74 protein-coding genes and 2 tRNA genes are annotated in these 89,011 nt (G+C 61.8%); 32 read left to right on the top strand and 44 right to left on the bottom strand.

Annotated elements, in window-relative coordinates:
- Positions 1-535 precede the first annotated feature (535 nt).
- The 3 genes from ACMQ11_RS09135 (at position 536) to ppdK (ending at position 4,527) form a co-directional block, all read left to right on the top strand.
- Positions 536-763, top strand: a complete 228-nt coding sequence (locus ACMQ11_RS09135; protein WP_418992458.1) for a helix-turn-helix domain-containing protein — start codon at positions 536-538, stop codon at positions 761-763.
- A gap of 41 nt (positions 764-804) precedes the next feature.
- The gene (locus ACMQ11_RS09130; protein WP_418992457.1) at positions 805-1,629 is read left to right on the top strand and encodes a hypothetical protein; all 825 of its coding nucleotides are present in this window, start codon (positions 805-807) and stop codon (positions 1,627-1,629) included.
- 168 nt (positions 1,630-1,797) lie between these two features.
- Positions 1,798-4,527: a pyruvate, phosphate dikinase gene (ppdK, locus tag ACMQ11_RS09125; RefSeq protein WP_418992456.1), complete on the top strand. Its 2,730-nt coding sequence runs from the start codon at positions 1,798-1,800 to the stop codon at positions 4,525-4,527.
- Positions 4,528-4,882: 355 nt separating this feature from the next.
- On the opposite strand, the gene ACMQ11_RS09120 is transcribed toward ppdK, so the two are convergent.
- Complete coding sequence (locus ACMQ11_RS09120) at positions 4,883-5,356, bottom strand: hypothetical protein (protein ID WP_418992455.1); 474 nt, start codon at positions 5,354-5,356, stop codon at positions 4,883-4,885.
- Positions 5,357-5,565: 209 nt separating this feature from the next.
- On the opposite strand from ACMQ11_RS09120, the gene ACMQ11_RS09115 reads away from it, so the two are divergent.
- A complete protein-coding gene (locus ACMQ11_RS09115) occupies positions 5,566-6,186 on the top strand; it encodes a hypothetical protein (RefSeq protein WP_418992454.1) in 621 nt (206 codons plus the stop codon).
- Between the two features lie 57 nt (positions 6,187-6,243).
- On the opposite strand, the gene ACMQ11_RS09110 is transcribed toward ACMQ11_RS09115, so the two are convergent.
- The 5 genes from ACMQ11_RS09110 to ACMQ11_RS09090 all read right to left on the bottom strand — a co-directional run bounded on the left by ACMQ11_RS09110 (position 6,244) and on the right by ACMQ11_RS09090 (position 9,888).
- Positions 6,244-6,765 (bottom strand): hypothetical protein, encoded by a 522-nt coding sequence (locus ACMQ11_RS09110; protein ID WP_418992453.1) that lies wholly within the window; start codon positions 6,763-6,765, stop codon positions 6,244-6,246.
- Positions 6,758-7,060: a TRL-like family protein gene (locus ACMQ11_RS09105; protein ID WP_418992452.1), complete on the bottom strand. Its 303-nt coding sequence runs from the start codon at positions 7,058-7,060 to the stop codon at positions 6,758-6,760. Before ACMQ11_RS09105 ends, ACMQ11_RS09110 begins: the two co-directional genes overlap by 8 nt.
- Before the next feature lie 10 nt (positions 7,061-7,070).
- Positions 7,071-7,616: a peptide deformylase gene (gene def / locus ACMQ11_RS09100; protein WP_418992451.1), complete on the bottom strand. Its 546-nt coding sequence runs from the start codon at positions 7,614-7,616 to the stop codon at positions 7,071-7,073.
- 307 nt (positions 7,617-7,923) lie between these two features.
- Positions 7,924-8,352: a Holliday junction resolvase RuvX gene (gene ruvX, locus ACMQ11_RS09095; protein ID WP_418992450.1), complete on the bottom strand. Its 429-nt coding sequence runs from the start codon at positions 8,350-8,352 to the stop codon at positions 7,924-7,926.
- Positions 8,353-8,355: 3 nt separating this feature from the next.
- Entirely contained in the window at positions 8,356-9,888 is a 1,533-nt protein-coding gene (locus ACMQ11_RS09090; protein ID WP_418992449.1) for a glycine--tRNA ligase, read from the bottom strand.
- Between the two features lie 128 nt (positions 9,889-10,016).
- Here ACMQ11_RS09090 and ACMQ11_RS09085 point away from each other — a divergent pair, with 128 nt between their 5' ends.
- Entirely contained in the window at positions 10,017-11,294 is a 1,278-nt protein-coding gene (locus tag ACMQ11_RS09085; protein WP_418992448.1) for a BACON domain-containing protein, read from the top strand.
- A 101-nt stretch (positions 11,295-11,395) separates the two neighbouring features.
- Here ACMQ11_RS09085 and ACMQ11_RS09080 read toward each other — a convergent pair whose 3' ends face one another.
- The 4 genes from ACMQ11_RS09080 to ACMQ11_RS09065 all read right to left on the bottom strand — a co-directional run bounded on the left by ACMQ11_RS09080 (position 11,396) and on the right by ACMQ11_RS09065 (position 14,434).
- Entirely contained in the window at positions 11,396-12,031 is a 636-nt protein-coding gene (locus tag ACMQ11_RS09080; RefSeq protein ID WP_418992447.1) for a JAB domain-containing protein, read from the bottom strand.
- 84 nt (positions 12,032-12,115) lie between these two features.
- Entirely contained in the window at positions 12,116-12,817 is a 702-nt protein-coding gene (gene rnc / locus ACMQ11_RS09075) for a ribonuclease III (RefSeq protein ID WP_418992459.1), read from the bottom strand.
- Between the two features lie 91 nt (positions 12,818-12,908).
- Positions 12,909-14,156 carry a beta-ketoacyl-ACP synthase II gene (gene fabF / locus ACMQ11_RS09070; protein WP_418992446.1) on the bottom strand — a complete coding sequence of 416 codons (1,248 nt, stop codon included), beginning with the start codon at positions 14,154-14,156 and terminating at the stop codon, positions 12,909-12,911.
- 41 nt (positions 14,157-14,197) lie between these two features.
- Positions 14,198-14,434, bottom strand: coding sequence for an acyl carrier protein (locus ACMQ11_RS09065; protein ID WP_195461447.1), 237 nt, complete (start codon positions 14,432-14,434; stop codon positions 14,198-14,200).
- 178 nt (positions 14,435-14,612) lie between these two features.
- Between ACMQ11_RS09065 and pepE the strand changes: the two genes are divergently transcribed.
- From pepE to ACMQ11_RS09045, 4 genes are all read left to right on the top strand, one after another.
- The gene (gene pepE, locus ACMQ11_RS09060; protein ID WP_418992445.1) at positions 14,613-15,314 is read left to right on the top strand and encodes a dipeptidase PepE; all 702 of its coding nucleotides are present in this window, start codon (positions 14,613-14,615) and stop codon (positions 15,312-15,314) included.
- Positions 15,315-15,320: 6 nt separating this feature from the next.
- Positions 15,321-16,163: a prephenate dehydrogenase gene (locus tag ACMQ11_RS09055; protein ID WP_418992444.1), complete on the top strand. Its 843-nt coding sequence runs from the start codon at positions 15,321-15,323 to the stop codon at positions 16,161-16,163.
- Between the two features lies 1 nt (position 16,164).
- Entirely contained in the window at positions 16,165-16,548 is a 384-nt protein-coding gene (locus ACMQ11_RS09050) for a YraN family protein (RefSeq protein ID WP_418992443.1), read from the top strand.
- Positions 16,549-16,684: 136 nt separating this feature from the next.
- The gene (locus ACMQ11_RS09045; protein ID WP_418992442.1) at positions 16,685-17,911 is read left to right on the top strand and encodes a 3-deoxy-D-manno-octulosonic acid transferase; all 1,227 of its coding nucleotides are present in this window, start codon (positions 16,685-16,687) and stop codon (positions 17,909-17,911) included.
- Positions 17,912-18,491: 580 nt separating this feature from the next.
- Here ACMQ11_RS09045 and ACMQ11_RS09040 read toward each other — a convergent pair.
- The 4 genes from ACMQ11_RS09040 to ACMQ11_RS09025 form a co-directional block, all read right to left on the bottom strand.
- On the bottom strand, positions 18,492-20,177 hold the full coding sequence (locus ACMQ11_RS09040; RefSeq protein ID WP_418992441.1) for an LruC domain-containing protein: 1,686 nt from the start codon (positions 20,175-20,177) through the stop codon (positions 18,492-18,494).
- A 72-nt stretch (positions 20,178-20,249) separates the two neighbouring features.
- Positions 20,250-21,518: a histidine-type phosphatase gene (locus ACMQ11_RS09035; protein WP_418992440.1), complete on the bottom strand. Its 1,269-nt coding sequence runs from the start codon at positions 21,516-21,518 to the stop codon at positions 20,250-20,252.
- Positions 21,505-22,377 (bottom strand): DUF3828 domain-containing protein, encoded by an 873-nt coding sequence (locus ACMQ11_RS09030; protein ID WP_418992439.1) that lies wholly within the window; start codon positions 22,375-22,377, stop codon positions 21,505-21,507. The genes ACMQ11_RS09035 and ACMQ11_RS09030 overlap by 14 nt, the downstream gene beginning before the upstream one ends.
- Positions 22,378-22,389: 12 nt before the next feature.
- Positions 22,390-23,676 (bottom strand): serine dehydratase subunit alpha family protein, encoded by a 1,287-nt coding sequence (locus ACMQ11_RS09025; protein ID WP_418992438.1) that lies wholly within the window; start codon positions 23,674-23,676, stop codon positions 22,390-22,392.
- A 72-nt stretch (positions 23,677-23,748) separates the two neighbouring features.
- Here ACMQ11_RS09025 and ACMQ11_RS09020 point away from each other — a divergent pair, with 72 nt between their 5' ends.
- Both ACMQ11_RS09020 and ACMQ11_RS09015 read left to right on the top strand, forming a co-directional pair.
- Complete coding sequence (locus tag ACMQ11_RS09020; RefSeq protein ID WP_418992437.1) at positions 23,749-24,303, top strand: NUDIX hydrolase; 555 nt, start codon at positions 23,749-23,751, stop codon at positions 24,301-24,303.
- Between the two features lie 45 nt (positions 24,304-24,348).
- On the top strand, positions 24,349-25,026 hold the full coding sequence (locus ACMQ11_RS09015) for a DUF421 domain-containing protein (RefSeq protein ID WP_418992436.1): 678 nt from the start codon (positions 24,349-24,351) through the stop codon (positions 25,024-25,026).
- Between the two features lie 31 nt (positions 25,027-25,057).
- Here ACMQ11_RS09015 and ACMQ11_RS09010 read toward each other — a convergent pair whose 3' ends face one another.
- A complete protein-coding gene (locus ACMQ11_RS09010) occupies positions 25,058-25,741 on the bottom strand; it encodes a nitroreductase family protein (RefSeq protein ID WP_418992435.1) in 684 nt (227 codons plus the stop codon).
- 85 nt (positions 25,742-25,826) lie between these two features.
- Between ACMQ11_RS09010 and ACMQ11_RS09005 the strand changes: the two genes are divergently transcribed.
- Positions 25,827-26,657, top strand: a complete 831-nt coding sequence (locus ACMQ11_RS09005; protein ID WP_418992434.1) for a 4Fe-4S binding protein — start codon at positions 25,827-25,829, stop codon at positions 26,655-26,657.
- Positions 26,658-26,811: 154 nt separating this feature from the next.
- On the opposite strand, the gene ACMQ11_RS09000 is transcribed toward ACMQ11_RS09005, so the two are convergent.
- Positions 26,812-27,246 carry an Hsp20/alpha crystallin family protein gene (locus tag ACMQ11_RS09000; protein ID WP_418992433.1) on the bottom strand — a complete coding sequence of 145 codons (435 nt, stop codon included), beginning with the start codon at positions 27,244-27,246 and terminating at the stop codon, positions 26,812-26,814.
- Between the two features lie 198 nt (positions 27,247-27,444).
- Between ACMQ11_RS09000 and ACMQ11_RS08995 the strand changes: the two genes are divergently transcribed.
- From ACMQ11_RS08995 to ACMQ11_RS08985, 3 genes are all read left to right on the top strand, one after another.
- On the top strand, positions 27,445-28,002 hold the full coding sequence (locus tag ACMQ11_RS08995) for a Crp/Fnr family transcriptional regulator (protein WP_418992432.1): 558 nt from the start codon (positions 27,445-27,447) through the stop codon (positions 28,000-28,002).
- Positions 28,003-28,231: 229 nt separating this feature from the next.
- Positions 28,232-29,596 (top strand): MATE family efflux transporter, encoded by a 1,365-nt coding sequence (locus tag ACMQ11_RS08990; protein WP_418992431.1) that lies wholly within the window; start codon positions 28,232-28,234, stop codon positions 29,594-29,596.
- A 10-nt stretch (positions 29,597-29,606) separates the two neighbouring features.
- The gene (locus ACMQ11_RS08985) at positions 29,607-30,122 is read left to right on the top strand and encodes an N-acetyltransferase family protein (RefSeq protein ID WP_418992430.1); all 516 of its coding nucleotides are present in this window, start codon (positions 29,607-29,609) and stop codon (positions 30,120-30,122) included.
- Positions 30,123-30,125: 3 nt separating this feature from the next.
- Here the strand turns inward: ACMQ11_RS08985 and ACMQ11_RS08980 are convergent, their stop codons facing one another.
- Positions 30,126-30,875: a DUF3307 domain-containing protein gene (locus tag ACMQ11_RS08980; RefSeq protein WP_418992429.1), complete on the bottom strand. Its 750-nt coding sequence runs from the start codon at positions 30,873-30,875 to the stop codon at positions 30,126-30,128.
- Positions 30,875-31,513, bottom strand: coding sequence for a hypothetical protein (locus tag ACMQ11_RS08975; RefSeq protein WP_418992428.1), 639 nt, complete (start codon positions 31,511-31,513; stop codon positions 30,875-30,877). The genes ACMQ11_RS08980 and ACMQ11_RS08975 overlap by 1 nt, the downstream gene beginning before the upstream one ends.
- A 168-nt stretch (positions 31,514-31,681) precedes the next feature.
- Between ACMQ11_RS08975 and dinB the strand changes: the two genes are divergently transcribed.
- Complete coding sequence (dinB, locus tag ACMQ11_RS08970; RefSeq protein ID WP_418992427.1) at positions 31,682-32,746, top strand: DNA polymerase IV; 1,065 nt, start codon at positions 31,682-31,684, stop codon at positions 32,744-32,746.
- Here the strand turns inward: dinB and ACMQ11_RS08965 are convergent, their stop codons facing one another.
- Positions 32,747-33,382, bottom strand: coding sequence for a nitroreductase family protein (locus ACMQ11_RS08965; protein WP_418992426.1), 636 nt, complete (start codon positions 33,380-33,382; stop codon positions 32,747-32,749). It lies immediately after the preceding gene.
- Between the two features lie 157 nt (positions 33,383-33,539).
- Here ACMQ11_RS08965 and ACMQ11_RS08960 point away from each other — a divergent pair, with 157 nt between their 5' ends.
- The 4 genes from ACMQ11_RS08960 to ACMQ11_RS08945 are packed head-to-tail and all read left to right on the top strand — an operon-like array spanning position 33,540 to position 37,480.
- Positions 33,540-34,136, top strand: a complete 597-nt coding sequence (locus ACMQ11_RS08960) for a hypothetical protein (protein WP_418992425.1) — start codon at positions 33,540-33,542, stop codon at positions 34,134-34,136.
- The gene (locus ACMQ11_RS08955) at positions 34,133-34,825 is read left to right on the top strand and encodes a hypothetical protein (RefSeq protein ID WP_418992424.1); all 693 of its coding nucleotides are present in this window, start codon (positions 34,133-34,135) and stop codon (positions 34,823-34,825) included. Before ACMQ11_RS08960 ends, ACMQ11_RS08955 begins: the two co-directional genes overlap by 4 nt.
- A 19-nt stretch (positions 34,826-34,844) precedes the next feature.
- Complete coding sequence (locus ACMQ11_RS08950; RefSeq protein WP_418992423.1) at positions 34,845-35,738, top strand: SDR family oxidoreductase; 894 nt, start codon at positions 34,845-34,847, stop codon at positions 35,736-35,738.
- A gap of 11 nt (positions 35,739-35,749) precedes the next feature.
- Positions 35,750-37,480, top strand: coding sequence for a hypothetical protein (locus ACMQ11_RS08945; RefSeq protein WP_418992422.1), 1,731 nt, complete (start codon positions 35,750-35,752; stop codon positions 37,478-37,480).
- 172 nt (positions 37,481-37,652) lie between these two features.
- Here ACMQ11_RS08945 and ACMQ11_RS08940 read toward each other — a convergent pair.
- The 6 genes from ACMQ11_RS08940 to ACMQ11_RS08915 form a co-directional block, all read right to left on the bottom strand.
- Positions 37,653-37,725, bottom strand: a tRNA-Phe gene (locus ACMQ11_RS08940).
- Positions 37,726-37,922: 197 nt separating this feature from the next.
- The gene (locus ACMQ11_RS08935; protein ID WP_418992421.1) at positions 37,923-40,067 is read right to left on the bottom strand and encodes a hypothetical protein; all 2,145 of its coding nucleotides are present in this window, start codon (positions 40,065-40,067) and stop codon (positions 37,923-37,925) included.
- A gap of 29 nt (positions 40,068-40,096) precedes the next feature.
- Complete coding sequence (locus ACMQ11_RS08930) at positions 40,097-41,008, bottom strand: hypothetical protein (protein ID WP_418992420.1); 912 nt, start codon at positions 41,006-41,008, stop codon at positions 40,097-40,099.
- Positions 41,009-41,039: 31 nt separating this feature from the next.
- The gene (locus ACMQ11_RS08925; protein WP_418992419.1) at positions 41,040-42,650 is read right to left on the bottom strand and encodes a RagB/SusD family nutrient uptake outer membrane protein; all 1,611 of its coding nucleotides are present in this window, start codon (positions 42,648-42,650) and stop codon (positions 41,040-41,042) included.
- A 30-nt stretch (positions 42,651-42,680) separates the two neighbouring features.
- On the bottom strand, positions 42,681-45,842 hold the full coding sequence (locus ACMQ11_RS08920) for a SusC/RagA family TonB-linked outer membrane protein (protein WP_418992418.1): 3,162 nt from the start codon (positions 45,840-45,842) through the stop codon (positions 42,681-42,683).
- Between the two features lie 251 nt (positions 45,843-46,093).
- Positions 46,094-47,335: a site-specific integrase gene (locus ACMQ11_RS08915; protein WP_418992417.1), complete on the bottom strand. Its 1,242-nt coding sequence runs from the start codon at positions 47,333-47,335 to the stop codon at positions 46,094-46,096.
- Between the two features lie 468 nt (positions 47,336-47,803).
- Between ACMQ11_RS08915 and ACMQ11_RS08910 the strand changes: the two genes are divergently transcribed.
- The 4 genes from ACMQ11_RS08910 (at position 47,804) to ACMQ11_RS08895 (ending at position 51,143) form a co-directional block, all read left to right on the top strand.
- Complete coding sequence (locus ACMQ11_RS08910) at positions 47,804-48,994, top strand: FprA family A-type flavoprotein (protein ID WP_418992416.1); 1,191 nt, start codon at positions 47,804-47,806, stop codon at positions 48,992-48,994.
- 99 nt (positions 48,995-49,093) lie between these two features.
- Entirely contained in the window at positions 49,094-50,407 is a 1,314-nt protein-coding gene (locus tag ACMQ11_RS08905; RefSeq protein ID WP_418992415.1) for a UDP-glucose dehydrogenase family protein, read from the top strand.
- A gap of 129 nt (positions 50,408-50,536) precedes the next feature.
- Entirely contained in the window at positions 50,537-50,800 is a 264-nt protein-coding gene (locus tag ACMQ11_RS08900) for a GlsB/YeaQ/YmgE family stress response membrane protein (protein ID WP_418992414.1), read from the top strand.
- A gap of 13 nt (positions 50,801-50,813) precedes the next feature.
- The gene (locus ACMQ11_RS08895) at positions 50,814-51,143 is read left to right on the top strand and encodes a hypothetical protein (protein ID WP_418992413.1); all 330 of its coding nucleotides are present in this window, start codon (positions 50,814-50,816) and stop codon (positions 51,141-51,143) included.
- A gap of 67 nt (positions 51,144-51,210) precedes the next feature.
- Here ACMQ11_RS08895 and ACMQ11_RS08890 read toward each other — a convergent pair whose 3' ends face one another.
- Positions 51,211-52,074 (bottom strand): VIT1/CCC1 transporter family protein, encoded by an 864-nt coding sequence (locus tag ACMQ11_RS08890; protein WP_418992412.1) that lies wholly within the window; start codon positions 52,072-52,074, stop codon positions 51,211-51,213.
- 338 nt (positions 52,075-52,412) lie between these two features.
- Between ACMQ11_RS08890 and ACMQ11_RS08885 the strand changes: the two genes are divergently transcribed.
- The 5 genes from ACMQ11_RS08885 to ACMQ11_RS08865 all read left to right on the top strand — a co-directional run bounded on the left by ACMQ11_RS08885 (position 52,413) and on the right by ACMQ11_RS08865 (position 57,412).
- Positions 52,413-53,660: a spondin domain-containing protein gene (locus ACMQ11_RS08885; protein ID WP_418992411.1), complete on the top strand. Its 1,248-nt coding sequence runs from the start codon at positions 52,413-52,415 to the stop codon at positions 53,658-53,660.
- 65 nt (positions 53,661-53,725) lie between these two features.
- A complete protein-coding gene (locus ACMQ11_RS08880) occupies positions 53,726-53,971 on the top strand; it encodes a hypothetical protein (protein ID WP_418992410.1) in 246 nt (81 codons plus the stop codon).
- Positions 53,972-54,047: 76 nt separating this feature from the next.
- Positions 54,048-54,719: a hypothetical protein gene (locus ACMQ11_RS08875; RefSeq protein WP_418992409.1), complete on the top strand. Its 672-nt coding sequence runs from the start codon at positions 54,048-54,050 to the stop codon at positions 54,717-54,719.
- A 174-nt stretch (positions 54,720-54,893) separates the two neighbouring features.
- On the top strand, positions 54,894-55,862 hold the full coding sequence (locus ACMQ11_RS08870) for a manganese catalase family protein (RefSeq protein ID WP_418992408.1): 969 nt from the start codon (positions 54,894-54,896) through the stop codon (positions 55,860-55,862).
- Positions 55,863-55,969: 107 nt separating this feature from the next.
- Complete coding sequence (locus tag ACMQ11_RS08865; protein WP_418992407.1) at positions 55,970-57,412, top strand: alpha-amylase; 1,443 nt, start codon at positions 55,970-55,972, stop codon at positions 57,410-57,412.
- A 70-nt stretch (positions 57,413-57,482) separates the two neighbouring features.
- Here the strand turns inward: ACMQ11_RS08865 and ACMQ11_RS08860 are convergent, their stop codons facing one another.
- From ACMQ11_RS08860 to ACMQ11_RS08800, 13 genes are all read right to left on the bottom strand, one after another.
- Positions 57,483-60,560: a glycoside hydrolase family 2 TIM barrel-domain containing protein gene (locus ACMQ11_RS08860; RefSeq protein WP_418992406.1), complete on the bottom strand. Its 3,078-nt coding sequence runs from the start codon at positions 60,558-60,560 to the stop codon at positions 57,483-57,485.
- A 220-nt stretch (positions 60,561-60,780) separates the two neighbouring features.
- Positions 60,781-61,230, bottom strand: a complete 450-nt coding sequence (locus ACMQ11_RS08855; RefSeq protein ID WP_418992405.1) for a YhcH/YjgK/YiaL family protein — start codon at positions 61,228-61,230, stop codon at positions 60,781-60,783.
- A gap of 12 nt (positions 61,231-61,242) precedes the next feature.
- The gene (locus ACMQ11_RS08850; RefSeq protein WP_418992404.1) at positions 61,243-62,388 is read right to left on the bottom strand and encodes an endonuclease/exonuclease/phosphatase family protein; all 1,146 of its coding nucleotides are present in this window, start codon (positions 62,386-62,388) and stop codon (positions 61,243-61,245) included.
- A gap of 1 nt (position 62,389) precedes the next feature.
- Entirely contained in the window at positions 62,390-62,992 is a 603-nt protein-coding gene (locus ACMQ11_RS08845) for a rhomboid family intramembrane serine protease (protein ID WP_418992403.1), read from the bottom strand.
- Positions 62,993-63,238: 246 nt separating this feature from the next.
- Positions 63,239-65,266: a DNA mismatch repair endonuclease MutL gene (gene mutL, locus ACMQ11_RS08840; protein ID WP_418992402.1), complete on the bottom strand. Its 2,028-nt coding sequence runs from the start codon at positions 65,264-65,266 to the stop codon at positions 63,239-63,241.
- Positions 65,267-65,707, bottom strand: a complete 441-nt coding sequence (locus tag ACMQ11_RS08835) for a hypothetical protein (protein ID WP_418992401.1) — start codon at positions 65,705-65,707, stop codon at positions 65,267-65,269.
- Positions 65,708-65,900: 193 nt separating this feature from the next.
- Entirely contained in the window at positions 65,901-67,070 is a 1,170-nt protein-coding gene (dnaJ, locus tag ACMQ11_RS08830) for a molecular chaperone DnaJ (protein WP_418992400.1), read from the bottom strand.
- Between the two features lie 4 nt (positions 67,071-67,074).
- Entirely contained in the window at positions 67,075-67,677 is a 603-nt protein-coding gene (locus ACMQ11_RS08825; protein ID WP_418992399.1) for a nucleotide exchange factor GrpE, read from the bottom strand.
- Positions 67,678-67,740: 63 nt separating this feature from the next.
- The gene (locus tag ACMQ11_RS08820) at positions 67,741-68,457 is read right to left on the bottom strand and encodes an SAM-dependent methyltransferase (RefSeq protein WP_418992398.1); all 717 of its coding nucleotides are present in this window, start codon (positions 68,455-68,457) and stop codon (positions 67,741-67,743) included.
- A gap of 105 nt (positions 68,458-68,562) precedes the next feature.
- Positions 68,563-70,932, bottom strand: a complete 2,370-nt coding sequence (alr, locus tag ACMQ11_RS08815) for an alanine racemase (RefSeq protein WP_418992397.1) — start codon at positions 70,930-70,932, stop codon at positions 68,563-68,565.
- A gap of 337 nt (positions 70,933-71,269) precedes the next feature.
- Positions 71,270-73,756: an endonuclease MutS2 gene (locus tag ACMQ11_RS08810; protein ID WP_418992396.1), complete on the bottom strand. Its 2,487-nt coding sequence runs from the start codon at positions 73,754-73,756 to the stop codon at positions 71,270-71,272.
- A 344-nt stretch (positions 73,757-74,100) separates the two neighbouring features.
- On the bottom strand, positions 74,101-75,117 hold the full coding sequence (locus tag ACMQ11_RS08805; RefSeq protein ID WP_418992395.1) for an MlaD family protein: 1,017 nt from the start codon (positions 75,115-75,117) through the stop codon (positions 74,101-74,103).
- Positions 75,118-75,132: 15 nt separating this feature from the next.
- On the bottom strand, positions 75,133-76,371 hold the full coding sequence (locus ACMQ11_RS08800) for an N-acetylmuramoyl-L-alanine amidase family protein (RefSeq protein ID WP_418992394.1): 1,239 nt from the start codon (positions 76,369-76,371) through the stop codon (positions 75,133-75,135).
- Between the two features lie 139 nt (positions 76,372-76,510).
- On the opposite strand from ACMQ11_RS08800, the gene ACMQ11_RS08795 reads away from it, so the two are divergent.
- Entirely contained in the window at positions 76,511-79,336 is a 2,826-nt protein-coding gene (locus tag ACMQ11_RS08795; RefSeq protein WP_418992393.1) for a putative LPS assembly protein LptD, read from the top strand.
- Between the two features lie 63 nt (positions 79,337-79,399).
- On the opposite strand, the gene ACMQ11_RS08790 is transcribed toward ACMQ11_RS08795, so the two are convergent.
- A complete protein-coding gene (locus ACMQ11_RS08790) occupies positions 79,400-80,254 on the bottom strand; it encodes a nitroreductase family protein (RefSeq protein ID WP_418992392.1) in 855 nt (284 codons plus the stop codon).
- A gap of 3 nt (positions 80,255-80,257) precedes the next feature.
- Positions 80,258-81,502 (bottom strand): nucleoside permease, encoded by a 1,245-nt coding sequence (locus ACMQ11_RS08785; RefSeq protein WP_418992391.1) that lies wholly within the window; start codon positions 81,500-81,502, stop codon positions 80,258-80,260.
- Between the two features lie 137 nt (positions 81,503-81,639).
- Here ACMQ11_RS08785 and ACMQ11_RS08780 point away from each other — a divergent pair.
- Positions 81,640-81,710, top strand: a tRNA-Gln gene (locus tag ACMQ11_RS08780).
- 827 nt (positions 81,711-82,537) lie between these two features.
- On the opposite strand, the gene ACMQ11_RS08775 is transcribed toward ACMQ11_RS08780, so the two are convergent.
- The 3 genes from ACMQ11_RS08775 to ACMQ11_RS08765 all read right to left on the bottom strand — a co-directional run bounded on the left by ACMQ11_RS08775 (position 82,538) and on the right by ACMQ11_RS08765 (position 88,033).
- Complete coding sequence (locus ACMQ11_RS08775) at positions 82,538-83,503, bottom strand: hypothetical protein (protein ID WP_418992390.1); 966 nt, start codon at positions 83,501-83,503, stop codon at positions 82,538-82,540.
- A 156-nt stretch (positions 83,504-83,659) separates the two neighbouring features.
- Positions 83,660-85,777, bottom strand: coding sequence for a M3 family metallopeptidase (locus ACMQ11_RS08770; protein WP_418992389.1), 2,118 nt, complete (start codon positions 85,775-85,777; stop codon positions 83,660-83,662).
- Between the two features lie 39 nt (positions 85,778-85,816).
- Entirely contained in the window at positions 85,817-88,033 is a 2,217-nt protein-coding gene (locus ACMQ11_RS08765) for a M3 family metallopeptidase (protein ID WP_418992388.1), read from the bottom strand.
- Between the two features lie 93 nt (positions 88,034-88,126).
- Between ACMQ11_RS08765 and ACMQ11_RS08760 the strand changes: the two genes are divergently transcribed.
- Complete coding sequence (locus tag ACMQ11_RS08760; protein WP_418992387.1) at positions 88,127-88,861, top strand: 16S rRNA (uracil(1498)-N(3))-methyltransferase; 735 nt, start codon at positions 88,127-88,129, stop codon at positions 88,859-88,861.
- Positions 88,862-89,011 lie beyond the last annotated feature (150 nt).

Genomic DNA, 89,011 nt, shown 5'->3' with positions numbered 1-89,011 from the left:
CCCCGACAAGCCGCGGGTTGCACACGATGAACGTAAATCGTGTGCATGGTGAAACCCTCGGTCTTGCGGCTTCGGCTCAAGAAACCGTCGCTTCGGACGGACAACCGCGCAGGAGGTTCTGAAACCTCCGTCCAAATAGTTCAAAGGCCTACCCGGCGCCGTGATGGCTGCGCCGGGCAGGCCCGTTTTTTGTGGCCGCATCGGACCGCAGCATCAGCCGATCCACTTATTATTTTTTCATTCCGGACGCATGCGAGGAATCTTCCGCTGACTTTTTTGCTTTGCGCCCCCTTGTCAGGCTCGGGCTCGGGGAACCGTTTTCGCCGCGGAACGCGGCGGCAGTCCGCAGCCACCCCCGGGCGGAGGACTGCACGCAGCTCTTCGGCTTCGAGCAGACCTCCGCTGGCTGCGAACCGCTTAATCACACAGGAATCTAACCACATGTGAAAGACACTCATCACACATGAGTATACTCACGTATAGAAGAGCATCACAAATGGCACGTTTTTTAGTTTTGCACTATCAAACATGCTTTGTGAAAACACCCGTGGACATCTATGTAATTGAAGCCATCCGCAAAGAGCGCATGGCTCAAAAAGTTTCGCAAGCCATGTTGGCCTACGGTATCGGTGTTTCAAGAGGTTTCATCGGAATGGCCGAAAGTTCGAAATACGACATAAAATACAACCTCAACCACCTGAACGAGATCGCCAAATACCTCGGCTGCTCGCCACGCGATTTTCTGCCCGAAAAACCGCTATGAACTTATGGAACATAAAATCGCATGGGAGTCGGCTAACAAACGTGCTCCTTGCAATTTTTAATTTTTCATTCTTAATTTTTAATTGCGGGCACGCAGCCGCGCACCCGCCGCTGGGTATCGCTTACGTCGATGCGGACCACCTCTACGATACCCTCCCGGCACCTTTCTACGACGATACGGACTACACGCCCGCGGGCCGGCTCCGCTGGAGCGCGGAGCGCTATCGGCGCAAGATCGCACAGACAGCGGCCCTCCTGGACTCGATGGCCCTGCCTCTTGTCGGCGTGTGGAGCGTGGAGAACGAAGCCGTGGTCCGCGACCTGGCGGCCGCCTGCCGGGGCGATTACGTCTACCTGCACCGCACGCTCAACGCGCTGGACGGCATGGATTTCGCCCTCCTTTACTACGGCGACCGCTTCTACCCGCACTACGCGGAGCCGGGTCGCCGCTACCTCTATGTCGAGGGATTGCTGCGGCACGGAAAACGCCGAGATACGGTCGGTCTGGTCCTGTGCAGCGATCCGCGCATGGCCGAATGGGTCGTCAGGGATCTGCGCCAGGAACGTCCCGGCACAAAGCTCGTCGTGATGGGCCGCATCCCGGCCGGCACATTGGAAGCCTGCGGGCTGCGCGACGCCTCGGCCCGCGCCGAGCGGGCCGGACGGGGCAACATCCGCCGCAGCCGGGGCTGGGCAATGCGCGACCGCATCTTGATCGACACGTCCTTGCGTGCCTCCGACGCCGAGGTGTTCGCCCGCCGCTGGCTCCTCGATCCCGCGACCGGAAGCCCGCTGGCCACCTACGAAAAGGGCCTTTACCGCGGCGGCCCAGGCTATGCGCTGCCCGTATATGTCTATATCGAGTAGATTTTTTTGGATATTCCGAAAAGTTTTCCTATATTCGCAATCCCTCGGGCGAAAATAAATTTTTGAACCGGATGGCAACATCCGGACAATTGCATTTTTTGTTAGCAAACGGGGTGCAATCGGGAAAAATTTTTTAACTTTACTATACAATTTAAAATCCAGATGACTATGGCAGACGTTAAACGAGTCTACACTTTCGGCAACAAGGAGGCCGAGGGGAACGGCAAAATGCGCGAACTGCTCGGCGGCAAAGGGGCCAACCTCGCCGAGATGAACCTCATCGGCATCCCCGTCCCCCCGGGATTCACCATCACCACGGAGGTATGCGCCGAATATTACAAGCACGGCAAGCAGGCCGTCATCGAGTTGCTGCGGCCCGAGGTCGAGCGCGCGATGAAGAACATCGAGCGCCTGACGGGCATGCAGTTCGGCGACCGGGAGAAGCCGCTCTTGGTGTCGGTTCGTTCGGGCGCCCGCGCGTCCATGCCGGGCATGATGGACACGATCCTCAACCTGGGCATGAACGACCAGGCCGTCGAGGCCGTTTCGAAGCGCACGGGCAACCCGCGTTTCGCGTGGGACTCGTACCGCCGTTTCGTTCAGATGTACGGCGACGTGGTGCTGGGCATGAAGCCCGAATCGAAAGAGGACCACGACCCGTTCGAGGTGCTGATCGAAGCGCAGAAAGAGAAGCGCGGCGTGAAGAACGACACCGACCTAACGACAGACGACCTCAAAGAGCTGGTGGCCGATTTCAAGGCCGCCGTCAAGAAGCAGACCGGCGAGGATTTCCCCACCAATCCCTGGGATCAGCTCTGGGGCGCCATCTGCGCCGTCTTCGGCTCGTGGATGAACGACCGCGCCATCCTCTACCGCAAGCTCAACAACATCCCTGCCGAGTGGGGCACGGCCGTGTCGGTGCAGGCGATGGTCTTCGGCAACATGGGCGACAATTCGGCCACGGGCGTAGCTTTCTCGCGCGACGCCGCCACGGGTGAAAACATCTTCAACGGCGAGTACCTGATCAACGCCCAGGGTGAGGACGTGGTGGCCGGCATCCGCACCCCGCAGCAGATCACCATTGAGGGTTCGAAGCGCTGGGCCAAGGCGCAGAACATCTCCGAGGAGGACCGCCGCACGAAATTCCCCTCGCTCGAAGAGGTGATGCCCGTGGTTTATAAAGAACTGGACGAGATTCAGCACCACCTCGAGCACTATTTCACCGACATGCAGGACATCGAGTTCACGATCCAGGACGGCAAGCTCTGGATGCTCCAGTGTCGCAACGGCAAGCGCACGGGCGCCGCGATGGTCAAAATCGCCATGGACATGCTCCGCGAGGGGCTGATCGACGAGAAGACCGCCGTGCTGCGCTGCGAGCCCGCCAAGTTAGACGAGCTGCTCCACCCGGTCTTCGACAAGAAAGCGATCGCTTCGGCCGAGGTCATCACCAAGGGTCTGCCCGCCTCGCCGGGCGCCGCCACGGGACCCGTGGTGTTCTTCGCCGACGACGCCGAGAAAGTACTCGAAAAGACGGGCCAAAAGGCCATTCTGGTGCGCATCGAGACCTCGCCCGAGGACCTCAAGGGCATGCTCGACGCCGCCGGTATCCTCACCGCACGCGGCGGCATGACCTCGCATGCGGCCGTCGTGGCGCGCGGCATGGGCAAGTGCTGCGTCTCGGGCGCCGGGGAGCTGGAGATCGACTACAAGGCGCGCACGATCCGCGTCAACGGCTTCACGGTCAAGGAGGGCGACTGGATTTCGCTCAACGGCTCGACCGGCGAGGTCTACCTGGGCAAGGTAGCCACCCAGGCCGCCGACCTGAGCGGCGATTTCGGCCATTTGATGGAGCTGGCCGGCAAGTACTCCGTGCTGAAAGTCCGCGCCAACGCCGACTCTCCCAAGGATGCCGCGCAGGCGTTCGTGTTCGGCGCCGAGGGTATCGGCCTGTGCCGCACCGAGCACATGTTCTTCGAGGGCGACCGCATCAAGGCGTTCCGCGAGATGATTCTGGCCGACGACGAGGCCGGCCGCCGCGTGGCCCTGGCGAAGCTGCTGCCCATTCAGCGGGGCGATTTCGAGGGCCTGTTCAAGGCCATGAACGGATTTCCCGTCACCGTCCGCCTGCTCGATCCGCCGTTGCACGAGTTCGTGCCCCACGACGAAAAGGGACAGCGCGAGATGGCCGAAGAGATGAACGTACCGTTCGAGAAGATCGTCTCGAAAGTGGAGTCGCTCGCCGAGTTCAACCCCATGCTCGGACACCGCGGCTGCCGCCTGGGCAACACCTACCCCGAGATTACCGAGATGCAGACCCGCGCCATCATCGAAGCCGCGATGAACGTCCGCGCCGCAGGTACCCCCGTCCACGTGGAGATCATGGTGCCGCTGGTGGGCAACCACAAGGAGCTGCGCTACCAGAAAAACATCATCGACACCACGGCCGAGCAGGTCTTCTCGGAGCGCAACGACAAGATCGACTACCTCGTGGGCACGATGATCGAGGTGCCGCGCGCCGCCGTGACGGCCAATCAGATCGCCGAGGTGGCCGAGTTCTTCTCGTTCGGCACGAACGACCTGACGCAGATGACCCTCGGCTTCTCGCGCGACGACATCTCGAAGTTCCTGCCCGTCTACCTCGACAAGGGTATTCTGAAGAACGATCCGTTCCAGATTCTCGACCGCAACGGCGTGGGTCAGCTGATCCGCGAGGCCGTCTTCAAGGGACGCGGCGTGCGCGAGAACCTCAAGTGCGGCATCTGCGGCGAGCACGGCGGCGAACCCTCGTCGGTGGAGTTCTGCCACTATGCCGGACTCAACTACGTGAGCTGCTCGCCGTTCCGCGTGCCCATCGCGCGCCTGGCCGCCGCACACGCAGCGCTCAAGGAGAAATAGAACCGCTATTACACTGCTATCGATGAGACCTGCCTTTCGGGGCAGGTCTTTTTTTTGCGGGGTGGCTGCGGACTGCCGCTGCCTTTGGCGGCGAGGAATGGAAGCGGAAGATTCTTCACATTGTTCGATATGACAATTTTCACTTTTGTCCTTTCACCTTTTGCGACCCATCGACAGGCTCGGGGATCGAAAATGCTTCGCGGTTTGACAACTGATGACTTTTCACCTTTCACCTTTCACTTTTCACCTTAGCGCCGTCCTCCGCCGGGGGTGGCTGCGGACTGCCGCCGCCGGGACAGGGCACAAAAAAGCGCCCCTGAAACAGGGACGCTCAACCTAAAACGATTCGTTTACGTCAGAAATGGTAGGCCACGGAGATACCGAAATTCCAGAAGCCGGGGGTGAAGAAGCCCTTGGAGTTTCCTCCGATCACCGCACCGATGATCGGCCGGTAGTCGACCGAGAGCGAGATGGGGACGCTTTTGAACTGGCAGCCGAAAGCGCACGAGCCGGCTACGCCCAAGAGAAAACCCGCCTTGTCGAAATTGTACATACCCAGTGCACCGCCCACACCGGCATTCAAAAACCAGTCGCACGTTTGGGGAGTCCAGTCCCACTGGAAACAGCGCCAGTTGTAGATTCCCGTGGCGGCCAGACCGTCGTAATTGGGGAACGAGAGGGTGAATTGCACGAAATTGGATGTACTCAAGTTGCGCTGGTAGAGCAGTTCCGCACTGCCGCCGAATCGAAGACCCACCGCATTGTCCTGTGCCCGGGCAAGACCCAGCGCGAAGCAGGAGATCAGCAAGGTAAAAAATAACTTTTTCATAATCAATGATTTACACAAAAATAAAAACTGTTTGCACGATCTTGTGACCCAAAGATACGAAAAAAATGCGAACCGGCAAATCCCCGGCGGTCCGATTCGACCTCAGCGACAATCCGTGCGACATCGCGCGGGAAATTCCCGGGACGGCACGAGTGTTGCAGAGTCTTGTCGGAAAACGAAACAACTCTCATTCTGTAAAAGTAACGAACATGAAAAAAATTCTTTTCACTGCCGTAGCCGCTTTGATCGCATTCACGGTATCGGCGCAAGAGTATCAGCAGCGGCGTGACGGCTACTACCGTAACGACACGCGCAATGCGTACAACGACCGCACGGACCGTACGACCGGTCAGGTACGCGACGACCGTTACGGGACGGGGACGACCAACAACCCCTATGTCCGCACGACCGAAGGGTTCCGCAGCGAGGAGACCCGCTGGGCGGTAGGTCCCCAGCTCGGTATCTACATGAATACCGACATGGACGGCGCGGTTCTGGGCGTGGGTGCCTACGGCCGTTACAGCATCACCAACCACTGGCGCATCCAGCCGGCCATCACGGCACTGCTCGAAAAGAACTGCTCGATCGACGTCAGCGCCGACATCCAGTACCTCTTCCAACTCACCCGCCGGTGGGACATCTATCCGCAGGTAGGTGTGGGAGCCAATGATTTCGGCGACTGGTCGTGCGGCATCGATTTCGGTGTGGGTACCGATTTCGCCGTCTCGCGCCGCTGGGACCTGACGGCCGCATTCAAGTGGATCATCCAGACGGCCAGCAACCGCAACGATCCGTTCCTGATCAACATCGGCGCTTCGTACCGTTTCTAAGCAGCGCCTCAGAGAGCGAAAACTCCCGGAAAACAATGTTTTCCGGGAGTTTTTGCGTTACTGTTCGTTCTGGCGGATCATCTCGAAAATCCGGTAGCCGACGGGGGCATACGACCGCCAGGCCGAGCGTCGTACGGGGTATTCGTAAGCCCGGCCGCCGGACCAGAGCGTCGCCTCGGGCGTCGCCCGCTCGTCGAAGAAAGCACATACGGGGGCGGCATCCGTACGCAGCGAGTAGCGGTGGCGCCACCCTTTTTTCCCGGGTTCGAGGTAGAGCCGCTCCACCGGACCGGCCAGGCTGGCATCGCCCGAGCGGAACCGGACCGAATCGGCTGCGGCAGGCTGCGGCAAGCTGCAAGTGAAATTGATCGTCACGCGGCCGTCCTGCCCCTCCTTGTAGGTCATGTCGAAAGTCAGATCGCCCCATCGGGGGCTCTCGAACAGCGTGACGGGGAGCGTGTGGTAGATCGTCCCGTCCGCCTGGGCTTTCGAGACATAGCGGCCGCGAATGTTTTGCGAGCGGGCACCTGCCGTGAGGCCCACCGTCGTGAGCAGGAGCAGCAGCGCGCGCTTAATCACCGTAGACGATGACCGTGTAGATCGTATAGACGCCGACATAGGACTTGGCCTGGTAATCGACATGGTGGATGCGCGTAATGCCGGCTTCGCGGGCGGCGGCCTGGATGCTGGCATCGCCCAGAGCGACCACGCCCACGTAGCCCTTTGCCTCGGCCGTGCCGACCTTGCTCGATCCGGCATTGCCCGTCACGGCCAGCCCGTCCTTGACATCGGTGTAGATACCGCCAAAGAGCGGCGACTTGATGCACCCCATACAGAGCGCAGCGGCGAAAATGAATGCGAAAAATTTCTTCATATCGGTTATGTCATTTGGTTTTATACGCACAGCGGTATTTGCCTTTGACGAGATTCAGCAGCTTGCCTTTCAACAGGTTGCGGCGAAGCGGCGAAATGCGGTCGGTAAAGACCGTGCCCTCGATGTGGTCGTACTCGTGCTGGATGACCCAGGCCCTCAGGCCCGTGAACTCCTCGTCGTGGGGATTCATCTCCTCGTCCAGATAACGCATGCGGATCGCCAGCGAGCGCTGCACGTCGGCGTGGATGCCGGGGAACGAAAGGCACCCCTCGTTGTAGGTCTTCGTCTCCTCGGAGAGGGCATAAATCTCGGCGTTGATGAATGCGCGCCTGTAGTCCGCGCACGTGGGGTCCTCGTCGGCCCAGGGCGTGCAGTCGACGATGAACAGGCGCATGTCCTTGCCGATCTGCGGGGCGGCAAGACCCACGCCCTCGGCTTCGGAAAGGGTCAGGAACATGTCCTCGACCAGCTTTTTCAACTCCGGATAATCGGCCGGAACGGGCTGGCAGCGTTTGCGCAGCACCTCGTCGCCGTATATTACGATTGGGTAGATCATATATTACCAAGTTATACTATTTTATGACTATCGTTACTTTCTCCCGCGGCCGGAGCAACGGCCCCACCGGGCGGCTCGGAGACCGTGGTTTCGCCGCTGCGACCCCTCGACAGGCTCGGGGATCGTGTGCTTTCAGCGGCTTAACCTCGCTCCCGTTCGGAGCCTGCAAGGGAAGCACGGATTCAAGCCCGTTATCCCAGTCCGGTTTCTCGTCAGAACGAGTTGAATTTCGTGTTTCGTGCCGCAGGACACGGACGGGATGTACATGGGTACCTCCCGTTCGGGGCCTGCAAGGGAAGCACGGAATTCAGCCGTTATCACGGGAAACCCGGCTCTCCATGTAGGATTGCAGGATAATCGTGGCGGAAATCTTATCCACCAGCGCCTTGTCGCGGCGGGCCATGCGTCCGATGCCGCTCTCGAGCATCGCGCGGTGGGCCAGCACCGAGGTGAAGCGCTCGTCCCAGAAAACGACCTCCTTGTCGGGCCAGGCTCTTCGCAGGCGGGCCGCGAGCGGCTCGATGTAGCGCCACGTTTCAGAGGGCGTGCCGTCCATGCGCGCGGGCTTGCCCACTACGATCGTACTAACGTCCTCCGCGGCGAAATATTTTGCCAGCCACGCTTCGAGCTGCCTGGTCTCGACCGTCGCAAGCCCCCCGGCAATCAGCCGCAGCGGGTCGCTCACGGCGATGCCCGTACGGCGGGTTCCGTAATCGATGGCGAGGATGCGGCTCACAGGTCAGGTGAAAAGCCTGCGGTAGGAGCACTCCTCTTCGACCATCGCGTGCAGGGCCTCGATCTTCACACGCTCCTGCTGCATCGTGTCGCGTCGACGGACCGTGACGGTGCCGTCGCAGAGCGTCTGGCCGTCGACCGTCACGCAGAAAGGCGTGCCGACGGCGTCCTGGCGGCGGTAGCGCTTGCCCACGGAGTCCTTCTCGTCGTAAACGACGTTGTAGTCGTATTTCAACTCGTCCACGATCCGCTGCGCCACCTCGGGCATGCCGTCCTTTTTGACCAGCGGCAGCACGGCGACCTTGACGGGCGCCAGCGCGGCCGGCAGACGCAGCACCACGCGGGTGTCGCCTCCGTCCAAAGTCTCCTCGGTATAGGCCGCGGACATCACCTGGAGGAACATGCGGTCCACGCCGATCGAGGTTTCGACCACGTAGGGCACGTAGCTCTCGCCCGTCTCGGGGTCGAAATACTGGATTTTGCGCCCCGAGAACTGCTGGTGGTTGCCCAGGTCGAAATCGGTGCGCGAGTGGATGCCCTCGACCTCCTTGAAGCCGAACGGGAAGCAGAACTCGATGTCGGTGGCGGCGTTGGCGTAGTGGGCCAGCTTCTCGTGGTCGTGGAAACGGTATTTTTCGTCGCCGAAGCCCAGGGCGCGGTGCCAGGCCATGCGGGTCTCTTTCCAGGCGTTCCACCACGCCATCTCGGTGCCGGGGCGGACGAAGAACTGCATCTCCATCTGCTCGAACTCGCGCATGCGGAAGATGAACTGGCGGGCGACGATCTCGTTGCGGAACGCCTTGCCGATCTGCGCGATGCCGAACGGAATTTTCATGCGGCCCGTCTTCTGGACGTTCAGGAAATTGACGAAGATGCCCTGCGCCGTTTCGGGCCGGAGGTAGATGGTGTTGGCGCCCTCGGCCGTGGAGCCCATCTGCGTGGAGAACATGAGGTTGAACTGACGCACCTCGGTCCAGTTGCGCGTACCCGAAATGGGGCACACGACCTCGCAGTCGAGGATGATCTGACGGAGGGCCGCCAGGTCGTTGGCGTTCATCGCTTCGGCGAAGCGCGCATGCACCTCGTTGCGCTTGGCGAGAAGCTCCGCCACGCGGGGGGAGGTCTCGCGGTACTTGGCTTCGTCGAACGTCTCGCCGAAGCGTTTGCGGGCCTTTTCGACCTCCTTTTCGATCTTCTCGTCCTGGCGGGCGATCCAATCTTCGACCAGCACGTCGGCGCGGTAGCGCTTCTTCGAGTCGCGGTTGTCGATCAGCGGGTCGTTGAACGCCCCCACATGGCCCGAGGCCTCCCACGTGCGGGGGTGCATGAAGATCGCGGCGTCGAGGCCGACGATGTTCTCGTGGAGCTTGACCATCGAATCCCACCAGTAGCGCTTGATGTTGTTCTTCAGCTCGACGCCGTTCTGCCCGTAGTCGTAGACGGCGGCCAGACCGTCGTAGATCTCGCTCGACGGGAACACGAAGCCGTACTCCTTGCAGTGGGCCACGAGCTTTTTGAATAGTTCTTCCTGAGTCATATGATTTGTTTTATCGTTTTCCGAATGACAAAAGTACGAAATAAATAGGAATATGGGGCGCTCCGCGATTTTTTTTCTACTTTTGTCGCCAGGGGTTCAAGAACCTCGGAAACAGAACAGACATGCAAATGACCAGAACACTCTTAACAGCCTTGGCGGCCCTCGTGCTGACTGCCGCCTGCACCTGCAAAGGCGAAGACTACAAGGGCCTCTTCGGACAGATCCGGGTGGCGGATACCCGGGCGTTGGAACAGACGGTCGGCGCCGATGAGACCCAGGCCCCGAACGGGGTGACGTTCACGACCCCGGCGGCCTGGAGCTCGGAGATCGCCTCCACGCGCGCCGAGGCGCCCGACTGGGTATCGATCGCGCCCGACCACGGCGACGCAGCGGGCACCTATACGGTGCGGATTGCGCTCGAAACCAATCCGTTCGAGGAGGCGCGTTCGGCGACGATCACCATCCACAGCGGCGACTCGCAGTTCGAAATCCGGGTGACGCAGACGGGAACCGACAACCCGATCATCCCGTACAGCAACCGCATTACCGGAATCGAGCTCCACCATGTGCTCACATGGGATGCCCCCGGCTCGGCCCCCGAGGAGGAGTGGCTCGCCACGATCGGCTTCCAGTACGACGATGCGGGCCGCGTCGTCCTGATCGGCATGGACGAGACGCCCGAAAACCTCGCCAACAACATCGAGCAGCTCTTCACTTTCGCCTACGCAGAGCGGCAGATCGAACTCCGGGCAAACGACGACCAGGGGAGCGACCTGTCGTACACCGTCGTGCTCGATGCCGCGGGCCGGGCCGTCGAAGCACGTGCGGATGGCGGCACGGAGCACTGGAGCTTCGGGTACGACGGCGCGGGCTACTGCGAGCGGATCGAATACGACGGCACGGATTACACGCCGGGGATCGAGAGCATCGGCTGCGGCTGGAGCAGCGGCAATCTCACGGCACTCGATGCTTTCGATTCGCAAGGCGGCAAGGTCCCCGAATACAGCTATGCGTTCGACTACCAGATGCAGACGACCAACCGCCCCGAAGCGGTGAACCTCGATCTGAACGCCTTGCTCTTCAACGTCTGTCCCGATTTCGAGGACGGGGAGTTCCCGATGGGCGCCATGCTCTCCGGCATCGGGCGGCTGGGCCGGCGCAGCGCCAACCTGACGGCGAGCTGCAAGGACGAGACCGATTACGGGATGGAGAAGCTGCACGACGGCACCGTTCGCTCTTACAAAATACTGGACGAGCGGATCGAATGGACGCAGCAGGCCGACGGGCAGGTGACCCAGGCCACCTTGACACGCACCGTGCAGCAGGTCCGGAGTAAAAACGGCACAAAGGAGGTTGTCGAAAACGGCGGATTCACGGAGGTGGATATTTACAAAATCCGTTACTGACCCGGCAGCATCCGGAACGCATAAAACAGGGACGACCCCGCTGGGATCGTCCCTGTTTGTGTTTTCGGAAAACTTATCTCTTTGCGAGGCCCCCTGAGGTCCTACCCCATCAGTCCGGCGCGGAGGAACGAAAAGTCGCCCTCGCGGGCTATGATGATGTGGTCCAGAAGCGCGATGTCGAACAGTTCGGCCGCCTGGGCGATGCGCTCGGTGAGGACCTTGTCCTGGGCGCTGGCTTCGGCGGCGCCCGAGGGGTGGTTGTGAATCAGGATGAGCTTGGTGGCCAGCAGTTCGAGCGCCCGCTTGATGATGATCCGGTGGTCGACGACCGTGCCCTGCACGCCGCCCTGACTGACCCGCTGACGCTCGATGATGCGGTTCGAGGAGGTGAGGTAAACGGCCCAGCACTCCTCGTAGGCAAGGGTCTGCATCTGCCTGCGGAAGAGGCGCACCACGTCGTCGCTCGTCGTAATGATGTCGGCCTCCAGCACGCGCATGTCCGATAACCGCAGGCCCAGCTCCATCGCGGCGTGCAGCTGGCACGCCCGGCGAAGTCCCATGCCGCCGACCATTCTCAGGCGAGCCGTATCCTCGTCGCCGATGCGGGCGAGGGAGTTGCCATAGGTCGTAAGAAGAGTCTGTGCAAGTGCTTCGTCCTCCAGCACAAGTGCCAGCAATTCGAGGTCCGTGAGCGACTCCACGCCCCGGGAGGCCATCTTATCTGCTATGTTTTTCATGCGATTCTCGAGTGTCGGGTTGGTCTTACGGGTGATTGGGTTCCGATCGGTTCGGGACAAGCGGTCGGAGCTATTCGGTGCGGATCAGGTTGCGGTCAGCCGGTCCATCTTGTCCAGCAGCGAGGCGCACTGTTCGTCGGTCATGTAGTGCGCCACCGAGAAAGCGGCCTGCTGTTCGGCCTCCTTTTTCGACTCTCCCGCGCCGTGGCCGACCTCCATGCCGTCGATGAGCACCGTACAGCAAAACTGCGGGTGGTTCGAGGCGTACTCGCGTCCGTGCTCCGTGCGGAAAGCGATGCGGTGGTGGTTCTTCTGGCACCACTCGATCAGGCGGCTCTTGAAATCGGTCTCCGACTCGGTGAGGCGCTCCAGATTGAGGTGGCGGAGGAATATCTTGTTGATGAGCAGTCGGTTGACGAAATCGTACCCCTGGTCGAGGTAGATGGCGCCGATCATGGCTTCGAACGCATCGCCGTAGATGTGTTTCTGGGCGATGGCCGCTCCGCCGTTGGAGATGACCTGGCGGTCGAGCCCGAGTTCCACGGCCAGTGCATTGAGCGACTGGCGCGAGACGATCTTCGAGCGCAGCTGGGTCATGAACCCCTCGTCGCGGTCGGGAAATTCGATGAAGATGTAGTCCGAGGTGACGGCTTCGATCACGGCATCGCCCAGGTATTCGAGGCGTTCGTTGTTGATCGTGCGGCCGTCGTCCAGAACCAAAGAAGCTGACTTGTGAATCAAAGCCAGCTTGTAAAGTTCGATGTTGTGCGGAATGAATCCGAACAGATCGTCGATCGTTCTGTAATACGCCTTGTCGGGCCCGAGGTTCCTCCTGAGAGGACGAAGCAAGAAATCAAACACGGGCTTTCGCAGGGCGTTAGAATTTGCGGAAAATGACCGTCGAGTTGTGACCGCCGAAGCCGAACGTGTTGCTCAGGGCGCATTTCACGTCGCGCTGCTGGGCCTTGTTGAGCGTCAGGTTCAGCCGCGGGTCGATCTCCGGATCACGGTTCTCGCAGTTGATCGTCGGTGGCACCACGCCGTGCGTGAGGGCGAAGATGCACGCAAGGGCCTCGACGGCACCGGCGGCACCCAGCAGGTGACCGGTCATGGATTTGGTCGAGGAGATGTTGACCCGGTAGATGTGGTCGCCCAGCACGCCGGCCACGGCTTTGAGTTCGGGAATGTCGCCCGCAGGGGTCGAGGTGCCGTGTACGTTCACGTAGTCGATCTCCTCGGGCCGTATGCCGGCATCCTTGATCGCATCGCGCATCGCTTTCATGGCACCCTTGCCCTCGGGGTGAGGCGCCGTGAAATGGTAGGCGTCGGCCGAAGCCCCGCCGCCGCAGATTTCGCAATAGATCTTCGCACCGCGCGCCTTGGCGTGCTCCAGCTCTTCGAGCACCAGCGCTCCGGCGCCCTCGCCGATCACGAAGCCGTCGCGGTCCCGATCGAACGGGCGCGAAGCGTGCTGCGGGTCGTCGTTGCGCGTCGAGAGCGCCTGCATCGAGTTGAAACCGCCCACCGAGGGTTCGTTCACGGCAGCCTCCGAGCCGCCCGTAATCATCATGTCGGCCTTGCCGTAGCGGATGGCCTCCATGGCGGCGATCATGCCGTGGTTCGAGGAGGCGCAGGCCGAGACGGTGCAGTAGTTGGGGCCCATGAAGCCGTATTTCATCGAGATGAAACCGGCGGCGATGTCGGAGATCATGCGGGGAATAAAGAATGGGCTAAACCGCGGGGTTCCATCCCCTGCGGCCCAGCCCACGCACTCATCGAAGAACGATTTAATGCCTCCGATACCCGAACTCCAAATCACGCCCACCTGCTCCTTGTCGACCTTTTCCAGGTCGATGGCGGCATCCTCGACGGCCTGCGTGGCCGCGATGAGGGCATACTGCGTAAAGAGGTCGTACTTGCGGACCTCCTTGCGGTCGAAATAGCGGGTCGAGTCGTAATCCTTTACCTCACAAGCAAATTTCGTCTTAAATTTTTCGGCATCGAAATGAGTAATCGGTGCGGCACCCGAGACTCCCTTCTCCAGATTCGAAAAAAACTCCTCTATATTATTACCGAGCGGGTTGATCGTACCGATGCCCGTAACAACTACTCTTCTTTCAGTCATAAATTCAAGGCTTTTGTGCCGTGATGCTTGGTTTTCGGAAATTATTTCTTGTGCTCCTCGATGTAGGTGATCGCGTCGCCTACCGTAGCGATCTTCTCAGCGTCCTCGTCCGGAATCTGGATATCGAAAGCCTTTTCGAACTCCATGATCAGCTCTACGGTGTCGAGCGAGTCTGCGCCCAGGTGGTTGGTGAAGCTGGCTTCGGGTACTACCTCCGACTCCTTTACACCCAGTTTGTCAACGATGATCTCGACAACTTTTGATTGAACTTCTGACATAATTTTAAATTTTTAGTTAAACAATTATTTGGAAATAGATCTTTGATATTTCCGGGGTAATTTTGCGCAAAAGTAACACTTTTTTTATTACTTTTGACAAAACCGTTCTTTTTTTTATTCACAACTTTTTCGACATTTAGCACATTTTTTTAATCAAACCGTTAGAAACCATCTGCTTATGAAACTCCTCCTGATCTCCAATTCGACCAATGCCGGCGAGGAATACCTCGCGTGGCCGCTGCCCGAAATAGGCCGGTTTCTCCACGGGGTCGACGAAATCGCGTTCGTTCCCTACGCCGCCGTAACGTTCTCCTACGCGGAGTACGAAAGGAGAGTGCAGGCGCAGTTCGACAGGCTGGGAATCCGCGTGCGTTCCATCCACCGGGTCGCGGACCCCGCGCGCACGATCCGCCGCGCCGAGGCGATCTGCGTGGGCGGCGGCAATACGTTCGCGCTGACCAAAAAGATGCAGGAGCAAGGGTTGATCGCAGCCATCCGCAGCCGCATCAAGGCCGGCACGCCCTACGTCGGGTGGTCGGCCGGAAGCAACGTTTGCTGTCCGACGATCTCGACCACGAACGACATGCCGATCGTCGAGCCGCTCTCGTTCAAGGCGATCGGGGCCGTCCGGTTCCAGATCAATCCCCACTACCTCGACGCCTCGCCCGCGGGGCACGCCGGCGAGACGCGCGAACAGCGCATCGCAGAGTATATCGAGGCCAATCCGCGCCGCTGGGTGGCCGGCCTGAGGGAGGGCTGCCTGCTGCGCTACGAAAACGAGCGGCTCGAACTGGTCGGCGGCCGCCCGATGCGGATGTTCCGCAAGGGGGTCGAGCCGTTCGAGGTGCAGCCGGGAGAGGACCTTTCGTTCTTATTATAAATAGGTATGAAAGTACTGATCGCGGGTCTCGGCCTGATCGGCGGGTCGCTGGCCCTCGCCCTGCGCGACCGCGGGCTGGCGCAGGAGATACTCGGGGTCGAGCGCAACGAAGAGCACGCGGCCGAGGCCTTGCGGCTGGGCCTGGCGGACCGGATCGTGCCGTTCGACGAGGGGGTCACCGAGGCCGGCCTGATCGTGCTGGCAACCCCCGTGGACACGATTCCGCTGCTGGCCGTCAAGGCACTCAACCGCGTGAACGCGAGGCAGGTGGTGATGGACGTGGGGTCGATCAAGGGCGAGTTGTGCGAGGTGATCTCGATGCACGCCAACCGGGGCCGTTTCGTGGCCGCGCACCCCATGTGGGGCACCGAATACAGCGGTCCGCAGGCGGCCCGGCGGGGCGCCTTTGCAGGGCGCAGCGTGGTGCTGTGCGAGCCTGAGCGCAGCGACGACGACGCGCTGCGCTGCGTCGAGGGTATCTTCCGCGCGCTCGAAGCGCCGATCGTTCGCATGGACCCCGAGGAGCACGACCTGCACGCGGCCTACGTCTCGCATATTTCGCACATTACCTCGTTCGCTCTGGCCAACACCGTGCTCGAAAAGGAGCGCGAGGAGCGGCACATCTTCGACCTGGCGGGCGGCGGCTTCGAAAGCACGGTGCGTCTTGCGAAGAGTTCGGCCGCGACGTGGGTGCCGATCTTCCTGCGCAACAAGTTCAACGTGCTGGACGTGCTGCGCGAACACATCCACCAGTTGCAGCTCCTGCGCCGGATGATCGAGCGCGACGACTCCGAGGGGCTTGCCGAGGCCATCCGTCGTGCGAACACCATCCAGAAGATCATCCGTTGACATGGACTCCCAGCCGAACGAAACCGCCGCAGCCCACACGGGCCGCACGGGCGAAGAAGCCGCAGCCGAATGGCTCCGCCGGGCGGGGTACGAGTTGTGCGCCCGCAACTGGCGGCAGGGGCGCTACGAGTTGGACATCGTGGCCCGCAAGGCGGGAGTTGTGCATATCGTGGAGGTCAAGACGCGCCGCGCGGGATCGCTCACGCCGCCCGAAGCGGCGCTGACGCTCCAAAAATTCCGGGCGCTGAGCCGTGCCGCGGCCTCGTTCCTGACCGCCTCGGGCATGGACGGATGGGAGGTGCAGTTCGACCTGGCTGCCGTGGAGATCACACCCGACGGACCCCGCGTGCGGTTCATCGAAAATGCGATGGAATACAACTGGTAATTTTGCTTTTATGACAAAAAACGTTACCTTTGCCGGACCGTGAAAGAACCTGACGCCGCGCGGAGTTTGCGAAAAAGCCGCCCGACGCCGGAGAAACGCATGTTTTACCATTTACCAACGCTAACCGCAGATACCGATGTGGATCTATAATTTCGGTCTGACGCTATACGTCTGGGCCATCCGGCTCGTAGCACCGAGGCACGCGAAGGCCCGGCTCTGGATAGAGGGTCGCCGAAACCTCTTCAAACGCATGGCCGAGGTCATCGCTCCCTCCGACCGCATCGTCTGGGTGCATGTGGCGTCGCTGGGCGAGTTCGAGCAGGGCCGCCCGATCATCGAACAGCTCCGCAAAACACATCCCGAATACAAGATACTCCTGACCTTTTTCTCCCCCTCGGGCTACGAAATCCGCAAGGATTACAAGGGCGCCGATTACATTTTCTACCTCCCGATCGACACCCCGCGCAACGCCCGCCGGTTCCTCGACGCGGCGCATCCCGAGGTCGCAATTTTCGTCAAATACGAGTTCTGGCTCAACCTGCTGAAAGAGCTGCGCCGCCGCAAGGTGCGCACCTACGTCGTCTCGGCGATCTTCCGCCCGGGTTCGATCTTCTTCCGTCCCTACGGCGGCATGTGGCGGCAGGCGCTCGAGGCGTTCGACGTGATGTTCGTGCAGAACGAGGAGTCGAAAAGGCTGCTGGCCGAGCTGGGGTTCGACAACGTACTCGTAGCCGGCGACACGCGCTTCGACCGCGTGGCCGAAATCGCCCGGTCGGCTCGCCATATCGATGTGGTGGAGCGTTTCCGGGGGGACTGCCGCCTGTTCGTAGCCGGTTCGACCTGGGGGCCCGACGAGGAGCTGCTCATCCGGCTGATGAACGAAAATCCGGAGATCAAATTCGTCGTCGCGCCGCATGAAATGGACGAAGCCCGCATCGGGCGGCTCATCGACGAAACGCGCGGCGGAGCACTGCGCTTCTCGCAATGCACGTCCCGTACGGCATACGGATCGCGGCAGCTGCTGATCCTCGACACGGTGGGACTGCTCTCGTCGGTGTACAGCTATGCCACGTGGAGTTATATCGGCGGCGGGTTCGGTGTCGGCATCCACAATACGCTCGAAGCCGCTACGTTCGGCCTGCCGGTGGCTTTCGGGCCCAACTACCACAAATTCAAGGAGGCACGCGACCTGGTAACGCTCGGCGCCGCCCGGCCGGTGGCCGATTACGACCAGCTGCGGGCGTGGTTCATCCCCTTGCGCGACAACGAAGAGTTCCTCATCAAGACGCGCCGCATCGCAAAAGACTACACCACGCGCCACCAGGGCGCCACGGGAATCGTCGTGCGGACGATCTTCGGGTAATAATCCGGTTCATAATTTAGGAGGTGCGCACCTCGCCCGGGTGGCTGCGAACTTTCCGCTGCCCGAAAGCGGTATGGGCAAGACAGGAAGCGGAAGATTCTCCGCATGCGTTCGGAATGACACGATCGAGATACGCGGCGTGCGAGATGTAAGTGTAAGATTCCCGCATGCGTTCGGAATGACACGATTTATGGCGGTTCTCGGCAGGCGGGCTTGGCTGCGGGCTGCTGCCGAGTTCCGCGGCAAGTTCTTTGCCGCTAATCGGCCAGCAAAGAGAGGTGCAACCGATACCCCATTCGGATTGGCAAAGGGAGCTCGGGGAATCGAGAAAGGGAGGGCTTGCTACCCCTCGACAACGCTGGGGATCGAAAATGGGCGGACTTGCGCACCCCTCGACAATGCTGGGAATCGAAAATGGGCGGACTTGCGACCCCTCGGCAATGCTCGGAGGATTGAGAAAGGGAGGGCTTGCGCCATCTCGGCAATGCTCGGGAATCGAGAAGAAAGCATACGCCATCGGACAGACATGACGAAATGCGCGAAATCGGATGATTTCGCGCACTTGCATTTCGTAACGTCCCTACCGCTCGAAGAGCAGGCTCTCGTTCTTGGGGTGTTTGTACCAGTCTTTCGCACGGGCTCCGCCGTCGGGCCCCTTGAGGAACCAGTAGCAGTCGTCGATCGAGGCACGCTCCTGCGCCCACCGGAACTGCCACGAGGCGTCGTCCGGGTCACTCAGCGGAATATCCAGCACGCAGGGGTATTCGCCCGTGTTGAAATTGGTCTTGTAGATGTAGTAGCCGCTGCCGTTCTGCATGCAGGGTTCGATCCCGCCGTAGAGCGACTGCGTAACGGATTCGAAAAAGTCGGGATCGAACCTCTGCGTGGGATAGACGTTGACGTAGCTGGTCAGATCGCCAATGAGCTGGGCGTAGCGGCCCGAATTCCAGAAACCGAACGTGTTGGTCATGCCCGAACCTACGGCCAGCGGGCGCACGGTGATCTGCTTGTGGCGGTTTTTGGACTGATAGAAATCCTTGATCTCGTACTGGATGACGGCGTCGTTGAAATCGAAATCGCCCGGCGAGGGGTAGTTGTCCTCGAAGAGGTAGATTCCGGACGTGGTCGTGCAGGCGATCTCTTCGGGCTTCTCCGTATTGCCGATCTCCACGTCCTCGTTGGGCTGGATGTCTTCGGGGTTGCTCTCCACCAGGCAGAGGATGTCGTTGTAGTCGCCGTCGTATTTCGAGCCCTCGGTGACGATGCGGTTCTCCATGCCCAGCACATTGCCCTCGAAGCCGTCCATCATCACATGGCAGATGAAACCGTTGGCCACGTAGTTGTCCTCGATGCGGAATTTCTCCTTGTTGTCGGCATAGGTCAGCGTGAAATTCCGCACGCGGGGGTTGAGCGAGGGGGTCGTGAAGCGGAAGCCGTCGTTGCCCACCAGGCTGTTGCCCAGGTAGACGAAGCCGACGTTCAGCCCCTTGGCGAACTTGCCCAAGCTGAATTTCTTGTAGGAGGAGACGTTGCCGTCGATCTCGCGGCGCGTGTCGAAGATGCAGTTTTTCCTGGCTTTCATTTCGGCATAGGCGATCTCGACCACCTCGTTGTTCTTCACGCCGTAGAACGTGCAGTCGTCGAACGTCAGCCGCTCCATCTTCCCGGCCGGATAGGTGTAGCACCACAACATGCCGTAGAGTCCGCCTTGGCGGCTGCCGCCGTCGCCGAGGAACGTGAGCCACACCTGCGCCTCGTTGAACTCGCGGTCGCTGGGCGTGTCGGCGATCCTGAGGTCGGTGCACTTGAAGAGGTTTTCACCCCGCACGTTGTTGGGCTTCTCGGGGAAATAGAGGCTGTTTACCGCCGTCATCACGGCCGCGGGCAGCTTGTTTGTCTCCCAGGCGCGCGTCTTGACCGAGAGGGCCGCGGGCGTGATCGAGAGGTTCTTCACCTCGTGGACGGTCATGTCGCCCTGGCCGACGACGTAGAGCTCGGTCACGTCTTTCGGTACGTCCAGCTGCGCCGCGATGGGCGTAAAGCCCGTCAGCGCGGGCAGGCGGCAGAGCGTCCCCTCGTCGTCGTAGGGTTTGGCGTAGTAGACCGAGTAGTATTCGCCCGGATTGGCCGTGGCGATGCTCACCGAAACCGTCGTGCGGTTGGAGAACGATTCCGTATATTTTTGCAGGAATGCACTGTTGTCGGGGTTTTTCTCGATGCACGAGACAAGCCCCGCAAGGATGAATAGGAGAGGATAAAGTCGCATAGTGTATGTTTTACGCCCGAAAGATACTCATTTTCGTCCGACCTGCCGCATAAATCCCGAAAAATCTGCGTTTCAGCGGTATAAATTTTCAAAATAGGCCCGCAGCGTCTCCCACGGATAGTAGGGGCCGCCCGCGACAGGCAGCCGGGCGTCGCGTTCGTTGTGCAGCACGCGGACGCGCACGTCGCCCGTCGAGGAGTTGCGGAAGAAGATCAGCTGGAGGTTGGCGGCCATGGGCGATACCTGCTGCACGTTCCACACCGCGGCCACGTCGTCCACGGGGCGGACCCGCGCCGAAGCCCCCTCGACGCCTATCAGCGCCAGGAGGGGCGTAATGTAGACGTCGTGGCCGAAGCGCAGCGACGCACAGAGCGCCCGCTCGCCCCGGATGACCTCGTCGGCCGTCTCGACAATGTTGCGCAGCAACGGCTCGGCGGCGGCGACGACCGGATCGCCGAAGCGCTCGGAGGGCCCCATCGTCAGGTAGCGCCGCACATTTTCGACCTCCCACAAGGCATACAACTCCTCGTCGGTAAAGAGGTCGTAGAGCGAAATGCCGAGGTAGTCGATGTCCTGCATGATGCCCGCCAGCTGGAACAGCCGCTCCGCGGTCCGATGCGGGTCGCGGACCTCCCGCCGGACGAACTGCGGGTCGGAGAATATTTCGCCCAGCAGCCGTGCGGGTTCCAAACGTACCCGGAGCAGGCTGTCGGCCACGGCGGAGGCGGGTCGATACAACGAGTCCAAAGCCACGCCGTTGGCCAGATAACCGAGGTAACGGCGGCTCGCCTCGCGCGTGGTGCGGATCGCAGGGTCTATCTCCTTGAGCCGTTCGTCGAAAGCCGCCATACTCAGGATGCAGCGCGGTACGAGCGTCGAGCGGCTCTCGACGAGGCACTCGCGGCCGTCCGTCGAGAAGACCTGGGGATAGGCTGCATACATGCGCTCGGCGATGGCCCGGTGTTCCGCCACCCCGCGGGGCGAGAGGTCGCCGTAGCGCCCCGCCGCATCGGCGGCGATCGCCTCGACCTCGCCGAGCAGCCGGCGGCCGCGAGGGGTCAGTGCATCGGCCGCTGCGGCCCGGCGCAGCAGGTCGAGCGGCTCCTCGTAGGCGCTCTCCGAAGAGAGGTAGCGGCTGCCGTGGCGGCCGTAGTGGCTGATGTAGAAAGGTTCGTACCCCGCAGGCACGGGCGCCGGATCGGCTGGCACATAGTCGTAGGAGTGGTAGATGCCGGCCGAACGCTCGGGGTGCGCGGCCAGCTCGGCGGGGGTCGTCTGCGCCGCGGCGGCTCCCGAAAGCAGGAGCAGCGCCAGGGCGGCAAGGTGCTTACATCTGAACATCGTCGATGAGGTATTTTCCGTTTTCGCAGGTCAATGCGATTTCGATACGGTACGACCGGTCGCCGACCCGATAGCTTACCCGGAAGCGGTCGTTGCCCTGCGGGACGATTTCGAGCGTTGGGAGCCACAACGGATCGAAATCGAACTGGCCGATCATGAGGTCGTAACCCGGCGCGCCGTCCAGCCTGTTGCCGGCTTCGGCACGGACCCACTCTTCGCGGGCATTTTGCGTGAGGCAGCGGCTGCGCAGGGCCGCCAGCCGGTCGTCCAGATCGGCGGGCATGGCACAATAAACCGAGAGGTAAGCCGTGTAAAAACCGCTTAGAAACGACGATGCGGTGCCGGCGTCGATCTCGGGAGCGGTTTGCGGGCAGGCGAGCAGTTCGTCCCCGCAGCGGGAGCCGTGCCAGGGCGGCGTGATGTAGACGATCCGGCACGCTCCGTCCCGCATTCCGGTTCGAACGGGAATCTCCACCGAGGTGGCGGCTTCGTCCGCGTCGGTGCGATAACCGACCAGGTACCAGTCGTTCCCTTGTTCGCGGACCGTCAGCGTGCGCAGCGCATCCGGCGTCGTATCCTGCGCCCGGATGATCGGGTCGGCGCCGGTAGCACGGGAGACCCGCTCCAGTTTGGCGACGAGCTCCGGGGTGAGAAAGGTCCTCAACAGCGAATCGCGGCGGGAACCCTCCTGCAACAGGTCGGTCAGGTAGGCCGCATAGAACATCCGGACCCGCTCCGGGCAGCCGCCCGCATGGACCGCCTCCGGGCCGCCGTTCGCGCGGACGCGATCCGGGCAGCCGCCCGAACAGATCGCGGGCAGAAAGCAGCAGGCGATCCAGAGGGCGATCCGTCGTTTCATCACTTTCGAATTTTACGATTTTTGCGTCATGATCCGCAGCACCAGCCGGTCGGTCTCGTTCATGCCGTCGCGGCCGATGGCCGTCAGGTTGCGGATGCACTTGTCCACGTCCTCCTCGATGATCCCCTCGACCGGGGTAACGCAGCGGCCGTCCATGGCCATCATGGCCGAAAGCACGGCCGTCGAGACGCCGCTGGTGAGCTTCATCGAGCAGCTGGGTTTGGCTCCATCACAAATCATGCCCGTCAGGTTGGCGATCATGTTCTTGACCGCGGCGGCGACCTCGCGGTAGCCGCCCCCCATCAGGTAGGTGATGCCGCAGCTGGAGCCCGTGGCGGCCACCACACAGCCGCAGAGGGCCGAGAGGCGGCCCAGGCTCTGCTTGATGTAGATCACCGTCAGGTGGCTCAGCGTCAGCGCGCGGATGGTCCGCTCCTCCGAGGCGCCGGTCTGCTCGGCATAGACCACCACCGGAAGCGTGGCGGCGATGCCCTGGTTGCCGCTGCCCGAGTTGCTCATCACGGGGATCATGGCCCCGGCCATGCGGGCGTCGCAGGCGGCGGAAGTATACGAAAGAATGCGGGTGAAAACGCTGTCGCCGATGACGTTGCGCTCACGGTCGCAGCGGAGCGTGCGGCCGACGCAGTGGCCGTACCGTCCTTCGAACGACTGCTCGGCGGCGGCCTTGTTCAGCCGGCGGGTCTCCAGTATGAAGCGCAACTCGTCCAGCGGCGTCTCGAGGGCGAACTCCCAGACCCGGGCGAGCGTCAGCGGCACCTCCTCTTCGTCTTCGGCCCCGGCGACGGGCGTGCGTTTGTCCAACAGCACCTCGCCGTCGCGCTCGAGCAAGACGAACGACGTATGGCCGCCGGCGATGACCGCCACGGCGCGGTGTCCCGCCGCTTCGGCCGCGACCTCGATGTAGAGCTTCTCGTCGATCCCCTCTCTCAGGCCGATGGCGATGCGTTTCTGGTCGATGTAGCGGCGCCCCTCCTCCACGGCCTCGGGCGTCACGTCGCGCAGCACCTCCAACCGGTACTCCGAGCGGCCGATGAGCGCGCCGAGCGCCACGGCGATCGGAAGCCCGATCATCCCCGTGCCGGGAATGCCGACGCCCATGGCGTTTTTGAGGATGTTGGCGCTCAGGCTGACGTCGATCCTTTCGGGCCGCTGGCCCAGCAGCTCCGCGGCACGCGCCGTACAGAGCGCCACGGCGATGGGTTCGGTGCATCCGATGGCAGGGACGACCTCGCGGTTGATGAGACGGATGATCCGCTCGCGTTCGGGTTTGGAAATCATGGTCGGTAATTTTGCTTCGTCAGACAAAGGTAACGTTTTTTCGCTATTTTTGCAGCGATAAAAACCAAGGCCATGAAAAATCCCGAAAAACGCGGCTGGAAAGTCCTCCGGAGCGAATACCTCGCCCGCAAACCGTGGTTCACCGTGCGCCACGACAGCCTGGAGGGACCCGACGGGCAGCTCGTGCCCGACTACTACGTCTTCGAATACCCCGACTGGGTGAACGTGATCGCCACGACGCGCGAGGGAAAGATGGTCTTCATCGACCAGTACCGCCACGGGCTGGGCGAGACCTCGTACGAAATTCCGGCCGGCGTGATCGAACCGTCGGACGCCTCGCCCCTCGAAGCCGCGCGGCGCGAACTGCGGGAGGAGACCGGCTACGGCGGCGGCGCGTGGCGGGAGCTGACGGTGCTTTCGGCCAACCCCGCCACGCAGAACAACCTCACGCACTGCTTCGTGGCCGAGGGGGTCAAGCTGCTCGGCGCGCAGCACCTCGACACGACGGAGGACATTCGCGTACACCTCTTCACGGAGGAGGAGGTGCTCGACCTGCTGCGCGCGAACGCCGTGCGGCAGGCGCTGATGGTCGCGCCGCTGTGGCGCTATCTCTGCGAAAAACGCTGATTTGCCCGGTATTTGCAGGTTGCACCATAAAAATCCGCAACCGCCATGTACCTCTCCATCGCACTAAAACTGCTGGTCGGCATCGTCTGCATCATCCTCTTCCTGCGCATCTCGGGCAAGACCCAGATGGCGCAGCTCACCCCGCTCGATTCGGTCAACTCGTTCGTGCTGGGCGCCCTGGTCGGCGGGCTGATTTACAGCCCCCAGACCCCCGTGTGGTACCTCGTGTTCGCATTCGCCGTGTGGACCGCGGTGAACGTCGCGTTGCGCTACCTGATGCGCTTCCACCACATTCGCCGCGCCATCCGGGGCGACACGGTGATGATCGTGCGCGACAGGAAACTGGTGCTCGGTGAATTCCGCCGCAACGGGCTCGAGATGGAGCAGTTCCGGACCCTGCTGCGCGAGAACGGCATCTTCTCGATGTTCGACGTGGACGACGTGCGTTTCGAGACCAACGGCCGCATCACGGTCACGCGACGCAACGAGCCGCCCGAATCCTACCTGCTGGTCAACAACGGCAAAATCATGGACGGGGCGCTCGAACGCAGCGGCAAGACGAAACGCTGGCTGTGCAGGGAGCTGTGCAAGGAGGGCTACCCCGATCCCGAGAAGCTGTTCTGCGTGGAGTGGACCCCCAAACGGGGTTTCTACATCGCCCCGATGGAGGAGCGACGGCGGCATGGCGGCAAGAAACAAAAAGTTAACCCCGTGGCGAACTGAGCGACCCTCGTCGGGGCCGCTCTTATCCATTCTATTTGCCGACGCTCTGCGCCAGGGCGAAGAAATAGCGCTCGGGGTCGAGGCCCAGCGTCCCGAGCAGTTCGGGCGAAGCGCTGCCGCGGGTGATCGAGCGCAGGCCGTGGCCGGCCGTGTAGAGGTTGACGTTCTCGGCATAGCCCGCGGCGTCCTGCCCGGCCAGGTAGCGGGCCTGTTCGGCGGGCATGCTGCGCCTCTCGTAGACCTCGAGGTCGGCCACATAGACCAGGTTCAGGGGTGCCGTCGCCACGAACGGCTGGGCACCCGCCACGGCCCGGTGGTCGCCCCCGGCGACCCGCTCGAGTGCCTGCGAGCGGGCGTCGTAGCGGTAGATGCCCTCGGCGAAGAACGCATAGACGCGCAATGGATAGAGCGCCAGCGCGGAGGGCGCAGTGAGGTGGTCGTCGGCCGGGCGGTTGATGCCTGCGGCAGCCCACAGCACGCCCGAAAGCTCTTCGAGCGAGAGCTGCTCGGGGGAGTACTCGCGCCACGAACGGCGGTTCTGCAACGCCCGGTTGATGCTCAGGCCGGCCGTCGTGTCGGGCTTCACCAGTTCGATGCGCTCCGAGAAGCGGATCCCGGTGCGCTTTTCGGAGGCCTTGTCGGCTGCTGTCGGGGAGGCTGCGCCGCCGCAAGATGCCAGCAGCAGGGCCGCGCAGGCCAGAAAGGGTGTTCTCATTTTTCCGATTTTTAGGTTGTTTGCCGTAAATATACCGATTATCCGGGAAAAAAGGTATCTTTGACCAACAAAAATCGCTGGAAAGATGGAACCGACAACCGTTTACGCCGCCTGGTTCTCGCCGACGGGGACCTCGAAGAGAATCGCCGAAGCCGTGGCCCGCGGCCTGGCGGGCGACCGCGCTTTCAACTCGCTCGATGCGACGCACGCCGCAGTGGCGCCGCCCGCATTGGGACCCGACACGCCGGTGGTGCTGGCCGCCCCGGTCTACGGCGGACGGATCGCACCCGTGGCGCTGGAGCGGCTCGAAGCCCTGCGCGGGAACAATACGCCCGCAGTCGTCGTGGCCGTCTACGGCAACCGGGCTTTCGACGGCGCCGTCGCCCAGCTGGCCCGGTTCGCGGCCGGGCGGGGTTTCGTGCCCGTGGCGGCAGCGGCTTTCGTCGGTGAACACTCGTACAGCTCCGAGACGACGCCCATCGCTGCCGGGCGGCCCGATGCGGAGGACCTCGCCGCGGCCGATGCGTTCGGGACCGCCGTACAGCGGAAAATCGCCGCGGGCAGGGTCGCAGCGGTCGATGCATCGCGGCTCCGCACGCCCCGCACGCCGCTGTGGCCGATGCTGCGCTTCGCGGCGTTCGTCGTGCGGCTGCGGCGCCGGCAGAAGCGGAACCCGACCGTGCTCGTGCCTGCGGGGGATGCCGAGCGCTGCACCCGGTGCGGCCGCTGCGCGGCGCTCTGTCCGGTCGAAGCCATTCCGAACGGCGAGTTCCTGCACACCGACCCGGCGCGCTGCATCCGCTGCAACGCCTGCGTCAAGGGGTGTCCGTTCGGCGCCCGGACCTACCCCACGCCTTTCGCCGCCGCCCTGGCGCGCAATTTCGCACGCCGCAAACCGCCCGTCACGCTGCTGTGAGGCACGCCGACCGAACGCAGGGAGGTTCGCGTCGCTTTCCCGCTGCGGTTTTTTCGGACAGTGTCCTTTCACCTTCGAACCGGACAGCCTCCCGGAATCGAAAAAACGAGCCCTCCCGGCGGGGAGAGCTCGTGCGCATGCGGATCAACAAGAATTACTCGATCTCGATCTGGCGGGCGGCGGTGGCCGTCTGGTCGATCTGCTTCTTGGGAATTTCGATAGTCATCACGCCGTTCTCGACCCGGGCCGAGATCTTGTCGCGCTCGACGTTGTCGGGCAGCAAAAGGCTCTGCTGGAACTGCGTGTAGGAGAATTCGCGGCGCAGGTAGGTGCCCTTTTTCTCGGGGTTCTCCTCCTTGTCCTCCTTTTTCTTCTCCATCGAGATGATCAGCTCGTTGTCCTCGTTGATGTGGACCTTGAAATCGTCGCGGGTCATGCCCGGAGCGGCCACCTCGACCTTGTAGCACGTTTCGTCCTCGAGGATGTTGACGGCCGGGGCCGTGCTGTTGCGGTGTTCGAGCCATTCGGAGCCCAGCAGGTCGTTGAAAATGCCCGGCAGCCAGTTCTGATTGCGTCTTGCAGGTGTCATAATTTTGTCCTCCTTGTTTTATATTGGTTTAACGTTTTCCCGTCTGACCGCCCAGCAGCGGAGCGGCTTCATATATCGAACGGTCAAATCCTGTGCCAGCGGACAGAAAATGAAAAATTGTCATCTTTTGACACAAAATCCGTCATGCCGGGATGACAAGTTGACCGGACAGTCTGCAAAAATGGCTATCTTTGCCCCATGGATTTCAGAGAAAGACTCGTCGCCGACCACGCGCTGTCGCCCCGCAGCGCGGACCTTCTAATGCAGCAGGCCCAGCGCAGGGAGTATCCCGCCCGCGCGGAGGTCGTGCGCGAGGGCGAGCGCAACCCGTGGGTCTGGTTCGTCGAAGCGGGCGCCGTGCGCACCTATGTATTGCGCGAAGCGAAATGCGTGATTCTGCAATTCGCTTTCGAGGGCGAGGCGGCGGCAGCGGGATTCGGGAGTGAAAAGTCGGCCCGCTACACGATCGAAACGCTGGAGCCGACGACGCTGGTGCGCTTCCCCCGCGAAAGGCTCGAAGCCCTCTTCGCCGCGGAGGCCGAGCTGGCGAACTGGGCGCGCCGAACGGTCGAACGCACGCTGCGGTCGCACGAGGACTATTTCGCCGACTACTGCTGGATGGACAAGGGCCGGCAATACGAGCGGCTGCTCGACGAATACCCGCAGCTGCTCCGGCGAGTGCCGCTCAAGGACCTGGCTTCGTGGCTCTTCATCACCCCGCAGACGCTGAGCCGCATCCGCGCGGAGATCAAATAACGTCGCGAAACGCCCTGCGGCCGCGTACGAAATTATCATATGTCAATTTTCGTTCTCCGGAAAAGCCCTATTTTTGCACCCGAAATAATTGAAATGAACTGCGACCCCTCGAATGGCTCGGGAATCGAGAACGTACTTGCTCGCAAGGGAGTCGGGATCAATCGACTTGCGATCCTCGACCAGGCTCGGGATCGCTCCCGGGCAAAGCTCGGAGTTCGAAAATGAAAGTATGAAACGGGACGAAATCGATTTGCGGGGAGCGGCCGTGGGCAAGCTCTTCAGGCGCTTTCTGCTGCCGACGGTGCTGGGGATGGTCTTCTCGGCGGTGTTCATCATCACCGACGGCATCTTCGTCGGGCAGGGCATCGGCAGCGACGCACTGGCGGCCGTGAACCTCGTGGCGCCGCTCTTCACGCTCGGCACCGGGCTGGGGCTCATGTTCGGCATGGGCGGTTCGGTCGTGGCGTCGATCGCCCTGGCGCAGGGAAAACGCCGCACGGCGCAGATCAACGTGACGCAGGCGGCCTTCGTGCCGACCCTGCTCATCCTCCTTGTGAGCGCCGCGGTCATCCTCCTGCGCGGCCCGGTGCTGCGGCTCCTGGGCACGCCGACCGAACTGACAGCCCAGGCCGGGGAGTACCTCACCTGGTTCACGATCTTTCTCGCACCGCTGGCGCTCTTCAATATCCTGATGTTCATCGTGCGGCTCGACGGTGCGCCCCGCTTCGCCATGAGCTGCAACATCGCCGCCGCACTGCTCAATATCGGGCTCGACTACCTCTTCATCTTCGTCTTCGGATGGGGGCTGACGGGCGCCGCCGTGGCGACGGGCATCGGCTATATCGTCGGTTCGGCCGCCATGCTGCGGTACATGTTCCGCCGAAGCCGGACGCTGCGGTTCGTGCCGCTGAAAATCAGCCGGCGCAGCGCGCGGCTCACGCTGCGCAACCTGGGCTACATGTCCTACGTGGGGTTTCCGGCCCTCTTGAGCGAGGGCGCGATCTCGGCGCTGATGGTCGTGGGCAATTTCACGTTCATCCGCTACGTGGGCAAGGACGGCGTGGCGGCGTACAGCATCGCCTGTTATGTCTTTCCGATCATCTTCATGGTCTACAACGGCATCGTGCAGTCGGCCCAGCCCATCATCAGCTACAACTACGGCGCCGGCGAACCCCTGCGCGCACACCGGGCCTTTACGCTCTCGCTCCGTGCCGCTGCGCTGTGCGGCGTGGCGGTCTTCGGCTTCACGTGGCTCTGGGGACGGGGGCTGGTCGGGCTCTTTTTGCCGCCCGAGGCGCCGGCCTATGCGCTGGCCGTCGCGGGACTGCCCTACTTTGCGGCGGGGTATCCCTTCTTCGGTATCAATGTCGCCACCATCGGCTACTACCAGAGCATCGAGCAGGGGCGGCTGGCCACGGCGCTGACCGTGCTGCGCGGGATCGTGCTGATGATCGCCGGCTTTCTCCTAATGCCCCGGCTGCTGGGCGTCGCGGGTATCTGGCTGGCCGTACCCGCCGCCGAGGCCGTCGAGTCGCTGCTGCTGGCCCTGCTGCTGAGGCGGCAGCGGCGGCGCAACAACCGATTTTTTTCGTAATTTCGCACGCATGGAAGAGCAACTGTTTCGGTTCCGCACGGCGATGTCCCGCGACGAGCCCGCCATCCTCGCAATCATCCGGCAGGCGCAGGCCCGGATGCGGGCGGCCGGAAGCCCGCAATGGCAGGACGGCTACCCCGCGGCCGAACACATCGCAGCCGACACGGTGCGGGGCGCCGGGCAGGTCGTGTGCATCGGAGAGAAAGGCGTGATCGCTTACGGGGCCGTGATTTACGACGGCGAGCCGGCCTACGAACGGCTGGAGGGCCAATGGCTCACTCGCGGGCCCTACGTGGCGGTGCACCGGCTGGCCGTGGCCGACGGGTACACGGGCCGAGGCGTGGGCAGCGCGTTTCTGCGACAGGTCGAAGAGGAGGCACGGGCGAAAGGTCTGTGCGGATTTCGCATCGACACCCATACCGACAACCGCTCCATGCTGCGGCTGCTCGAACGGCTGGGATTCGTTCCGTGCGGAAAGGTCCGCTACGAAAGCGGCGAGCGGCTGGCGTTCGAGAAAGAGCTCTGATCCCTACAACACCTGCACCAGCAGCATCCCGACCAGCGAGGCTACGGCGAAGCTGGCCAGCGTGCCGATGAGCACGTACTCGGTGATCCGGATCTGCTTGGCCTCTTTCAACTCGCCGAAGCGGAAGATCGATTTAGCGGCCAGCAGAAAGCCCACGCCCGCGATGTTGTCGGTCAGGATGAATGTCAGAATGAGCACGCGCTCGAGATAGCCGATCCATTTCCCGGCCTCGGGCAGTCCCTTGTCGGCCTCGTCGGCAGGCACCCACTTGCCGATGAAGAGCGTGAGCAGCACCGAAGCGGGTTTGAGTACGAGCAGATAGGCGGCCGCGACGGCCCAGAAGCGGTAGGACGAGCCCCACTCTTGGAGCAAGAGCCGGCAGACGGAGGCGTCGGAGCCGATCAGAAACAGCCACACGAGGACGATAACCGCCAGGTGGAGCAGCTGGTCGGCGAGAAAGGCCGTGACGCCCGGCTTGCGGAGAGTCGATTTCAGGCCGTCGATCAGCAGGTGGCTGGCGAAAATCACCACCGGAATGCCCCAGGCGCGCCACTCCCCCACCAACACATAGGCCAGCGCCGCATGGATGAGGCTGTGGAGCAGCTGGCAGCCCATGCGTGTAGCACGCCCGACGGGATTGCCCTGCCGGTCGAGGCCCCGCTTGCCGCACTCCATCCCATCGGTCTGGAGGATGAAATCAGCGAAGAGGTGGGCGAAAAGCAGGCGGATGAGAACGGCAAGGTGGAGTGCCATCATGGCGCGATTTTACGGGAGACGAGCAGTTCGTAACGTTCCAGGTAGAGGCGGATGAGCGGCTCGCGGCCCGCGCCCAGCAGTTTACTGACATTTTGCCCCGACTGGCTGAGGACCGCCGCGATCTCGCGCTGGTTCATCGGATGCAGGAGCGAGAGGTAGAGGGCCGGGGACTGGCGAGGCGTCCAGCCCGAGATTACGTCGTCGGCAAAGGCCGTGCTCACGCGCAACTCGTCGTTGACCTCCGGCCACGGCGTGCGGACGGCCAGCCTTTTTTTGCCCAGCTCGTCGAACTCCCGGCCGGAGTTGCGGAAAGCCGGGCCGTCGGAGGTGGCCACCTCTCCAGAAGCGTATTCGATCTCGCCGACACCCACCGCAAGGCGTGCATCCCACCTGCTCTTTTCCCGGTCGGGGGTGTTGCATCGCAGCCCGGCACGCAGCAGCACGGCGATCCGCAGCGCCTGCACGGGATCGTCGACCAAAATCTGGAAACTGTCGCCCCGATACAGTTCGATCTTCAGGTCGCTCAGCATCTCCAGTTCTTGCGCCGTCTTGCGGACGGCCTCCAGCAGCCGGGTCCGCAGCGCGGGACCCACGGCCGTGGATCGTACGATGTCTCCCGTGATGACTCCTTTCATGTTCGATACGCTTGGACTGCCGCAAATATACTATTTTTTTCGGGCATAGTACAACTCATAACAGTTGAAAATGTAGAAACAACTGAAAACAGTTGATGCGGTCGGCGCGAAAGCGTATTACCTTTGCGGTGATAACGGGCTCGGAATGCAATTTGCCCGCAACACGTCATGCCGCAACGCAAGATCATACATATCGACATGGATGCGTTCTACGCCTCGGTGGAGCAGCGCGACCGGCCCGAGCTGCGCGGACGGCCCGTCGCCGTGGGGCACGACGGGCCGCGGGGCGTAGTGGCTACGGCCAGCTACGAAGCCCGCCCCTACGGCGTGCATTCGGCCCTCTCGTCGGCCGTGGCCCGGAGGCGCTGCCCCGATTTGCTCTTCGTCGAGCCGCGCTTCGAGGTTTACAAGGCCGTCTCGCAGCAGATTCGCACCATCTTCGGCGACTACACCGACCGGGTCGAACCCCTCTCGCTCGACGAGGCCTTTCTCGACGTCACGCATGTGCGGTCGGCCACGCTCGTCGCCCGGGAGATCAAGGCCCGCATCGCGGCCGAGACCCGACTGACGGCTTCGGCCGGCGTCTCGGTCAACAAGATGCTGGCCAAGATCGCCTCGGACTATCGCAAACCCGACGGGCTCTACACCATCCCGCCCGAGCGGATCGGGGAGTTCGTCGCCGCACTGCCCGTCGAGCGCTTCTTCGGCATCGGCGAGGTGACGGCCCGCAAGATGCACCAACTGGGAATACGCACGGGCGCCGATCTGAGAGCATGGGACGAGACGGAGCTGGTGCGCCATTTCGGCAAGGCCGGGCACAGCTACTACGGCTATGCACGCGGCGTGGACGAGCGGGAGGTGACGCCCGACCGGGTCCGCAAGTCGCTCGGCGCCGAGACGACTTTCGAGGAGGACACAGACGACCGGGAGCGGCTCATTAGGGAACTGGCCGCCGTGCGCGAGGAGGTGTGGAGCCGCTTGATACGGCACGAATTCCGGGGCAAAACCGTGGTCCTGAAACTCAAGTTCGCCGATTTCCGCCAAATTACGCGCTCGAAGACGCTGCCGGCGGCGGTGGATACGGCCGAGATATTGCGCAGCGTCTCGGAGGAGCTGCTGGCAGGGGTCGATTTCGGGGGCCGCAAGATCCGCCTGATCGGCCTCACGGTGGGCAATACGCCGGAAGCCTGCACGGAGTGCGTGCAGCTGCGGTTCGATTTCCGGGAGAAATAGCTACTTGACAATCAGCTCTTCGAGCCGGATTTTGGGGACGTAGTGGACACCGTCGCGGCGGTAGTAGGCGCGGTCGTCCCCGGCGCCGATCTCCGTCAGGACGATCCGCTCGGCGCCCCGGCCGATGGCCACGACGAGCAGCGGCTCCCACTCGAGCGCGAACTCCCGCCGCACCCGCTCGCGGTCGAAAGCCCCGATGCAGATACCGTTCAGCCCGATCTCGACCGCCTGGAGCAGCATGCTCTGGGCCGATATGCCCACGTCCATATCGATCCAGCGGTCCTCGGGGAGCGTCGAGCAGACGATGATGAACGCATTGGGCTCGGTGCCCGGCAACGGCAGATGCAGCTCGGGCAGGGCCCCGCCCAGCCGGATCGCCGCCAGCAATTTCGGCGCCTCGTCGCTCAGCACGGGCCGGAAGCGCAGCGCCTGCCGGTTGCGGGCCGAGGGGATGCGGGTGTTGACCGCGATGATGCGGCGGAGCTGGTCCTCGCGCACCGTGTAGCTCGGGTCGTAGCCGCGGTAGCTGCGGTTGCGCAGCAGCAGGCGCTCCAGCGTCGCAGCGGGTTTGCGCGCCGAAGCCTCCTGCCGGGTGCGGTAGTCCGCCATTTTTTTGCCCAGATAGTCGTCTGCCATGATTCGTGTGTCGATTTGCACGCAAAGATAGGATTTTTTGCGAAAGAACGCACATCCCGGCGGCATCCGCCTCCACAAAAAGAGGGCTCCGGAGCGGAGCGGATTGGACTGTTTTTTGCATGTTTCGGACTGTCCGGTACCATCCGGTCCAACGCACATGCCCCGGGAACTGACATTTGTGATCGAACGCAGGAAATTCCAGGCATCGCCCCTGAAGATCGACCGCCGCAAACTCTACGGCTGGACCGAGATCGAAGCCACGGACGATGACGGGGAGCCGTGCGAGGTGGTCTCGGCCGACGAAACGGGGCGGCTCATCATTCCGCGCGGCGGCACGGCCGTGGGGCTGCTCTCGCCCGACGGTCGCTGGGTCGAGCGCAGCGAGCTGAAAACCGTCACCGCGGAGGGGCATCCGGCCGAGCTGCTGCCGTCGAGTTTCGACACCGACATCGCGCTCGACAAGCGGGTGACGGCCACCGAACTGCTCGACCACGACATCACGGATTTCTACCTGCTCTCGGATGCGCCCGACGAGCTGGTCCGACGGGTCGGCGGCGACATCTACACTTTCCGCTACTGCTACACGGCCGAGTGCGAGGGCACGCCGGCATTCGTGCTCGCCACCGGGGAGGGGCTGTTTCTGCTGCTCGGCCGGCGGCTGCAATTCGACATGGTCGGCTACGAGGAGCCGGGATTCATCGACGAGGAGCCGGACGACGAGGACGAAGCGGTGGATTTTGCCATGTTCGGATGATACGCGCCATCCACATATCCAACGACCGCAAACGCGACGCGCAGGTGGCTTTCGACGCCCGGGCGGAGGCGAGCACCCTGCGCCGCGTGCTGCCCTCGGGCGAAGAGCCCCTCGGCGTGCGGCTCGTCAAGACCACGGGCGAAAGGGAGCGTGCGCTGCGGGAACAGTACACCTCCGCGGAGTTGCTCCGTGCCCTCGAGGAGGAGGACCCCGACGTGGACATGGAGGTCACGGGGCGCAAGCTGCGCCGCACGCGGCGCCTCTTCGTGGACCGGGAATACGCCATCGCCTACCACGTGAATCTGGTACAGGTGGTCCGCAACCCCGACGGCTCGGAGCGCGAACGGCGCGACCTGACCAAGGTGCCGGGGAACGTCAACCAGCCCATTCCCCTGCGGTGGACCGGACGCATGTACCCGCGCGAGGAGGCGCTGCGGCGCTTCGTCTTTTCGCGCAACTACCAGCTGCGGCACGTCAACGGCGCGACGTTCGACCTGCTCTACGACATGGCCCGTCAACTGGCGCGCGCGGATGCGATGGTGATGATCGGCGCGGGCCGCAAGGGCACCGACCCGCTCTTGCTCAGCCGCGGAGGCCAGCCCTACCGCGGATTGCTCGAAGGCCGCATCGAAAGGGAGAGGTACTGTCTGATCCTCCACCTGACGGACATCGAGCTGAAAGGATTGTAAAATTTAAAAAAACTTTATTATGACACAGAATGATACTTTGATTCATCCCGGCCAGAAATACCACAGCGGGGAGTTCCCGATGCAAAAACAGGAGGCGCCGGGCCTCCAGTCCCGCATGAAACCCGTTCCGGACTGCGGGGAGAAGAGCTACCAGGGGCACGGGCGACTCGCGGGCCGCAAGGCCCTCATCACGGGCGGCGATTCGGGAATCGGGCGCGCCGTGGCCATCGCATTCGCCCGCGAGGGCGCCCAAGTAGCCATCAACTACCTTACCGAGGAGCAGCCGGACGCCGACTCACTGGCCTCGCTGCTCCGCGACGAGGGCAAGGAGCTGACGATGCTGCCGGGAGACTTGCGCGAAGCGCAGACCTGCCGCCGGATCGTCGAAGAGGCGCACCGGGCGCTGGGCGGGCTGGATATTCTGGTGCTGAACGCAGGCGTGCAGCAGGCCGCAACCGACATCACCGAGATCACCGAAGAGCAGGTGGAGCGCACGTTCCGCGTGAACGTCTACGCCCCGCTCTTCATGGCGCAGGCCGCCGTGCCGCTGCTTCCGTCGGGCGCCTCGATCGTCATCACGGCCTCGGCCGAATACTATACGCCCAACAAGCTGCTGCTGGACTATGCGGCTTCGAAATCGGCCGTGACGGCATTCGGCGTGGCACTGTCGAAATACCTGCTTGAGAAAGGCGTGCGCGTGAACAGCGTATGTCCGGGTCCGACCTGGACGCCGCTCGAGGTATCGGGCGGAAACCCCGACGAGGACATCCCACGCCACGGCGTCGATACGCCCCTCAACCGGGCCGCACAGCCCGCCGAAATGGCCGGTATCTATGTCTTTCTGGCTTCGGACGAAGCCAGCTACATCACGGGCGAAATCTACGGCATAACCGGCGGGCTGAGCGGAAAATAACCCCTTTGCGCATGATCCTCTACGAAGACAAACTGCGCCCGGTCCACGGCTACGAGGAGGGCAAGGCCGACAGCATCGACGCGGAGTCGTCGGCCGAGGCGCTCTCCTACAAGCGGGATTTTCTCAAGCATTTCATCCCCATCGATGCCCGGCAGATCGCAAGCCGCCTGGCCGGAGACCGCTTTTACGTCACCCGCAAATACGACGGCGAGTATGCGTTCATCATCCATGACGGCGGCGTGACCGTGACGGTCAACCGCTCGGGCCGCGTGCGGCGGGGCATTCCCTCGATCGAGGAGGCCGGGCGGCTGCTCGACGCCGCGGGCATTCGCCGGGCGATGCTCGGAGCGGAGATTTACGTCGACAAGGGCGGCGGCCGGCGCGGGCGGCTCAACGACCTGCTGGCGGCGCTGGCCGACAAGAAGCGCATCGGAACGCTGCACCTGGCGGTCTTCGACTTGGTGCAGCTGGACGGGCGCCCCTGGCGGGGCGGCTACGGAGCGGCCTGGGAGAAACTGCACGCGGTTTTCGGCAGCGGGGAACGGGTCCGTGAGGTGGAGATGCAGGTTGCAGGCTCGGCCGCCGAGGTGCTTGCCATCTACGAAAAATGGGTCGCGCGCGAACACGCAGAGGGGCTTGTCGTACGGGGCGACCTGCCGGTAGTTTACAAGATCAAACCCCGCCACGCAATCGATGCCGTGGTCGTCGGATTTTCGGAGGGCACGGGAGCCGAGAAAGGGCAGGTGCGGTCGCTGCTCCTGGCCCTGATGCCCGCCGAGGGGCGCTACCAGGTGATCGGCCGTGTGGGCAGCGGGATGGTCGAGGAGGTCCGCGAACTGCTCTTCGACCGCCTGTCGCGCCACGTCTTGTCCTCGGAATTTATCGAAACCGACGCCAACCTGGTGGCATTCCGGATGGTGCGGCCCGATACGGTGATCGAACTGACGGTCGGCGACCTGTTGTACGAAACCGAAGCGGGGCCCAAGATGAATACGCTGCTCGAGATCCGCGACGGCGGCTACCGCATCGCCGGGACGGTCGAGGGCGTGAAATTCCTCGCTCCGGTGTTCGTGCGCATCCGCACGGACAAACGGGCCGACGCAGGGGACGTGCGGCTGACGCAGATCGAACGGTTCACGCGGATCGACTGGCAGCCAGCCGCCATCGAGCCGCCTCCGCCGACCGAACTGCCGCGAAGCACGCTGCTTTTCAGGGAGGTATACCGGAAGACGGTGGGCGAAAAAACGATGCTTCAGAAATACATGATCTGGAAGACCAACAAAGAGCAGACAGGTGAGTACGCGGCCTACGTGCTCTATGTGATGAATTTCTCGTCCCAGCGACAGGAGCCGCTCCAGCGGCAGGTGAATGTCTCCGACAGCCGGGAGCAGATCCGCGAACTGCTCGCCCGGGCGCTGGAGAAAAACATCAAGAGCGGCTGGCGCAAGGTCGCATCGCTCTCGCGGCCTTCGGGAACTGCACCGGGTGCGGCTCCGACACCGGCTACGGCTGCGAGGTCTATTGCGGGGTCAGTTGCGGGGTCAATTGCGGGGTCTGGCTTGAAGCAGGGGGCCGGGGCTGGATCAAAGCCGGGGTCGACTGCGGGTTCGGTTTCGAGAACCAAGCCGAAATCGGTTGCGGGTTCTTCCGCTTCTCGGTCAAGATCGGGGTCGGGGTCGGGGTCTACCTCGGCTTCGGCTCCGACCCGCCGACGCGAAAAGGCGAAAGGAAGCGTCCGCTGACTCGAATGGACAGAAAAATAGCACTCGCCAGTTCGATCGACGAGACGATAAATGGACGGGATGACCGAATGGTTTAACACCCGGTTTAAACCGGAGCCCGGAATCGAACGGAAACCGCCTCGAGATACAGAAAGATAGCGATTTGCAAAATTGCAAATCGCTATCTTTCAAGTGGTACCACCAGGAATCGAACCGGGGACACAAGGATTTTCAGTCCTTTGCTCTACCAACTGAGCTATGGCACCATCCGCGAATAATGACGGCAAGAATCGGGTCTTTTCGTATTATCGTGGTGCAAAGGTACTGAAAATTTTCGATTTTGCAAATTCACCAGCGAATTTTTCCGTTTTTCCCCGTCCCGGAACGGGGTATATCCCATACGCCGACCACAAAAAAGTCCCGCCACAGAGGGCGGGACTGCAAATTAATCGGATAAAAGCGGCTATTTTCTCGTCAGACTGATATTGGCCGGAATATCGTAGTTGACGGGTGTCGAACTGTCGTACGAAGAGTAGAATGCGTAGCCCGCAACACTCGGGGTCTCATCGCTGGCCGGCAGCAGATTGAGCCCAGCTTCGGTGACGATGATTTTGAGCGGCGTATTTTCGGCCGGAACACCTGCATCGAGGTCCATCGTTGCGAACGACAGGGCGAACTCGCGGTCGGGTTTGCCCGCGCCTGTCGAGGGGAAGACGATCTTCTGGGCGAGCGTCTGCGGGTAGATCAGCACGTAGCCGCCCACCTCGTTGAAGATGCCCGTGAGCTTGTCCTTGCCCTTGTAGGAGGCGCCATCGAAGAAGAAATCGCCGTTCGCGGCGCCCGAGAAAAGACCCGTGATGACCACCTCGCTCTCAGCGGCACCACGCTCGATCGAGACGTCCTGCGGGCCGATCTGCTCTTTCACGCCGGGATAATAGGCTGCATCTTCACCCAGCATGATATATCCGAAATTAACGGCTTCCATTGCGTATTCACCGCAGAAATCGTCGATCGAAATCGTGGGAGTCGCGGATACCTGCTCGGCGAACGAGCCCAGCGAAATGCGGCGCGTCGAGGTCGTAAAGCCGGGTTCGGGCTCCGGTGCGGGTTCCGGTGCGGGGGTGGTCACTTTTTCGAAGCGCTCGCCCTCGCCCACCTTGCCCGATGGCCATACGAATGCGGGATCGTCGGGGTCCGGAACACTCTTGTCGATCTCTTCGCCCGAACCCGGATCGTCGTCCGGATTGTCCGTCGGGGTATTCGGGGTCTGGGTAACCTCGAGCATGTAATACTCCACGCTCAGATCGTATACGCCGTTCTCGACTTTCGACGTGCCCGAACCGGGACCCGCCAGAACCATCATGCCCTGCTGGAGGATACCCGTAGGCTGGTCGGCGGGAACGGTCACCTTGCCGTCGTTCACGAAGAACGCCAGGCCGTAACCCGCCTGTCCGAATGCATCGGGGATGTAGAAGAGCCCCTCCTTGTCGTAGGACATTTGCACTTTCACGTCCGCGCCTGCAATGGCAGGAAAGCCTTTGGAGGTGAAAGTGGCCTCGCTTATATCTTCGTAGGAGAAATCGGCATTGTAGTCGGTGGCGATTACCCACTCCGAGTCATCCACAAATGCGTTTTTCGTCCAGTTGAAAATCATGCCGAAAGGACCGTAAAGACCGCCTTGAAAGGAGAAAAGAGTAGTCATGTAATAGTTATGATCCACCGTAGAATTGCTGTCGAAGCTGCAATGGCCGCTATACCCGGGCTGAAAATTGGCCGTCGCAAAAACGCAAGTTCCCCCGGTCAGGAAATCCACGACCTGTCCGCCGTAAAGGAACGAGCCCTCTTCCTGCGCTCCGGCGGCCATGCCGTAGAAATTCCAGTCGGCAGCCCCGTCGTTCTTGTTTTCGTCGTTGAACTGGAAGACAAGGTGCTCGCTGTTCTTGTAGGCCTCTTCGAGGTCCTTGTTGAACGCCTCCTCGTCCCCGCCGTATCCGTCGGCGATGACGGCTTCGGCATTTTCTTCCATCATATAGGCCGCAAATCGCGGAATGCGGTAGAAATTCGAACCGGGTTTGCGCTGCAACGGCACGGTCGCCGTATCGGGCAGACCGAAGAGAGCACTGTACGCTCCGATCGTGAGCCTGCCCTCTCCCGCATCGTCCCATTCGGGGTAGAAGACCGTCGTGAAAGCGAGTTTCGAAGCGCCGTAGACCGAGTAGTTTTCGGGCGCCTTGACCGCAGCCTCGAATGCGTACTCCTTTTCGGTCTCGATCTGGCTGAACTTGAACAGCACGCGCAGACGGGCTTTCTCTTCGCCGTCGGCGAAGACGGCCTGGGTCGGCACGGTAAAGAGATTCTGGGCCCCCTCGGTCATGCAAGCGGCTTCGACATCGACCGTCAGCGCCCCTTGGGTGTTGTTGCGGTAGAGCCAGAACGAGAGGCTCGACTGGTTCTCCTCCAGCTCGTAGGTCGCGGGTGCCGATTCGGAGAAATAGAGCTTGAGCCCTTTCTCCCGATCGGCCCACTTGTACTCCTCGTCGTCGGTGCAGGCCGCGAAGAGTGCAGCGACACCCATGAGAAGAAAGATTTTGGTGAGTATGTTTTTCATAATCATGCTTTTTTACATTAGACACTGCGCTAATTGCCCTCCTTGAAAGAGATCGTCATGGCGACGGGAGCCTCCTCACCCTCGGGACCCTCCAGAGCGAGTTCTTCGCCCCAGAGCACGTAACCCTTCAGGGTGTAGGTGCCGTCCGCACTGCGCTCGAAAGAGCAGCCCGGCAGCGAGGGGTCGTACGCGAAGCCGATCTCGCCGTGCTTCTGGTCGTCGAATCCCGACATGACCGTCGAGGAGACCACGCCCCGCGGTTCGCCCGAATCGGGATCGAGACGCACGATGAGGTTGCCGCTCTCCTGAAAATCGAAATCCATATCCCAGGCAAAGAACCAAAGCGCCGGAATGACAAAGAGGTCGGTATTGGGAATGTTGAGCAGCATCCCGCTGCCCGTCTGTCCCTCCTTGTTGAGGCTGGTCTCGGTGATGTCGAACGCCCCGACGGGCGACCAGTCGCCGTAGCTGCCGCGCAACAGAGACAGTAGCGAGAGCGAGGTGTCGAAACACTCCTTGTCGATGACCTGGACCGTCTGTCGGCCGGCCCCCTGGGCCAGCACCGTGGTCGAGACATAGCCGATCAGGTCGTCCGCGGGCTCCGTGCCGTCGCTGTTGTCGGGATTGGCCAGGTAGTCGATGGCCGCGCGGCCCTCGTATTTCTCGCCCTCGGTGCGCACGCGCTCGAGGTAGGCGGCCTCGCCGTTCTTCGAGATGAATGTATCGCGGTAGGGGGTCGGGTCGCTCAGAATCCAGACCGTCTCCACCCGCGTGTTGGGTACGGCGCGGAAACCGACCTGGTAGGTCTTGGCCGAGCTGTCGTCGTAGACGGTTACCACGGGCGACGCGCTGTCTCCGCCCGCATAGTTCTCCTCCTCGGAGCAGCCGGTAGCCAGCAGAACCGTCACCAGGGCCGCAGCAAGATAGATGGTATTTTTCATAATCTCTGACTTTACGATTTGTGATTGACTTTTACTCCTCCCACGGGGTCACCTTGCCCGTCGGATCGGGGTTGTTGTCCGCCGCCGTGATGCCGGAATTGGAATTCATCTCCCGGATATTGATGCAGAAGTTGAACCAGGGGGCGATGCCGTCGGTGTTGAAGCGCGTGGCGTCGTAGTGGTTCGTGCCGGCATAGCCGCGCTCGAGGCCCTTGTCGAGGCGCTTGTAGTCGAAGAAGACGATGCCCTCGCCCCAGAACTCGATGCGTTTCTGCTGCAAAACGTTCTCCGAAAGGCTCTTCGAGGAATCGTAGGTGTAGGCGGGATCGCGATAGGTCTTCACGAATGTCTCCAGGAGCGACTGTCCGTTGCCCGTGCCGGCCAGTCCGGCGGCTTCGGCTTCGATCAGGTACATCTCCTCGATGCGCATCAGCGGCACGTCGACCGCGGCGGCGATGTTGAAATCCTCGGTCTCACCCTGCCTCGGACGGAACTTGATCTGCGTGTAGGGGTTGAGGTTTTCGCGCGCCCACTCCTCGCCCAGCAGGGCCGCCGAGGCGTTGCCGTAATCGGGTGCCATCCACGAACCCTTGCGGAAATCGGTCGCGGGGATCGACTCGTAGAATTTCCGGTCCACGCATTTCTGGGGGCTCTCCTTGCCGGCCGCCAGCGCATAGCCGAACGAGCACTCCGAAGACATCATCGACACGAAATTGCAGATACCCGTCGACACGACACGGTCCTCCTTGGTGATGTTGACACTCCACATCCACGACGACTGCGAGGTGCTGCTGTTGAAGCCGGTCGCCTGGCTGGTCCACTCGGCCTCGGTGAGCGGATGGTATTTCCCGCCGGCGATCACCTTGCGCGCATACTCAGCAGCCTTTCCGTAAGCCTCCTTGTCGTTGAAGCGGCCGCCCTTTTCGAGGTAGAAGCGGGCCAGGAGCCCCTGCACCACCGTCACGTCGGGCGTATTCTTCGCCGGACGCGAATAAGCGGCCAGCTCTTTCTCGGCGGCGATCAGGTCTTGTTCGATCAGATCGTAGACGGCACTGGTCGCGGCGCGCGGATTGTTGCCCGCCTGGGCCTCGGTCGTGGTCTCGAGGATGATGGGCACGGCCACGTCGGTCTTGCCCGAGGTGTAGTTGTTGGTCTTGAAATCGTACATGCGCACCATGTCGAGGTAAGCCAGCGCACGGTAGGTGTGGGCGATGCCTGCGAATTCGCCCTCGGACTTGATCGCAAGAATCGAGTTGGCCAGGTAGACCAGTTTGTAATAGAAAGTCCACATGAAGCGCGAAGCCGCATAGTCGCCGCTCAGGTTCTGGTTGGTCTCGAAATTGACGAACTGGTGGTAGGCCGAGGTATAGGTGGCCATGTCGTTCGACATCAGGTCGCGCATCATCAGGATGGCCGGGTAGCCGAAATCCCAATGCGACTCCTCGTTGACGGCGAAATCGAGCGTGTTGAAGACGGTCATCTGGGCGTTGAGCGACGAGACCATAGCCTGCAGGCCGCTCTCCGAACCGCCGACCTGTCCCGAGGTCGCCGTATCGTCCTCGGGGAATGTCTCCTTGATGCAGCTCCCGAGTGTGAGCGCGGCGATCAGGGCGACGCAGAAGATGATGATATATTTTTTCATATTGTGCATTTCTTTAACAGGTTTGACCGGTTAGAACTGAATGTTGATACCGCCCGAGATGGTGCGCACGGGAGAGTACTTTTCCGCACTGGTCTCGCCCGTATAGGTCTGCCGGGGATCGAGCCCCTGCCGCTTGGACCAGTACCATACGTTCTCGCACGAGAGGTAGACGCGGAGCTTTTCGACCAGGAACTTGCGGGTCCATTTCTGCGGAAGCGTATACCCGACATTGATGTTCTGGATATTGAGGTAGCTGCCGTCCGTCAGGAAGCGGTCCGACATGCTGGCCGAATACTGGTCGCCCAGCTGGTAGCGCGGGATGTTCGAGGCGGTGTTGGTCGGCGACCAGGCCTTGAGAATATCCCGGTGGACGTTCGAACCCGTCTGACCCGACCGGGGCGAGGCCATGGACATGGCGTAGCCCGAGTCGTAGACCAGCCCGCCCACCTGGTAGGTGAAATTGATGCCCACGTCCACGCCGAAGAATGAGAAATTGGTGCCGAAGCCGCCGAACAGGTCGGGATCGGCCGCGCCGCACTTGTAGTAGGAGGCCTCGGAGTAGGCCGTGGTGGTGGTCATGCCGCCCTGGCCGTCGTCCTTGTACCACATCGACTGGCCCTGCTCGTCGACACCGGCAAACTTGTACATGTACCACGTATTGAGCGGGTCGCCCTCGCCGATCCAGTAGTTGCCGCTCTGGAAGCCGCCGTTCTTCTCGGGCGGGAGCTTCTTGACGCGGTTCTTCATGTGCGTCATGTTGACGTTTACGTCCCAGCGGAAATTCTTCAGCTGGACGGGCGTGCCGTGCAGATCCAGTTCGAGACCCTTGTTGACCATGTCGCCGATGTTATCGACGTACTCGTTGTAGCCGATCGACAGGGCCACCGGACGCTTGAAGAGCATGTCCGTGGTCTTGCGGTAGAAATAGTCCACCGTACCGCCCAGGCGGCCGTCGAACAACTCGAAATCGACGCCCGCATTGAGGCTGCCGTTGGTCTCCCACGTGATGTCGGGATTGCCTTTCGACTTGAAGAGCACCGAGACGTTGCCGTCCGAGGGCTTGATGTCGTAGAGGTCGGTATAGCGGTAGGCGCCGATGCCGTCGTTGCCCTGCGAACCGTACGAAACTTTCAGCTTGAGCATGTCGACCCACGACGCGTTGAACCAGCTCTCGTGGCTGATGAGCCACGCGGCGCCCAGCGACCAGAAGTTACCCCAGCGGTGATCGGGGTGGAAGCGCGACGAGGCGTCGCGGCGGTAGGAGCCGCTGACGTAGATGCGCTTGTCGAAATCATACTGTCCGCGGAAGAAATAACCCTCGGTGTTGTACTCCGTTTTAACGGAGGTCGAGTTGCCCTCGGTGACGGCGCCGCCGAGCTCCGTATTGTCGGGCGAAAACATGTTGCTCTTCGAGGCGTAGGTCTCGGAGGTGCGGTAGTTGAAATACTCGTGTCCGGCCATCAGCTCGATCGAGTGCTTGTCGTTGAACGTCTTGGTGTAGTTGATCAGCTGCTGGAGGTTGTACGAGAACTCGCTCAGGTGGTCGATCGTCACCACGCCTTTCGACGAGGCGTACTGCCCGTAGAAAGGGTTGGTCACCATGTTCCAGCGCGTCTCGTCGAGGCTGGCCGCACCGTTGATCGTTACTGTCAGCCCCTCGTAGAGCTTGAACTCGGCGAAGCCGTTGCCGCTGAAAGCGTTGCCGATCCCCTGCCGCTTGTCGAGCATGTTGGCCGAGATGGGGTTGGCGCTCGACAGCACCGGACGCGCCAGCCCGGCGTTGTCGCCCATACCGTAGTCGTAGCGCTTGTAGCCGCGCTCGTCGATCAGCACGTTGCCCTCCCCGTCGCGGATGTAGACCGGGTAGATCGGGCCGATGCGGCTGGTGAATGCGAAGAGGTTGCCCGACGAGGCTTCGACGCCCTCGTCCGTGAGCGAGTTGTGGACGAAATGCGAGTAGCCCATGTTACCGCCCACTTTCAGCCACTTTTTGGCCTGGTAGTCGGCCCTCAGACGGGCCGTGTAGCGGGTAAAGTCGGAGTTGTTGACGATACCGTTGTCGTCCAGGTAGCCCAGCGAGGCGTAGAACGATCCCCGCTCGGACGAACCCGAGATGCTCACGTTGTACTCCTGGCGCAGCGACGAGCGGAAAGCCTCGTCGTTCCAGTCGTCGGGCGTAAGGTAGTAGTCCTGCCCCTTGTAGCTCACCTTGCGGCCCAGCGTGGCGTTGGGGTTGACCTTGCCGTCGGTGCCGATGAAATACTGCCCCTCGGGCACGGTGTATACCTGGTAGCCCAGACCGTACGAACCGGCGATCAGGTTCTGGTTGGCCCACAGGTGGGAGTCGGCAGCCGACTTGTGCTGCCCCAGGTAGGCGTAGTTGTAGAGGGCGTTGTAGTGCGTCTCGTAGAACTGGGCCGGGTCGTCGATGTAGTCGTACTGCTTCAGCGCGCGCGAATTGACGCCCCACTTGGCGTCGATGTTGATGACCGCCTCGCCCACCTTGCCTTTCTTGGTGGTGATCATCACCACGCCGTTGGCGCCGCGGGCGCCGTACAGGGCGTTCGAGGTGGCGTCCTTCAAAACGGTCATCGACTCGATGTCCGACGGGTTGATGTTGGCCAGATCGCCCTCGTAGGGCATGCCGTCCACCACGTAGAGCGGTTCGGTCTTGGCCGAGATGGAGCTGATGCCGCGGATGTGGATCACGGGCTTCGAGCCGGGCTGACCCGAATTGTTGGCCAGCTGCACGCCGGCCACGCGGCCCGCCAGCGACTGCGCCGCATTGCCGGTCTGCGTCTTGGCGATCTCCTCGCTCTTGATGACCGTGGCCGAACCGGTAAAGGCCTCCTTTTTCGTCGTACCGAACGCCACGACGATCACGTCGTCGATGGCGTGCGTATCCTCGGTCAGCGTGACGCGAACCGATGTTTTGCCTGCAATGGGCACCTGCTGCGCCTCGTATCCGATGAACGAGATCACCAGGGTGCCGTCCTCAGGCGCCGAGATGACGAATTTACCGTCCGCTCCGGTGGTCGTGCCGACCTGGGTGCCTTCGAGCAGCACGGTCGCACCCGCAATGGGCTTGCCGTCGGCTCCCGCAACTGTACCGGATACCTGCTTGTTCTGAGCGAAACCCGCTGCGCAGATTCCCAGAACAGCAATTAACGATAGTACAATTTTTCTTACCATAAGCGTTAATGTTAATTGATTTTTAAAATAAAAAGTTCGTAACAAAGATATGGCTTGTTGAAATTAGAAACAAATAATTTTTTAAATAAATTTAGCAATGTGTCAGATCGTCATGAGAGGCCGATTTACACTTACAGATTTCCGGAATAATTGCAGATGTGCTTACAATTCACAATGCCCTTTTTCGGCGATTTTTGTCGTTTAACCGCCTATGCACCGTTTCGGCCCACACTGGCGGTTACGATTTGTTGTCATTTCCCGACCATATCGGCCGTCGCCCGGCCCGGACAGAGCATGTCGATGCGGCGCGAAAGGCGTTCCATGTCGGAATCGAGCTTGGAGCGGGTGATGGAGGCATAGATTTGCGTGGTGCGTATATTCTTGTGTCCCAATAATTTGCTTATCGTTTCGATGGCTACGCCCTGCGACAAAGTGATGGTCGTGGCAAAAGTGTGGCGGGCGGCGTGGAATGTAATCGGCCGGGAGATGCCGGCCGCGAGCACGATCTTCTCGAGGCATTTGTTGCACCACCCGTTGCTCGGCAGGTCGAAAATCCGTCTGTCGGCTGCTTCGGGCATGTGTTTCAGCAGGATGACATGCGGCACCGACATGAGCCGCACCTGGACCGACGACCCGGTTTTGCGGCGGGTGGTGCTGATCCAGAACTGCTTGTTCTCGTGCTGGATGTTCGCGGAGGTAAGGCTGCAAAGATCGACATAGGAAAGTCCCGTGAAGCAACTGAACAGAAAGGCATCGCGCACCAGCCGCAGGGTCCGGTCCGAGAATTCAAGCCCGAGAATCGTGTTTATCTCGGCGATCGTGAGGTAGTTGCGCCGGACGAACTCGTTGCTGAGTTTGTAATCGGCAAACAGGTCGCGGGCAAGGTATCCCCGGCTGCGTGCGAGCATGAGGATGTGTTTGAGGGCGATCAGGTAGACCCACATCGTGTTCTTCTTGTGGGCGCAGTCGCGGGCGATATAGGCATGGAACCCCGTGAGGAACTCCCTGTCCAACTCCTGAAACGTCAGATCGGCACGATGGTAATGCTCGCGCACGTACGATTCGAGGTGACTGTAAACGCACCTATATTTATAATAAGTCGTCTTGCTGCGGCTGATACCCACCATGCGGCCGAACTCCTCGTTGTGCTGGCGGAAGAAAGCCAGCAGGGTCTGCCGTCGGCGATCGACCCCCAGGTAGAGCTCCTTGACCCGCAGGGGCGTGACGTAAGCCTCCTCGCAGAAGAGACGGTTGTAGCAGGATTCGATGCGGTAGCGGATGCGCGCAAGTTGCGAATTGATGCGTTCGGCGGCATTGCCGCGTCCGGCCACGCGCCCCATTCCCGCCTCCCAACACTCCGGCGCCACGCTCAGCTGCGTGGACAGATGCGTGCGCTCGCCGTTGATCGTAATACGCACCATGACGGGTGCGTTTCCGTTGCGCAGCAGCGCATTCTTCTTGATATAAAACAATACCTTAAACGTGTTTTTCATGGTTTTAAAAACCTTTTTTTACTGTAAACAAAAGCGCATAAAGGTAATGATTAAGTTACTGCCGTATGGCACATTTTCCAGACTAAACAGCTTATTTTGCGCACGTTGACGTTCGCCCGAAAGTTACTTTTGCAGCTGCGAAACGTCTTCCGCCGACAGGCTCTCCGCGTTGCGAGAGGCTTTGAATCAATCGCTTGCCGCGAAGAGGCAGCGGATAAGGCAAAATGCTTCATGCTTTGGCATTCAAGCCATTAACAGCAAATACCGCTCCGTGCACTTTTTATTTTAAAAAACGAATCCTTCCTCCTCTGCGACCGCGGTGCACAACCGAGGCAGTTTCCCAGCAAAGCTCATCACTCCGTCCGGCACCGTTCTTTTTTTGCACCCGACGGTCCGGAATCGGCACACGGATTGTTCGAATGCGCAAAAATTCGTAAATTTGCCCTCGTTCAAAAACCAATCGCAAGTATGGCTATTACAGAAATAAGGCCCGGCATTCGCTATGTCGGCGTCAACGACCGGACCACGGCGCGTTTCGAAGCGTTGTGGTCGCTCCCCAACGGGGTCTCCTACAATGCCTATCTGGTCGTGGGCGAACGGGTCGCGCTGATCGACACCGTCGAAGAGGGCTTCGGCAGCCGCCTCTTGCACAACATCCGCGAAGAGATCGGCGACCGGCCGGTGGATTACCTCGTCATCAACCACATGGAGCCGGACCACTCCTCCTCGATCTCGGCCCTGCGCCGCGTCTACCCCGGCATCCGCATCGTCGGCAACGCGAAGACGCTGCAAATGGTCGGCGGCTTTTACGGCATCGACGCAGGCACCGAGGAGGTCCGCGAGGGCGACACGCTCGATCTGGGCGGGCTGACCCTTTCGTTCCACCTGGCCCCGATGGTCCACTGGCCCGAGACGATGGTCACGTGGTGCCCCGAGCGCCGCACGCTCTTTTCGGGCGATGCGTTCGGCACGTTCGGCGCACTGGACGGCGGCCTGACCGACTCCCAGACCGACCCCGACCGCTACTGGGACGAGATGCGCCGCTACTACGCCTGCATCGTGGGCAAATACGGCGGGCCGGTGCAGAAAGCGCTGGCCAAAGTTCGGGCGCTGGCCCCCGAGACGATCTGCTCGACGCACGGCCCCGTCTGGCAGCAGCAGATCGGGCGCGTGCTGGACCTCTACGACCGCATGAGCCGCTATGAGGGCGAGCCGGGCGTGGTGATCGCCTATGGCTCGATGTACGGCAACACGGAGCAGATGGCCGACCGCATCGCCCGCGACCTGGCCGAGGAGGGCGTCCGGCAGATCGTGGTCCACAACCTCTCGGCGGCCGATCCCTCGGAGGTGCTGCGCGACGTCTTCCGCTACGACACGCTCGTCGTGGGCGGCCCGACCTACAACGGTGCGCTCTTTCCGCCCGTCGCGCAGCTGCTCGAAATGATCTCTTCGCGCTGCGTGACCAACCGCCGCTTCGCCTGGTTCGGCTCGTTCTGCTGGGCCGGGGCTGCGGTGCGCCTGCTGGGCGAATTCACCCAGCGGATGAAATGGGAGGCCGTGTGCGACCCGGTGGAGATGAAGCAGGGATTCTCGCCCGCGGTCTGCGAGCCGTGCCGCACCCTGGCCCGTCGGCTGGCGGAGCGGATGCGGGAAAAATAGCGGAAAAGGGCGGCCGGACCGCTCTTTTTTCCTGGAGCCGGCCTTGCATATCCCGAAAAAACACTATCTTTATCTTCCGAAAGGAATGAAACGGATATGATGAAAATAGCAATTGTGGGAACGGGCTATGTCGGTCTGGTCTCGGGAACCTGTTTTGCCGAGATGGGGCTCGACATCACCTGCGTCGATACCGACCGGGAGAAGATCGAGGCGCTCAACCGGGGCGAAATCCCCATCTACGAACCCGGCCTCGAAGAGTTGGTCCGGCGCAACGTCGAGGCCGGCAGGCTCCATTTCACCACCGACCTGGCGGCGTGTCTCCCCGAGGTCGAGGTGGTCTTCTCGGCCGTCGGCACCCCGCCCGACGAGGACGGCTCGGCCGACCTGAGGTATGTCCTTGAGGTGGCCCGCACGTTCGGGCGCCTGATCGACAAGTACACCGTGCTGGTGACCAAGAGCACCGTCCCGGTGGGTACGGCGCAGAGGGTCAAAACCGTCATCGAGGAGGAGCTGCGCAAGCGCGGCCGCGAGGTGCCTTTCGACGTGGCTTCGAATCCCGAGTTCCTCAAAGAGGGCGCCGCGATCAAGGATTTCATGTCGCCCGACCGCGTGGTGGTCGGTGTCGAAAGCCAGCGGGCCCGCGAGTTGATGGCCCGGCTCTACCGGCCTTTCCTGATCAACAATTTCCGCGTCCTGTTCATGGACATTCCCTCGGCCGAGATGACCAAATACGCCGCCAACGCCATGCTGGCCACCCGCATCTCGTTCATGAACGAGATCGCAAACCTCTGCGACCGCGTGGGCGCCGACGTGGAGATGGTCCGCAAGGGGATCGGTTCCGACGCCCGCATCGGCAACAAGTTCCTCTACCCCGGCTGCGGCTACGGGGGTTCGTGCTTCCCCAAAGACGTGAAAGCGCTGGCCCGCACGGCCCGCGAACACGGCTACACGATGCAGGTCATCGAGGCCGTGGAGCGGGTTAACGAGGAGCAGAAATCGATCGTCTTCGAGAAGCTCCGCGGGCTGCTGGGCGATCTTCGGGGCCGCCGCATCGCTTTGTGGGGCCTTTCGTTCAAACCCGAGACCGACGACATGCGCGAAGCTCCGGCGCTGGTCGTCATCGACCTGCTGACCGCTGCGGGCGCCGAGGTCGCGGTCTACGATCCGGTCGCCATGCCCGAGTGCCGGCGCCGGATCGGCAGCGAGCGGGTCCGTTATGCGCAGACCATGTACGAAGCCGCCCAAGGGGCCGACGCCATCGCCCTCATTACCGAATGGAAAGAGTTTCGCATGCCCGACTGGAAGTTGCTGCACCGCATCATGCGCGGCGACGCGCTGGTCGACGGCCGCAACATCTTCGACAAGGAGGAGGTGCTCCGGGCCGGTTTCCGCTACTCTGCGATCGGCAAATAGCTTTTCTCCCATCGACTTACGCAAAGGCACGCCCCGCCCCGGGCGTGTCTTTTTTCATCTATTTGCGTCGGATAATCTCCGTGGGTACGGATTTTGCACATTCGGGTGCGTAACCAACACAACAAAACTATGTATTTTCTCTGGTATTTGCTCATAGGTCTGGTGGCCGGATGGATCGCCAACCTGATTGTCAAGGGCGGCGGGTCCGGCCTTCTGATAAATTTGATCGTCGGACTGATCGGCGGCCTTTTGGGCGGCTGGCTCGTCTCCCTCTTCGGATGGGTGCCGACCGGAACGTTCGGCACGCTGATCGCCTCGGTCATCGGAGCGGTGGTCCTCCTGTGGATCGTATCGCTCATCACGCGTCACAGCAGAACAACCACTACACGTTAAAACACATTACACCATGAAACACGACGACACCACACGCCATGAGCGTTTCGCCGACTCCCTGCACGACCACGCCGAAAAAGCGGTGAACCGGGCCGAAGAGCACGGCCGCGAGGCCGAACACACCCTCGAGGAGAAAGGGCAGCAGGCGGCCCACCGCACCGAAGAGGGGTTCAAGAAAGCCGAGAACGAGACCCGCTCGGGGATGGACAAGGCCGGCGGCAAGATCGACGAAGCTGCAACGAAGATCAAGAACAAGGTCGAGGAGGGGGCGACCAAAACCTCCAACTGGTTCGACGAAAAGGTCGATCAGGCCACCAACCGCTTCCACGAGAAGCACGACTGACGGCACCTGCCAGACACGATTGCGCGTGTTGCTTTCTCCCGGGGGAAAGTACACGCGCAATTCGTTTCTATACGTCGACCCCGACGATCAACTTGAGCAGGTAGCCGATCAAAAAGCTGATCCCGGCAATGCCGAAGCTGAGGATGGCCATTTCGAGAAACCGCCTCCGAAAACTCTCGCGCCGCACCACCGCATAATAGTAGTTGAACAGAGCGATCACGAGCAGCGCCGCCGCGAGCATGACGCCCAACGCCACCAGCGCATCGGAGAAAATCAGGTAGGGCGCTATGAGTATCCCGACGGTGAGGATGTAGGCCGCACCCGTACAACCGGCCGCACGCAGCGGATGCTTTTCGCCCTTGCGGTCGGTCTTGGTCGAGAGGTATTCCGAGGCGGACATCGAAAGAGCCGCCGCAATACCCGTGATTCCGCCCGTGAGCGCCACCAGACGCGGATCGTTCAACGCCAGCGTGAAGCCCGCGAGCGCCCCCGTGAATTCGACCAGCGCATCGTTCAGCCCCAGCACCACGGAACTCATGTACGAGAGCCGCACCCCGGCGGCCAGACGGGTCAGTTCCTCGCCGTGCCGTCGTTCGTCGAGGCCGATTTGCACGAACTCGGCCCCTTTGCAGTAGCGGGCATACCCCAGCTCGGTCCCCTTTTCGCGCCGCTCCATCTGCCGCGCCACGAACGCAGGCCCCAGCATCCGTCCCGTCCAGACATAGCGTACGACCCGCTTGACATCGGGCGCCACCTCGCACCCGGTGTGGCTGCGCAGCGCATCGCAATGCCGTATCTCGTCCTGCAAAAGGCGTACGAACACGGCCTGGCGCCCGGCATCTTTCTCGGAGCGGGCCAGGCGGCGATAGGTTTCGCACAAGGTGATTTCGTCCCGCTGCAAGGCGAGCAGGTTTTTCGTCGTTCGGTTCATCTTGGTGTGATTCGTGCGTCGCAAGGCTTTCGGAAGCCCGAGCGTGACTTTTTCATCGCATGCCTGCCTGCAAAACAGCTGCCGAAAGGCTTCTCCCGCCCGACGGGTCGGCGGCCGGAAATCATCCGAAAAATTTTCCGCATCCTTTATCCCGTGTTTTCCAATGCGGTGCATCCGGTGAGCGAATCCGATCCGCGCAAAAGTAATTTTTATGGCATTAATGATGCAAGGTAATGTGCCGGGAGAGTATCCCGACGATTGATATGAACCGATACATTATAATAAAAAGCAACAACGGTTAAACCGAATATTCACTTAATTAATTATCAAAATCAGCTATGAAAAAAAAGTACTTTTCCGCCGCGCTCGCTGCGGCTTTGCTGTTCGCAGGATTCGCATTTACCGCGTGCGATGACGATGACGACAACGGTGCCCCCGGTACCAAACCGACCATCAAGTTCGAGAATGTCGTTGCGAAGAAAAATTATGTTCAGAGCGGTACCTTCGCTGCGGCAGCTCCCGGAGCCACCTCGCAGTTTACGTTCTACGCCGCCAAAGGGCAGCGCCTGATGCTGGTTTCCAAGTACAGCAATTCGAACGACCTGTTCTTCGCTCCCGCCAACCCGGGTATCGCACTTTTCAACGACCAGGGCGTGCCCAACACGGGCATCGTGGCCAATGCCGTGAAGCTGTGGGATAACGGAACGCGCGTCAACGAGCAGCCGGGGCCCGGCGTATCGCACCCGGGTACTCCCCAGACGGGCGTCGTCACCGAGGTCAACGGCACCGATGCCGCAGGCCACACCTACCCCGCCGCTTCGGACATGTTCCAGGTCAGCCTGGCCTACGATGTAGCGCAGTCGCTCTTCACCTGCACGATCACCAACATTTCGAACAACACGGCCAACTCGACTCCTTTCTCGGGCGGCGTATTCGTCGTATCGAACATCCTGGACGGCGAGCTGGTAATGGACAAGCCGTTCTTCAGCGTCGACCAGAAATCGAGCACCGAGCTCACGCAGCTGGCCGAGAACAGCAACGTTTCGCCGCTTCAGACGCTCGTAGCTTCGCAGACGGGTATCATCACCACCCTCGCAGGCGCCATCGTCGTGGTCTACACGGGTGACACGAACCCCATCTATACGCTCAACCAGAAAGACGCACAGCTCGGTCTGGCCGCTCTGGCACAGCGCGGCGATCCCTCGCCGCTGAAGACCTCGCTCGAGAAAGTTCCGCAGGTCCGCAAGATCTACACGATCACCGAGACCGCCGAGCCGGGTGAGAGCCTGTCGTGCACCTACGATGCCGCAACCAACGAGAAAGTGGCATTCGCAACCATGTTCGGTTATTCGAACGACTGGTTCTTCGCCAACGGTCCCGCGCTGGCCGCTCTGACCAAGGGCGACGTGACCAGCAAGACGGTACTGCTCGACGACGGTACGGCCATCAGCCAGTACCCCGGTGCAGGGAATGCCCAGTACATCTTCGGCGGTACGGTCATGCCTGAGGACAAGCCCATCACGGCTGTCGGCAGCACGTTCCCGGTTCCCGCCGTGAACGAACTGATCAAAGTCACGATCTATTAATCAACCGATTGTCGAACTGCCCGGAGCAGGCGCGCCTGCTCCGGGTTTTTTAAACCGCAACATAAATGTACAACGATAAATCCAAAGAGGGCAGCGCAACCGTTGCCGTCGAAAAACGGACCTCGAAGATTCCTTCGATGGTCTATCTTGTAGCCGGTCTGAGCGCCCTGACCGTTTCCATGTGCCTGATGCACGGCCGGCGCAAGCACACCGCGCTGATGGTGGGCCAGTGGGCGGCACCGCTCCTGATCATGGGCCTCTACAACAAGGTCGTCAAGACCGAGGGGCACGACAACACCTACGGACGGTAGCATTTTCGGTCCCGTCCATCCGCTCTTTGTACGCGATTTGCATGTTCATAGAGCAGAACCACCTAAAATTTCGATTATGGAAAAGAAAGACAACATGTACGGCGAAGATCGTGAGAAGATGAAAAATTCGACGGGCAACGGCTACGAATCGGGCAGCCAGAACTCGCAGAGCGACCAGCCCTATCCCGGCACCGAGAACAAGTCCTATCAGGAGCAGCAGACCGGCGGCTCGTCGTGGAAAGACGAGTCGGGCTCGTCCTATGGACACCAGAACAGCGGCTCGGGCCAGAGCTACGGCAGCAAGATGAACGAAGAGAGCTTGGGCGACAAATACCAGTCGGGCCAGCAGGGCCAGAGCGGCCAGTACGGTCAGAGCAGCCAATACGGCCAGGGCCAGAGCCACGGCTCCTCCTCGCAGAGCGGTCAGTATGGCCAGCAAGGTCAGGGCAGCCAATATGGCCAGGGCCAGCAGGAGTACGGCCAGCAGGGTCAGAGCGGCCAGTACGGTCAGGGCAGCCAATACGGCCAGGGCCAGCAGGAGTATGGCCAGCAGAGCCAGAGCGGCCAGTACGCCCAGGGCCAGAAAGAGCATGGTCAATACGGCCAGAACGAGAAAGAGTATGGCCAGGGCAGCCCTTGCAGCGGAGGCCAGAGCTCGAGCCACGGCGGCAGCCTCGATCCCGAGAAAGAGAAAGAATCGGGCTACGGCTCCTCGTCCGAAAAGAAGAGTTCCGACTGCTGCAAGTAGTCCTAACGCAAGTAACGGCCGCGTCGGCGGCCGTTTTTTTGTGGGTTTCAAGGACCGCAAACTCCTCGCAAACCGTTTTTTTTGGCAAGCCATTTGCCCTGTACGGAACAGATCGGTGCCTTTTCGGACGATTCAGGCCCTGCCGCAAGTTCAACCAATTAAAACGATAATTGTATGTTTTTCCACTCCAAAGAACTCCAGTTCAACGCCCGGGTATCGCGCCCGGACCCCCGTTTCGCCCGCCTTTTGCTCGAGCAGTTCGGCGGCCCGAACGGCGAATTGAAAGCTGCCATGCAGTATTTCGTCCAGGCGTTCGCCTGCCACAACCCCTATCCCGACAAGTACGACATGCTGATGGACATCGCCACCGAAGAGCTCGGGCACCTCGAGATCGTCGGCGCCACCATCCAGATGCTGCTGGCCGGGGTCAACGGCAACCTCAAGGACGCCGCCGAGAAGAACGACGTCTTCGGCGAGGGCAACAGCAAGGAGGACGTGATCCATGCGGCCTTTTCGATCAATCCGCAGTTCGGCGTGCTGACGGGCGGCGGCCCCCGCCTGACGGACAGCAACGGCTTCCCCTGGCAGGGCGCCTACGTCAATGCCAACAGCGATCTGACGGTCGACCTGCGGTCGGACATCGCCGCCGAGTCGCGTGCCAAGATCGTCTACGAATACCTCATGCAGTTCACCGACGACAAGGACGTGCAGGCCACGCTCAATTTCCTGATGACGCGCGAGGTGGCCCACTTCCAGCAGTTCGAGGCCGCGCTGGACACCATTCAGCCCAATTTCCCGCCGGGCGTGCTGCAAAGCGACCCGCGTTACAGCAACCTCTACTCCAACCACTCGATGGGCGAGGAGGCCCGCGGACCGTGGAACGAAGGCGTCAGCACGGGACTGGGCGAGGACTGGCAGTATGTCGAGAACCCCTACGAGCAGGTCGTCCGCACCGAGGGGCTGACGGACCTCAAACCCGTGGGCACAGACCGCACGACCTCCACGGTTCGCACGGCCGACAAGCGGCTGAGCAAGGAGCGCAGCCAGGAGATCAAGCGTTCTATGCCCACCTCGAACCTCCAGTGGTCCGACTACGACGAGGCCCCGAAGAGTCGCCGCCGCGAGCCGGCCGAGCAGGACTGAGTGCTTCCCGACCGCACCGCGCAGGGCGTCCCGAAACGTTTTTCGGGGCGCCTTGCCGTTTTTGCACACGCTTTGCAGTATGCGGCAGCGAAACAAATACGAACGCTATGAAAAACGGAGTAATGATGCAGTATTTCGAATGGAATCTGCCCAACGACGGAAAACTGTGGACACAACTGAAAGAAGACGCAAAGCACCTGCACGACGCGGGCGTGACGTCGGTATGGATTCCGCCCGCCTACAAGGCCGACGAGCAGCAGGACGAGGGCTACGCCGTCTACGACCTCTACGACCTGGGCGAATTCGACCAGAAAGGGACCGTGCGGACCAAATACGGCACCATCTCGGAGCTGAAAGAGGCCGTCGCAGCCCTGCACGAAAACGGCATTTCGGTCTATATCGACACGGTGATGAACCAGAAAACGGGGGCCGACTACACCGAGAAATTCATGGCCCGCGAGGTCGACCCTACCGACCGCGAGAAGATCATCGGCGAGCCCAAGGAGGTCGAGGGTTGGACCGGTTACACCTTTCCGGGCCGCGGCGACAAATACTCCGATTTCAAATGGCACTGGTACCACTTCTCGGGCACCGACCAGGTGTACGAAACGGGCAAGCGGGCCATCTACCTCATCCAGGGCGAGGGCAAAAGGTGGAGCGAGGGCGTCGACAGCGAGAACGGAAACTACGACTTTCTGATCTTCAACGATGTCGATTTCGACCACCCCGAGGTCGTGGACCAGATGAAGAGATGGGGCGTCTGGATCTCCGAGACGCTCGACGCCGACGGCATGCGGCTCGATGCGCTCAAGCACATCGAAAACAGCTTCATCGCCGATTTCATGCACGCCGTCCGGGCCGCGCGGGGCAAGGAGTTCTACGCCGTGGGCGAGTACTGGAGCGGGGATTTCGCCGACCTGGAGGCCTACCTCGATGCCGTGGACCACTCGGTCGATCTGTTCGACGCGCCGCTCCATTTCAAACTCTTCCAGGCTTCGCAGGAGGGCGGCGGGTTCGACATGCGCACGCTGCTGGACGACACGCTGGTCAAGAAATACCCCACCCTGGCGGTCACGTTCGTCGACAACCACGACTCGCAGCGGGGCAGCTCGCTCGAGTCGCAGGTCAAATCGTGGTTCAAGCCGCAGGCCTACGCACTGATCCTCCTGATGAAAGAGGGCTATCCGTGCATCTTTTACGGCGACTATTACAGCATGGGCGGCGAGGCGTCGCCCCACCGCAAGATTCTCGACATCCTGCTCGAAGCGCGCCGCAGCAAGGCTTTCGGCGATCAGAACGATTATTTCGACCACCCCAGCACGGTCGGGCTCACGCGCACGGGCGATGCGGAGCATCCCGGTTCGGGAGTGGCCCTGCTCCTCTCCAACGGCGAGGACGGCGAAAAGGAGATGAGCGTGGGCGAAGCGCACGCAGGCGAGACGTGGCACGAGATCACCGGCAGCATCGACGAAGAGGTGACCATCGGTCCCGACGGCAAAGCCCTCTTCAAGGTCCGGGGCGGCAAGCTGGCCGTCTGGGTCAAAAAATAACCCGCCGGTACGGATGCAGAACGGGTGTACGTTTGGACCGTACACCCGTTCTTGCGTTTATCCGTCCGCGTCAGCGCGGCGTGATGCTGAACCGGAACGTGTAGTCGCCGTACGGAATGCGGTACTCCTCTTTGGGCAGGGCGCCCCAGCTGTGTACGCACCCCAGTCCCATCTGCTTCAGGTCCACGTTGACGAACGTGGCGTTGCGCCGCTCCATCTCGGCCGGGTGGCGGTTCGACTGCCCCGGATCGGGCCCCTCGATGTCCTGCACGTCATACGGCAGCGCCGAGGCCGAGAACAACACGTCGGAGCGAATCTCCACGCCGTTTCCGTTCTCATCGACCACGCGCCAGCAGCGCAGGTCGCTCCGTGTGCCCGACTCCTGCGGCCGCACGTAACCCCGGTAATACTGCTCGGCCACCGGCTGCCGGTAGAGCCCCACCTTGGCGGCGCTCTTGCGGTCGCAGTAGTTCTCCCACGGCCCGCGGCCCCAATAATCGACCACGCCGTAGCGCGAGGGCATGGCGAAAGTCATCCCGAAGCGGAACAGGTCGGGCACGTCCGTGCGGCTCGGGTCGGCCTCCATGCGTTCGGTCACCGTCATCGCGCCGTCGCCCGCGATCTCGTATTCGGTCGTCAGCACGGCCCCCGTCGCGGGCAGTTCGTGCACGGCCACCACATGCGCCGTACGCTCCCCGGTCCGGCCCTCCAGGCTGCGGAGCTCGATCTCCGGATAGCGCCAGGCGGCGTACTTGTACTCCAGCCCGGCCCCCATGTCGTTTTCGGTCACGGCGCGGTTGAAATTGGGTTTGAGCGGCTCGGCCAGCAGCTCGCGGCCCCGGTATCGGAAGCGCTCCAGGAAACCCGTCTTGCGGCTGAAATCCAGCTGCCAGTCGGGGCCCGCGACAAAGACGTATCCGGCATCGCGGGTTACCTCCGGCGCCTGGTCGCTCCGCAGCGCGAAACCGGCCGCGGGGTCGTACTCCCGAATCACCATCTGGTCCGAGGCGACCGCCTCGCCCGCGTCGAGCAGCCCGTCGGGGCGAACGAGCACGTAATTCACGTCGAGCAGCACCTCGCAGGCTTCGGCGGGAATGTCGGCCGCCGAATAGCCAAGTTGTACGCGGGCGGTCTCCCGGGGCCCGACGGCGAGCTTTTCGACCACGCCGCTCCTCATGGCCCGGCCGTCGCACAGCAGCTTCCACTCCAGACGGTAGCGTCCCAGGTCGCGGAAAAAGTATTCGTTATAGACGTTCACGGCGCCGTTGGCCGCATCGGCGTCCGTCGTGAGGATCGAACGGTACTGGTGGCGTACCTCCTCGGCGTGGGGGTGCAGCGTGCGGTTGGCCGCCACCACGCCGTTGCAATTGAACGAGTCGTCCGAGGTGTCGTAGGGGTTGTAGTCGCCGCCGTACTTGTAGGTCACGCTCCCGTCCGCGTTGTACGAGGCGAGCGCCTGATCGGCGAAATCCCAGATGAAGCCGCCCTGGTAGAGCGGGTATCTGCGCACCAGGTCCATGTACTCCTTGAACCCTCCCAACGAATTGCCCATCGCATGGGCGTATTCGCACTGGATGAGCGGCCGGTCGGGCTCGCCGTCGAGGTACTTTTCGCAATCCTCCCAGCTGAGGTACATCGGGCAGTAAATATCGGTATGTTTCCGCTTCCCGGCCCGCTCGTACTGCACCGGACGCGAGGGATCGGCCTCTTTGATCCACCGGTAGCACGCTTCGAAATTGGGCCCGTCGCCCGCCTCGTTCCCCATCGACCAGACGATGATCGAGGGGTGGTTCCGGTCGCGCTCGACCATGCGGCTGTTGCGTTCGAGGTGGGCCTTGCGCCACGCCTCGACGCGGGCCAGCGTCCGCTCGTCGTAGCCCATGCCGTGCGACTCGAGGTTGGCCTCGCCCACGACATACAGCCCGTAGCGGTCGCAGAGGTCGTACCAGCGCGGTGCATTGGGATAGTGGCAGGTGCGCACGGCATTGATATTGAGCTGCTTCATCAGCCGTATGTCGCGCAGCATATCCTCCTCGGTGAGGTAATAGCCCCGGTCGGGGTTCATCTCGTGGCGGTTGACGCCTTTCAGGATTACCGGACGACCGTTGACGAGCAGCTGGCGGTCACGAATCTCCACCGTGCGGAATCCCACCGCCTGCGTGGTCGCCTCGGTGATGCGCTGCCCGTCGCTCACGGTGGCCAGCAGCGTGTAGAGGTTGGGCTCCTCGGCGCTCCACTTTGCGGGATCGGCCACGTCGATACGCCCTGCAACCCGGCCCTTTCCGTCGGGTCGCAGCGATTTTTCAGCCACCGTCCGCCCGTTCGCATCGCGCAGGGTCAGGTCGAGGCTCCGCACCCCGCGCGTCACGCTGCCGGCGATCTCCAGCCAGCCGTCGCGGTAATCCCCGTCCAATCCGGGCGTCAGATGCAGGTCCTCGAGGCGTTTGCGGTCGCGGGCCTGGAGCCAGACGTCGCGCCCCACGCCCGACAAGCGCCAGAAATCCTGGTCTTCGAGGTAGGTGCCGTCCGACCAGCGGAAGACCTGGAACGCGACCAGGTTGCGTCCCGGCCGCAGGTAGGGGGTCAGGTCGAATTCGGCCTCGAGTTTGCTGTCCTCGCTGTACCCCACCCGGCGGCCGTTGACCCAGAGCATGAGGTTCGAGGTCACCGACCCGAAATGGATGAAAACCTCTTTGTCGCGCCACGCCGCAGGCACCTCGATCGTTCGGCGGTAGGAGCCGACGTGGTTGTTCCTTACGGGCGGCAGCGGCGGATCGTTCTCGTACTGGCTGCGCCAGGCGTAGCCGACGTTGCGGTAGACCGGATCGCCGTAGCCGTTCAGTTCCCACAGCCCCGGCACGGGCATCGTGCCCCACGCGCGGTCGTTGAAATCCTCGCGGTAGAAATCCGTCGGCCGCTGGTCGGCGTGTTCCACCCAGTCGAATTTCCACAATCCGTTGAGCGAAAGGCGAAGCGGATTGGCGGCCGCATCGCCCCGGAGCGCCGCTTCGGCGTCGGGATAGACCGTAAAACTCGTCCGCATCGGGCAGCGGTCGATCGCATTCACCCCGGGGTCCTGCCAGGGTTCCGTCTGGGCCGCAAGCGGACGGGCAAGCAGCAGCGGCAGAGCCAAAAGTAGTTTTTTCATAGGTCGAGTGTTTCAGAATGAAGCGAATAAATGTAGCGATAATTTCCCGAACGGCAAGCGCTTCCGACCGATTTTTTCATCCGCAGGCACGAAAAAGCGGCCCGGCGCATGGCCGGACCGCACGGGTCATGGGTTCAGGCAGGCGGCACTCCGCTTCGGACGCTCCGCCGCACAGCACGCTGTCGTGTCGCCCTCCTGCAAGCAGCCGTCCGGTTCCCGCTTACTTGCGGACCTTGACGATGATCTTGCGTACCGTGCCCTCACCGACCATCGGCGCGTGGGCGTCCTCCGGAAAGAGGATCGTGAACTGTCCGGGCCGCAGCGTGTAGTAGGTCTGCGGCTCGTCGTCGAAGAACTGAATATCCTTCTCTGCGTTGAAATCGCCCTGGGGCTTTTTCACATCGGCGCGGTCGCTCCAGCCGAACGCCTCCTCGCGGCCCGCAACGAGCACCTGAATGTCGATATACTCGTTGTGCACCTCCAGTTTGGCATCGGCGCGCTGCTTCAGGCAGCGCTCCATCACGTTGACGTAGATGTCCTTGCCGTCCAGGTGGTGAATGCCCGGCTCCGTGGCGGTCCAGTCGGTCGAGCGGATCAGTTCGAAAGCACGCTTCATGCGCGGATTCACGCCGTAATAGGTCGCGCAGTTTTTCAGGGAATCGAAAATCATAATCGTATTTTTTTAGTGGGTAGTATGCTTCCTGAGCCGTACAAGGACGGGATGATGATCCGAATAGTCGACCGCCGGCACCTCGTAGGAGATGGTCTCGAACCCCTCGGACGAGAGCACGTAGTCGATGCGCAGCATGTTGTAAAACCCCCGGTAGGTATGCGAATAGCCCGATCCGCACGCCGAGAAAGCGTCGTTGAGCCCGCGGGCCATCGTGCGGTAGACGTAGGACATGGGCGTGTCGTTGAAATCGCCGCACAGGATGCGGCGCGTCGGAACCGCGGCGACCACCCGGGCGATCGAGTCGACCTGGGCGGCTCGCAACACGCTGTTTTCACGGTAACGGTCCACCATGCTGCGCAACTTGACCTCGCGGGCCGTATCGGAAAGAAACCCGCGGCGCGTCAGGTACTCGTTGTCCGACGCCGTGATGGCCGTCGAGCGCAGGTGGTTGTTGAACACCCGCACCGTGTCCTCGCCGATCACGAGGTCGGCCCAGACCGACGAGGCCGGGGTCAGCACGGTCCCCGATCTGAGGATGCGGTACTTGCTCAGAATCATCAGCGGCGTGCCGTGCAGCGAATCGGGAAGCTGGGTACGCCCGAACGCCGCGCGCTCGTATTTCTCTTCGATCCGCTCGAAGCCCTCCTCCTTTTGGGCCAGCCGCGCATTGAACTCCTGCAAGCAGATCACGTCGGGGTCCTGCTCCTCGATCAGAGCCAGAATGTCTTCTACGCTGCTACCGCCCTTTTCGCCGTAAAAGTTACGGACGTTGTAGGTCATCACCTTGATAGCCGCGCGGTCGTAGGCTTGGGCGTGGTAGTTGCGCCGCAATTCGGGCCGCCAGAACAACGAGACCTGAAAGAGTCCCGCCGCGACCAGCACCAGCATCGTCCCGGCCCGCAGCCAGCGCCAGCGGATGATCCAGTAGAGCGCCAGCACGAGCGTGGCGACGTAGACCGCCGGAGCGGCCAGCCCCAGCAGCGGAAAGAACCAGACCCGCGCCGGGTTGGTATAGGGCACGAAATAGGTGACCGCCATGGTCACCGCGACGACCAGCGTGAGCAATGTCATGACCGCATCCAGCAGCCACATCGCCAGGCTCCGCCGCGGCCTCGCCGAGCGGCTTCCGTACCCGTCGTAATAGGACTCGGCCATATCAGAAGCGGATTATCCCCCTGCGTTTCCACCAGTGGAGCAGCAGAAAGCCCCAAAGCATGCCGCCGATATGGGCGAAATGGGCCACATTGCCCACGCCCCGCCAGCCGAGGAACAGCTCGATCACGGCGTAGATGATGACGAACCACTTGGCTTTCATCGGGATGGGCGGGATCAGCAGCATGATGACCGCGTTGGGGTGCATCACCCCGAATGCCAGCAGCAGCCCCATCACCGCCCCCGAAGCGCCGACCAGGAAAAGGGGCAGTTCGCCAAAGGCCAGGGCCGTGAGGTACTGGATCAGCGCGGCGCCCACGCCGCAGATCATGTAATAGATCAGAAACCGCTTCGATCCCAGTTCGTACTCCAGCGTGCGCCCGAACATCCACAGGGCAAACATGTTGAAGAAGATGTGTTCGAAATTGGCGTGCAGGAACATGTAGGTGATGAACTGGTAGGTGTGGAAGAGCGGCGTTCCGAGCGAAAGCGCGCCCCAGCCCATGATCCGCTCGCCCACGGGCAGCAGGGCCGTGGCCATGAAGATCAGCAGATTGATGATTATCAAATTCTTGACAACCGGCGGGGTCTGAAAAAAACGGTTCATTTCTATCTTTTCTCTATTTGTTATTCTTCGCTGTTTGCACTCCTATCCACAAATGCACTGCAATCCGCCTGCGGCGGCTTTCCCGAGAGGTCGCAAATGCGAGGCTCCGGATTTCTCCGCTTTCCGCCACAATCCATTTTTTCATTCCCCGAGCATCGTCGAGGGGTCGCAAGGCGGGTTGCCGTTTTCGGCCGGCGGCTTGCTTGCGCTCTGCAAATATAACCTTTTTTCTCTTTCTGCGGGACATCAACCCAGTTTGGCGCGCAAATCTTCGGGCGTGATTTCGGCCACGACGGCTTTGCCCGAGGGCGAAAAACTGATATTGCCCGTGGCGGCGAGCTGTGCCAGAAGCGCCTCTGCCTCCGGCCGTCCGAGCTGACGGGGCACGCTGCGGGCGCCGCTGCGCGCCATCACGGCGGCGATCTTCTCGCGCCTGAGATCGGCGAGCGACCCCGGCGTCGCAAAGGCCTGCAACAGTTCGAACAGCAGCGTATCCACCGAATCCGCTGGCATGTCGGCCGGCGTCCCTTTCACCTCGATAGCCCCCTCGCCCTTGAAATCGATGTCGAACCCCAGCGCTGCGAACTCCACAGCCTGTTGCTCCAGGAGCGCATATTCATCGCCGGAGAGCACCAGCCGCTCGGGAAAGAGCAGTTGCTGGCTCACCGACGAGCCGTGCCCCAGCATCCCGAGGTACTCCTCGTAGAGGATGCGTTCGCGGGCCCGGCGCACATCCACTGCGACCAAGCGGCCGTCCATGAGGGCGACCAGGTACCCGCCGCCCACGGACAACGGCTCCGAAAATTCGGCCCGCCGATCCACATCCAACCGCTGCTGCTCCGCATCGCCCTCCGACGAAACGAATTCGATGAGGCTCTCGCCGTCCTCTCCCGAAACGAACTCCTCGAACGCCTCCGAAGCGTCGCCTGAAAGGGAGAATCCGCCCGCCGAAGCGCCGAACGACCGAAAGGCTCCGGACCCGACACGGAAGCCATCCGCTTCGGCGCCGAAACCGGCTGCCGGAGATACCGTGCCCGAACCGCCGCTCTCCCCGGCGCTGAAGCACGCGCCGGCATCCGACACGCCGGCAGCCGGATCGCGGAAAGGCACGTCGAATCCCGCGAAATCGACGTTGGGGTCGGGAGCCGAGGGGTCGATATACTCCTCGCGGAACGGGTTGTAGTCGGCGTTGGACATGGCCCGCGGTTCGCTGTACACAGCCCCTTTCTGCATGACGGGTATCTCCACATCGCCCTCGCGGTCGAAATCCATCAGCGGCACGGCGCCCGTCTTTGCCAGCGTCTCCCGAACGGCGGCGTTCACGATCTGCCACACCGCCTCCTCGTCGGCGAACTTGACCTCGGTTTTCTGCGGATGGACGTTCACGTCGATGCGCGCGGGGTCGATCGTAAGGTAGAGGAAATAGGAGGGCGTGCAACTCTCGGGGATCAGCTTTTCGTAGGCCTTGAGAATCGCGCTCGCAAGGTACGAACTGCGGAAATAGCGGCCGTTGACGAACAAATACTGCTCCGTATTGCGCCGCTTGGCGGCCGCCGGGCGGCCGATATACCCCTCGATGCGGGCGATCGAAGTGTCGGCCTCGACCTCCAGCAGATTCTGTTTGATATGCCGCCCGACGACCTCGACGATGCGCGCGGCGAGCGAGCCGGCCGCGAGCATGTAGATCGGGGCGTCGTTCGCGTAGAGTTCGAAAGCCACGCCGGGATTGCACAGCGCGACGCGCTGGAACTCGCTCTTGATCTGCGACGCCGACGTGGTGCTCTTGTCCAGAAACCGGCGGCGCGCCGGCACGTTGTAGAAGAGGTTGCGCACATAGAACTGCGACCCCACGGGGCACATGACGGGCGTCTGGCGCACGAACTCCCCGCCGTTGATTTCGGTCTGGGTTCCCATCGGGTCGCCCTCCTGCCGCGAGCGCAGTTCGACCTGCGCCACGGCGGAGATCGAGGCGAGCGCCTCGCCGCGGAAGCCGAACGTGCGGAGGGCGTAGATGTCATCCACCGACGATATTTTGCTCGTGGCGTGGCGGTCGAAAGCCATCCGCGCGTCGATGGGCGACATGCCGCAGCCGTTGTCGACGATCTGGATGAGGTCCTTGCCGCCGTCGCGGAAATTGACCTGCACGCGCGTAGCCCCTGCGTCGATGGCGTTCTCCATCATCTCTTTCACCACCGAGGCGGGCCGGTTGACCACCTCGCCCGCCGCGATCTGGTTGGCGACGATCTCGGGCAGTAATCTGATCCGGTCTGCCATCTATTCGCTGTAATCGTTGGGTACTACGGTAATCGTCTGCTCCTGCCACTCCACGTCGCCGATGCCCGACTGGTCGAGCGCATTGCGCCGAACGCTTTCGGGCGCGGCGGCTTCGGTTGCGGCGGGGGCAGCCGGACGGACGAAGAGCGCCACCAGCCGCGGATACAACAGGGCGACGAACAACAACACCAGGACCACGGCCACGGCCATCGTCCAGATGCGCTTGCGGCCCCGGTCGTCCTCGCGGGCGCGGCGTGCGGCGCGGGCCTCGCGCTGCGTGCGAATGTACTGCCCGGGGCGGTAGGTGCGTTCGCCCTCCTCGGCGCGCTCGCCCCGAAGCTCGGCGCGGCGCTGCTCGCGCGCCTCCTTTTCGGGATCGTAATAGCGCGGTATGTAGTTGAACTTGTTTGCGTGTTTCTTGAAAGGGGTAAAACCCAACATGGCCGTTTCCTCCTATTTTTTTGTAAAGATACGCATTTTCGTCGAAATTTATTGCCCGGCGAGCCCCCTTTTTCACCCATACGACAAGCCCCCGCCGAAGCGGGGGTTTGAGGTGCAACCAGCTCGGCGGGCCGTCCGGTTTCTCTTCCCGGCACGCTGTCCGGCCAGCGCCCGAACGGCGCGCCGGATGCCGCTACCGGAAAAAACTCTTCATCCGCTCGAAGATATTTTGGTTGCGGACCGATTCGGCTTTCTGGAAATCGGGCTGCGCGGCCAACTGCTCGACCAGACGCTTCTCCTCGGCGTTGAGTTTCGAGGGGATGGTGATGTCGACCACCACCAACTCGTCGCCGCGGCCGTATCCGTTGACGTCGGGAATGCCCTTGCCGCCCAGACGAAGCACCTTGCCGGCGTGCGTGCCGGGTGCGATTTTGATCTTGGCGCGCCCGTCCACCGTGGGCACCTCGACCGAGCCGCCCAGGATGGCCGTCGTAACGGTGATATTGAGGTTGTGGATCAGGTCGTTGCCATCGCGCATCAGCTCCGGATGGCGCTCCTCCTCGATCAAAACCTGCAAGTCGCCGTTGACGCCTCCATGGCGCGCGGCATTGCCCTTGCCCGTAACCGTGAGGACCATGCCTTCGCCCACGCCGGCCGGAATTTGGATCTCCACGACCTCCTGCCCGCGGACCGTTCCCTCGCCCTTGCACTTGTCGCAAGGCGAGGTGATGACCTTGCCCGTACCGCCGCACGTCGGGCAGACACCCTCGGTCTGCATCCGCCCGAAGAACGTGTTTTCCACGCGCGTCACGTGCCCCGTGCCGTGACACGTCGAGCAGGTCGAGTAGGAGTTGGCATCCTGTGCGCCCGAGCCGCCGCACTTGTCGCAGGCGACGGTCTTGTTGATCTTCAGTTTCTTCGTCACGCCCGAGGCGATCTCCGCGAGCGTCAACTTCACCTTGATGCGGATGTCCGAACCGCGGTTCACGCGACGCCCGGAAGACGAACCCGACCGGAAACCCCCGCCGCTGAAATGGCCGCCGAAGATGTCGCCGAACTGCGAGAAGATATCCTCCATCGTGAATCCGCCGCCGCTGAAGCCGCCATAACCCCCGGCACCGCCGCCCGCCGCACCGCTCATGCCGGCGTGGCCGAACTGGTCGTAACGGGCCCGCTTGTCGGGATTCGAGAGCACGTCGTAGGCCTCGGCGGCCTCCTTGAATTTCTCCTCGGCCTCCTTGTCGCCCGGATTCTTGTCGGGGTGATACTGGATGGCCGCCTTGCGGTAGGCCTTCTTTATTTCGTCGGCGTTGGCGTTCTTCTGAACGCCGAGCACCTCGTAGTAGTCTCTTTTTTCTGCCATGATCCTATTCTCCTACAACTACTTTCGCAAAGCGCAGCACTTTGTCGCCCAACATGTAACCCGTCTGCACGACATCGATCACCAGGCCCCGCTTCTCCTCGCCCGCATCGAACCGCGCCACCGCTTCGGCCAGGTCGGCGTCGAACTCCTTGCCCGCCACGTCGATCTCCGTGACCCCCTTGCGGCGCAGCGCTTCGGTGAATTTCTGCGAGATGAGCGTCACCCCGGCGCGCAGGGCCTCCAGGTCGTCCGACTTGTGCATGGCATCCACGGCGCGCTGCACGTCGTCGCGCACGGGCAGCATTTCGAGCAGCACATCGCGTCCACCGCTCTCGACCAGTTCCATCTTCTCGCGCAGCGTGCGCTTGCGGTAGTTGTCGAACTCGGCCTGCAAACGCATGAACTTGTCCTGCCACTCGGCTACCGCCGCCGCAAGCCGCTCGTCCGCACCCTCCTCTCCGGCGGCGTCTGCCATTGTGTCAGTCGCCTGCCGCTCCCCGTCTGCCACATTGGCACGCGGCTCGGTTTCGCCGGGGGTGCAATTCGGTCCGCCTGCGGCTTCTTCGTGGTCCCTAACCTCCTCATTATAAATTTTTTCCTTTTTCATATCGCTTGTTTTTCGGTTATTCTTTCCACCTATTCGATCAAATTGTATACCACGCGGTTTGCGCTATCGGCCGATGATGAAAATGGCCGGACGTTTGTTCATTTCGGGCCGGGGCAGCGTACGCCAGCGGGCCACCTCGTGCATCCGGACGCTCTCGGCGGGCGCCGTGAGGTCCACGGCCACGGCCAGGCGCGTCGCGGGCGCAAGTATCTCCAGGAGCTGCTCCAGGAGTTTCATATTGCGGTAGGGCGCCTCGATGAAAAGTTGCGACTGCCCCTCCTGCAAGGCGCGCCGCTCGAAATGGCGGATAGCCCGGGCCCGCTCGGGCGGCTTGACCGGGAGGTAGCCGTTGAATGCGAACGACTGCCCGCTCAGCCCCGAAGCCATCACCGCGAGGATGATCGACGACGGCCCCACGAGCGGCACCACGCGGATGCCGCGCCGGTGGCACGCCTCGACCACCAGCGCTCCGGGATCGGCCACGCCCGGCACGCCGGCCTCGGAGATCACGCCCGCCGAGCGGCCAGCAGCGAGCGGTTCGACCAGCTCCTCGACCTCGCGGCCGGCCGTCGTATGTTCGTTCAGTTCGCGGAACTCCAGTTCGCCGATCGGCCGTGCAATGCCCGCCGCGGAGAGAAACCGCCGCGCCGAGCGCGTATTCTCGACGATGAAATAGTCCAGCGCGTCCATCACCGCGCGGTTGGCCGCGGGCAGCACTTCCCACGGTGCCGTCTGGTCCGAAATCGGACAGGGGATCAGGTAGAGGGTTCCGGGTTCCAAAGAAATGAAGAATTAAGAATTAAAAATGAAGAATTCGGGTTGCAGCCTCCGGGGCACGCATCGGGGGTCTCCGCCGGGGGGGGCGGCTCCGAGAGCCGCACACGCTTACTCCTTGAGGTAAATCCGTTTCACCCGGGCCGAGACCGAGGTCATGATCTCGTAGGGAATCGTGTCGAGCACGCGGGCCATCGTTTCGAGGTCATTGCCCGGCTCGGGCGAGAAGATCACCGCCTCGTCGCCCTCGCCGACGCCGGGAATGTCCGTGATGTCGATCATGCAGCTGTCCATGCAGACCCGCCCGACGATGGGCGCCGGACGCCCGTTCACCCGCATCGCCCAACGGCCGCACCCCAGGTGGCGGTCCAGCCCGTCGGCATATCCGATGGGCACGGTGGCGATGACGCTGTCGCGCTGCAATACCTGCGCCCGCCCATAGCCGACTGCCTCACCCACCGCCAGGCGCTTGATCTGCACGATGCGGGTCCGGAGCGTCGCCACCGGGCGCAGCGCCGCGTTGTGCTCCCAGCCGAAGCCGTAAAGCCCCAGTCCGAGGCGGCACATGTCGAACTGCGCCTCGGGGAAGCGCTCGATCGCCGCCGAGTTGGCTGTATGGCGCAGTACAGGACAGGGCAGCGCCGCCGCCAGCCGTGCGCTCATGCGGTCGAACCGGGCGATTTGCGCGCGCGTGTACTCCTCCACGCCGGGCATGTCGGCGCAGTTCAGATGCGAAAAGACCGTAACCACCCGCACCTCGGGCGTCGAAGCCAGCTCCTCGATGAGAGGCGCGAGCTCCTCCTCCGCGAATCCCAGCCGGTGCATCCCCGTATCGAGCTTGATGTGGATCGGATAGCGCATCTCGCCCGCATGGGCAGCCGCCGCTGCGAAGGCCCTGAGCGAGTGCACGCTGTATATCTCGGGTTCCAGCCGGTTTGCGACCATCTGATCGAAACTGTCGGCATCGGCATTGAGCACCACCACGGGCATCGTGATTCCCCGCTCGCGCAGCCGGACGCCCTCGTCGGCGAACGCCACGGCCAGGTAGTCGACCCCCTGGTGCTGCAAGAGCTGCGCGACCTCGAAATCGCCCGTGCCGTACGACCCCGCCTTGACCATGGCCACGAGGCGGGTGCCGAATGCGAGGCGCGAGCGGAAATAGTTGAGATTGTGGATCATGGCATCGAGGTCCACCTCCAGCACCGTGGTGTGGCTCTGCCGCGCGAGGGCGTGTGCCAATTTCTCGAAGCGGTATTCCCGCGCCCCTTTCAGGAGCACGGCGCATCCGGCCACGGCACGGCGGCTCATGCGCTCGATGCACTCTCCGGTCGTGGCGTAAAACTCCGTCGCGCACCCGAAAAGCGCCGCGTGGCGCCGGAGTTCGGGCCCTACCCCGACCAGCCGGTCGATACCCGCGCGGGCGACCAGCTCCGCCACGCGGCCATACAGTTCGTCGTCCCGAAAGCCGCTCTGTGCAATGTCCGACAGCACCAGCGTCCGGGGCCGTCCCATCGCCACGTTGTGCAGGTAGTCCAGCGCCAGGGCCAGCGAGTTCAGATCGAGGTTGTAGGCGTCGTTGACCAGCACCGAATCGTTGATCCCGTCCCGCACCTCGAGCCGCATGGCCACGCTCGGAACCGCGGTAAATGCGGGGGCCGGATAGCCCGTCGCGGTGCAGAACGCCTCGACGAGTTGCGCGTTGCGGCGCATGGGGGCGTTACCCGCAACCGTTGCGGCGGGCTCGGGAAACGTTGCGGCATCGACCGTTTCGCGGTCTGCGAATCGCTCGGCGACCAGCTGTCCCAGCGGTTCGTAAAAACTGTGGTAGACGATCGTCCGCGCCCGGCGGGCCAGTATTAGCTTCTCCTCGCATTTTTGTTCCAGGTCGCGGAAATTCTCCTGATGGGCGTCGCCCAACGAGGTGAAGATCACTGCATCGGGACGAATCACGCGCTCCAGCCGCTCCATCTCTCCGGGCCGGGAAATCCCCGCCTCGATAAGCGCCAGCTCCTCGTCGCCCGCTATCATCAGCACCGACAGGGGTACCCCCAGCTGCGAGTTGTAGCTTTTGGGCGAGCGGTAGCATTTCACCTCCCGGGGCAACTCCCCGGCGATCCACTCCTTGATAATCGTCTTGCCGTTGGAACCCGTGATTGCAACCACCCTGCCCCGGAACTGCGCGCGGTGATGCGCCGCCAGCCGTTGCAGAGCCTCGATGGCATTTTCCACCACGACATACCCGCACCCCGCGGCCACCGGCACCTCCCTTTCGGTCAGAAAGGCCCGGACGCCGCGGTCGCGCATCTGCGCGACAAAGTCGTGCGAATCGTGGTTGGCACCGCGCATGGCAACGAACAAGGGCGCAGCGCCCAGTTCGCATGTCAGCGAACGGCTGTCCGTCACCACCGACTGCACCTCGGAGTCGCAGCCCGTCATTTCACCGCCCACGATCGCGGCAATTTGGGATAGCAGGTATTTCATCGTTTTTGCGTTTATCGCAATTCAGCATTCAATAATTAACGATTCCAGCGAGCCTTGCGCCCTGTGTCATTCCGAACCGAATATCTTTCGATCCCCGAGCGAAAGTCGAGGGGTCGCAAAATCCCGTTCCCTATTACCCCTCTACTTTCCGTTTTCCGTTCTTCACGGTTTAGCTACCGATGGCCTTTCACCTTTCACCTTTCACCTTTCACCTTTCACCTTTCAACCCGCCTTTAGCAGCTTGACTTTGCTGCTGCCCGACATAGCCCGGGAAGCGGTCTCCACACTTGCTTACTCCACAAAGTTGCCTTTCACCTTTCACTTTTCACCTTTCCCCTCAATCGAAAGTCACGATCGTAATGCCCGCTCCGCCGCGGTCGGCGTGTTCGTCTGCGGCCGAGGCGATCTCGGGCACCGTCTTCAGGTAGCGCCGGATCTCCTCTTTCAAAGCCCCTGTCCCCTTGCCGTGGAGGATCGAGACCGACCCCACGCCCACCATCAGGGCGTCGTCGATAAAGTTCTGCACGGCATCCAACGCCTCGGCGGCCCGCATCCCGCGCACGTCGATGTGGTCGCGGAACGCCAATTTGCGGGCCGAAATATCGGACGCGATCACCGTCCGGGCCGCCACGGGCCGCGTCGCCTCGCGGTATTCGTTGTTCGACACGACGGTCAGCAGCGACTTGTCGACCGTCGTCAATATCTGACCGAACGCCACCTGCGCCCGCTTGCCCTTGACTGCCTGCACCACCCCGACCATCTCCTGCCCGGCCATGCGGACTTTCGATCCCGCCTCCACGGGCCTTGGTTTGGGCGGCTCGGCGGCCCCGGCCTCCGGTTTGGCTGCCTGCTGCTGCGTCCTGCGCTCGGCACGTCGCTGGCGTCGGCGTTCGATGCGTTCGATCTCGCGCAGCACATCGGCTTCGCGCTCCGCCGCGTCGGCCCGCTCGACCGTCTCGCGGAACTCGTCCAACTCGCGGCGCGCCAGGCGTGTGAACTCTTTCTCGGCCTGCGCCTCGCGGATGGTCCGGATCGTATTTTCGATCTGCTTGTTGGCCTCGGCGACCAACTGCTGCGCCTCCAACTTCGCTTTTTTGAGAATCTCCTGCCGCTCGGCACGGATTTTTTGCAGCTGCCCGGCGTAGGTCTGCTCCAGTTCCTCGACCTTGCGGTCCGTCAGGCGGATGCGGTCGCGCTTCTGCTCCCAGTAGTGCTTGTCGCGTGCGATCTCGCGCAGCTGCTTCTCGAGGTTGATCCGGTCCGACCCGGCCTTTTCGCTCGCCCGGCGGATGATCTCCTCCGGCAGCCCGATCTTGCGGGCGATTTCGACGGCGAACGAACTGCCGGGCTTGCCCGTCTCGAGCCGGAACAACGGCCGGATATTTTGCACGTCGAACGTCATGGCGCCGTTGGCGACCCCCTCGTTGCTGGCCGCAAAATACTTGATATTGCCGTAGTGGGTCGTAATCACCCCGTAACACCCCTTTTCGAGCAGTTTTTCGAGAATCGCCTCGGCGATGGCCCCGCCGATCACGGGCTCGGTGCCCGAGCCGAACTCGTCGATCAGCACCAGCGTGCGGCCGGAAGCTCCCGCGAGCATCTGCTTCATGTTCTGGAGGTGGGACGAATAGGTCGATAGGTCGTTGTCTATCGACTGTTCGTCGCCGATGTCGATGAAGATGCTCCCGAATACGGGCAGTTCCGACACCTCCGATGCCGGCACCGGGAAGCCGCACTGGAACATGTACTGCACGATGCCCATGGTCTTGAGGCAGACCGACTTGCCGCCGGCATTGGGACCCGAAATCACCAGGATGCGCTTGCGGCGGTCCAACTGCATGTCGAGCGGCACGACCTCGCGCCCCTGCGCCCGCAGGGTCTGTTGCAACAGCGGGTGGCGGGCGTTTTTCAGCACGAGCCGGTCGTCGGTCGAGAGGATCGGCTTCACGCAGCCGTTCTCGGAGGCCCACCTCCCCTTGGCGCGCAGCATGTCGATCTGGGCCAGGTAGTCGCCCGAAGCGGCGATCAAGGGGGCCTCGGGACGGATTTCGTCGGTAAATTCCGTGAGGATGCGCACGATCTCACGCCGCTCGGCGTATTCGAGTTCGCGCAGCTCGTTGTTGAGCTCCACCACCTCGACCGGCTCGACATAGAACGTGCGGCCCGTGGCCGACTGGTCGTGGATGAATCCCTGGAGTTTGCGTTTGTTGGCCGCCGCAACCGGAATCACGGCCTTGCCGTCGCGGATCGAGAGCTGCGCGTCGGCCTCCACGATCCCTGCGCTCTTGGCCGCCGCGAGCACCTGTTGCAGGCGCTTGGCGGCCTGTCCCTCGCGTTCGCGGATCGCGCGGCGGATTTCCGACAGCGCGGGCGAAGCGCTGTCGCGCACCTCGCCGAAGCGGTCGACGAGCCCGTCGATGCGCTGCACGATGCCCGGAAACGCCTCTACCCCGCGCGTCAAGGCGTACAGGGCCGGATAGAGCCGCTCCCGGCTACAGAGAAAGCCCACGACGGCCCCCACTGTCGCCAGCGCGCGGCGGAGCGTCACGACCTCCTCCACGTCGAGGAACGTCCCCTCGACGCGCAGCTTGGCTACGATGCGGTCTATATCCTGGTATTCGCCGCCCGGAAAATCGTGCTCCATTTCGAGCACCACGCGCATCTCGTCGGCCAGCGCGAGCCGGCGGGCGATCTCATCGGGCGCGGTCGAGAAGCCCTGCCCGGCCACCAGTTCCCGCGACGCACGCATGGTACACAGCCCCGCGACCTGCTCGCGGAGCCGGTCGAAACCGATCTTCTGCTCGAATGTAGCGGGGTAAATCATTTCGTTAATTCACAATTCAGAATTCACAATTCATAATTATACGTGTCATTCCGAGCGCCCCTTGTCATTCCGAGCCATAGGCGACGAATCTTCCGCTTATACCCGTATAAGGAAGATCCCTCGTCGCTTGCGCTCCGTCGGGATGGCATTCAATTATTACTTTTCACCTTTCACCTTTAACCCGCCTAAAGGGGCTTGACTTTGCTCCCGCTCGGCATAGTCCGCCCTGCGGCCTCTGCCCTCGCTTACCCGCAGTTAAGCCTGCTGCGCACCCTTTTCCTCCTTGCGGCTCGGCATAGCTTGCTGGGCAGTCTCTGCACTCGCCCGCTGCGTCGGTTCACCTTTCACCTTTCACTTTTCACTTTTAACCTTTTCAAGGAGTCCCGCTCGGCTTTCTCCGCGGCCCGGGCCGCACGGCGGTCGGCTTTCTCTTTCATCTTTTCGGGGCTGCGGCCGAAGAGCGAGAAATGGACGTAGCGCCCCGGGTACTCTTTCAGGTCGGCCAGCAGGGCCGCCAGATTCCCCGAAGCCTCGTCCAGCGCGTCGTAGAGCGCCGGATCGTTCATCAGCTTGCCCACGGTGCCGTTGCCGCGCTCCACCTTGGCCAACAGTTCGTTCAGCCCCGATACGGCCTGCGTGAGCTTTCCGGCGAAATCCTCCTCCGCAAGTTGCGTGGTCATGCGGTTCAGCCCGCCGATCAGGCTGTCCACCCGTCCGGCGTTGCTGCCCAGCATGTCCGAAAAGCGGGTCAGGCTCTCCAAGGCGCTGCGCAGGTCGTTCTTCTCTTTCGAAAGAAGGTCCGCCATGTCGCCCGTCAGACCGTTCAGATTGGCCAGCGTGCCGCTCACGTTGGCCGTGTTGGCCTCGATGAGGTTGTTCAGGTTGTCCAGCGTGCGCGAGAGATCGGAGGTGACCTGCGAAATCTTCTGCTTGAAGAAATCCAACTCCGACCCGGCCACGTCCATCAGGTCGCGGTCGCGGCTCGAACGCAGCGTGTCGCCCTTATGGAGGTAGGTGTGCGACGTGCCGTAGGTGATCTCGATGGCCTTGGCACCCATCAGTCCGTTGCTGAATATCTTGGCCTCGGAGTCGGACGGAATGCGGTACTGCCGTTTGATCGTGAAGCGCAGCACGACCTTGTCGCTGCGCGCCGGGTCGAACGAAAGCCCCGTCACGGTGCCGATCTTCACCCCTTTCATCATGATCGGCGAGGCCGACTGCACGCCGTTGATCTGGTCGTAGGCGGCATAATACTCGACATTGCGGCTGAAGATGTCGAACCCCTTGAGGAACCGTATTCCGGCCCAGGCGGCGCCGATCATCGCCACGGCGAAAATGCCGATCTTAATTTCTCGTTTCATATCCTGTTCATTCGTTTATTGCACGATTTCATCCTCCCGGCAGCAGACCACGAAAGCGTCGGGAAAGACCTTGCGCACCTCGCGGACCCGCTGCTGCGCCGCAGTCCGGTCCCGGTACTCGCCCACGCAGTACTTGTAGCGGAACCTGCCCTGCGAGGCGTACTCGCGGACCTTGCCGCGGTAAGTTTTGAACTGCGACGACGTGAGCGGCACCCGCTTGACCGACGCCATCACCTGCACGGCATAATGCACCTGCGCCTTTTCGGCGGCGGGCGGGGCCGTCCGGGTTTTCGCTGCGGCTTTGCTTTCCGGGGTTTTCGCTCCGGCCCCGCCATTCTCGGTCTTCGGGCCGGAGGCGCTCGCCGAGGCCCCGGCTCCGTCCCCCGCAGGTTTTGCGGCAGAATCCGTACCGTTTTTCTTTTCCGCCGGCTCCGGCCGCTGCGCGGCGTTCTTCTCGGGCTCCTCCGCGCCGCGTGTCTCGAGCACGTAGGCCGAGTAGTCGCGCACGGCGCGGTAGAGCGACCGGGCGATCTCGTTCTGACCCTTTTCCGATTTGAGGTAGGCGGCCTCCTGCGCATTCGACAGAAAGCCGATCTCCGTCAACACGCCCGGCATGTCGGTGGCGTAGAGCACCCTCAGAAGCTGGGGCTTGATCCCCCGCGAGTGGCGTTTGTCTTTCAGGTAGTTGTTCTGGATGCAGCGCGCCAGGGCCATGCTGTATTCGCCGTAGGTGAATTGCAGGTTCTGGATGTAGGCCCGGATGATGGCCGCGGTCCGCTCGTCGGACATGTCCAGCAGGTCGTCGCGGTTGTTCTCGAACAGGGCGTTCTCGTTGTAGCGTTGCTCCTTGGGGCTTTCGCCCATGACGAGCGTCTCGACACCCCGTGCCGCCGTCGATCGGGCGGCGTTGACGTGGATCGAGATGAAGAGGTCGCCTCCGGCCTTGTTGGCGATGTCGGCGCGCGCCTGCAAGTCTGCTATCTTGGTCGCTGCCAGCGCCTTGTCCGTCTTGCGCGTGTAGACCACTTTCACCCCGGGCATCCCCTCCTCGATGAGTTTTCCCAGCTTGAGGGCCACTTTCAGCGTGAGGGTCTTCTCGTACGTTCCGGCGTAATGCGCCCCCGGATCGCCGCCCCCGTGCCCGGCGTCGATGACCACGACGCGGACCCCGTGCGCAATATTCTCGGCGGCGGCCACGTTCCTTAGAACGGTTACGGCCGCTAAGGCCAGCAAGAGGTATAGCCGTGTGCGCATATTTTCAGGGGTCGAATGTGATCTATCGATTATTTTTACCTATCTTTGTCCGGCTAAAAACCGCGCCGGAGGCTACCGGAGCCGTGTTCCAGGCGTTTTTGCCGACATGTCGGCAAAGGTACGGAAAATTTTTGGGATTTTGGATAAATCGAGGGTAAAATATCTCTTCTCGGCGACAGTCGTCCTGCTGTTCGCCCAGGCGGTATTCGGCACCTCCGCACCCCGCGGAACCGCTGCCGCCTCCCCGGCGGACACCCTCCGCGTCCTGGATTCCGCCGCCGCGGCCGCCACCCCCGAATCGCCGCCCCCGACCCGCCGCGAGCGGCGCGAACAGGCCCGTGCGGCGCGCGAAGCGGCCCGCCGCCGCGAAGCGTTCGAACGCCTCCCGCAGCAGGAGAAAGACTCGCTGGCCGCAGCGCAGGTCGACTCGCTGATCGCCGAAAAATCGGCCACAGACACCCTCCGGCGGGATTCGGTCACACAGCCGCGCCCAGCGGGCGCCTTTCTGGACGACCCCATCTCGGGCAAGAACACCGACTCGCTGGTCTACGACGTGAACAACAAGCTGGTCTACATCTACAACGAGGGCGACGTGACGTACCAGAACAGCAACCTCAAGGCCGATTTCATGCGCATCGACATGGACTCGAAGATGATCTACGCCTACGGCAAACCCGACTCGCTCGAGGGCCGCGCCATCGTCACCAAGCCCGAGTTCTCCGAGGGCTCGGCCTCCTACACGATGGACACCATCACCTACAACCTCTCGACCAAAAAGGCCAAGATCAAGGGCGTGGCCACGCAGCAGGGCGACGGCTGGCTGGTGGGCGGCAATGTCAAGAAGATGCCCGACAACACGATCAACATCATGGACGGCAAGTACACCACGTGCGACCAGACCGACCACCCGCATTTCTACCTGGCCATGACCAAGGCCAAGGTCATCCCCGGCAAGAAAGTCGTCACCGGCCCGGCCTACCTGGTCATGGAGGACGTGCCGATCTATTTCCTGGGTATTCCCGAGGGTTTCTTTCCGATCAACATGGGTCCCAAGTCGGGCCTGCTGATGCCCACCTACGGCGAGGAGTACTCCAAAGGCTTCTTCCTGCGCGACCTGGGTTACTATTTCACCCTGGGCGAATACGCCGACCTGGCCTTGCGCGGAGGCTTCTACACGCTGGGATCATGGGAGGCCTCGGCCGCCTCGCGCTACATCAAGCGCTACAAGTACAGCGGCAGTTTCAATATGCAGTACTCCAACGTCAAGACGGGCGAAAAGGGCGAGCCGGACTACATCAAGCAGAGCAATTTCCGCGTCCAGTGGACCCATTCGCAGGACCCCAAGGCCAACCCCGGTTCGACGTTCTCGGCCTCGGTCAATTTCGCCACCAGCGGTTACAGCCGCTACTCGGCCACCAACCTCAACGACATCCTCTCGACGCAGACCAACTCCTCGATCTCCTACTCGAAGAACTGGGCCGGCACTCCGTTCTCGCTCTCGGCCAACATGGCCATCTCGCAGAACTCGCAGAACAAGTCGATCTCCGTGACGCTCCCCACCGTGGTGTTCAACGTCTCGCGCTTCTACCCTTTCAAACGCAAGGAAAAGACGGGCAAGGACCGCTGGTACGAGAAAATTTCGATGCAGTACACCGGCAAGCTGACCAACTCGGTGACCACCACCGAGAGCAAGATCTTCTCCAAGGAGACGCTCGAAAACATGCGCAACGGCATCGAGCACACGATTCCGGTCTCGGCCTCGTTCAACCTCTTCAACTACATCAACGTCTCGCCCTCGGTCAACTACAACGAAAAGTGGTATTTCAAGCGCGTCGAGTTCGAGTGGAATCCCGTCACGAACAAGACCGACACGCTGCCCACCGATTACGGTTTCTACCGCCTCTACAACTACAATTTCAACGTCTCGGCCTCGACCACGGTCTACGGCATGTACGACTTTACCAAGAAGCGCCGCGACCGGAAGATCCAGGCCATCCGCCACACGCTCACCCCCTCGATCGGTTTCTCCTACGCCCCCGATTTCAGCGACCAGAAATACGGCTACTACCGCACGCGGCAGACCGACTCCACGGGGCGCTTCACCACCTACTCGCCCTACGCGGTCAACGCCTACGGCGTCCCCTCGTCGGGTCGTCAGATGTCGATGAATTTCGCCCTCTCGCAGAACCTCGAGATGAAAGTGCTCTCCAAGCGCGACACCTCGGGCGTCAAGAAGATCAAGCTGATCGACGAACTGCGCATCAGCGCCTCGTACAATTTCCTGGCCGACTCGATGCGTCTTTCGACCATTCCCATCTCGTTCCGCACCACGCTGTTCGGCAATTTCGGCATCAACCTCTCGGCGACGCTCGACCCCTACCGCGTCACCCCCCAGGGCAAGCGCTACGACAAGCTCTTCTTCCCGGGCCGCATCGTCTCGACGGGCTGGTCGTTCGGCTACACGTTCAAGTCGCGGCAGGACCGCTCGCAACCCGCCATCAACGACATCAACAGCATCCCGCCCGAGTACATGAATCCTTTTTACGACCCCTACGGACACATGGACCCCGTGCTTCGGCGGCAATATATGGCCCTCACATACTACGATTTCTCGCTGCCGTGGAACCTCGGATTCAACTACACGGTCAACTACTCGATCTCCTACGAGAACAACGGCACCACGGGCTACCGCAAGAACGTCACGCAGACCATCGGATTCAACGGCTCGGTCACCATCACCCCCAAGACGGCCGTCACGTTCCAGGGCGGCTACGACATCATGAAGAACAAGCTGACCACCTCGTCGATCAACATCACGCGCGACCTCCACTGCTGGCAAATGTCTTTCTCGTGGATTCCGTTCGGCTACCACCGCTCGTGGAGCTTCAACATCGGCGTCAGGGCCTCCTCGCTCGCAGACCTCAAGTACGACAAGTCGCAGTCCATGTACGACAACATGTATTGAGACACCCCGAAACACAAGCGCGGCGCTCCCGAAAACGGGGCGCCGCGCTACACTTTCCGCGGGCTATCTCCAGGTCACCCCGGCCGGTTCGCGGTCGATGTAGTTCGGGTATTGGAACCGCGGCATTCCCAACGCCATCACGGCGCCGATGCGGCGTCCCTCCAGCCCGAGCATCCGAAGCAGCCCCTCTTCCCGGTCCTGCGCGTGGGCCGTCATCACAAACCCCATGTAGATCTGGCTCACACCCAGCGCCTCGGCCATGAGCGAGGCGTTCTCGTAGGCCAGGTTCGCATCCTCGGCGGCGAAGCGGCTCGCTTTCGGAGCGTGGATGATGAGCACCGCCCGGGCACCCCGCAGAATCCGGTCCGTCCCGGCCTCGAAATCGCGGCGCATCCGCTCGAACTGCGGCAGGTAGCGGTAGGCGTCCGGCACGATCCGGCGCAGCACGGGCCGCAGCAGCGGGTTCGAAAGTCGCCGGGCGATCTTCCCGAATACCCCGAGCGTGTACTGACTGATCCGGCGCAGCTCCGCGGGGTCGGTCACCACCAGATACCCCAGCCCGCGCGCATTGGAAGCCGTCGGAGCCCGGTCGGCGGCGGCCACGATCCGCCGCAGCAGCTCGGGCGGCACCTCCCGGTCGGCCAGAACGCGGTTCGAGCGCCGCACGGCCAGCAGCAGTTCCAACTGTTCGGGCGTCGGCAGGCAAGCCCGGTCGGCGGCGTGGACCCGTTCGGGCGGAAACGCCTCGTGCGCCACGGCCCCCACGGGGCAGGCCGCCACACAATGTCCGCAGAGGATGCACGCCTCCGGACGGCACACCTCGACCGGACCCCCTTGCTCCCGGCAGAAGACCCGGGCCGGACACACCTCCACGCAACGGCCGCAGCGGATGCAGTTTTCCCGAATACCTATGTTCATATCCTAATGCTTGATCCCCTCCATTTCGGCAGGGTTGTGCTTATACTTGAAAACCAGCGCAAAAACGACGGCTACCACCAAAGCGTAGGCCGCAAAGATATACCACGAATCGGGCCAGCCGTAGGCATCGACGATGGCCCCGGCGGCATACGATCCGAAGAAAGCGCCGAAGCCGTTGGTCATGATCATGAAGACGCCCTGCGCCGAGGAGCGTATCTCGCGCGCGGTCTCTTTCTCGACGAAGAGCGAGCCCGAGATATTGAAGAAATCGAACGCCACGCCGTAGACGAGCATCGACAGCACGAGGAATACGGCGCCCGAGCCGGGGTTCCCGATCCCGAAGAAGCCGAAGCGCAGCACCCAGGCCAGCATCGAGATCAGCATGACTTTCTTGATGCCGAAGCGGCGCAGGAAGAACGGGATCAAGAGGATGCACAGTGTCTCGGACATCTGCGAGAGCGACAGCAGGATCACCGAGTGCTTGACGATGGCCGACGAAGCGTACTGGGGCATCTGCCCGAAATTCTGGATATAGCTATCGCCGAAGGCATTGGTGATCTGCAAGGCGGCTCCCAGCAGCATCGAGAAGATGAAGAAGATGGCCATGCGTTTCTCCTTGAAGAGAGCGAATGCCCTGAGGCCCAGCGTATCGATCCACGACTGCTTCTCGACGCGCTTCACGACGGGACATTTGGGCAGGGTGAACGAGTAGATGGCCAGCACGAACGAGAGCAGCGCCGAGACGTAGAGCTGCCACGCCGTGAGCTTGATCTGCACGCCGCCGATATGGGTCAGATCGACGAACCACATCGCGGCGATGAATCCCACGGTGCCCCACACGCGGATAGGCGGAAAATGCTTGACCGCATCCAGCCGCGCCAGGTCCAGCGCATTGTAAGCCACGGAGTTCGACAGGGCGATCGTCGGCATGTAGAACATCACGCTCAGCAGCATGCAGGTATACAGCGGCCCGTACTGGGTCTGCGAAGCCGCGGCCACGAGCAGCGCGCCGCTCACCAGGTGGCAGATGCCCAGCAGTTTCTGAGCCGGAATCCAGCGGTCGGCGACGATGCCCATGACGGCCGGCATGAAGAGCGACGCAATGCCCATCGTAGCGAAGAAGCTGCCGATCTGCAACCCCGTGAAATCCAACCCTCCACCCAGGTAGGCGCCCAGCGAAATGAGCCACGAACCCCAGATGGCGTACTGGAGGAAATTCATGACGATCAATCGAAATTTGATTCCCATAATTTTCTGATTTTATGTAGTTTTAAGTTTCCTGCGATTTACCGGTGCAATGATTAAAGCAAATGTAAGAAAAAAATTTCGGATTTTTCTTTGCAATTGAAAATAAAAGTCCTACTTTTGCATCACCAAAATGCCACTGAGCTATGGTGTAACGGTAACACAACAGATTCTGGTCCTGTTATTCCAGGTTCGAATCCTGGTAGCTCAACTAAAAAGACGTCCCGAAAGGACGTCTTTTTAGTTGAGCTGGCGCCCACACAGACAATCCTCCCAAACCCTCCTTTGATAAGGAGGGCTTTGTACAAATAACAATCACTTTCCATTGTGCAACTTTTGCCGTTCCATCGGACGTCTTTTTAGTTGAGCTGACTCCCATACAGACAATCCTCCCAAACCCTCCTTTGATAAGGAGGGCTTTGTACAAATAACAATCATTTTTCATTGTGCAACTTTTGCCGTTCCATCGGACGTCTTTTTAGTTGAGCCGGCGCCCATACAGACAATCCTCCCAAACCCTCCTTTGATAAGTAATGCTTCCCCGCAAACAAACCAGTCGCGGCCGAAGCACACCGCGAACATCGTCCGCCCCGCCCTTTCACGATCGAACCGGCTTCCGCCTCGAATTTCCGCTCGGGCCCGCGCACCTTACCCCTTGCGTGGAGCCGATCCAACTCGTCACGCAATCCCCGTTCCGCAAATCGGAACACCAGCCCGGTTCTGTTTCGCAAAACGAAAATCCGGCCGGCACGATTCCGCATAACGTGAAACCGAAAGGCTCCATCGAGCTCCCGTGGCAAAATCAGAAACCCGCAGCCGTGAATTTTTCGCTTTCGGTCTTGTACGGATGCTCCGGATGCACTACTTTTGCATCGGTTCTCAGGGTGAACCGTGAAGAATTCGTATCGGAAACGATGAGTGACGCCATCGTGAAGTAGGATGGACCAGCCAAGTGATTTCGGGAAAATCACGAACCACGACGCAACGGTTCGCGCAGTCCGGATGACTTCGGGGGAGAGTTTCGGCTCTCCCCTTTCTTTATCCCAGTTCGGCCGCGATCTTGCGCTGCCGCCTGAAATAGTCGATGCGCTGCATCTCGCCGCTGCGCGAAATGAGCGTCGAAAATCGGGTCTGCGTATGAATCCACCGTTGCACATAGTCGTACATGGCCGCGTCGCCAGTATAGAGTCCGTTCAGCGAGAAAAGTCCCATTCCCGCCACCTTGAGGCGCTTTGCAGCTATATAGAAATAGGTCGATTCGATGTCCACGCCCGAGAGGTAGAACAATACGCCGTTCCCGTTGTCTAACTCCCCGCTGCCGGCCAGGTGCTCCATTTGGTCGATCATGTGCAACATCTCTTCGCGGAGCTTGCAGCTGCTCGGTCCCGAAACGAGGTGCATGGCGCGGAACGCGCGGATAGCATTTACCCAATGCTTGAAACAACTCTCGTCGAAGACATAGCTCGTAGCGGGGGCCCTCTGCGAAGCGGCGACATACGCCCGGCAGCTGCGGGACAAGCGTTCGGGCAGTTCGAAATCCTCGAAGCAATGCACCGCCCCATCCGTCGCATTGTGCTGATAGAGCCATTTGTAGAGTTTGAAGCGGGCCATGTTTTCGTAGCGGAGATAGAATTCGGCCGGAATCGAGTTGGTCGCCATGGCGATCCGCGCCGACTGATCGCAGGCTATCTCCTCGAAAAAACGCACGTCGCTTTCGAGCAACTGACTGTAAGCCGTCAGCGGCGATTCGAAATCGGTGAACTTGAGCCGGAAATCGACATGCCCTGCATTGGCCGACCCGACCGCACCGTCGAGCGAGAAATTGAGCCGGCTGCTCAGGGCCGCGGCCTCACCGAACGAGAAAGGCACCTCGCCCCGCAACCGCCGGTAAGCCGCTTCGCGGCCCACATGCAAGGTTTCGGTGACCAACTGCGAGGGGTTCGAATGATCGGGAGTATGCGCGCAAACGGATTCGACGAAAGCGGCATTGAATTTCTGCAACATAATTTAGGACCGATTAGGATAGTGTATTAAAAGTAACCAAGATGGGCAAAATTAAAAATTTGTAGCAATTATGCAAACGGAGGCCCGAGGTACGGGCATAAATCACGAAAGAGGAGCGCCGAAGCACTCCTCTTTCATCCTGGACAGACTGGCTGCCTATTTTCCGAGCCCCATCTTTTCGATCAGCGCCTCCGTCCGGGGCTTGTGACCGCGGAAGCGGACATAGAGCTCCATCGGATGCTCCGTGCCGCCTTTCGAGAGAATGTTTTCACGGAACGCGCCGGCCACCTCGCGGTTGAATATTCCCTTCTGCTTGAAGAGCGAGAACGCATCGGCCTCGAGCACCTCGGCCCACTTGTAGCCGTAGTACCCGGCCGCGTAGCCGCCCGAGAAGATATGTCCGAACGCCGTGGCCATAGCCGTCCCCTCGACCGCGGGAAGCACCTGCGCCGGAGCCATCGACTGCCTTTCGAACGCCTCGACATCGCCCTCGTAAGGCTCCGTCAGGGTATGCCAAGCCATGTCCGTGAAGCCGAACGACAGCTGCCGCACGTTGGCGTAGGCCGCCAGGTAGTTCTGGGCGGCCACGATCCGGTCGACGATCTCGGCCGGCATCGGCTCACCGGTCTTGTAGTGTACGGCCCAGAGGTCCAGAAACTCCTTTTCCGTAGCCCAGTTCTCCATGATCTGCGAGGGCAGCTCCACGAAATCGCGGTAGACGCTGGTGCCGGTCTGCGAGGCGTATTTCCCCTCGCCCAGCATCCCGTGCAACGAGTGGCCGAACTCGTGCAGGAACGTCTCCACCTCGTCGAAAGTCAGCAGCGACGGGGTCGTCGCGGTGGGTTTTGTGAAATTCATCACCAGCGACACCAGCGGGCGGGTCTCCACCCCGTCGACGATCTTCGCGCCGCGGAACTCGGTCATCCACGCTCCCGAGCGCTTCGACTCGCGGGGGAAGAAATCGAGGTAGAGCACGGCCATGAAGCGCCCTTTCTCGTCCGTCACGTCGTAGGCCGTCACATCGGGATGGTAGACGTCGATCGCGGGGTTGGGCGTAAAGTTCAGCCCGTAGAGCTTGTTGGCCAAGAGGAACACGCCCTTGCGGACGTTTTCCAACTGGAAATAGGGTTTGACCACCTCGTCGCTCAGGGCGTAGGTCTCGTCCTTGTATTTCTCGCTGTAATAGGCCCAGTCCCAGGGCATCAGATCGCCCTCGAATCCCTGCCGGGCGGCATAGTCGGCGACCATCCGGTAATCCGCGTCGGCATACTCCTTGGTCCGGGAGAGCAGCTCCTGCAAAAAGGAGTCGACCGTCCCGGTGTTCTCGGCCATGCGTTCCTCCAGCACGTAATCCGCGTAGCACTTGTAACCCAGCAGGTTGGCGATCTTGAGCCGCAGCGCGGCGATCTTCTTCACAATCTCCGTGTTGTCGAACTCGCCGCCCAGGGCCCGCGAATTAGAGGCCCTCCACAGCTTCTCCTTGAGCGCCCGGTTCGACGAATAGGTCAGAAAAGGCACGTAGCTTGGCGCCTGCAAGGTCACCGTCCACCCTTTCCGGCCGCGGGCCGCGGCGTCGGCGGCCATCCCCTCGCGGACGAACTCGGGCAGCTCGGCTACCTGCTTCGGATCGGTGATGTGGATCGTAAAAGCGTTGGTCGCAGCCAGCGCATTCTGCCCGAATTGCAGCGTCAGGCCCGACAGTTCGGTGGTGTACCGGCGGTAGAGCTCCTTGTCGGCGTCCGAGAGGGCCGCGCCGCTGCGGGCAAACCCCTTGTAGGTATCTTCCAGCAGTTTCTTGTCCTCTTTGCGAAGATGTCCCGGATTGTCGTACACCGCTTTCACGCGGGCGAACAGTTCGGGGTTGAGCGAGATGTCGTTCGACAGCTCCGTCAAACGGGGCTGCACGCGCTCGGCGATCTGCTGCATCTCGTCCGACGTGTCGGCTTCCAGCAGGTTGAAGAAGATGCCGGCGATGCGGTCGAGCAGTTCGCCGTGCCGCTCCAGCGCGACGATGGTGTTGCCGAACGTGGGCTTGGCGGGGTTGCGGACGATGGCCTCGATTTCGGCCCGCGAGCAGGCGATCGCGGCGTCGAACGCCGGTTCGTAGTCCTTGAGCTCGATCTTCGAGAACGGAGGTGTTTGGTAGGGTGTATTCCAATCGGCCAGCAGCGGATTGGAGGTGTCCAACTCGGGCAGCTGCGCCTTGGGGATCGAATTGTCCGCGCAGCCGGCCGCAAGGGCTGAAAATGTCATGACGATAAGTGCTTTTTTCATGTTCGTATTCGGGTTTTTCGTTTCTTCGATGGGTTTGGATCAGTGTTGGGTTGCGGAGCCGGTCAGCGGCCGGATCGGCAGGGCCGGCACGGCGGTTGTCGCCTCTGCGTCCTGGGGTGCCGCCGCGGGCTCTTCGGCGGGTTCGGGATCGGTCCACAGCCCGCGGCCGCTGAGCATGGCCCGTTTGTCGGGTTCCTTGCCGCGGAATGCACGGTAGAGCGACATGCCGTCCTCCGATCCGCCGCGGGCGAGCAGTTTATAGCGGAAATCGCGGGCGATCTGCTTGTTGAAGAGGTCGCCGCTCTCGCGGAACGCCTCATAGGCGTCCTTGTCCAGCACCTCGGCCCAGGTGTAGAAATAGTAGCCGGCCGAGTAACCGCCGTCGAAGATGTGGCTGAAATAGGGGTAGCGGTAGCGCGGCTCGATCTGGGGGATCAGCCCGCGCTTTTCGACAAGCGCCCGCCGTTCGAACGCCATCGGGTCGAACGGCTCGTAGGTCTCGAGCGAGTGGATGTCCATGTCCGTAAGCGACGCGGCGATCAGCTCCGTGGTCACGAATCCCTGGTTGAAGAGCTCGCTGCGGCGCATTTTTTCGACAAGGTAATCCGGGATCGCCTCGCTCGTGCGATAGTGAATGGCGTAATGCTTGAGCATCTCGGGTTCGAACGCCCAGTTCTCCATCACCTGCGAGGGCAGTTCGACGAAATCGCCCTCGACCTCCGCAAGACCGCGGTATTTCACGTCGTGGAAGAGGAAATGCAGGGCGTGGCCGAACTCGTGGAAAAGGGTCTCGGTCTCGTCGAGCGTCAGCAGCGCGGGGGTATTGCCCGCCGGGCGCGTGAAGTTGGCCACTACCGATACCACCGGAGCCACGCGCTTGCCGTCGCGGTAGGTCTGCTCGACGTAGTTGCCGCACCAGGCGCCCTGGCTCTTGCCCTCGCGCGGGAAATAGTCGAAATAGAGCACCCCGAGGTGCGACTGGTCGGCGTCGAGCACCTCGTAAGCGGCGGCTTCGGGGTGGTAGAGCGGCACGACGATCGGCCGGAACGAGATGCCGTAGAGCCGGTTGGCCAGGAAGAAGATGCCGCTCTGCACGTTTTCGAGCGAAAAGTAGGGGCGCAGCATCTCCTCGTCGAGGGCGTATTTCTGCTTGCGGACTTTCTCGGCATAGTACCACCAGTCCCACGAGGCGAACTCCCCGTCGGGATGGTCCTGCTTGAACAGCGGTTCCATCTCCGCCAGCTCGCCCTTGGCGCGCTCCAACGCGGGGTGCCAGATCTCCTCCAGCAGGCCGTAAACCGCCTCGGTTGAGCCGGCCATCTGGTCGGCCACCACGTAGGCCGCGTAAGAGGGGTAGCCCAAAAGGTGCGCCTTTTCGGTCCGCAAGCGGATGAAATCATTGATAAGTTGTTTGTTGTCGTACTTGTCGCCGTTGTTGCAGCGGTTGAGGTATGCCGTGTAGAGCTGCTCGCGCAGATCGCGCCGCGAAGAGTAGGTCAGAAAGGGGATCAGACTGGGCTTGTGCAGCGTGAAGACATACTTTCCGTTCTTGTCCATCGCCTTTGCTTTCTCGCCCGCCTGCTCCCTTACGCCCGTTGGCAGGCCGTCGAGCTCCTTTGAGTCGAGCACCAGCGTGTAGTTGTTGTTCTCGGCCAGAAGGTTCTGCCCGAATTTCACGGCCGTCAGCGACAGCTCCTCGTTGATCTGCTTGAGCCGCTCTTTCTTGTCGGCATCGAGCAGCGCCCCTGCGCGCACGAAACCGTCGTAGGTCTTTTGCAGCAAGCGGCTTTGCTCCGCATCCAGGTCGAGCGTCGCACGGCGGTCGTAGACCGCGCGAATCTTGTCGAAGAGCTTTTCGTTGAGCAGAATCCGGTCGGCATGGGCCGTCAGCCGGGGCATGGCCTCCTCTTCGATGGCCTGCAACCGCTCGTTCGTCTCTGCCGCAGAGAGCATCCCGAACACCAGCTCGGTCTGGGCGAGCGCCTGCCCGGCGTTGTCGTAGGCCAGGATGACGTTCTCGAACGTCGGTTCGTCGTTGTTGGTCACGATCGCATCGATCTCGGCCTCGTGCAGCGACATGCCGCGTTCGAACGCGGGCATGAAATGCTCGGGGCGGATGCGGTCGAAAGGCGGTACGCCGTAGGGCGTGTCCCACTGCGCGAGCAGCGGATTCTCCCCCTGGGTTTGGGGTTTGTTACAGGACGCAAGAGTCATAAGCAGCGTACAAGCGGTGAATAAAGCGGTGATCCGTTTCATCTATTCGTGTTATTTTATGTAACTTTGCGGTCGCCGACCGCCTCGCGCGCGCAAGAGCGGTCCGATCTGCAAAGATAGTAAATATATACAGGTATGCAACTTTTTTACGCCCCCGACATCGCACCGTCCCGCTACACCCTCACCGAAGAGGAGTCGAAGCACTGCGTGCGCGTACTGCGCCTGGGCCGCGGCGATACCCTCCATATAACCGACGGACAGGGCAATTTATTTTGTTGCCGCATCACGGACGACGATCCCCGCCGCTGCACGGTCGAGGTCGTCTCCGCCGAGCGGGAGTTCGAAAAACTCCCCTATGCGCTGACCGTGGCCGTCGCTCCGACCAAAAACACCGAGCGCTTCGAGTGGTTCCTGGAAAAAGCCACCGAGGTGGGCGTCAGCGGGATCATCCCGCTTCTGAGCGAGCACAGCGAGCGCCGCACGTTCCGGCCCGAGCGGGGCGAGAAAATCCTTACGGCGGCCATGAAGCAGTCGCTCAAGGCCTACCGCCCCGTGCTGCACCCGCTCACCGGCTTCCGCGAGGCGGTCGAAACTCCGCTGAACGGACGCAGGTTTATTGCCCACTGCGCCCCTGCGCACTCCCCCGGCGGCAAGGCCTATCTCGCCGACACGCTCCGCCCGGGCGAGGACGCCCTGGTGCTGATCGGCCCCGAGGGCGACTTTTCGACCGCGGAGATCGACCTGGCGCTCGCGTGCGGCTTCGAGGAGATCACCCTCGGCTCTCAGCGCCTGCGCACCGAAACCGCGGCCCTCGCGGCCGTGATGATGGCCTCGGTCGTCAACAATTCACAATTCATAATTCATAATTAAAATGTCTTCCGAACCGCAGTGCTTCCACCAAGAATGATTTAGCAATTTTTAATTCTTAATTTTTAATTCTAAATTTAATCGTCATTCCGATCCGCAGGTAAGGAATCTTCCGCATTGCTTTCCACCTTTCACCTTTCACCTTTCACCTTT

Origin of the sequence: Alistipes sp. (assembly GCF_048465575.1) — a bacterium.
Taxonomy (GTDB): domain Bacteria; phylum Bacteroidota; class Bacteroidia; order Bacteroidales; family Rikenellaceae; genus Alistipes.
This window is presented reverse-complemented; position numbering and strand designations above follow the sequence as displayed.

Coding starts and splice junctions, on each gene's coding strand:
- ACMQ11_RS09105 (WP_418992452.1), bottom strand. CDS start 7,060: ATGAAGAAATTTTTCGCATTCATTTTCGCCGCTGCGCTCTGTATGGGG.
- ACMQ11_RS08880 (WP_418992410.1), top strand. CDS start 53,726: ATGTACAACGATAAATCCAAAGAGGGCAGCGCAACCGTTGCCGTCGAA.
- ACMQ11_RS08905 (WP_418992415.1), top strand. CDS start 49,094: ATGAAAATAGCAATTGTGGGAACGGGCTATGTCGGTCTGGTCTCGGGA.
- ACMQ11_RS08975 (WP_418992428.1), bottom strand. CDS start 31,513: ATGAAAGGAGTCATCACGGGAGACATCGTACGATCCACGGCCGTGGGT.
- ACMQ11_RS08995 (WP_418992432.1), top strand. CDS start 27,445: ATGGATTTCAGAGAAAGACTCGTCGCCGACCACGCGCTGTCGCCCCGC.
- ACMQ11_RS09035 (WP_418992440.1), bottom strand. CDS start 21,518: ATGTTCAGATGTAAGCACCTTGCCGCCCTGGCGCTGCTCCTGCTTTCG.
- ACMQ11_RS08805 (WP_418992395.1), bottom strand. CDS start 75,117: ATGAAACGAGAAATTAAGATCGGCATTTTCGCCGTGGCGATGATCGGC.
- ACMQ11_RS09020 (WP_418992437.1), top strand. CDS start 23,749: ATGAAAAATCCCGAAAAACGCGGCTGGAAAGTCCTCCGGAGCGAATAC.
- dinB (WP_418992427.1), top strand. CDS start 31,682: ATGCCGCAACGCAAGATCATACATATCGACATGGATGCGTTCTACGCC.
- ACMQ11_RS08835 (WP_418992401.1), bottom strand. CDS start 65,707: ATGTTGGGTTTTACCCCTTTCAAGAAACACGCAAACAAGTTCAACTAC.
- ACMQ11_RS08775 (WP_418992390.1), bottom strand. CDS start 83,503: ATGTTGCAGAAATTCAATGCCGCTTTCGTCGAATCCGTTTGCGCGCAT.
- ACMQ11_RS08825 (WP_418992399.1), bottom strand. CDS start 67,677: ATGAAAAAGGAAAAAATTTATAATGAGGAGGTTAGGGACCACGAAGAA.
- alr (WP_418992397.1), bottom strand. CDS start 70,932: ATGAAATACCTGCTATCCCAAATTGCCGCGATCGTGGGCGGTGAAATG.
- ACMQ11_RS09030 (WP_418992439.1), bottom strand. CDS start 22,377: ATGAAACGACGGATCGCCCTCTGGATCGCCTGCTGCTTTCTGCCCGCG.
- ACMQ11_RS09055 (WP_418992444.1), top strand. CDS start 15,321: ATGAAAGTACTGATCGCGGGTCTCGGCCTGATCGGCGGGTCGCTGGCC.
- ACMQ11_RS08875 (WP_418992409.1), top strand. CDS start 54,048: ATGGAAAAGAAAGACAACATGTACGGCGAAGATCGTGAGAAGATGAAA.
- ACMQ11_RS09090 (WP_418992449.1), bottom strand. CDS start 9,888: ATGACTCAGGAAGAACTATTCAAAAAGCTCGTGGCCCACTGCAAGGAG.
- ACMQ11_RS09085 (WP_418992448.1), top strand. CDS start 10,017: ATGACCAGAACACTCTTAACAGCCTTGGCGGCCCTCGTGCTGACTGCC.
- ACMQ11_RS08980 (WP_418992429.1), bottom strand. CDS start 30,875: ATGGCACTCCACCTTGCCGTTCTCATCCGCCTGCTTTTCGCCCACCTC.
- ACMQ11_RS08985 (WP_418992430.1), top strand. CDS start 29,607: ATGGAAGAGCAACTGTTTCGGTTCCGCACGGCGATGTCCCGCGACGAG.
- ACMQ11_RS08935 (WP_418992421.1), bottom strand. CDS start 40,067: ATGAAAAACATACTCACCAAAATCTTTCTTCTCATGGGTGTCGCTGCA.
- ACMQ11_RS08900 (WP_418992414.1), top strand. CDS start 50,537: ATGTATTTTCTCTGGTATTTGCTCATAGGTCTGGTGGCCGGATGGATC.
- ACMQ11_RS09005 (WP_418992434.1), top strand. CDS start 25,827: ATGGAACCGACAACCGTTTACGCCGCCTGGTTCTCGCCGACGGGGACC.
- ACMQ11_RS08810 (WP_418992396.1), bottom strand. CDS start 73,756: ATGATTTACCCCGCTACATTCGAGCAGAAGATCGGTTTCGACCGGCTC.
- ACMQ11_RS08920 (WP_418992418.1), bottom strand. CDS start 45,842: ATGGTAAGAAAAATTGTACTATCGTTAATTGCTGTTCTGGGAATCTGC.
- ppdK (WP_418992456.1), top strand. CDS start 1,798: ATGGCAGACGTTAAACGAGTCTACACTTTCGGCAACAAGGAGGCCGAG.
- ACMQ11_RS09080 (WP_418992447.1), bottom strand. CDS start 12,031: ATGAAAAACATAGCAGATAAGATGGCCTCCCGGGGCGTGGAGTCGCTC.
- ACMQ11_RS08790 (WP_418992392.1), bottom strand. CDS start 80,254: ATGAACATAGGTATTCGGGAAAACTGCATCCGCTGCGGCCGTTGCGTG.
- ACMQ11_RS09040 (WP_418992441.1), bottom strand. CDS start 20,177: ATGCGACTTTATCCTCTCCTATTCATCCTTGCGGGGCTTGTCTCGTGC.
- ACMQ11_RS08915 (WP_418992417.1), bottom strand. CDS start 47,335: ATGAAAAACACGTTTAAGGTATTGTTTTATATCAAGAAGAATGCGCTG.
- ACMQ11_RS09120 (WP_418992455.1), bottom strand. CDS start 5,356: ATGAAAAAGTTATTTTTTACCTTGCTGATCTCCTGCTTCGCGCTGGGT.
- ACMQ11_RS08765 (WP_418992388.1), bottom strand. CDS start 88,033: ATGAAACGGATCACCGCTTTATTCACCGCTTGTACGCTGCTTATGACT.
- ACMQ11_RS08870 (WP_418992408.1), top strand. CDS start 54,894: ATGTTTTTCCACTCCAAAGAACTCCAGTTCAACGCCCGGGTATCGCGC.
- ACMQ11_RS08965 (WP_418992426.1), bottom strand. CDS start 33,382: ATGGCAGACGACTATCTGGGCAAAAAAATGGCGGACTACCGCACCCGG.
- ACMQ11_RS09115 (WP_418992454.1), top strand. CDS start 5,566: ATGAAAAAAATTCTTTTCACTGCCGTAGCCGCTTTGATCGCATTCACG.
- ACMQ11_RS08990 (WP_418992431.1), top strand. CDS start 28,232: ATGAAACGGGACGAAATCGATTTGCGGGGAGCGGCCGTGGGCAAGCTC.
- mutL (WP_418992402.1), bottom strand. CDS start 65,266: ATGGCAGACCGGATCAGATTACTGCCCGAGATCGTCGCCAACCAGATC.
- ACMQ11_RS08950 (WP_418992423.1), top strand. CDS start 34,845: ATGACACAGAATGATACTTTGATTCATCCCGGCCAGAAATACCACAGC.
- ACMQ11_RS08865 (WP_418992407.1), top strand. CDS start 55,970: ATGAAAAACGGAGTAATGATGCAGTATTTCGAATGGAATCTGCCCAAC.
- ACMQ11_RS08800 (WP_418992394.1), bottom strand. CDS start 76,371: ATGCGCACACGGCTATACCTCTTGCTGGCCTTAGCGGCCGTAACCGTT.
- ACMQ11_RS08860 (WP_418992406.1), bottom strand. CDS start 60,560: ATGAAAAAACTACTTTTGGCTCTGCCGCTGCTGCTTGCCCGTCCGCTT.
- pepE (WP_418992445.1), top strand. CDS start 14,613: ATGAAACTCCTCCTGATCTCCAATTCGACCAATGCCGGCGAGGAATAC.
- ACMQ11_RS08760 (WP_418992387.1), top strand. CDS start 88,127: ATGCAACTTTTTTACGCCCCCGACATCGCACCGTCCCGCTACACCCTC.
- ACMQ11_RS08910 (WP_418992416.1), top strand. CDS start 47,804: ATGGCTATTACAGAAATAAGGCCCGGCATTCGCTATGTCGGCGTCAAC.
- ACMQ11_RS08855 (WP_418992405.1), bottom strand. CDS start 61,230: ATGATTTTCGATTCCCTGAAAAACTGCGCGACCTATTACGGCGTGAAT.
- ACMQ11_RS09000 (WP_418992433.1), bottom strand. CDS start 27,246: ATGACACCTGCAAGACGCAATCAGAACTGGCTGCCGGGCATTTTCAAC.
- ACMQ11_RS09050 (WP_418992443.1), top strand. CDS start 16,165: ATGGACTCCCAGCCGAACGAAACCGCCGCAGCCCACACGGGCCGCACG.
- ACMQ11_RS08895 (WP_418992413.1), top strand. CDS start 50,814: ATGAAACACGACGACACCACACGCCATGAGCGTTTCGCCGACTCCCTG.
- ACMQ11_RS09045 (WP_418992442.1), top strand. CDS start 16,685: ATGTGGATCTATAATTTCGGTCTGACGCTATACGTCTGGGCCATCCGG.
- ACMQ11_RS09065 (WP_195461447.1), bottom strand. CDS start 14,434: ATGTCAGAAGTTCAATCAAAAGTTGTCGAGATCATCGTTGACAAACTG.
- dnaJ (WP_418992400.1), bottom strand. CDS start 67,070: ATGGCAGAAAAAAGAGACTACTACGAGGTGCTCGGCGTTCAGAAGAAC.
- ACMQ11_RS08960 (WP_418992425.1), top strand. CDS start 33,540: ATGCCCCGGGAACTGACATTTGTGATCGAACGCAGGAAATTCCAGGCA.
- fabF (WP_418992446.1), bottom strand. CDS start 14,156: ATGACTGAAAGAAGAGTAGTTGTTACGGGCATCGGTACGATCAACCCG.
- ACMQ11_RS09025 (WP_418992438.1), bottom strand. CDS start 23,676: ATGATTTCCAAACCCGAACGCGAGCGGATCATCCGTCTCATCAACCGC.
- ACMQ11_RS08885 (WP_418992411.1), top strand. CDS start 52,413: ATGAAAAAAAAGTACTTTTCCGCCGCGCTCGCTGCGGCTTTGCTGTTC.
- ACMQ11_RS08850 (WP_418992404.1), bottom strand. CDS start 62,388: ATGGCCGAGTCCTATTACGACGGGTACGGAAGCCGCTCGGCGAGGCCG.
- def (WP_418992451.1), bottom strand. CDS start 7,616: ATGATCTACCCAATCGTAATATACGGCGACGAGGTGCTGCGCAAACGC.
- ACMQ11_RS09010 (WP_418992435.1), bottom strand. CDS start 25,741: ATGAGAACACCCTTTCTGGCCTGCGCGGCCCTGCTGCTGGCATCTTGC.
- ACMQ11_RS08930 (WP_418992420.1), bottom strand. CDS start 41,008: ATGAAAAATACCATCTATCTTGCTGCGGCCCTGGTGACGGTTCTGCTG.
- ACMQ11_RS08845 (WP_418992403.1), bottom strand. CDS start 62,992: ATGAACCGTTTTTTTCAGACCCCGCCGGTTGTCAAGAATTTGATAATC.
- ACMQ11_RS08785 (WP_418992391.1), bottom strand. CDS start 81,502: ATGGGAATCAAATTTCGATTGATCGTCATGAATTTCCTCCAGTACGCC.
- ACMQ11_RS08890 (WP_418992412.1), bottom strand. CDS start 52,074: ATGAACCGAACGACGAAAAACCTGCTCGCCTTGCAGCGGGACGAAATC.
- ACMQ11_RS08945 (WP_418992422.1), top strand. CDS start 35,750: ATGATCCTCTACGAAGACAAACTGCGCCCGGTCCACGGCTACGAGGAG.
- ACMQ11_RS08770 (WP_418992389.1), bottom strand. CDS start 85,777: ATGAAAAAAGCACTTATCGTCATGACATTTTCAGCCCTTGCGGCCGGC.
- ACMQ11_RS09015 (WP_418992436.1), top strand. CDS start 24,349: ATGTACCTCTCCATCGCACTAAAACTGCTGGTCGGCATCGTCTGCATC.
- ACMQ11_RS08925 (WP_418992419.1), bottom strand. CDS start 42,650: ATGAAAAAATATATCATCATCTTCTGCGTCGCCCTGATCGCCGCGCTC.
- ACMQ11_RS08955 (WP_418992424.1), top strand. CDS start 34,133: ATGATACGCGCCATCCACATATCCAACGACCGCAAACGCGACGCGCAG.